Origin of the sequence: Pedobacter sp. UYP1, from assembly GCF_040547305.1 — a bacterium.
In the GTDB taxonomy this organism is placed as follows: domain Bacteria; phylum Bacteroidota; class Bacteroidia; order Sphingobacteriales; family Sphingobacteriaceae; genus Pedobacter.
Genome location: NZ_JBEPPL010000012.1, coordinates 115,343 through 210,291, shown reverse-complemented (window position 1 = coordinate 210,291; position 94,949 = coordinate 115,343). Strand labels below are relative to the sequence as shown.

General features: G+C 37.7%; 93 protein-coding genes and 1 tRNA gene (1 of these 94 cut by a window edge). 35 read left to right on the top strand and 59 right to left on the bottom strand.

What is annotated here, in order from left to right; genetic code table 11:
• Positions 1-6: 6 nt before the first annotated feature.
• Positions 7-147 carry a transposase gene (locus ABIB30_RS20765; RefSeq protein WP_354304961.1) on the top strand — a complete coding sequence of 47 codons (141 nt, stop codon included), beginning with the start codon at positions 7-9 and terminating at the stop codon, positions 145-147.
• A 96-nt stretch (positions 148-243) separates the two neighbouring features.
• On the opposite strand, the gene ABIB30_RS20760 is transcribed toward ABIB30_RS20765, so the two are convergent.
• Complete coding sequence (locus ABIB30_RS20760; protein ID WP_354304960.1) at positions 244-1,020, bottom strand: DUF72 domain-containing protein; 777 nt, start codon at positions 1,018-1,020, stop codon at positions 244-246.
• An 81-nt stretch (positions 1,021-1,101) separates the two neighbouring features.
• On the opposite strand from ABIB30_RS20760, the gene ABIB30_RS20755 reads away from it, so the two are divergent.
• Positions 1,102-1,281 carry a hypothetical protein gene (locus tag ABIB30_RS20755; RefSeq protein ID WP_354304959.1) on the top strand — a complete coding sequence of 60 codons (180 nt, stop codon included), beginning with the start codon at positions 1,102-1,104 and terminating at the stop codon, positions 1,279-1,281.
• 33 nt (positions 1,282-1,314) lie between these two features.
• On the opposite strand, the gene ABIB30_RS20750 is transcribed toward ABIB30_RS20755, so the two are convergent.
• Together ABIB30_RS20750 and ABIB30_RS20745 are read right to left on the bottom strand one after the other, a co-directional pair.
• Positions 1,315-1,587: a hypothetical protein gene (locus ABIB30_RS20750; RefSeq protein ID WP_354304958.1), complete on the bottom strand. Its 273-nt coding sequence runs from the start codon at positions 1,585-1,587 to the stop codon at positions 1,315-1,317.
• Positions 1,588-1,767: 180 nt separating this feature from the next.
• Positions 1,768-2,232: an NUDIX hydrolase gene (locus ABIB30_RS20745; RefSeq protein ID WP_354304957.1), complete on the bottom strand. Its 465-nt coding sequence runs from the start codon at positions 2,230-2,232 to the stop codon at positions 1,768-1,770.
• A 334-nt stretch (positions 2,233-2,566) separates the two neighbouring features.
• Here ABIB30_RS20745 and ABIB30_RS20740 point away from each other — a divergent pair, with 334 nt between their 5' ends.
• Together ABIB30_RS20740 and ABIB30_RS20735 are read left to right on the top strand one after the other, a co-directional pair.
• The gene (locus tag ABIB30_RS20740; RefSeq protein WP_354304956.1) at positions 2,567-3,160 is read left to right on the top strand and encodes a chemotaxis protein CheB; all 594 of its coding nucleotides are present in this window, start codon (positions 2,567-2,569) and stop codon (positions 3,158-3,160) included.
• A 143-nt stretch (positions 3,161-3,303) separates the two neighbouring features.
• Positions 3,304-4,173 carry an alpha/beta fold hydrolase gene (locus ABIB30_RS20735; RefSeq protein WP_354304955.1) on the top strand — a complete coding sequence of 290 codons (870 nt, stop codon included), beginning with the start codon at positions 3,304-3,306 and terminating at the stop codon, positions 4,171-4,173.
• A 73-nt stretch (positions 4,174-4,246) separates the two neighbouring features.
• Here ABIB30_RS20735 and ABIB30_RS20730 read toward each other — a convergent pair whose 3' ends face one another.
• The 8 genes from ABIB30_RS20730 to ABIB30_RS20695 all read right to left on the bottom strand — a co-directional run bounded on the left by ABIB30_RS20730 (position 4,247) and on the right by ABIB30_RS20695 (position 10,471).
• Positions 4,247-4,798 (bottom strand): DNA-3-methyladenine glycosylase I, encoded by a 552-nt coding sequence (locus ABIB30_RS20730; protein ID WP_354304954.1) that lies wholly within the window; start codon positions 4,796-4,798, stop codon positions 4,247-4,249.
• 50 nt (positions 4,799-4,848) lie between these two features.
• Positions 4,849-5,325, bottom strand: a complete 477-nt coding sequence (locus ABIB30_RS20725) for a hypothetical protein (RefSeq protein WP_354304953.1) — start codon at positions 5,323-5,325, stop codon at positions 4,849-4,851.
• 27 nt (positions 5,326-5,352) lie between these two features.
• Positions 5,353-5,940, bottom strand: a complete 588-nt coding sequence (locus ABIB30_RS20720; protein ID WP_354304952.1) for a TetR/AcrR family transcriptional regulator — start codon at positions 5,938-5,940, stop codon at positions 5,353-5,355.
• Between the two features lie 20 nt (positions 5,941-5,960).
• Positions 5,961-6,710: an SDR family oxidoreductase gene (locus tag ABIB30_RS20715; protein ID WP_354304951.1), complete on the bottom strand. Its 750-nt coding sequence runs from the start codon at positions 6,708-6,710 to the stop codon at positions 5,961-5,963.
• A 380-nt stretch (positions 6,711-7,090) separates the two neighbouring features.
• Positions 7,091-7,897, bottom strand: coding sequence for a helix-turn-helix domain-containing protein (locus ABIB30_RS20710; RefSeq protein ID WP_354304950.1), 807 nt, complete (start codon positions 7,895-7,897; stop codon positions 7,091-7,093).
• An 11-nt stretch (positions 7,898-7,908) separates the two neighbouring features.
• Positions 7,909-8,304 (bottom strand): GlcG/HbpS family heme-binding protein, encoded by a 396-nt coding sequence (locus ABIB30_RS20705; RefSeq protein ID WP_354304949.1) that lies wholly within the window; start codon positions 8,302-8,304, stop codon positions 7,909-7,911.
• A gap of 58 nt (positions 8,305-8,362) precedes the next feature.
• Positions 8,363-9,154, bottom strand: a complete 792-nt coding sequence (locus tag ABIB30_RS20700; protein WP_354304948.1) for an SDR family oxidoreductase — start codon at positions 9,152-9,154, stop codon at positions 8,363-8,365.
• A gap of 150 nt (positions 9,155-9,304) precedes the next feature.
• The gene (locus ABIB30_RS20695; protein ID WP_354304947.1) at positions 9,305-10,471 is read right to left on the bottom strand and encodes a DUF418 domain-containing protein; all 1,167 of its coding nucleotides are present in this window, start codon (positions 10,469-10,471) and stop codon (positions 9,305-9,307) included.
• A gap of 359 nt (positions 10,472-10,830) precedes the next feature.
• Between ABIB30_RS20695 and ABIB30_RS20690 the strand changes: the two genes are divergently transcribed.
• Positions 10,831-11,898: an SDR family oxidoreductase gene (locus ABIB30_RS20690; protein WP_354304946.1), complete on the top strand. Its 1,068-nt coding sequence runs from the start codon at positions 10,831-10,833 to the stop codon at positions 11,896-11,898.
• Between the two features lie 115 nt (positions 11,899-12,013).
• Here the strand turns inward: ABIB30_RS20690 and ABIB30_RS20685 are convergent, their stop codons facing one another.
• From ABIB30_RS20685 to ABIB30_RS20675, 3 genes are all read right to left on the bottom strand, one after another.
• Positions 12,014-13,072 carry a serine hydrolase domain-containing protein gene (locus ABIB30_RS20685; protein ID WP_354304945.1) on the bottom strand — a complete coding sequence of 353 codons (1,059 nt, stop codon included), beginning with the start codon at positions 13,070-13,072 and terminating at the stop codon, positions 12,014-12,016.
• A 153-nt stretch (positions 13,073-13,225) separates the two neighbouring features.
• A complete protein-coding gene (locus ABIB30_RS20680; RefSeq protein WP_354304943.1) occupies positions 13,226-14,356 on the bottom strand; it encodes a helix-turn-helix domain-containing protein in 1,131 nt (376 codons plus the stop codon).
• Between the two features lie 106 nt (positions 14,357-14,462).
• The gene (locus ABIB30_RS20675; protein WP_354304942.1) at positions 14,463-15,296 is read right to left on the bottom strand and encodes a helix-turn-helix domain-containing protein; all 834 of its coding nucleotides are present in this window, start codon (positions 15,294-15,296) and stop codon (positions 14,463-14,465) included.
• Positions 15,297-15,466: 170 nt separating this feature from the next.
• On the opposite strand from ABIB30_RS20675, the gene ABIB30_RS20670 reads away from it, so the two are divergent.
• The 5 genes from ABIB30_RS20670 to ABIB30_RS20650 all read left to right on the top strand — a co-directional run bounded on the left by ABIB30_RS20670 (position 15,467) and on the right by ABIB30_RS20650 (position 20,139).
• Entirely contained in the window at positions 15,467-16,831 is a 1,365-nt protein-coding gene (locus ABIB30_RS20670; RefSeq protein ID WP_354304941.1) for an amidohydrolase family protein, read from the top strand.
• Positions 16,832-16,834: 3 nt separating this feature from the next.
• Positions 16,835-17,194 carry a VOC family protein gene (locus ABIB30_RS20665; RefSeq protein WP_354304940.1) on the top strand — a complete coding sequence of 120 codons (360 nt, stop codon included), beginning with the start codon at positions 16,835-16,837 and terminating at the stop codon, positions 17,192-17,194.
• Positions 17,195-17,202: 8 nt separating this feature from the next.
• Complete coding sequence (locus tag ABIB30_RS20660) at positions 17,203-18,321, top strand: L-dopachrome tautomerase-related protein (RefSeq protein WP_354304939.1); 1,119 nt, start codon at positions 17,203-17,205, stop codon at positions 18,319-18,321.
• A gap of 45 nt (positions 18,322-18,366) precedes the next feature.
• Positions 18,367-19,416, top strand: a complete 1,050-nt coding sequence (locus tag ABIB30_RS20655; RefSeq protein ID WP_354304938.1) for an aldo/keto reductase — start codon at positions 18,367-18,369, stop codon at positions 19,414-19,416.
• A 138-nt stretch (positions 19,417-19,554) separates the two neighbouring features.
• Positions 19,555-20,139 carry a dihydrofolate reductase family protein gene (locus ABIB30_RS20650; protein ID WP_354304937.1) on the top strand — a complete coding sequence of 195 codons (585 nt, stop codon included), beginning with the start codon at positions 19,555-19,557 and terminating at the stop codon, positions 20,137-20,139.
• Here the strand turns inward: ABIB30_RS20650 and ABIB30_RS20645 are convergent.
• On the bottom strand, positions 20,124-21,305 hold the full coding sequence (locus ABIB30_RS20645) for an epoxide hydrolase (RefSeq protein ID WP_354304936.1): 1,182 nt from the start codon (positions 21,303-21,305) through the stop codon (positions 20,124-20,126). The genes ABIB30_RS20650 and ABIB30_RS20645 overlap by 16 nt on opposite strands.
• 126 nt (positions 21,306-21,431) lie before the next feature.
• Between ABIB30_RS20645 and ABIB30_RS20640 the strand changes: the two genes are divergently transcribed.
• Both ABIB30_RS20640 and ABIB30_RS20635 read left to right on the top strand, forming a co-directional pair.
• On the top strand, positions 21,432-22,397 hold the full coding sequence (locus ABIB30_RS20640; RefSeq protein WP_354304935.1) for a GlxA family transcriptional regulator: 966 nt from the start codon (positions 21,432-21,434) through the stop codon (positions 22,395-22,397).
• A 168-nt stretch (positions 22,398-22,565) separates the two neighbouring features.
• Positions 22,566-22,826 carry a hypothetical protein gene (locus ABIB30_RS20635; RefSeq protein ID WP_354304934.1) on the top strand — a complete coding sequence of 87 codons (261 nt, stop codon included), beginning with the start codon at positions 22,566-22,568 and terminating at the stop codon, positions 22,824-22,826.
• A 78-nt stretch (positions 22,827-22,904) separates the two neighbouring features.
• Here ABIB30_RS20635 and ABIB30_RS20630 read toward each other — a convergent pair whose 3' ends face one another.
• From ABIB30_RS20630 to ABIB30_RS20620, 3 genes are all read right to left on the bottom strand, one after another.
• Complete coding sequence (locus tag ABIB30_RS20630) at positions 22,905-24,503, bottom strand: serine hydrolase domain-containing protein (RefSeq protein WP_354304933.1); 1,599 nt, start codon at positions 24,501-24,503, stop codon at positions 22,905-22,907.
• A gap of 154 nt (positions 24,504-24,657) precedes the next feature.
• Entirely contained in the window at positions 24,658-26,229 is a 1,572-nt protein-coding gene (locus ABIB30_RS20625) for a mechanosensitive ion channel family protein (RefSeq protein WP_354304932.1), read from the bottom strand.
• Positions 26,226-27,050 carry a hypothetical protein gene (locus ABIB30_RS20620; RefSeq protein ID WP_354304931.1) on the bottom strand — a complete coding sequence of 275 codons (825 nt, stop codon included), beginning with the start codon at positions 27,048-27,050 and terminating at the stop codon, positions 26,226-26,228. The genes ABIB30_RS20625 and ABIB30_RS20620 overlap by 4 nt, the downstream gene beginning before the upstream one ends.
• Positions 27,051-27,194: 144 nt before the next feature.
• Here ABIB30_RS20620 and ABIB30_RS20615 point away from each other — a divergent pair, with 144 nt between their 5' ends.
• A complete protein-coding gene (locus ABIB30_RS20615) occupies positions 27,195-28,052 on the top strand; it encodes a helix-turn-helix domain-containing protein (RefSeq protein WP_354304930.1) in 858 nt (285 codons plus the stop codon).
• 77 nt (positions 28,053-28,129) lie between these two features.
• Positions 28,130-29,317: an FAD-dependent oxidoreductase gene (locus ABIB30_RS20610; RefSeq protein WP_354304929.1), complete on the top strand. Its 1,188-nt coding sequence runs from the start codon at positions 28,130-28,132 to the stop codon at positions 29,315-29,317.
• A 32-nt stretch (positions 29,318-29,349) separates the two neighbouring features.
• Here the strand turns inward: ABIB30_RS20610 and ABIB30_RS20605 are convergent, their stop codons facing one another.
• From ABIB30_RS20605 to ABIB30_RS20560, 10 genes are all read right to left on the bottom strand, one after another.
• A complete protein-coding gene (locus ABIB30_RS20605) occupies positions 29,350-29,700 on the bottom strand; it encodes a nuclear transport factor 2 family protein (protein ID WP_354304928.1) in 351 nt (116 codons plus the stop codon).
• Positions 29,701-29,757: 57 nt separating this feature from the next.
• Positions 29,758-32,469 (bottom strand): PAS domain-containing protein, encoded by a 2,712-nt coding sequence (locus tag ABIB30_RS20600; RefSeq protein WP_354304927.1) that lies wholly within the window; start codon positions 32,467-32,469, stop codon positions 29,758-29,760.
• 54 nt (positions 32,470-32,523) lie between these two features.
• A complete protein-coding gene (locus ABIB30_RS20595) occupies positions 32,524-33,375 on the bottom strand; it encodes a GNAT family N-acetyltransferase (protein ID WP_354304926.1) in 852 nt (283 codons plus the stop codon).
• Positions 33,376-33,523: 148 nt separating this feature from the next.
• Positions 33,524-34,165: a flavin reductase family protein gene (locus tag ABIB30_RS20590; RefSeq protein WP_354304925.1), complete on the bottom strand. Its 642-nt coding sequence runs from the start codon at positions 34,163-34,165 to the stop codon at positions 33,524-33,526.
• A 1-nt stretch (position 34,166) separates the two neighbouring features.
• A complete protein-coding gene (locus tag ABIB30_RS20585; RefSeq protein WP_354304924.1) occupies positions 34,167-34,883 on the bottom strand; it encodes an SDR family NAD(P)-dependent oxidoreductase in 717 nt (238 codons plus the stop codon).
• 34 nt (positions 34,884-34,917) lie between these two features.
• Positions 34,918-35,754: a phytoene/squalene synthase family protein gene (locus ABIB30_RS20580; RefSeq protein WP_354304923.1), complete on the bottom strand. Its 837-nt coding sequence runs from the start codon at positions 35,752-35,754 to the stop codon at positions 34,918-34,920.
• Positions 35,755-35,760: 6 nt separating this feature from the next.
• On the bottom strand, positions 35,761-36,375 hold the full coding sequence (locus tag ABIB30_RS20575; RefSeq protein WP_354304922.1) for a MarR family winged helix-turn-helix transcriptional regulator: 615 nt from the start codon (positions 36,373-36,375) through the stop codon (positions 35,761-35,763).
• 221 nt (positions 36,376-36,596) lie between these two features.
• A complete protein-coding gene (locus ABIB30_RS20570; protein ID WP_354304921.1) occupies positions 36,597-38,141 on the bottom strand; it encodes a cryptochrome/photolyase family protein in 1,545 nt (514 codons plus the stop codon).
• A gap of 107 nt (positions 38,142-38,248) precedes the next feature.
• Positions 38,249-38,743, bottom strand: coding sequence for a DUF892 family protein (locus ABIB30_RS20565; RefSeq protein ID WP_354304920.1), 495 nt, complete (start codon positions 38,741-38,743; stop codon positions 38,249-38,251).
• Between the two features lie 120 nt (positions 38,744-38,863).
• Positions 38,864-38,998: a manganese catalase family protein gene (locus ABIB30_RS20560; protein ID WP_354304919.1), complete on the bottom strand. Its 135-nt coding sequence runs from the start codon at positions 38,996-38,998 to the stop codon at positions 38,864-38,866.
• 233 nt (positions 38,999-39,231) lie between these two features.
• Between ABIB30_RS20560 and ABIB30_RS20555 the strand changes: the two genes are divergently transcribed.
• Entirely contained in the window at positions 39,232-39,558 is a 327-nt protein-coding gene (locus ABIB30_RS20555; protein ID WP_354304918.1) for a helix-turn-helix domain-containing protein, read from the top strand.
• 465 nt (positions 39,559-40,023) lie between these two features.
• Here ABIB30_RS20555 and ABIB30_RS20550 read toward each other — a convergent pair whose 3' ends face one another.
• Positions 40,024-40,797 (bottom strand): DNA-formamidopyrimidine glycosylase family protein, encoded by a 774-nt coding sequence (locus tag ABIB30_RS20550; RefSeq protein WP_354304917.1) that lies wholly within the window; start codon positions 40,795-40,797, stop codon positions 40,024-40,026.
• Between the two features lie 178 nt (positions 40,798-40,975).
• Here ABIB30_RS20550 and ABIB30_RS20545 point away from each other — a divergent pair, with 178 nt between their 5' ends.
• From ABIB30_RS20545 to ABIB30_RS20530, 4 genes are all read left to right on the top strand, one after another.
• Positions 40,976-41,434 (top strand): MaoC family dehydratase, encoded by a 459-nt coding sequence (locus ABIB30_RS20545; protein ID WP_354304916.1) that lies wholly within the window; start codon positions 40,976-40,978, stop codon positions 41,432-41,434.
• Between the two features lie 399 nt (positions 41,435-41,833).
• Entirely contained in the window at positions 41,834-42,919 is a 1,086-nt protein-coding gene (locus ABIB30_RS20540) for a fatty acid desaturase (protein ID WP_354304915.1), read from the top strand.
• 484 nt (positions 42,920-43,403) lie between these two features.
• A complete protein-coding gene (locus ABIB30_RS20535; RefSeq protein ID WP_354304914.1) occupies positions 43,404-43,892 on the top strand; it encodes a DUF4385 domain-containing protein in 489 nt (162 codons plus the stop codon).
• 357 nt (positions 43,893-44,249) lie between these two features.
• On the top strand, positions 44,250-44,666 hold the full coding sequence (locus tag ABIB30_RS20530) for a hypothetical protein (RefSeq protein ID WP_354304913.1): 417 nt from the start codon (positions 44,250-44,252) through the stop codon (positions 44,664-44,666).
• A 7-nt stretch (positions 44,667-44,673) separates the two neighbouring features.
• Here the strand turns inward: ABIB30_RS20530 and ABIB30_RS20525 are convergent, their stop codons facing one another.
• A complete protein-coding gene (locus ABIB30_RS20525; RefSeq protein WP_354304912.1) occupies positions 44,674-46,881 on the bottom strand; it encodes a PAS domain S-box protein in 2,208 nt (735 codons plus the stop codon).
• Positions 46,882-47,579: 698 nt separating this feature from the next.
• On the opposite strand from ABIB30_RS20525, the gene ABIB30_RS20520 reads away from it, so the two are divergent.
• The gene (locus ABIB30_RS20520; RefSeq protein WP_354304910.1) at positions 47,580-48,962 is read left to right on the top strand and encodes a PAS domain-containing protein; all 1,383 of its coding nucleotides are present in this window, start codon (positions 47,580-47,582) and stop codon (positions 48,960-48,962) included.
• Positions 48,963-48,981: 19 nt separating this feature from the next.
• Here the strand turns inward: ABIB30_RS20520 and ABIB30_RS20515 are convergent, their stop codons facing one another.
• The 4 genes from ABIB30_RS20515 to ABIB30_RS20500 all read right to left on the bottom strand — a co-directional run bounded on the left by ABIB30_RS20515 (position 48,982) and on the right by ABIB30_RS20500 (position 51,852).
• Entirely contained in the window at positions 48,982-49,182 is a 201-nt protein-coding gene (locus tag ABIB30_RS20515; RefSeq protein WP_354304909.1) for a hypothetical protein, read from the bottom strand.
• 155 nt (positions 49,183-49,337) lie between these two features.
• The gene (locus ABIB30_RS20510; protein ID WP_354304908.1) at positions 49,338-50,033 is read right to left on the bottom strand and encodes a type 1 glutamine amidotransferase domain-containing protein; all 696 of its coding nucleotides are present in this window, start codon (positions 50,031-50,033) and stop codon (positions 49,338-49,340) included.
• A gap of 107 nt (positions 50,034-50,140) precedes the next feature.
• On the bottom strand, positions 50,141-51,661 hold the full coding sequence (locus ABIB30_RS20505) for a DEAD/DEAH box helicase (protein ID WP_354304907.1): 1,521 nt from the start codon (positions 51,659-51,661) through the stop codon (positions 50,141-50,143).
• A gap of 11 nt (positions 51,662-51,672) precedes the next feature.
• Positions 51,673-51,852 carry a DUF3606 domain-containing protein gene (locus ABIB30_RS20500; RefSeq protein ID WP_354304906.1) on the bottom strand — a complete coding sequence of 60 codons (180 nt, stop codon included), beginning with the start codon at positions 51,850-51,852 and terminating at the stop codon, positions 51,673-51,675.
• A 228-nt stretch (positions 51,853-52,080) separates the two neighbouring features.
• Here ABIB30_RS20500 and ABIB30_RS20495 point away from each other — a divergent pair, with 228 nt between their 5' ends.
• The gene (locus tag ABIB30_RS20495) at positions 52,081-54,021 is read left to right on the top strand and encodes an oleate hydratase (RefSeq protein ID WP_354304905.1); all 1,941 of its coding nucleotides are present in this window, start codon (positions 52,081-52,083) and stop codon (positions 54,019-54,021) included.
• Positions 54,022-54,087: 66 nt separating this feature from the next.
• Here the strand turns inward: ABIB30_RS20495 and ABIB30_RS20490 are convergent, their stop codons facing one another.
• Entirely contained in the window at positions 54,088-56,970 is a 2,883-nt protein-coding gene (locus ABIB30_RS20490; RefSeq protein ID WP_354304904.1) for an AsmA-like C-terminal region-containing protein, read from the bottom strand.
• Positions 56,971-57,188: 218 nt separating this feature from the next.
• Here ABIB30_RS20490 and ABIB30_RS20485 point away from each other — a divergent pair, with 218 nt between their 5' ends.
• A complete protein-coding gene (locus ABIB30_RS20485) occupies positions 57,189-59,258 on the top strand; it encodes an alpha/beta hydrolase domain-containing protein (RefSeq protein ID WP_354304903.1) in 2,070 nt (689 codons plus the stop codon).
• 29 nt (positions 59,259-59,287) lie between these two features.
• Here the strand turns inward: ABIB30_RS20485 and ABIB30_RS20480 are convergent, their stop codons facing one another.
• Both ABIB30_RS20480 and ABIB30_RS20475 read right to left on the bottom strand, forming a co-directional pair.
• A complete protein-coding gene (locus ABIB30_RS20480; RefSeq protein WP_354304902.1) occupies positions 59,288-59,509 on the bottom strand; it encodes a hypothetical protein in 222 nt (73 codons plus the stop codon).
• A 107-nt stretch (positions 59,510-59,616) separates the two neighbouring features.
• Positions 59,617-60,153, bottom strand: coding sequence for a hypothetical protein (locus tag ABIB30_RS20475; protein ID WP_354304901.1), 537 nt, complete (start codon positions 60,151-60,153; stop codon positions 59,617-59,619).
• Positions 60,154-60,350: 197 nt separating this feature from the next.
• Between ABIB30_RS20475 and ABIB30_RS20470 the strand changes: the two genes are divergently transcribed.
• Entirely contained in the window at positions 60,351-62,573 is a 2,223-nt protein-coding gene (locus ABIB30_RS20470; protein WP_354304900.1) for an ATP-binding protein, read from the top strand.
• Between the two features lie 67 nt (positions 62,574-62,640).
• Here ABIB30_RS20470 and ABIB30_RS20465 read toward each other — a convergent pair whose 3' ends face one another.
• From ABIB30_RS20465 to ABIB30_RS20455, 3 genes are all read right to left on the bottom strand, one after another.
• A complete protein-coding gene (locus ABIB30_RS20465; RefSeq protein WP_354304899.1) occupies positions 62,641-63,264 on the bottom strand; it encodes a carbonic anhydrase family protein in 624 nt (207 codons plus the stop codon).
• 132 nt (positions 63,265-63,396) lie between these two features.
• A complete protein-coding gene (locus tag ABIB30_RS20460) occupies positions 63,397-64,179 on the bottom strand; it encodes a TspO-related membrane protein (RefSeq protein WP_354304898.1) in 783 nt (260 codons plus the stop codon).
• Positions 64,180-64,322: 143 nt separating this feature from the next.
• Complete coding sequence (locus ABIB30_RS20455) at positions 64,323-65,039, bottom strand: DUF3891 family protein (protein WP_354304897.1); 717 nt, start codon at positions 65,037-65,039, stop codon at positions 64,323-64,325.
• A gap of 231 nt (positions 65,040-65,270) precedes the next feature.
• Between ABIB30_RS20455 and ABIB30_RS20450 the strand changes: the two genes are divergently transcribed.
• The gene (locus ABIB30_RS20450; protein ID WP_354304896.1) at positions 65,271-65,834 is read left to right on the top strand and encodes a type 1 glutamine amidotransferase domain-containing protein; all 564 of its coding nucleotides are present in this window, start codon (positions 65,271-65,273) and stop codon (positions 65,832-65,834) included.
• A 94-nt stretch (positions 65,835-65,928) separates the two neighbouring features.
• On the opposite strand, the gene ABIB30_RS20445 is transcribed toward ABIB30_RS20450, so the two are convergent.
• The 3 genes from ABIB30_RS20445 to ABIB30_RS20435 all read right to left on the bottom strand — a co-directional run bounded on the left by ABIB30_RS20445 (position 65,929) and on the right by ABIB30_RS20435 (position 69,838).
• Positions 65,929-68,298, bottom strand: a complete 2,370-nt coding sequence (locus ABIB30_RS20445; RefSeq protein ID WP_354304895.1) for an ABC transporter permease — start codon at positions 68,296-68,298, stop codon at positions 65,929-65,931.
• A 252-nt stretch (positions 68,299-68,550) separates the two neighbouring features.
• Positions 68,551-69,354, bottom strand: coding sequence for an NIPSNAP family protein (locus ABIB30_RS20440; RefSeq protein ID WP_354304894.1), 804 nt, complete (start codon positions 69,352-69,354; stop codon positions 68,551-68,553).
• A 79-nt stretch (positions 69,355-69,433) separates the two neighbouring features.
• Positions 69,434-69,838 (bottom strand): winged helix-turn-helix transcriptional regulator, encoded by a 405-nt coding sequence (locus ABIB30_RS20435; protein WP_354304893.1) that lies wholly within the window; start codon positions 69,836-69,838, stop codon positions 69,434-69,436.
• Positions 69,839-70,019: 181 nt separating this feature from the next.
• Between ABIB30_RS20435 and ABIB30_RS20430 the strand changes: the two genes are divergently transcribed.
• A complete protein-coding gene (locus ABIB30_RS20430; RefSeq protein ID WP_354304892.1) occupies positions 70,020-70,622 on the top strand; it encodes an FMN-dependent NADH-azoreductase in 603 nt (200 codons plus the stop codon).
• 120 nt (positions 70,623-70,742) lie between these two features.
• Here the strand turns inward: ABIB30_RS20430 and ABIB30_RS20425 are convergent, their stop codons facing one another.
• On the bottom strand, positions 70,743-71,621 hold the full coding sequence (locus ABIB30_RS20425; RefSeq protein WP_354304891.1) for an aldo/keto reductase: 879 nt from the start codon (positions 71,619-71,621) through the stop codon (positions 70,743-70,745).
• A 189-nt stretch (positions 71,622-71,810) separates the two neighbouring features.
• Here ABIB30_RS20425 and mug point away from each other — a divergent pair, with 189 nt between their 5' ends.
• Positions 71,811-72,314, top strand: coding sequence for a G/U mismatch-specific DNA glycosylase (mug, locus tag ABIB30_RS20420; protein ID WP_354304890.1), 504 nt, complete (start codon positions 71,811-71,813; stop codon positions 72,312-72,314).
• A gap of 47 nt (positions 72,315-72,361) precedes the next feature.
• Here the strand turns inward: mug and ABIB30_RS20415 are convergent, their stop codons facing one another.
• Entirely contained in the window at positions 72,362-72,871 is a 510-nt protein-coding gene (locus tag ABIB30_RS20415) for a GNAT family N-acetyltransferase (protein ID WP_354304889.1), read from the bottom strand.
• Between the two features lie 202 nt (positions 72,872-73,073).
• On the opposite strand from ABIB30_RS20415, the gene ABIB30_RS20410 reads away from it, so the two are divergent.
• A complete protein-coding gene (locus ABIB30_RS20410; RefSeq protein ID WP_354304888.1) occupies positions 73,074-75,632 on the top strand; it encodes a beta-L-arabinofuranosidase domain-containing protein in 2,559 nt (852 codons plus the stop codon).
• Positions 75,633-76,056: 424 nt separating this feature from the next.
• On the opposite strand, the gene ABIB30_RS20405 is transcribed toward ABIB30_RS20410, so the two are convergent.
• From ABIB30_RS20405 to ABIB30_RS20390, 4 genes are all read right to left on the bottom strand, one after another.
• On the bottom strand, positions 76,057-76,545 hold the full coding sequence (locus tag ABIB30_RS20405; RefSeq protein WP_354304887.1) for a nuclear transport factor 2 family protein: 489 nt from the start codon (positions 76,543-76,545) through the stop codon (positions 76,057-76,059).
• Between the two features lie 112 nt (positions 76,546-76,657).
• Complete coding sequence (locus ABIB30_RS20400) at positions 76,658-77,548, bottom strand: SDR family oxidoreductase (protein WP_354304886.1); 891 nt, start codon at positions 77,546-77,548, stop codon at positions 76,658-76,660.
• Between the two features lie 103 nt (positions 77,549-77,651).
• Entirely contained in the window at positions 77,652-78,233 is a 582-nt protein-coding gene (locus ABIB30_RS20395; protein WP_354304885.1) for a Crp/Fnr family transcriptional regulator, read from the bottom strand.
• Between the two features lie 112 nt (positions 78,234-78,345).
• Positions 78,346-79,095: a M57 family metalloprotease gene (locus tag ABIB30_RS20390; RefSeq protein ID WP_354304884.1), complete on the bottom strand. Its 750-nt coding sequence runs from the start codon at positions 79,093-79,095 to the stop codon at positions 78,346-78,348.
• A gap of 93 nt (positions 79,096-79,188) precedes the next feature.
• Here ABIB30_RS20390 and ABIB30_RS20385 point away from each other — a divergent pair, with 93 nt between their 5' ends.
• Positions 79,189-80,583 (top strand): phosphatase PAP2 family protein, encoded by a 1,395-nt coding sequence (locus tag ABIB30_RS20385; protein WP_354304883.1) that lies wholly within the window; start codon positions 79,189-79,191, stop codon positions 80,581-80,583.
• 59 nt (positions 80,584-80,642) lie between these two features.
• Here ABIB30_RS20385 and ABIB30_RS20380 read toward each other — a convergent pair whose 3' ends face one another.
• A complete protein-coding gene (locus ABIB30_RS20380) occupies positions 80,643-82,130 on the bottom strand; it encodes an IMP dehydrogenase (protein ID WP_354304882.1) in 1,488 nt (495 codons plus the stop codon).
• Positions 82,131-82,210: 80 nt separating this feature from the next.
• Here ABIB30_RS20380 and ABIB30_RS20375 point away from each other — a divergent pair, with 80 nt between their 5' ends.
• The 4 genes from ABIB30_RS20375 to ABIB30_RS20360 all read left to right on the top strand — a co-directional run bounded on the left by ABIB30_RS20375 (position 82,211) and on the right by ABIB30_RS20360 (position 87,025).
• Complete coding sequence (locus tag ABIB30_RS20375) at positions 82,211-84,124, top strand: ATP-dependent DNA helicase (RefSeq protein WP_354304880.1); 1,914 nt, start codon at positions 82,211-82,213, stop codon at positions 84,122-84,124.
• Positions 84,125-84,203: 79 nt separating this feature from the next.
• Positions 84,204-84,276 (top strand) — tRNA-Lys (locus tag ABIB30_RS20370).
• A gap of 243 nt (positions 84,277-84,519) precedes the next feature.
• A complete protein-coding gene (locus ABIB30_RS20365) occupies positions 84,520-85,824 on the top strand; it encodes a site-specific integrase (protein WP_354304879.1) in 1,305 nt (434 codons plus the stop codon).
• Between the two features lie 874 nt (positions 85,825-86,698).
• Positions 86,699-87,025, top strand: a complete 327-nt coding sequence (locus tag ABIB30_RS20360; RefSeq protein ID WP_354304878.1) for a hypothetical protein — start codon at positions 86,699-86,701, stop codon at positions 87,023-87,025.
• 171 nt (positions 87,026-87,196) lie between these two features.
• Here the strand turns inward: ABIB30_RS20360 and ABIB30_RS20355 are convergent, their stop codons facing one another.
• The 3 genes from ABIB30_RS20355 to ABIB30_RS20345 form a co-directional block, all read right to left on the bottom strand.
• The gene (locus tag ABIB30_RS20355; RefSeq protein ID WP_048905418.1) at positions 87,197-87,388 is read right to left on the bottom strand and encodes a cold-shock protein; all 192 of its coding nucleotides are present in this window, start codon (positions 87,386-87,388) and stop codon (positions 87,197-87,199) included.
• Between the two features lie 138 nt (positions 87,389-87,526).
• Positions 87,527-87,784 (bottom strand): hypothetical protein, encoded by a 258-nt coding sequence (locus tag ABIB30_RS20350; protein ID WP_354304877.1) that lies wholly within the window; start codon positions 87,782-87,784, stop codon positions 87,527-87,529.
• Positions 87,785-87,885: 101 nt separating this feature from the next.
• On the bottom strand, positions 87,886-88,332 hold the full coding sequence (locus tag ABIB30_RS20345; protein WP_354304876.1) for an Hsp20/alpha crystallin family protein: 447 nt from the start codon (positions 88,330-88,332) through the stop codon (positions 87,886-87,888).
• A gap of 666 nt (positions 88,333-88,998) precedes the next feature.
• Here ABIB30_RS20345 and ABIB30_RS20340 point away from each other — a divergent pair.
• A complete protein-coding gene (locus ABIB30_RS20340) occupies positions 88,999-89,769 on the top strand; it encodes a fatty acid desaturase (protein ID WP_354304875.1) in 771 nt (256 codons plus the stop codon).
• Between the two features lie 398 nt (positions 89,770-90,167).
• On the opposite strand, the gene ABIB30_RS20335 is transcribed toward ABIB30_RS20340, so the two are convergent.
• The 6 genes from ABIB30_RS20335 to ABIB30_RS20310 all read right to left on the bottom strand — a co-directional run bounded on the left by ABIB30_RS20335 (position 90,168) and on the right by ABIB30_RS20310 (position 93,272).
• Positions 90,168-90,671, bottom strand: coding sequence for a DinB family protein (locus ABIB30_RS20335; RefSeq protein ID WP_354304874.1), 504 nt, complete (start codon positions 90,669-90,671; stop codon positions 90,168-90,170).
• 490 nt (positions 90,672-91,161) lie between these two features.
• Positions 91,162-91,602: a bleomycin resistance protein gene (locus ABIB30_RS20330; RefSeq protein WP_354304873.1), complete on the bottom strand. Its 441-nt coding sequence runs from the start codon at positions 91,600-91,602 to the stop codon at positions 91,162-91,164.
• A gap of 239 nt (positions 91,603-91,841) precedes the next feature.
• Positions 91,842-92,078: a catalase gene (locus ABIB30_RS20325; RefSeq protein ID WP_502931095.1), complete on the bottom strand. Its 237-nt coding sequence runs from the start codon at positions 92,076-92,078 to the stop codon at positions 91,842-91,844.
• An 80-nt stretch (positions 92,079-92,158) separates the two neighbouring features.
• Complete coding sequence (locus ABIB30_RS20320) at positions 92,159-92,521, bottom strand: ankyrin repeat domain-containing protein (RefSeq protein WP_354304872.1); 363 nt, start codon at positions 92,519-92,521, stop codon at positions 92,159-92,161.
• The gene (locus ABIB30_RS20315; protein ID WP_354304871.1) at positions 92,431-92,652 is read right to left on the bottom strand and encodes an ankyrin repeat domain-containing protein; all 222 of its coding nucleotides are present in this window, start codon (positions 92,650-92,652) and stop codon (positions 92,431-92,433) included. The genes ABIB30_RS20320 and ABIB30_RS20315 overlap by 91 nt, the downstream gene beginning before the upstream one ends.
• 155 nt (positions 92,653-92,807) lie before the next feature.
• On the bottom strand, positions 92,808-93,272 hold the full coding sequence (locus tag ABIB30_RS20310; protein ID WP_354304870.1) for a DinB family protein: 465 nt from the start codon (positions 93,270-93,272) through the stop codon (positions 92,808-92,810).
• Between the two features lie 734 nt (positions 93,273-94,006).
• Between ABIB30_RS20310 and ABIB30_RS20305 the strand changes: the two genes are divergently transcribed.
• Positions 94,007-94,513, top strand: coding sequence for a DUF4402 domain-containing protein (locus ABIB30_RS20305; protein WP_111633354.1), 507 nt, complete (start codon positions 94,007-94,009; stop codon positions 94,511-94,513).
• An 81-nt stretch (positions 94,514-94,594) separates the two neighbouring features.
• On the top strand, positions 94,595-94,949 hold the 5' end (the start) of the coding sequence (locus ABIB30_RS20300; RefSeq protein WP_354304869.1) for a fimbrial biogenesis chaperone. Its footprint extends 509 nt past the window's final position; only the first 355 of its 864 coding nucleotides appear in the window; the start codon lies at positions 94,595-94,597; the stop codon falls past the right edge of the window.

Sequence of the window (94,949 nt, the reverse complement as noted above, 5' to 3'; positions counted from 1 at the left end):
TTATCTATTCTGAACTTCTTCACCAACAGGGCTACTAATGCTTCCGCAGAATCTTTTAATGCAAAGGTTAAGGCTTTCAGAGCAACTTCCAGAGGAGTAAGAGATATCAAATTCTTCTTATTCAGACTTTCTAAAATATATGCCTAAAATCATTCCCCCCAACTTTTCCGCTTGATCCATGACATCGCCCTATCACAAATTTTGATGAGCTCTTCAAGTGCTATTAATTCACCACTAAACTTATCACGAATCATCCCTCATGGTTCCAAGAACCAAATCTTTCAGCGTAAATAAATTAGCAATTGCCTCGCCCATGGTATTATTGAAATAAGTATACACTGTTTTTCCTTCTGCCATCCATTCCCGGATATAATCGGCGTATTCAGACATTAAATCATCCTGATAACTTCCCTTGTAACTCCCTCCAGGCCCGTGGAAACGCAAGTACACAAAGTTGAGATCTGTATCCAGCATTGGAGTACTGGCAGGTAGCTTATCCTGTATCACCATTCCCAAACCATATTCTTCAAGCAAGCGATAAACCTGCTCGCAATACAAAGACACATGGCGAAACTCCAGAGCGATATTCCAGTCACCATCTTCATCACATTCACGCAGACAAGCCATTAATAAAGCCAGCTGACTTAAGTTTGCAATACGTACACCAGGGGGAAACTGCACCAGCAAACACCCCTTTTTATCTCCTGCCAAAGAAATAACCTGCATAAAATGTTTTACAGATTCAGGATCAAAAGCAAGTCCCTTATTGTGTGTGATCATCTTAGGAAGTTTAAAGGTAAATCTAAAATTTTCCGGAACATCCTTAGCCCATTTCGCAACAGTTGAACCCATTGGTATTTTGTAAAAAGAACTATTGATCTCAATACTGTTCATCATCGAAGAATAAAAACATAACCTGCTTTCCTCTTTAAATTCCTCCGGATAAAAAAGCTTATTGCGCACCGGCAACAGCAAGCCACTGGTACCTGAATAGTAAGCAGGATCATTATTTATTCCCATAACAACAAAACCTAAAATAGATCACCCCAATAATTAACAGATAAAAACGTTATTAATTATACCACATTAAAAGCTAACAATATGGAAAATCAACAAGATAATTCAGCTTCAATCCAAAATAAAAAGTTCACTGAAGCGCTTTTAGAAAAATCAGCCGGGCTAAAAGTGAAAACTGCAAAAGTCAATGAAAAACTCCAGGAGCTTAAAAAGCAGACAGAAAACCTGCTTCATATCAAAAACGACCAAAATCCAGGCTCATAACTCAGACAATTTACCACACCAACATCGATCCGCTCAGGGCTCATTTAATGGCGGAAAATATTCGGTCCCAGGATTGGTTCCATCAGAATTGATGCCTAAATCTTCATCCTCATGACCAGTAGCTCCATCTCTATTCAACTCCTGCTCAAGCGGATACAAATTAGAACTTTGCTGAACACCATCTAAATTAACATCAGTACCAGCCGGTCCGGAAACCTGGTCAACAACAACATCTTTAATCCCCTGGGTAAAATCATCTTTCCCAACAACACCATAATGCTCAGCATTTAAATTAAAATCTTCCATATTCATCCTATATAAAATTGGTTAATCTCAACTAAACACACTCCAGGAAATAATGTTTTAAAACGTACTAACTGTCCCATTAAAACACGATATAACCCAAAAAGCAAACACCTATATTACACATACCAGCCTTGCGAAAGCAAAGCACAATCCTGTAAAACAGACAACTGACTAATGTTATCAGCCAGCTGTAAGTATTTCTTCCAGTTCATCTAAAAAGCTGATTTGCCTCGAATTGATAAGTGGTCTCGCCTGATCCAGAGAAAACCAATTTCCTCTATCAACCTCTGGAAAATCCACAACTTTCCCAGATCCAGGTGGCCACTCCAAGGCGAAAGTATTACAGATCATACTTAAAGGATTTAAATCTCCAGCTACCGCCCAACAATGCACAACTTTTCCAGCTTTCTGTACAATCGACTTCAACTCCTTAAAATCACCTGCCGGTGAATAACCAGTTTCCTCATAAAATTCACGCAAAGCAGTAGATATCAATTCCTCCTGTCCTACAGGTTCCCCCTTAGGAATTGTCCAGTAGCCCTTATCCTTATTTCGAAAAAAAGGTCCACCAGGATGAACCAAAAATACTTCAGGTAATTCAGCAGTCATGCGATATAGTAATATTCCCGCACTGATAGATTTCATAAAGCTAATTATAAGGTCAAATACCAATCCAACATACAGACCAGATAATTGTTTAAACAGCTAACATCACTGCTAAATAAACATCCAGGTCAATCAGATTACTTAGATCAAAAAATCAGGCAAAAGCGCATATCAAATACTTCCATAAAGTTCCTTTTTATCAAGTAATCACGCAGCCCTCTCAATTGTTCAGCAAATCATTAAAAACACTATACAAACTCAGTAAAACCCACTCTTTTCAAACCATTCCATCAGAAACACGTTTAAATAATAAGCATTTCTACAGGAAACCACTTCCTGCAGTTAAACAATTAACAAAAAGAGAGGAACTCAGATGAATACAAATAAAACACATTTTACAGTAGGCATAGGTGCATCAGCAGGCGGACTAGAATCTTTGGTTGAATTTTTCCAGCACATCCCAGCAAAACTCAACATCGCTTTTATCGTAGTCACCCACCTGCACCGTGACCACAAAAGCATTTTAGATAAACTATTAAAAACAGACGCCAAACTTCCAGTATCCAGAGTCGAGAAAGATATAAAAATAGAACCCGGGAACATCTACGTACTCATTGAAAATTCACAACTGCAAATCGAAGACAGCGGACTCAAAGTCAAAACCCGCGATAAAAAAATCCTGAACTTCTCGATCGATATCTTTTTCGAATCCCTGGCTGCAGATTTCGCAGACAAGGCTGTCGGCATTATCCTCTCCGGAGGCGGTAATGACGGACTGGAAGGCGCTCAAGCCATTTCTAAAGCCGGCGGACTGATATTAGTACAAGACCCACTTTCTGCAAAGGCAGACGGAATGCCAAACTCCATCATTGGACATGATCATCCATCAGCAGTCCTGCGTCCAGGCGAACTAGCAGAAAAACTCGTTGAGTGGTGTCAACCAGCCCCGATAGAAAAACGCCCGTAAAAATAAAAGGCAGAGGAGAAAAGATAAAAAACTACTATCCAAAACCATCAGATAAAGAGCTAAAGAAAGATTAGCAGTTTCTTTAGCCACAACTATAAAAGCTACCCACCCTTTTAAACCTAAACTTTTTTTATTAATTGAACATGGAACAGACAACAACAGCAGACATTCAGCATCGGTTTATAGAAGCGGCAGGTATTCGTTTTCATTTCCTTGAAAGTGGGAAAGGCCCTACCATTGTTCTTATAGCTGGATTTCCACAAAGTTCTTATGCCTGGAGACATGTAATTCCATTACTTGCAAAACAATACAAAGTCATAGCCATAGATTTGCCGGGACAAGGTGATTCAGATAAACCTGCAGATGGTTACGACACTAAAACAACGGCAGAAAGAGTTTATGCCCTATTAGATAAATTGGGTGAAACAAATTACGTATTTGTAGGCCATGATATCGGTTCATGGGTAGGTTATGCGTTTGCGCATGCCTATGAAAAATCTTTAAGAGGGCTTGTTTTGCTGGATGGTAATATTCCCGGTGTTACACTTCAGCCTACAATTACCCTTGGAGCAGACAACTGGCGAAACTGGCATTTTCTATTTAATCCAATTGCTGACCTCCCGGAGATCTTATTTCAAGGCCGCGAACGAATTTTAATCGAATGGTTTTTTAACCACAAAACAGCAAACTTCGTTAAGACCTTCAAAAAGGAAGATATTGATGAATATGAACGTGTTTATGCTGGTTTAGGTAGTATGAGAGGGATGCTTGGGTATTATCGCGCGGTACTGCAAGATATGGAACAAAATAAATCCTTGAAGGAAGTCAAATTGACCGTTCCCGTACTTGCTCTGGGCGGTGATGTTGGAAGCGCACCTGACTTACATGATCGTATGGAGCCATTGGCAAATGTTTTATATGGTGGCTTAATAGAAAACAGTGGACATTACATTCCAGAGGAACAACCCGCTGCACTGGTTCAGGAGATCATTAGCTTTATCAATAAGCTTTAATTGCGAGGCATTTCAATTTATATCAACAGTCTTCATGTTTACTAGTAAAATCTTAATAGGAAAAGGGTATTATCTATACGGGATTTTTCCATAGAGGTTCAGCCTTTAGAACTTGTTCATAGATGATGCAGCTTTTCACATGAGCCCCCAGGAGAACTCCAATGCTCATCAAAAATTCATTCACTATTTCACCACCGGTAAACCGGAAAGTCTTTTTAAAAAGCTTCACCCACTCTTCTTTACTTTTAGGATGATTTTCACGTATCCATTCTTCAAAGGAACCGAATTCTCCTTGAGGAGATAAAATAGTTTTCGCATTTTCTATGGCCGCATTGATCTTAAGACGGTTACGGATAATGCCCGGATCATTCATCAAACGAAGCCTGTCCTGATCCGTATAAATTGCTACTTTTTTCAGCTCAAAGTTGTCATAGGCTCTTCGGAAATTATTCTGCTTTTTCAGGATTGTCTCCCAACTTAATCCTGCTTGATTAATCTCCAGGATTAGTCTTGCAAAAAGTTCGTTGTCATCATGGATAGGGAAACCGTATTGAAGATCATGGTAAGCTTTATGCAAGGCTTTTTTGTGATCAGGCAAGTATTCGATGAGGGTGCAATATGACATGCTAATATTTTAATTTTATAAGTTATAATCGCTAAATTGCGTTAGTATTTTCAATGACATATATAGATGTCAAATAATCGATAGGCTTCAAGACTTCGGTCTCTAAACCGGAAAGTATCATTTAATTCTGGCAATTCAGCCTCAATAGGTTCTATACATAAATCGAGGGTTTCGGATAGTCGTATTGCTATACCAATACTTAAACTAACAACCTTTTCACTCCAACTGATCAAATCAGAATTACTTTTCATCTTTTGAGAATAGTTTTCTATATAAATATTCTGATTAGCGACAGGAATTGAATGAAACTCCTCCGTATTTGAAATGTAATCCACGAAATCAACCAGGCTGAAATCTGTTCTTAGTAGAAAAAGAAGTTGATGAGCCGATACTATATGCGGTTCAAAGCTCAATCCTTTCAACTCGGCACTTTTTAAGCTAATCACCGTAAATGGCCATGATCCGGACGATGGCATAAAAAGCCTCATCCTTTCAATTAAAGTTTCAATATTTTGACATGATTTCATGTTATCCCAGGGGTTATTTAATAGGTATCAAAGCGAGTTCCTATGAATCTCATCTTTAATAATTTGCACAATGATTTTCATCTGCGCATTACTTTTCGTTGTTCTGCATATCAGGTTCCCACCTTCCATCAAGGCAAAAACCATCACTGCAAACTTCCTGGAGTCCCAGTCGGCTTTAAATTCTCCCGCTGCGATACCCGTATCAACAATTTCTTTCAGTTCTTGCAGAACTTCTTTGATCATGCTACTTACTTTGTCAGCAATGATTGGGCTGGTATCGTCTGCTTCCATGCCAAAATTCAGCATCGGACAGCCTCCAAAAACAGGGTGATTAAGAGGGTCACTGAATAAATTCAGGAACCCGATAATCTTACCTTTTGCAGTTTTGTGCTTGTTAATAATCTTATTGCTTATGTCTTTCAAGATTTGCATATTATGATCAACAGCGGCGTAAGACAGGTCTTCTTTATTTTCAAAGTGTACATAAAGACTTCCTTTAGCAAGCTTGGTTGCTTCCATGATATCGGTCATCACTGTTCCAGATATGCCTTTGGTATTAAAAATAGGCGCCGATTTTTCAATAATGAATTGTCTTGTTTTTTCTGCTTTAGTCATTAGAATATTCGTTATAGTTTCTATTTAATCCTCATCCCGCCATCAAGTAACAGTTCGCTACCAAGCATATATTTAGAATCGTCAGATGCCAAATACAAAAATCCTTCTGCGATTTCTTCAGGTTTTGCCATTCTACCAATGACCGTTGTCGCGCTTACAATCACTTTCAAATCTTCTATCTGCTCTTTTGTAGCACCACCGCGTTTCATAATAGGAGTTTCTACCGGACCAGGGGAAATAATATTCACGCGAATACCTCTATCGGCCAATTCAGTTGAAAACGCTTTGGCAAGTGAATATACTGCGGCTTTCGTAGCTGAGTACACAGACACGCCCCCTACCCCCATTTCACTTGAAGCAGAAGATGTAAGAATTATGGAGGCACCATCATTGAGATAAGGCAATGCTTTTTGAACAGAAAAAAACACACCTTTGAAATTAATGTCAGTGGCCTGATCGAACTGTTCTTCAGTGAAGTCGATCAATGTGCCTGATATGTACACACCAGCATTTACCACAAGTACGTCGATTTTGCCAAAGCTATCACTAACTTTTTTGTATTGAGCATCCAGGGTTTTAATTTCTGATACATCGCTGACAATCCCAATTGCACCGTTACCGATTTCTTTTACGGCATCATCAATAGTTTTCTTATCGCGGCCTGTTATTGCAACTTTAGCACCATTCTCAGTAAATAATATGGCTGTAGCTAAACCAATTCCGCTGTTACCGCCGGTAACAACCGCTACTTTATTTTCTAATTTTCTCATGGTATTAATTCTTGTTATAAACTGTAGCAATATGGATGAGTAGTCTCGTTGATTGTTCCTGTTTTCAGAAATGCTTTGATTCAAATTATCAACAGGACAAATATAAATGACCTTTTGGTCATATTTTCATTATACGAATATTAAATATTAAGAACAATTCATCTTTACAGCCCACTGACAAAACAATTAATCTGAAAATGATATAAGAATTTAAATATCAGATACTTAAATTTTAAAAAAGTAAGTTATCACAATTAACATTTGAACAATATCGCAAGCCGTAATTGACTAAATGGTCAATTATGGCTTGCGATATTGTATTGCTATCTAAAAAAAGTACTTGTTAGATGTTCTTCCGACTACTAAAATATTTATTTCCCCTATTTTATTTCCGAAGTGGTTACACCAAATTTTTGCTTAAAGGAGAAATAGAAATGGGACAGATTCTCAAAGCCCAGATCCAAATAAATATCAGCAGGTTTTTGTTTTTTCTGCTTAATTCTGTAATAAGCTTCATCCAGACGTTTTTCCCGTAACCAGTGTTTAGGTGTAGTACCGAATATTTTAGTAAAATCACGTTTAAATCCCGAAAGACTACGCCCTGTGAGTTTAGCAAAAGACTCTACTGGAACATTAAACATATAATTTTGATTCATAAATTCTTCCAAATCAATTTTATAGGGTTCAGAAAAATCAAATAGGATGGATTTAAAATCAGGATTGCATTGTAAAAGTAGTTCTATAGCTTCCCTGATTTTTAAATCTGCCAATCTTGGTGTGGCTTCTTTTTTCTTATTAATGTACGGGGTTAATGAGATAAAATAATTCCTGAGAAAATCATTCGGTTCAAAAAACATCTTTTGTTTGCTATCATATCTTTTTTCCACAATGATCTTATTTTCAATCGCATACTGTTGCAAAGTTTCTTTATCAAGAGTAATAGAAACAAACTGATATTTCCCAATTTTAGATGGATATTTAATAGTCCGTATCAATTGATTTTTCCTCACCAGCACAATATTGTTTTCGATGACTACTGCATTTCCCTGTGCATGGAATGCATGCGTCTCCCCAGACAATTGAAAACCCAAAAAATGTTCAGGTATAAACTCTTCATGCCCCTGGTACTTTTCAAAAGCGCAAGAGTAAACTAGCTTGTCAAATATTATTTCATTACTTCCCGCCATATCTTTAATTTCTAGGAGAAACTGCCAGCACTTGCAATTTCTTTATCCTGCTCAGGTGATCCACCTGATGAAGCTATCGCACCAATGATATTTCCACCTTTGTTTTTGATAACCACACCACCTGCAATAGTAAGCAAACCTTCATTGGAATTGATCATTCCATATCCATTTCTATCAGCCCCCGCAATAATGGTACCCATAACATCGCTGTCTACACCAAACATTACAGCTGTTCTTGCTTTCTTAACAGCAAAGTCAATAACTCCGTAAACACTGTCCAGTCTTGCAAAAGAAACTAAGTGTCCTCCTGTATCTACCACCGCAATACTTACTGGAATATTTAACTCTTTTGCCTTTTCAATTGCAGCATCCATTGTTTTTACTGCTTCTTTATAGGTTATATTCATCTTATTTAATTGTAAAAAAGAATGTACAGCTTATTCAGCTGTGCATTCTTGATTGAATTTAGCTTTTTGTTGCCCACGCTTCCGCTTGCAGTTGTTTTACATATTCTTCCGTTTCTTTTGGATGTACATTTCTGAAGTTGGAATTATCATCCAATGCCACCTCTACGATTGTATCTGCCATTGACTGCGGATCTAACTGATTTGCCAATGCTTTAGTAGTACCATCGAATACAGATGAAGGTGTAAAATTAACTTCAGGATCATACCAGCGGGCAATCGAATCGACACCGCGGTCATTAAAACCAGTATCAAATACACCAGGATTACAGGTTGCAATTTTAATATTGAAAGATGCTAACTCTGTTCTCAAACCTTCTGCTATTGCTTCTAATGCATGTTTAGATGCACAATAAGCTGCAACATAAGGCACTGTCCACAAACCACCCATTGAAGATGTAAATACAATTTTACCTGCTTTTTTTTCTGCTACAAATTTCTTAATAAAACCCTGCGCCAAGTTCAATGCTCCAAAGACATTCACGTCAAACATATCACGGATCAAATCCAGTGGTTGTTCTGCAATAGGTCCGCCTTCCATGATTCCCGCATTACTGATTAATACATCTATATCATACTTTTCATGTATGTAAGCAATATCGCGGGGGTTAGTAACATCAAGTTTATCAACTGTAAGTTCTATTCTCTGCTCCTTCGCCTCTCGTATTAAGTCACTCATTTGTGGATAAACTTGTGCAGTAGCAATTACTTTATGTCCTCTTCTGGCCAACTCAAATGTAGCTATCTTACCAAAACCACTTGCAGCTCCTGTAATTAAAATTGTTTTGCTCATTTTTTATAGTTTAAAATTATAAAGTAAAGTTGGCCGTATTGAGCATATAATTTATTCTTGAAAAGTTCAAATATATATTGGTGTAAAGTCCATTATATAGGGTTAGAATCCTGGCAGGATCACAAAAAGCTTTACAGAAACACTACAACCTCATCTTTTCTTATGGATGGGAAACCTTTTTCCATAGCTGAGCTGCCTCCATATCCATTCCACCGGCCCATAATTATAACGGCTTAACCACCATTTACTAAAGCCAACCTGAATACTAAAAATCAGCAGTGCTATACCTATATAAAACCAGTATGGCTTAGTATTGAATATACCTAAACCTACATTTAAAAAAATGAAAGATGCCAGTATACTTTGCATCATGTAATTAGTAAGTGTCATTTTACCCATGGCCTGCAAACTAGTAAAGAAACGCTGCATTTTTCCGTTCAGATAAAGCCAGCAAATACCGCATAAAATGCAAATCATAGTGCTAAGGGTAATCCAGTAATAAGGCTTAAACCAATTAAAGAAATCCGGATTTGCTTTCTGGATAAAAGATTGTGCTACATTAGACGCGACAGAAAACAGAAGCGTAGCAAAAAACACAATTTTCAATTGTTTTTTAAATTCCCCCAGACGGTTAAAAAAATCTATCCGCTGGGCAGCAAATCCTAGCAGCATGCAGGCCAGCATAATCATATGTGCGATAATTGCATATCCCGGATTGATCATTTCGGTATAGTATGTACCTTTCAGGTTCATTACGAAAAGATCTATCCAGTTATGGCTATAGTATAAGTGCATAAAATGAGATTTTGCCTCATCGTGGTTATATAATTTCAAATAAGATATATAAGCGGCAGCAAAGGGTACCAGTAACACCATTGCAACAACGACCCAAAGAATGGTTTTAGTGGATTGTTTGCGAAATAACAATAAGACAAATCCTAAAAGGGCATAATCCTTCAGCACATCACCAAACCAGAAGGCAGAATTGGTAAAGGCAAGTATCAGCAGCCAGAACATTCGCCGGCAAAAGAACGGTACCGGATTCTTGCCTTTAGCCACCACATTATTCATTACTAAAGCAAAGCCATAACCAAACAGTAAACTCAGCATGGTCCATGATTTGGCAGCTACTACATAACCAATAAAATATTGCAGGAAAGTAGAAATTACATTGGGAGCATGCTCGATTTTATTCCCAGCCTCAGCAAAGTGGTCGTAATTTCCAATCACAACGCCAATGATGGCCCAACCACGTAAGCTATCTAAAATGACGGTACGGTTAGTTGCAGGAGTCGGTTGTACAGCTATTTTCTCCATAATCTTTTAACAGCTTAATTTAAACATGATTAAATATTAGCAAATTATATTAATAATATTGCAAATGACACCATACTTTTACACAACAAAATTTCAATAGAAATTCGTCTGATTCATGATAAAGAAAAACAAGATATATCTGGATTTTTTACATTCAAAAAAATTCGGCGTAAGCAGTATATCCTACAGGAAGGCGATATATGCAGAAACCTCGTGTTTATAATCTCGAGAGAAGATTATGAATAGCATCAAGTAAGTAAAATACTTGTCCTGGATCAACAAAATTACTTGTTCCAGATCAATATTTACTGATATTCAAGTACGATAACTTTGCAGTGCACATTTAAATATTTATAAAAATGGATAGAATTGCATTAGTAGTAGGTGCCACCGGCCTTACCGGAGCTAGTTTAACACAAGAACTTGTTGCTGACGGATGGCAAACATTTGGCCTGGCACGAAAACCAAAAACCAGTAATGATGGTGTCCACTTAATAACAGCCGATCTTTTAGATCAGGACAAACTAAAGGAAGCTCTGAAGAATATCAATCCAACTCATGTATTTATTACAACCTGGATGCGAAAAGACACTGAAGCGGAAAATATTTTGTTTAATGGCAGTATGGTACGTAACCTGTTGGAAGTGCTGTCAGAAAAAAAAACAGTTGAACATGTAGCTTTAGTAACTGGGCTTAAGCATTATTTAGGCCCATTTGAAGCTTTTGCTTCGAAAGACAACTTCATCGTCACTCCTCTTAGAGAAGAACAACCAAGACTCAGCTTTCCAAATTTCTATTATGCACAAGAAGATGAGGTTTACAATGCTGCTCAACGCGATGGCTTTAGCTGGAGTATACATAGACCACATACGGTAATAGGGAAAGCGGTTGGAAATCTCATGAATATGGGCACAACTCTTGCCGTGTACGCAAGCATTTGTAAACACAAAGGACAGAAATTCATCTGGCCTGGTTCAGAAGCGCAGTGGAACGGCATTTCAGATGTGACTGATGCTGGTTTATTAGCTAAACAACTCATTTGGGCTGCCACCACTAAAGAAGCTAAGAACAAAGCTTTTAACGTTGTAAACGGAGATATATTTAGATGGAACTGGCTGTGGGAGCGTATTGCTAAATACTTTGACATTGAATCTGAAGGGTTTAAAGGATCGGCGAAAGTGCTTGAGAAACAAATGCGTGACGATAATATAGTATGGGATGCACTTGTAAAACGTCATGGTTTGGAAGAAAACAGTTTATATCAGTTGGCTTCTCCATGGCATACTGATCTTGATTTAGGAAGGCCAATAGAAGTTATGACTGATATGTCAAATAGCAGAAGATTAGGGTTCAGAGAATATCAGAATACAGAAGAATCATTTATGAATTTATTTGATCGGCTTCGGGAGGAAAAGATCATTCCTTAATATTTGAGACTAATTTCGACGAAATACTATTTAAATTAAAACCAGGCTTTATCTTGCAATATGCAATATAAAGCCTGGTAAGTTTATTTTTCAACCTATCTCCCCTATTGGGTCATTATTTTAAAATGGTATCACAAATTTCATTCAACAGGTCTTGTCTCATTTTTGAATTCCTTTGATCCAGAAGTATGATGATACCCCAATTTTTAATTCTATTGTAACATATAATCGATGATTGCCCCATAGAATCACCTGATTTTAAATAAAGTGTATTATTGTCATCTGTCCCAATATTTAGTCCTAATCCCAGTTCTCTATTTTTATCTTTATAGCATATTTTTTCAGTAATTACCGCAGCCTTTCCTACTGCAGTTTTTTCATTTAAGACTGCTTTTAAATAGGTAACCATATCAGAAGCATTAGATTTTACTAATCCTGCAGGTGCTGTAATATTCCACTTAAAGAATTCCTGAATGCCGCCTTCAGGATTATGAGCAGTTGTCCTGTTTTTTACGTTAAAGTCTTTCGTTAATGTATTTGACATCTTTAACGGTTTAATTATTTTCTCCCTGATAATTTCATCATAACTCTTGCCATACACTTTTTCTAGTATTTGCCCTAGTAAAGTATAACCAATCGTAGAATAACGGTATTTCCCGTGATCTTTAAGGTCAGTACAATTATTGATTATCGCAGTCAGCGTTTCTATAGTTACATTGTTTACAGGCTGTTGCGGATTTAGTTCTATTAACTTTGCAAAATCTATATCTGGCAAACCAGATTGATGAGACGCCAGGTCTGAAATTTTTATTTTGTTCTTAAGGTTTTCATGTAATACAAACGCTTTCGGAAGGAAACCGTCGATGTAATCATCCGTTTTAATTTTATGCTCAACTACAGCTTGCGCAATCAAATTCGAGGTTAAAATTTTAGTGATAGATGCGATTTCGAATAGGGAATTTTTATCAATTTTGATTTGACTTTCTACATTCAAATTGCCATAAGCTGTATAGTATTCTTCATTATTTTTGATAAAACCAACGCTAATACCCACGTCAGGATTTTTTTTGTAATTATCTTTTATTAATGAATCAATTCTTTTCGGGATGTCTTGTCCAAACGAAACGTTGCTTACTAATAATAGCGCTGCTAAAAATTTTAATGAGGTTCTCATTGTATCGGGTTTTAGATTAAAAATTATTTCGATACAAATATGTTGAAGTGATCAAGATTATGCGACCGAGTAAAAGTAGTCGAACGCATTTGTTTCAAAAAATGAGTATGAGTAATTAAAAAGACAAAGTACGAGTAATTACAAAAACCTGTTTTACAGAATCTTACGATAAGAAGTAGGTGTATTACCAGTGTGCTTTTTAAAGGCCGTATTAAAAGAAGATTTTGAATTAAAACCTACATCGTATAGAATTTCTAGTACAGTGACCTTACTTTTTGTAGCATCTCTTAAAATATCCATAGCACGCTCTATACGATAGGTATTCACGAAATCATAAAAATGCTGCTCTAATTTATGATTGATTAAAACTGATAAATCCCGAACGGGGATTTTAAGGTCTTTAGAGACATGTTGAATGGTTAAAGAAGGATTAAGAAATGGCTTTTCCTCCATCATATATTTCTTTAATTTCAACAAGTCTTCATTGTACTCTTTTTCACGTAAAACTAATTGCACACTATTTTTGTCTTCGGAAACTATATCCGCTACAAGTTTTAATCTTGAATCGATATTTCTGAATAAGCCTGGATTATTTAATGCTTTATATAAATACCAAAAAACGATGATCAGTTCAAATAAGAAAAGTCCAATTTTTAACCATTCGGAAATGTAAAGGTATTCAGTAAACTTAAAAATGTTTTTTAACAGCGCTACAAAATAAAAGGCAGACAGTGCCACCGTAAACTGAAATAGCCAATTAAGCGACTCCATACTTGCTCCTGTATAATTTTCAAGATATATTTTTTTTGCTTTTCTTAATATCATAAAAGCTGCAACGACGTATACTATAATTTGAATATGTAATAAAATATGATTGAACTGTATTTCCAGCATACTGCTGCTTTTTTTAAGAAAACTAATTTTAGAAGCCAGACTGACAGTATAAAAGCGAGGCAATAAGATTAGATTGGCTATTAAAAAAGCAATTCCATGAATTAAATGTCCTGGTTTTAGCTTGAAATCGGAATAGCAGACGGATAAAATGTATAAATAAAAGGTTGGAAGTTGTAAGAAAAAAATTGAGCTTATAAAAACTCTTGTATTTAAAGGGATTTCAAACAAGTAGCCTAGATTTATGCTAAGATCAATGGCATTTAAAATCAGGAAAAAAGCAAAAAGACAATTACTTAATTTATGTTTTGTTTTGACTGTAATCAGAAAAAAAGATAAAAACAATGAAATGAACATCGCTATTAAAGCGATTATAACTGAAATTTTGTCCATTAATGGTTCTTAGCTATATGATATGCCCTATTTGCCGGCTTACATGGCGTAGCTAATTTAGCCAATTTTTACAATTATTATTTATAATCTAAAAATTCATGTCTGCTTAATCTTGCTGCCTGAAGTTCACAGGACTCAGCTTCCTCCTGCTTTTGAAAAAGTGAGACAAATGGCTTTCATCTGTAAAGCCAAATTCATCAGCGATATGTTTCATACTTAATGAAGGATCCTTCAACCGCTTTTCAATAAGCTTTATGCGGTATTCATTTACATATGCCCGGTAACTGATACCAAATTTATTCCTGAAATAGTCACTAAAATAAGTAACAGCAATATTAAAATGGGGGGCAATATGCTTGATTCTGATCAAAGCCGGATCATAAATATGCTGGTGGATATACGATATCAGTTCCTCCTTGCCGGGTTGGCCGTCATCAATACGGATACTCAGTTTTGCTGCTGCTTCTCTGATCAGCCCGAATATAGACAAGATCTGATAATAAACCAGTGGAGACGAAGCAACATCTTTGCGGCAGTTATAATCCACAATATTTTCTATGATCTTCCGGAGAATAGAAACACAGGGCTCATCCATTTTCAGTTTCACTTCTTTCAGCAGCTTATGGCTCATTATAGCCTCTGGTGTAGATAGAATCAATGCATCCGGTCTGTTCATCTTGTGTCCTGAAAAGTAACTATCTGTGAATTTGATGAAAGTAAAGTGCGTACTTTTTCTGATTTCAAAATGATGGTGATCTTCAGGACTTAGAATAAACAAGTCACCTGTAATATAAGGGATTTTATTATTGTTCAGCAGGTGGATCCCCGAACCTTTACGGATGTACACGAGCTCATAATAAGTATGGCTATGTGCGGGCAGATGGAATATTTTCTCTTCAAAATCATGTATCACTAACTGATCAAACTGTGTTTTCATCATAAAGGAATCCAAAAATCAGGATAAATCTACAACAAAACACCAGATTTATACAAGGCAAACAAAATAGGTTTACCGATTTTTGTAAGAAAGCGGGGATTATAGATCTCAGAAAAAACAAAGCGTCACCGCTAAAGGTTTATAAATGAAGACATCAAAAACAATATATACCTATGAAAAATATCATTACAACAGGAGCTTTATTACTCAGCACAACCCTGCTGATGCCTTCCTTCAAAAGTGCAGATTTACCCGGTAATGGCGGTACTTTATTGAAAGACGTTACATTGATCGATGGCAACGGCGGCAAGCCACGGGAACATATGGATATTCTGATACAGGGTGACAGCATAGCTGCTATCGGTAGCAAATTGAAAACTGCAGGACTGCATGTAATTGACCTTAAAGGCAAAACTATTATGCCCGCACTTATCAGTGCCCATATGCATCTCGGTACATTGAAGGGAACAAACACCAAAGCAGCAAACTATACAAGGGAAAATATCATGGCCCAGCTAAAAAAATATCAGGACTATGGTGTTAACAATGTTATGATCATGGGTACCGACAGGCCGCTGTTATTTGAAAGTGGTCTTCGGGATTCGTCTCTGAACGGACTGTTGCCTGGCGCAAGGATACATTCTGCCGGTTATGGTTTTGGAGTACCTAAAGGTGCACCACCCGTGGAATTTGGAATGGACAATGTATACCGCCCTGCCTCCGCAGCACAAGTACCGGCAGAAATGGATAGCCTTTTAAAAGTAAAACCAGACGTAGTGAAGATGTGGGTAGATGATTTCGGCGGTAAATTCACGAAGATGAAACCAGAAATCTATCAGCGGATCATTACTGAGGCACACCAGCGCAACCTGCGTGTAGCAGCGCATGCTTATTACCTGAGCGATGCACGTAAACTAGTTAATGATGGCCTGGATATCATTGGGCATAGCATCAGAGATAGTGTAATCGATGATGTATTGGTACAGCAGATGAAGGTGAAAAATGTAGTTTACATCCCTACCCTGTCATTGGATGAATTTGCCTATATCTATGCACGTAAACCGGAATGGCTCAATGATCCTTTTTTCAGAAATTCACTGGAACCTGGCGTTTACGAAATGATCACTTCAGAGAAATACCAGAGTGATCTGAAAAATTCACCAGATTATGCTAAAAATGTAAAGGCCTTTCAAACAGCGCTTAAAAATCTTAAGAAGTTAAATGATGCGGGTATCCTGATAGCGATGGGTACTGATAGTGGCGCCACGCCGGTAAGGGCGCAGGGTTTTAGCGAACACCTGGAACTGGAGCTGATGGTACAGGCTGGCTTAACTCCATTACAGGCCATTACTTCAGGCACCAGGAATGCCGCTAAAGTTTTAAGGATCGACCAGAAATCCGGTACCATAGCAAAAGGAAAAACGGCAGACTTACTTATCGTAGATGCTAATCCAGCTACGGACATTAAAAATACCCGGAAAATCTTCGCTGTATATAAAGCGGGAAAAGAGGTGAGTAAAGGACCACTAAAAAAATAATACATGCTTGAGCTTATCAGACTGGACCATCTGCTAATTATCATACCGCCAGGATCAAAGAAAGCAGCCAGAAAGTTTTATACCGAAGTGCTGCAACTTAAAGAAATTCCTGGCATGCATCCCCGTGGAGCAATATGGTTTGAAATGGCCGACATACAGTTACATCTCAGGGAGGAAGAAGGACATAAAACAACCTCAGACCGGCACCCGGCTTTTGTGGTTTCCAGACTGGAAGCAGCCATCAATTTTCTAAAGATGCAGGGCATTCCAGTTAGCTTTTCCTCTGAAATAGATGGCAGAGAACGCTGTTTCTTCCGTGATCCATGGGGTAACAGATATGAATTGATTGAATACAAAAAATAATGAATAGAATGAAATACCTTATCCCGATATCTTTTTTACTTCTGAACATAGTCACTGGCAGCAAACTAAAGGCACAGCAGCCCGAGGTAATCGCAAGGCTAAATCCTCCGGCACCTGATATGTCAGGTATCGCTGTAAGTTCAGACAACAGGGTCTTCCTCGGTTTTCCGCGTCATGCTGATAATCACCAGTCATTTGCGCTGGCAGAATTAGTTGATGGGAAGCCTGTACCCTTTCCCAATGCAGAATATGTATATCCTTCATCTAAAGCTTTCAAAGACTGGTTAGTATCGCCACATGGTCTATATATGGATAAAAATGATGTATTGTGGATTTTGGATGATGGCAAGCGCGATGGACTTAAGGAAATACCCGAAGGCGCGGCTAAAGTGGTTGCACTGGATAGCAAAACAAAGAAAATTCTCCATACGCTGGTGATTCCAAAGCCAGTTCTTTCTGATGATTCTCATTACAATGACTTGCGCGTAGATTTATCGCATGGCGCAAAGGGTACAGTATACATTGCAAATTCTGGTTTCGGGGAGCGTTACTCTCTGCTGGTTATCGATGTAGCTACGGGTAAAACCAGGGAAGTTTTGCTGAACCATTATAGCACATCGCCCGAGCCTGGGTTTATGGGCTTTTTGGAGGGCAAGCCACTCAGCTACGATTTTAAAGCACAAACCTTTCCTGCTGGTGGTATCGATGGTTTAGCACTTAGTCCGGATAGTAAAACATTATACTGGACAGCAATTACTGGTCGCCGGATGTATAGCCTGCCTACCGAAAGCTTGAGCAATCCTGCTATCAGTGAACAGCAATTGCGGGATTTGGTGAAATATGAAGGCGAACATCCTGCTTGCGACGGACTCGCGGAGGATGAAAACGGGAACATCTACTTTGGTGCCTTTGAGCAGCAATCTCTTGTGCAGCGAACAACCGATGGCAAATTTCATTTGCTCGCGCACGATAAAGATAATTTTGTCTGGCCAGACGGTCTGGCTTATCGCAACGGTTACCTATACGTGACCCTGGGACAATGGAACCGCCTCCCTGGCTTTAATGACGGCAAAGATTTACGAAAACCACCCTATCTGGTAGAACGTATCAAAGTAAATGCGAATTAACAGAGTGAACGCGAATTAACAGGTTATATATTTAAAACAAGAAAAATGGAATACAGACAATTAGGTGCATCGGGATTACATGTACCAGTACTGAGTTTTGGAACAGCCACATTTGGCGGTGGCAATGATTTTTTCAAAGCCTGGGGAAGTACAGAAGCCGAGGAAGCAAAAAGACTAATCGATATTTGCCTGGAAGCAGGTGTAAACTTTTTTGATACCGCAGACATTTATTCAGACGGGCTTGCCGAAGAAGTACTTGGAAAAGCCATCGCCGGTAAGCAAAGAGATAAACTGATCCTTTCTACCAAATCTACCTTTACTTTTGGTGAAGGGCCCAATAACCAGGGTTCCTCCCGTTTACATATTTTAAAGCAAGTTGAGGGAAGCTTGAAACGCCTGGTTACAGACTATATCGATGTGTACCATATGCATGGTTTTGATGGCAATACCCCGGTGGAGGAAACCCTGAGAACATTGGACGATCTGGTACAGAGTGGTAAGGTCCGCTATATTGCCGCCTCCAACTTCTCTGGCTGGCATTTGATGAAGTCGCTCGCAGCCTCAGAGAAAAACAGCTGGAACCGCTATGTGGCCCATCAGGTTTATTATTCTCTGGCAAACCGTGAATATGAATGGGAACTGATGCCGCTTGGACTTGATCAAAATGTAGGCGCCATTATCTGGTCTCCTCTTTCTGCTGGTCGGTTAGGTGGTAAATATGGCCGTAACAAGCCTGTTCCAAAAGAGGGACGTGTAGCACAAGGTGGCAGTCCGGTTCCGGAGATGGTGGTTAAGGAAGACATATTTTACAACACGATTGATGCACTGGAAGAAATAGCGCAAGAAATAAACAAAACCGTAGCACAAGTAGCCCTGAACTGGTTGTTGCAACGTCCTACGGTGTCCAGCATTATTATTGGTGCACGGAATGAAGAACAGCTGAAACAAAACCTGGAGGCTATCGGATGGAACCTTAATGCAGATCAGGTAAAGAAACTCGATGAAGCCAGTACTGTACCGCCAACTTATCCTTACTGGCATCAATGGCAAAATAAATCTCTGAATCCTACTCCGGATTTTTATGGTAAATTATAGAGCTCATTCATTTTAGTTCTTTAAAATCAAAGCATATGAAGGTGTCTCAAAAGCACCCTCATATTGTCACGATTACCCCCACATTTAGGTATCCCGTTCGTTTAACTTTATACAAACATTTAAACTAATGTAAATAAGATGAGAAAGATCAGAATTATGGAACATAGCTCACTCGATGGCGTCATCCAGCACGAAAACGACGAAGGTTTCGCACATAGCGGATGGACGACACCTTACCGTACGCCAGCTGGGCTACAAGCTGTCATCGAGGCACAGGGCAATAACTTCGATCTGCTGCTTGGCCGCCGCACTTATGATAGCTGGGCAAGCTTCTGGCCAAAGGCCGGGGATAGTCCAATAGCGAATAGTTTGAACACCGCGAGAAAACATGTCGCTACCCACAGACCAGAAAGCCTTGAATGGGGTCCTGCTGAGGGTTTAGGAGCAGATATCATCACTAGTATCCGAAGCCTCAAGGCAATGGACGGCCCCGACCTGATCGTTTGCGGAAGTTCAACACTTACTTCGGTATTGCTAAGCCATGGATTAGTTGACGAGGTTGTGCTAATTGTCTATCCGGTTTTACTAGGCCGGGGAAAACGTTTTTTTTCGGACAATGCCGATCCGCGCGAACTTTCATTTATCAGTTCCAAGGTTACTCCTACGGGCGTATTGATCAATACCTACCAACATGTTGGATCACTGCCTCAGTCACCATCATGAGCAACAGTATTAACGTCATAATCAGCATTACGAATAGCAAACGCAGAAAAATCCGTAAAAGCCTCACGTATGTCTTTTGCCAGTAAACCAGGGGTTTCCATAGCAGGGAAGTGTCCGCCATTATCCATATTTTTCCAGCGCTTTATCTCGAAGATCCTTTTTCCAAAAATTTCGGGAATCTGGATACAGTCCTTTGGAAATATTGCGAAATATGTAGGTGTATCAATTTTCACCGCTCCTTCCTTAGCCGGCTGATGCATGGTTTCATAGTAGATTCTTGCAGCAGAACCAGCAGTTTGGGTAAACCAATAGATCGAAAGATTTATCAGTAGTTCATCTTTAGTAAAACTATTCTCAATGTTACCTTTATTATCACTCCAGCTATTGAATTTCTCAATAATCCAGCCTGCTAACCCGGAAGGAGAATCGTTTAAGCCATAAGCTAATGTTTGAGGTTTAGTCCCTTGAACAGCAACATATGCGCCTTCTTTTTGTTGCCATTTACCAGCTGTTTGCAGATAAGCCTGTTCATCTTCACCAAATTCAGCGAAGTTAGCAGTGAAAAATAGATCGGGTGGTATATTGGTGAGGTGCAGGGCCTTTACTTTTTTATTTTCTTGCATAGCCATTTGAGTGGCTATACTTGCGCCCCAATCACCTCCATGGATAAAAAAAGTAGTATAGCCAAGCGTTTCCATTAATTTATTGAATAAGCTGGCTATTTTAACAGCGCCAACACCTTCTTCTTTTGGGAGTTCAGAAAATCCAAAGCCAGGAATAGATGGAATGATGACATCAAAAGCAATCCCATTATCATCTGGTTCGGTTAAAAGGGGGATTAGTTTAATAAATCTATAAAAAGAATCGGGCCAGCCATGAATCAGCAAAAGAGGTAAATTCTTTACTCCTCTACCTTTTTGATGAATAAAATGCAGGTTTACAGCTTCCCCTTCAGTCTTAAAATGCTCGAATTGATTTAATATTTTTTCATGTACAGGCCAGGAAAATTCATTGCCCCAATAATCGCATAGTTCTTTTAGGTAAGCCAGGTTTGTTCCGTATTCCCAGCCACTATCCCTTATCTCATCAGGCCAGCGGGTTTTAAGCAGCCTTGATTTTAGATCTTTAATTTGGGTGGCGCTAATTTCAATTTTGAAAGGCTTCATTTTTCTTTAGTTTTATGAGCAGATATTATTTAAGGCAAAACTATACTGCGATCAGCATAACAACAGGGTGTACATATGGCAACTTAAGGGGTTGTTTGTACAAAACGGAGCTTGTATATTTGAATCATGAAGCAAATCTGTTTTTTGCTGGTCGGTGGCAAATTGAAACCCTCCTCTTTATTTGGTGCGATTGAAGTATTTGAAAAAGCCAATCTGTTTTTACAGGAAAAAGGGCGGCCTCCTTGTTATTCCATTCAATTAGTTGGTGAGGAATTTGGGCAGCCAATGCTAAATTCCTTTTTTTCGCTTCGGTCTTTGAAACATACCAGCGAAGTCAAAAAAACGGATTGTATCATTATTCCAGCATTTGAACCAGAAGAAAATGCTAAAACAAGCTATGCAGAAGCCCTGACCTGGTTAGTTGACCAGTACAAAAACGGAGCAGAAGTAGCAAGCCTTTGTTCAGGTGCATTTTTGCTGGCAGCATGCGGTCTTTTGGACGGTAAACCATGTTCAACGCACTGGAGAGCAGAAGCGGTATTTAAAAGAATGTTTCCCAAAACACTACTGGCAACAGATAAAATTATCACAGATCATCAGGGTATATACACATCGGGCGGCGCGATGTCGGCCTTTAACTTGTGTCTTTATCTTGTAGAAAAACATAATGGACGGGAAGCAGCTCTTTTCTGCACAAAACTTATGCAACTGGATATTGAAAGGCATTCACAATCCCCATTTCAGATATTTACGGGCCTTAAAAAACACGCCGATGAAATCATCAGGGATATTCAGGATTTCATTGAAATGAATACCAGCGAAAAGATAACCGTTGATTTCCTTGCCGCCAAATGTAATATGGACAGGGTCAATTTTTCACGAAGGTTCAAAAAGGCGACACAACTCCCTCCAGTTGACTACATTCAGCAGGTAAAGATAGAGGCCGCAAAAAGAGCATTGGAAACAGGAAGTCAAAACATTAACGAGATCATGTATTCGGTAGGCTATATTGATGCGAAAGCCTTCAGAACTATATTTAAAAAAGTTACCGGCTTAAGCCCGACTGAATACAAATCAAAATTTAGTCATTAATGTTCTATGTAAGTCAATATTCATCCCATTTCTGCTTTAAAAAACATATTTATTAAAAGCAAGCTTCGACTCTAATTACAATAATGCGGGTAATATCACTAAATTTGCCGCCCAAATGAACATACCGTGCGCAGGCCCGGAACAATTAGAAAATTACTAAAAACACAAATGGAAGATAACGATTTTGTATCAATCTGGCTGGAAGAAAACGGAAACCCTGCCATAGAGGAATTAACGCAACTAAACCTGGACATTGCCAGTAAAACAGCAGAAACTTTAGCCGATAGAGGTGTCTCAGAAAATGAACTGGCTGTTTCTGTGGACATCAATCCTGATGAAATCAAAAGATGGCTGATGGGCAGGCATTCTTTCAGTATAAAGACAATAAAAGAAATCTCTGGTCAACTGGCAGCTTATTCTGCGAAGTAGGGATTGCCATAAAAACGGCAAAGCTTAATGTCTTTTTGCTTTATGAGCGCAGGACATTGAGCCTTGCAGTTTAAAACATTATAAAATTGCCGGTAGCAGGTATTTTTCTACGATTTCATCCGCCTGGACGTGTGCGAAGGCTTTACCATACGCCGAAGCGGTGATCACGATTACAACGGGCAAATCTTTGAACATGTAGATCTTGTTTCCACCATTTCCACTACTATAATATACCTGGTAGGATTTACCAGCTACAACAAAAGCCTTATTCCAAAAAAGAAGCCCGTAAAAACCAGGTCTATCCGCCGGAAGAACCTGTAAAGGAGAAAAACTTTTCGCTATCCAAGACTTTTCGAGCAAGCGCTTGCCATTATATACGCCACCATTTGAATACAATTGACCGTACTTCGCAAAATCAAGGGCGCGTAATCTGAGTCCGCCACCACCAAAAGGCTTGCCCTGAGGTGTTCGTGCCCATTCAAGTTTTTCTATATCCAACGGTGCAAAGAGTCTGCTATTCGCAAATGCCTCTGCCCCGCCCGGTATACTTTTGTCGAGAATATCCATTACTAAATTGGTACCCGCGGTAAAATATGACCAACTTTGACCATTTTGACGTCCGGAATCCATTGGAAGGTCAAGTGCAAATTTCGTATAATCAGTTGTTGGATACATATTCTCCTCATTTCCAACAGAGGTTTCCACCTCATCATTCCCTTCAAATGCAGCGCTCATACTCAATAGATCTACAATTTTTACGCTATCCTTTTTGGTACTATAATTTGCATAATTCCGGAGCTTATAGAATTCCATGAGCGTCTGATTTTCAGAAGAAATAAAACCCTCCTTGATAGCCATTCCTGTAAGAGTTGCGGTTACCGATTTGCTCACCGATCTCGGATCGTGCAGGGTTTCCCTTTTTTCTCTGTTATAATACTGTTCCAGAAGTAATTCCCCTTTTTTCAAGACCACGATACCGTTGATCATGCGGTAGGTTTGATCGGCAATTTTTGTATTTAGTGCAACAATCAGTTCTTCATTCAGCTTCCCTTTGGAAAGTTTAAACCCACTTTCTGCAGCTATGGGCTGCGGAGCCATTTTCAGTGGATCAATTTTCCTCGGAATTCTGGTCACATTAATTCTTGCCTTTGCCAGCACCGAACTATATTTTGTGCCATTCTGTTCAATATAAACACTCGCACCTATTTCAAGCACTTTTGGTTGTGCACTCAAAAGCGACATTCCAGCTTTTGCCATAAAGCGGTCCCAAAGGTTAATGCTCCATAATCCAGACCTATTTGAGCTGATCAGCACAATATCCAGAGGACGATTAGTAGTTTTATCTTGTGGCAGGATAGCACCTGGTCCAAGGTTTTCAGTATAAACCTTTTTACCATCTACATAAAAATTAAAACTATAATTACCCTTAGCCACTAGTTCTTCTGCTTTTAATGCAGGAGCGATTTTAGTAAGTTCAGCTTGAAGGGAAGCACCGGGCGATAGCAACAGGTACAAATCCTTATCTGAACCGACATTATAGGAAGATATGGCACGAGAAATCTGGATACTGTCTCTTGCAGGCCTGAAATCAAAAAAGGTCATTTGCTGTGCGTAAGATTCCAACGCAAAAAGCGGTAGTGTAAGAAGAAGGAGAATGGCGTTAAATTTCCGTATCATGATTTTTTTATCTAAAAATAAGAGAGGAGAATGCAAGAATTATCCGAATTCAATTTTTCAATAATCTTATTTAGAATAGGATAGGAAAAAATTGTTACATCTGCTGTGGACTTAGGCTGAAATTAAAAAACGAATGGTTCCTTTGCATTCCAAACTAATCTTTATGTTCTTCTGAATGATCTGAATGATGAATATGAATATCTTGCTGAGGAAATGGTATTGAAATACCATTTGCCTTAAATTCCGTAACAATTTTAATTATAAGATCGCTTTTCGTAACATATATATCTCCAATGCGTTTTGTCCAGAAATATATTCTCAGATCAATTGAACTATGATTAAATTGTTCATATTGGACAATAGGGCCTGGGTTCTTATTGATCCTTTGTTCATTATTTAAAATATCTGTTACTAGTTGCCTGCTTTTTTCAAGATCAGAATCATAAGCAATACCAATCAAAATAGATGCGCGTTTACGGTTTCCACCAAGTGACCAATTGACCAAATGTGTATTAAGCAGGTCACCATTAGGCATAACTACATCTGCACCATCCCAGGTTGAAATAACACTGCTTCGGAATCCAATAGATTTCATAGTACCCCCCTGCCCATCAACATCAACAATATCTCCCACATTCACAGGCTTTTCAAATGCAATAATAAGTCCGCTAACCAAATTATTAACAAGTGTTTGCAGACCAAAACCTATACCAACACCAAGGGCGCCCAAAATTATAGTTACCCTATCCATTGGAATTCCTGCTGCGGCAATAGCCAGAAACAAACCGATACTGAGAATAGAAATACGAACGAGTAATAACCAGCTACCTATCCCCTCATAGCTATCCTTGCTATCTTTACTGAAACGAAGATGTCTATCCGAAGCAAAAAAAGAAACAATCTTAGAAATGACAACCGAAATACCCATGATCACCACAAACAAAAGCATATTATTAATGCTAAATGTGTAACTGCCAAGTGTACGTTCTTCGCTGAAAAAAAATAAAAGCGGCTTGGATAAGTAGTCAAATGCAGGAAAATTACGCCCAAATAATACACCCCAACCTACGATAAGCAATAAGTAGAATAATAAAGGCGCTTTCCTGCCTACCTTCTCGAAATTAAGATAAAAGAGCTTCTTATCCTGACCAGAATATACATTAAATGCAAGAACCAGGCCCTCATTAATCAACCGCACTGTCCAAAGAAAAAGGATGGCTATAATAACATTCAAGTAACCGCTGATAAAAAACGCCTTTGCTATATTGTACCTTCCAAAGGTATTTGCCAGAACTGATATAAGTTCCAATAAAACCATAAAAGCGATTGACCAGATAATCCATTTTTCCCTAAGTTCGTCCCGACGTCCTTTCAATAAGATAATTAAGCCTGCTATAGTTCCAAATATCGAAACAAAAAGCATCATCCAACGTTCGATTCTTGAGGCCTGAAGTATCAAGTTACTAATGGCAGCCAACATAAACAGGATCACCATAACTAACCATACACGCATCCAGTATTTGCTTATATAAGTTTTAAAAATAATGGTCAGACAAATACAGCATATAGACCAAAAAATAACATTTAGAATGAAAGGAGGTGATAGAAAGCCAAACTGAAATAAGCTAATAACAATCAACAATGCTGAAAGCATTGGATACCTGATAACCAACTGACCTTCAAAATCAGGTTTCAACAGATTGCCTTCAATGTAAATATTCTTCAAAGAGCGCAAATAAATAAAGGAAGTAAAATAAGTAAGATCAACAGGATAAATTTACCAGCGTTATTTTCAGCATAAAAACTAAGCGTGAGTAAACCTTTTGTTTTAGAGAAATCAAGTATTTCTCCAAATGGGCGGTAAAATCCCTCCGGCCCTAAAATACTATCAAACTCTTTTTTAAAAGTATGATCGACCATATCTTTCTGGTAAGATTCGATTTCTTCCAGGCTGCTCTGCAGTTTAAAAACAGTCAGGTTAACTTGATTGAGTAAGCTTTGAATATTGTTGGCCGCCAGTTTCAATGAGCTATCTACAGGAGTCGTTTCGTAGGCAATAACCCTTATCTTTTGCAAATATTTACTCAACGTTGTTGAATCCTTTGGAAACTTAAACAGTGCAGGAACACTTAACAAAGAATCCAGTTGATATCTAAAATTGTTTAGATCTTGCTGACGGACATCTAAATTAACTTTCCTGGTATTTGCTTCATTAAGCAATTCTGACAATATTTTTGAGGTAGCCGTTAAATTACGAAAGGTCTGAGCTGTTCCTTTATTGGTAAAGACCCCATCTCCGGCAACGACAAAATCCTGTTCAATTTCCTGAAGTACCAATTTGGTTCCCGGTGTATCAAGCTTGCTTTTAAGATAAATTTTGGCTTTTTGCATAGTGTGCCTTAATTCATCGAAGGTCTTAATTTGATTAATGGACGCTTTATCAGCATCAAATTCTTCCGCACTTTTCTTTGACGACCGTTTTGCAAATGCTTGCATTTTCTCCACAAAATCAAGTTTTAAACTGTCTTTTGCAATAGAACTACTCACAGTATCTCGCTTTTGCGCGTGCAAAGTAATGCAACAAAAGAAGCATACAGAAAATAAAATTAAGTAGTATATTTTTCTAACGAACATAAATTGAGCAGAGATTAATATTCAATTATACATAAAAAGTTATCTTTATAGCTTACGATGCCAAAAAAAAGCAATCACATTCATGTAAATACATTGCCTTCTGGAGTTAGAGAAGGAATATTTATTGGAAGAAAATTTTTCAATGGCCCCCCTGATATTAAAGAAGTCGAGCGTCCACATCGTGACAATGGGCATCTATTTATATTACAGGAGAAAGGAACGACCCATATTGAAATTGACTTTCAAAAACATCGTATAGAAGCACCCTCTATTATCTACGTACATCCTGATCAAATACATCGCGTAATCGCATTTGAAAATGCAACAACCACCAGTTGGATAATCACCAGCGAAAACCTGTATCAGGAAAACCTGGTGTTACTCACCAATCTTACCCCCGTTAGTGCTTTGGCTCTAAAAGCGGAGACATTTTCTATCATTTCAGAAACAGCTGCGCTCTGCATACAATTTTCTGAAAGGAAATACGAAAAGCTATTCGACTCCATTCTAAAAGAAGGTTGTAACACCTTAGTCACATTAATTATATCCCAGTATTTAGCGCAGTCTAAAGCCATTGATAATTATTCACGCTTCGAAATAATTACTAAATCATTCAAATCCACATTAGAACATGATTTTACGAAGATAAAAAGTCCAATGGCCTATGCGAAATGCCTGAATATATCTACTCCTTATTTGAATGAATGTGTAAAAAAAGCAACTGGGCATTCCGTTTCACACCATATACAACAGCGTATTATTTTAGAAGCCAAACGCCTGCTCTACCATTCTAATAAATCAATAAAAGAAATTGCAGGTGAGCTTGGCTATGATGATTATTCTTATTTTATCCGGTTCTTTGTGAAAGTTACCGGGATGACGCCCGTAATTTTTCGGACTAAGAACTTCGATTAGTCCTATACTCACTGCGTATTGGCATTGCTTGCGCTGTGTATTAGATGTTCCTTTGTCTCAAGAAAAATGATAAAGAAATGGAAGCAATAAATCTATTACAAAATAAGGAAATAGCAATCGTAGGTGGTGGCCCGGCCGGCTTAACATTAGCCAGGCTTTTACAGCTTAAAGGAGCAAATGTGAAAGTTTATGAAAGGGATTTCAACAACGAAGCACGTGTGCAAGGTGCAATTGTCGACTTACACTTTGAATCTGGTCTTAAAGTTATGGAAGCCGCAGATTTGATGGATGCTTTCAAAGCTAATTACATGCCTGGGGCTGATAAGTTTCGTGTAGTTGACAAGGAAGCGAAGATTCTCGCAGATGAGCATGATCAAAGTTCTGATGAAAGTTTTGGCGACGAATATTTTAGACCAGAGATTGACAGAGGTGCGCTAAGAAACATTTTAATAGCTGCTCTTCTGCCGGATACAGTTGTCTGGGATAGTCAATTTGAGCGCATGGTACAAGTAAATAATGCCTGGGAACTCCAATTTAAAAATGGCACAACCGCGACCGCAGACCTTGTGATCGGAGCAGAAGGGTATCGCTCAAAAATCCGTCCTTATGTAACAGACATTAAAGCGCTGTATTCCGGCGCAACCATTATCCAGGGTGAAATAGATTATCCTGAAAAGGAATGTCCTGAAATCTATGCTTTAGTTGACAATGCCAATCTTATTGCGATGGGCACCGGAAAAACTATCGCTGCACAACCAAGAGGTGATGGGGGGCTCACGTTTTATGCTTCCTCTCTTTATCCAGAAGATTGGATCAGGACCGGCGGTATAGATTTTAATGACAGCGAAAAAGTTTATGCTTACTTAGTGAACTACTACGAAGGATGGGATCCAATATTTTTTACACTTTTTAAAGCATGTAATCATTTTGTTCCAAGACCCCTGAATTATTTTCCTTTAGATCAGCATTGGGATGCAAAACCGAACCTCACACTTATTGGAGATGCAGCGCATTTAATGCCCCCTTCTGGTGAGGGTGTTAATACGGCCATGCTTGATGCCCTGGATTTAAGTGAGTGTTTGACCAGTGGCGAATTTCAAAATATAGAAGCTGCCATTGCAGCATATGAAAATCAAATGCGGGCAAGAGCAAACTTATTAGGACATGAGGCACTCGAAGGGATAAAAGATTTTTCCTCCCCTTCTGATGAATCAATTAAGAAATTCATAGCGCAGTTTACACAGACTGGATTATCAAAAGAATAGCCTCAAAAGGGGCTTTCTTTTATGCTTTACATTTAATCTGCTTTGATCACAAAAGCCTTTAATCCGGCCATTTTTCCATCGCGAAATTTCCAGACGTCGCAGTATGAATAATGAGCCGTTTTTCCATTTTTATCTTTCAGGCTGATTTCCCCTACTGCTGAAACAAAATCTCCATCGCCAATTAAGTGGTCGACTTTAAACTTCGGAGGCTCAATGTATTCTTTTAACATATATTGCCGGACGGCTTCTTTTCCTGTCAACGTTTGTTCACCTACAAATGTCCATACCGTATCATCCGTACAAAATGCAAGAAACCCTTCATTATCTCCGCTGGTGACAGCCTCGTTTGCTTTTCTTAAAATTTCTTTATTGTTTTCAACCATGGTATCATTAATTTAAATTAGTTAATCTGTTTGTTATCGACAATAACAACTCTATTATCAGGTTGGAAGATGCACAGTAAACAATGATCCTTTGTCCCGCCGGCTTTCCACAGAAATCCTCCCCCCATGTCTTGATACAATATTATGAACCAAGAATAGTCCTATCCCAAAACCACTGTAATATTTTTCATTATGCCCCTCTACTCTAAAGAAACGGTCAAATACCTTTTTTTGATCTTTTTCCTCGATCCCAATGCCGTAATCTTTGACAGCTAGCAGCACTTCATCTTCTTCAAGGGTTACTGAAATATCGACAATTTTGCTGGAAGGTGAATACTTAATGGCATTAGCAATCAAATTGATTAGCACCTGACTAAGTCGATCTCTATCGGCGATAACCTCGATACCTGTACCAACAGCTAAATGAAAGAAATGCTGCTGATGACTTAAACGGAAATCTTCGACCACCTCGGTAACCAAACCATCAATAAAAAAGCGATCCTTTTTCAAATCCATCCTGCCTGCATCAATCCGGCTCAGGTCGAGCATATCGCCTATAAGTCCGGTCAATTGCAACAGCAATACATCCATCCGCGATAAAGAAGAATTCAGCTTACCCAAAAACTCCGGGCCAGTTTCCCTGGTAAGCAACCTCAACAGTAATTGCACATGCCCCTTGATAGAGGTCACCGGGGTTTTGAGCTCATGGCTAAGCATGCTCACAAAGTCGCTCTTGCGCTGTTCTTCCTCTTTTAGCGACTGGATATCGGTCGTAGAGCCTACCCACATAACTATCTTTCCCTGATCGTCTAATATGGGCGAAGCTACGTTAAGGTGCCAGATATAATCTCCGTCAATATTCTTGAAACGCATCTCAGAAACATGAGGAACACCTTTTTCAGACGCCTCTGTAAGTCCTGCATGGAAAGCTGGAATTTCGTCAGGATGCATCATCTGGCGATAGCCAAAATCCCGAAGATCCTCAAAACTCATCCCCGCAAAATCCACCCATTGTTTATTAAAGAACGTTACTTCCCCATTGGGAAGCGCATTGGAAATCTTCGCAGGCACCAAATCAGCCAACCTTCTGAAATGCTGCTCACTCTCCTCCACCAGTTTTCTGGAATTCACTTGCTCGGTCACATCTACTGCGACTACAAGGATATCCGAAACTGCCCCATCTAAACCAGCAACTGGCTGGTAAACTACATTAAAGAATATCTCTTTTAATATCCCGTCATGCTCCAGCATCGCCATGATTTCATTGGCATAAAAAGCATCCCCGGATGTATATACCTTATCTAATATCCCCAGAAAGGGCTGTCCTTCCAGTTCAGGAAGTGCCAGGGCAAGCGGAAGGCCGACAATTTGATTTGTCTTTCCCCAAACCTGCAAAACCTTTTGATTTGCCGTTTCCACTAACAAGTCCCTGCCATGTAATACCCCGATCGCAACCGGCGCCTCCTGGATAAGGAATTTAAAACGCGCCTCGCTCTTCGCCAGCTTATTATTTGAAATAGAAAGTTGATTATTCGCTGAAGCTACTTCCTCCGCATATTTTTCCAATAATCGTCTTGAAAGTACCCTTTCAGTAATCTCAAAGGACATCACAAGTACACCATTTCTATTGCCCTCCAGATCCGAAAGCGGCTGATAAGTATAGTCAACATAGGTTTCCCGTATTGTTCCATCATTCATCGTAAACAGCACCTGGCTTTCTTTTACATCGAGCACCTCTCCCGTTTCCATTACCCGGCGCAGCTGCCCGGCAAAAGGCTGATCGGCAAGATCTGGTAATATCTGTAGAAATGGCTTTCCAATCACTTCCTCCCGGGATTTTTCCCAGTAACACAGATTAGTATCATTGATCATCTCCACTACAAGCTCTTGCCCACGAATCACCACGACCGAAGCAGGCAACATATTCAATATCTTTTCAAGGTTATCAGTGGCCTGATCAGACTTTAATCTGCTCTGCAGCGTATGAGTTACCTCAATCGCAAAATTAAAGATTCCGTCTACCTCACCCTCCTGGTTAAATCTTGGGACATAGTTAAAAGTAAAGTACCGGTCAATAGTCGGCCCATTCTCAGTCTTTGAAATTGAGACCAGCTGTTCCTGGAATTCAGCAGGTTTACCTGTACGGTAGACTTCTCTTAACACCCCGGCAATTTCTGTCTCCACCAGTTCTGGTAACGCCTGAAAGAACGGCCGGCTCAGAAGATCTCTTCCTGGCAGCAGTTGTTGATACTTCGCATTTACAAGCTCAATGACAAAGTCTTCTCCAGAAAGTACGGCAATTCCCGCAGGCGCCTGGCTGATAGATTCATATAGACGATCGCGCTCCCTTTCAGCCGCTTCACGGGCAGCAGAAATCTTTTCTCTATTACGCACTTGAGTAGTATTCTCCAGCACCCAGACAGCTACCTTGCTGATGGTGGCATTTTCGTCGGGCACGGGGGCATAAACAAAAGTTACATAGATCTTTTCCTCCTTGCCATGACGTACCAGCATCAGGCTGACCTCGTCTGCATAATAAGATTTTCCCGTAGCAACTACCTGCGAAAGAGCCTCCTCATAATATGCTCTAACCTCTGCAAATGGTTCCCAGAAAGACTTTCCAAGGATAGCATTTTTCTCTTTCCCGGCAATCTCCAGAAACTTATCGTTAACTATTTCTGCTACAAGTCCATCTGTATTAAGTATACACAACCCTATTGGGGCACTATCAACTATGGCCTTGAGCAGCGGACTGTCTGTTAAATTCATTATTTATAAAAAACACTAAAGTATGCTAATAAATGTGCAAAGGCAAAAATACCCTTATTTATCCTCTACCAGACGGTCCATTTCAAACTGTGCTATTTTTTCACGAAGCCCCAGACTTTTCAGAAATTCCATAGTGGCAACAGAAGTATGATCTACATTATAAACGTAGACATCTTGCTGTTTAACGAATTCATTGATATAGGAAAATATTTGACTACCAATACCCTTACGCCTATAGGCTCCGGCAACTGCGAACTGATTTATCTTTCTTGATGCTGGATTAAGTATGGCATATCCTACCAATAGATCATTGTTATAAGCTCCGATAATGTGACAGTGTTCTTTACTATTTTCCAATGACTGGCCAGCGTTTTGCCACGATGGAATAATGTCCCAAAAAGAGAAGAATCCGGCCCAGTTAAAGCTGTCAATTTTCTTCAATGCAATTATTGAAGTGTGTTTTTTGATATCAAGTTTCCCTGCATAACAGTCCATTTTTCTGGTAACAGTATATCCCATTTTCTCATATGCTTTTATTGCAGAATGATTTTCTGTGATCACTTCCAGCAGCATCTTCTTTACCTGTAATTTTTTCAATTCAGGGAGTAAATAAATATACATTTCACGCACTAATCCTCTCCCCCTATAGTCTGGAATCACTCCTGTAGCGGCATTATATACCAATGTTCCCTGGTCGCTATCTCTTAATCCATGGAGCATACAACCCACCATTTTATCTCCATCAAATACTCCAGTTGATAATTTAAGTTGAATATCCTCTGCTACAATTTTTGATTTCAATAGCTCCAAAGACATTTGCAGCGGTACGATATAATCCGAAAATGATAAATTGATAACAGACACCAATTTTTCAAGCTCAATATTTTCTAAGTTTTTAATTTCCATATACACTAACATTCAACCACTGTAATACTAATTTCACTTCATCCAAAAATAAAAAAATATGAAACTATTAATTACATTTTTCTATTATTTAGTGGTTTTTACAGGAAATGTTCAGCTTATACTATTTTTGTCAGTTATATATTTGACATTACGATTTGTTTAATTCGTGGGTTTCAATCCCTGGCTTTGCATAAGCCAAACGCCCAATAAACTCAGGAAGAAAATAGGAATCCAACCCAGCAACAGTCATTGTCTTCGCTTTAACGTGGTCAATCGCACCATCTGTTGCAATCATTTTATCATCGGCCAGTATCTGAACAATTTCTCCAATCAGAATAGTTGTACTGTTAATTTCTATATCGACGACCTCTCTTAGTTCCAAACCAATACGAATAGTAGACTGTTGAACAAAAGGTGCTTTAAAACCATCAACGTACAATTTTTTCAATCCACAGGCGTCAAATTCAGATACACCAGCGGGATAAGAAGCACTGGTCTGGTGTGCCTGCATATACCAATCTGGTAATACATTATTTAATGTATATTGTCCTGTTGATTTAATATTTGTGAGGGTGTCATTGTGCGCGCGTTCTGGCCGTATTACCAAACCCAGAAGTGGTGGATTAGCACCCAGGTGAAATGCGGAACTAATGATACATAAATTAGTAATCCCTTCATTACTGATGGTTCCTAAAAGGTTTAGAGATTTGTATCCAACTAAGCTATTGATCAGGCTTATCCTGTATTGCTTTTCTAATTGATAAATCTGATCACGCTGAAGTCTTTCCATGTTAACTTGTTTTCAATTTTCCTAAACCGCCATCTACCCCAATTACCTGCCCCGTCATCCAACCGCTCTCCTCTGCTAATAAAAAAGCGATTAAATTGCTTATATCTTCCGGCTGTCCAATCTTTCCTAAAGGATGCCGTTTAGCGGAAGCTTCTCGTTTTTCGGGCGTACCTAGTAGATTTTGTGCCAGTGGCGTATTCGTAAGAGATGGTGCGACAACATTAACACGTATCTGTTGAATTGCAAATTCAGCAGCCAATGATAGTGCTAATCCTTCTACAGCAGCTTTTGCAGCTGCGATACTCGCATGATAAGGCATCCCTGTTTTAGCGGCGACAGAGCTAATCAAAACTATCGATGCAGCGCCGGCGTTTTTTAACTGTTTAACAGATTCCTGGATTATACGTGCGGCCCCTAAAACATTAATCCGGTAGTCATTTAAGAAATCGTCTTCCGTAAGTCTATTGAAAGGTTTAAGGGTAATGCTGCCAACCGAATAAACCAGTCCATGCAACTCTGTTGGCAAAAAACCATTAACAGCATTAAGGTCCCCGGTCACATCCGCCTGAAGATATTGAACCTCTGCTGGCCAATCTTCAGCTATGGACCTTGAAATCACATATATATTTGCATTTTGCTGATGAAGTAGCTTAACCAGTGATAAACCTATCCCAGAGCTGCCACCGACAACAAGGATATTTTTTTTATGAAAATTCATGATCCTATATTTAAGATGCTGTACAAAAAGGCTGTTATATCGTATTGGTCTTGTATCGGATTATTGAGTCGAACATCAACCCAAACTTACGGGCATTGGAAATACGGATTCTTTCGGTCATTACTTTTTCAGCAGGACTGTTTTTAATCTTGTTGAATAACTTTTTATAATATACATAGGCAAGATAAACACCGTTTCTGGCAGATGCAGGCAACTGCCGGATTCCATCTAATGCCAATTTGAAGTCCTCTTCGATATCGTCTTCTATCATTGATTTTTCAATATTAGAAAAGGTGGCCAGATCCACATTTGGAAAATAATTGCGGCTTAATGTGTAATAGTCCGCATTTACATCTCTGAGAAAATTTATCTTTTGAAATGCAGCACCCAATTTCATTGCCGGATTCTTCAGTTTTTCATAGGCTGTTTTATCCCCTTCTGTAAAGACTTGCAAACACATTAAACCTACCACCTGAGCAGAGCCCAGAATATACTGATCGTATTTTTCAACCGTATAATATTCCTGTTTGAGATCCATTTCCATGCTCTGAATAAATAGTTCAATAAGCTCTTTCTCAATATGATATTTGTTTACCACTTGCTGGAAAGAATTTAGTACCGGATTCAAACTGATTCCATCAGCAATAGCTTCAAAGCAATCCCTTTTAAACTTAGCTAGTAAAATGTCTTTATCAAACTCGTGAAAGCTATCAACAATCTCATCTGCCAGCCGTACAAAACCATAAATAGAATAAATAGGCTGACGGATCTTTTCATCTAAAAAGTAAATACCCAATGAAAAACTGGTACTGTAACGTTTAGTAATCATTTTACTAAACTCGTCCGATAAATTATCAAATATTTCTTTCATAGTTTCTTAAGAAATTATTCTTGTTTTCGATTCATGAAAGCTTTCAAGTTTAGTCAGCAACCTGATCAGATCCAATTTTTCAAGGTGTGATAGTGGCTCAGTCACATCGCTTGAGGCTTTTTTAATATTCTGCATACTTTCATTCAGAACTTGAGTTCCTTTTGAAGTAATATGAATCATTCTATTTCTTTTATCGCTATCCAGGGCGGCCTGTTCAACAAATCCATTATTGATCAATCTATTTACGATCTGTATTCCTGCAGACTTCTCATGAACATTTAATTTGACAAGGGCCGTTTTAGTCATACTACCAAATGAAACCAGGCTGATTAAATAAATAAATTCATCAGGAGTAGAAAAAGATGTATTAGCTATTGCTGCTTTTGCATTTAGTTTGGCATACCGATAAAGATGTACTAACGAAGTGTTAATCACACTATCAGCTGAACGTCCATTTGACTTTCCCTCCCATTCTGGCTCTGAAGTACTTTGGTAACCATTTTTTTTATAATGCTCGTTCATCCAATTCGCAAATAAGTGTCCATCCTGACTTTTATGATCAGTTTCCTTTTCATAAATTTTAATTAGCTCAATTACCTCACCTATCAAATCGTAATACATCGTCTCAAATTATTTAGTACAATTATACACCAATAAGTTCAAAATACCACTATTTGTTTGCTAAAAATTGATATATAACATTTTTTTAGTACAATTACATACTTTTATATAGATCAGAAAATAGATATTCAGTATTCGATTGACAATATCGGACAACAAAAAGTGGATTAATTTTTTAATCAGCTATAGACCTGCAACTTTAAGTACAGTTTAACCCATGATTATAACTTATCTAAATTGTTCAGACAGAAATCCGCACGCAGCAAAATTGCTTCCCTATCGCCGGGGAGCATTTTGTCCCATAGCCGGTAAACCATAGAAAGCCTATAGTTAAGATTTAGCTGAGCCCGGTGGCGGTCATGAAAATCCCAATAGAGACTGTTAAAAGGACAAGAGTTTTTTTCGGTCTTCGTTTTATAGTTATAAAAGCAATTATCACAATAATTACTCTGTTTATGAATATAGTTCGCACTAGCAGCGTAAGGTTTTGACCCAATAATTCCACCGTCGGCAAATTGGCTCATTCCCCTGGTATTTGTTATCTCAACCCATTGAATCGCATCAATGTAAATTCCGAGGTACCAGAAGTCGACATCATCAGGTTTAATACCCGCCAGTAAAGCAAAGTTACCAGTGATCATAAGTCGCTGGATGTGGTGTGCATAAGCATGTTTGAGAGACTGATCAATACTATGCTTCAGGCAGTTCATCTTTGTATTTCCTGTCCAATACCAATCTGGTAGTTTTCTGCGATGATTAAAATAATTCAAAGTTTCAAACTCTGGCATCTTTAACCAATAAATACCGCGCATATATTCACGCCAGCCTAGAATCTGCCTGATAAAACCTTCCACTTGATTGATAGAAATCGTTTTTTTATCCTGCTCCCATTTCATAAGTACAGCTGTAATCACTTCTTTTGGAGAAAGCATTTTTATATTCATCGCAAAAGATAAACGGGAGTGATAAACTGACCATTCATGCGTGTGCATTGCGTCCTGAAAAGTACCAAAGAGGGGGAGACAATGTTCAGTAAAAAAACTTAAAAGCTCCAATGCCTGTTTCCGGTTAATGGGCCAGTAGAAATGTTCAGCAATTACACTTCCAATAGTTTTAATCCCCGCTGCTTTGATTCGGTCATATGACGACTTCACGTTATTGTCAAATAATAAAGGTGTATAAGGTTTGTGATTTTTTGGCAGCTTACTCCGATTCTCTTCGTCAAAATTCCATTTTCCCCCAACTGGTTCTTTGCCAGCCATTAACACTTCATGTTTCTTACGCATTTCCCGATAAAAGTTCTCCATGAGCAGGCCTTTTTTACCGAAAAAAAATTGTCCCAGTTCTTCCCTAGTCGTATAAAAATGCTCAGTATCGTAAACTTTACTGGGGATACTCAGTTTACTACAATAGCTTTTCAACTCTTTATCGAGCCTGTATTCGTCGGGCAACTGATAGTCAAAATGTTCAATGGAATATTTTTTGATCAATGTATCGCAATTCGCCGCAAAGCTTTGTTTGTTTGATGGGGCATCAATTTTAATATATAAAGTATCGTGACCATTATTATTTAATGTCTCGGCGAAACCCTCCATTGCAGCAAAAAATGCACACACTTTTTGGATATGGTGCCAAACATAATCAGTTTCTGTGCGTAGTTCCATTAGCACATACAAAACCGATCCATCTTGTTGATTGAACCACGAATGCGTGCTATTAAGCTGATCACCTAGTATCAACCTTAAAACCTTATATTTTTTCTTCATTTTTAGCCTGACACTTCCATTGACATAAATTTTAATCTGGCTTACGATCTTTACCGATGCATTAAATTCAATGATTTGTGGAGAGAAAGTTAATCTGACATCGTCAATTATATTGTAATTACGATTACTGCTTTAGGATAGATAATGTTTTGCGAAATCTGTACCAGATAATTATAGGCATTCTGGTCATCCTTAAAGCATTGCTCCAGCAATGGAATAGCTTGTTCCAGGCCTAAAGCTTTCGCCATTTGCTGCAGAATGTTATAACCCTGAATTTTTCGCTGGAAAATCTGTTGGGAAATATGGAGGAGAGAAATATCTTTCTCCAATGAAGGGACTTTTCCTTTAACCACGTCCTCACTATATTCAAAAAAGCACGCATCAAGCGGTGAAATAATCCCAACCTTTTTTGCATTTTGTATTTCAAAGCATAGTTTTAAACGGTCAATATGCATAGGCTGATCAGAAGAATCTGGTAACAGTCCTTTGCGCAACTCATCTGTTAATGCCGCTGCCGAAAGTTTTTTCAAACAAAGAATGTACCTCTTTTCGGCAACAAACATTTCGCTCAATCTCTCCAAATAAATATTTTCAAGCATCATTCGTTAAGTTATATTAATTGGTAGAACATTTTTACAAAAAAAAAGTTTGCACCTAATATCATCTTAAAATAGAGCCCCTGACGGAGCTTTTTACAATCTTTTCGGTATAATTACTCCAACTTACAATTCCATCTGGTTCAGCAGGAAAGCCAATGTATCCTTTACATATGGATCTTCAATTAACTTCATCAAGTGCTCATAAACAAGCTTAGCACTTGACTCTGAAGCAAGGTTACTTCTTAAGTCTACCGTCAAATCACCGTTACGATCCAGAAGACAGTTTTACAAACTTAAGATACAGGCATTTAGCCTCATGAAATGAGTTAACTACGTATTGGAAATATGGAAGCAAATCAAAACATTAATATTATAAAGCCAGGTTAAAAACGATTTGATTAACAGAAATAAAAATAAATAACAACTATTTCTTATCTCAAATGTTTATAAAAAACCGGAAATTAAATTTATATAAAACGCTTGTTGTTACTATGATGAAAATTAAGCTTGGAGTCACACCGTTTGAACAATATACAATTGACTTTGTAAGAAGACTTAGAGTAACTACAAAAACAAGCCAGGAGGATTTAGCAAGAATCCTTAATGTCAGTAAATCATTTATTGGAAATATTGAAAACCGAAAGGCAAATGCGAAGTACAACCTTAAACATATTAATCTCCTGGCAGAGCACTTTAACATTTCTCCCAGGGAACTAATTCCTGATTTAAGTATAATCGATGATCTGCCTGAACATAGCATAATCCAAGATTTTGAAAAAAAAATGTCAGAAGCTTTAAGCCAAGAATTAACTGGTTGAAATAATATGCCTTATCCCTGGTCTCATTGTATCATAATAAAATATTATATGAGGCAACTCTTGCTGGTAACATTATTGGAAACACTTTATACTACAGCTTAATAGGCCACTGGTAATGCAAAATACCTTTGGCCGAAAGCCACTATAATGGGTCTGAGTGCGGGAATAGGCGCTATAACTTTACCCAAACCTATGGGGCTGGATCCGGAACCAGTAGCTAAAAATGACCAGGTCAAAATACTTACTGTTGGATATTATCTGGCCGGTGCGGTTGTTACTGGGCTAGTGTCAAACTTGTTAAAAAAAGAAATACGAAAAAAGGGATTCTTCAGGTCTGTCTGGCCGTTGCCATTATCTTGTTAGTAATAATCGCCATTAATTTTATAAAAAGCAGTAATCAAGGCGCCCCAAATCAGCAGCAAAAAGGTAATCCCTATAAACAACCTGCATCTCCAAAATAACAGTTTACAGTTTATACAATATTTGTTCATCCGTATAATAGGTTTTTCGGGCACCCTTTTTTTCAATCTGAATCACAGCACCACCTGGGCTATGTTTTAAATCAGGGTGATGTATCCTTAAAAAATCCTTTATTTCACCATTTAACGCTTCTGGAAGTTTTTCAGCTATATCAGCAGCCTCTTTAGACAATACATGATTGATTGTCTTTAGCAATTTCTTCACTTCAGCATCAGGAATCGCTTTAGCTATAGAAAAAGGCGAAATTTTAGCCTCCCATAGAATTTCATCTGCATAAGTATTACCGATTCCTCTAACTGAGTGCTGATCCATCAGCAAAGTCTTAATCTGTACCTTCTTTTTTGCAAGTAAATCTTTAAAAGATGCAGGATTCAAAGACAAAGCATCAGGTACATCAGAATCTTCCGGATTTAATGTTGGTGTTGCAGCCTTTTGAAAATCCGTTAATGCAAAACCATCTCCACCTTTAAAATGAAAAGAAACAATTTGAAATTTAACCTCTTCTTCTTCCAACGCTTTAAGCTCACCGTGCAGCATTAAATGCAAACCTAATACAGCATCGTTCTCAAAATGCAATTGCAAAGTTTTTCCTACCCTGGAAACACTTTGCAATTGATGACCTTCTAACACATGCTTCAATTCTTTACCCGAAACATTTAGTTTTTCAGCCACTTTAACTTCAACAGTTTCCAGAATTCTATTTTTAAAACGCTTTTGCAAATTCCTGGCAAAAACCTCCAGATCAGGCAATTCAGGCATAATAATTATGGATTTTATTAGTATTAAGTTTTCAGCTATAACATCCTTATTTGAAAGTTGTTTTTAACCGATTTGAATTTCCTTTTGCAGTTTTTAATCAGTTCGTGTAAATTCGCGCCCAAATTGGCACAATTGGTGCTTATCTGAGCGGAACTGAATATCTTTAATCCATAAAAATATGTTAGTAATCAATAATTTCGAAGAGTATAAATCTTATTTGGGAAAAGAATTAGGCCTTTCTAATTGGCATACGATTAATCAAGAACAGATTAATAAATTCGCTGATGCAACACTTGATCACCAATGGATACATGTTGATCAAGAAAAAGCTAGAAATGACGGGCCATTTAAGACAACTATAGCACATGGATATTTAACCATTTCATTAATTCCATACCTCTGGAAGCAAATTGCGGATGTTCGCAATATAAAAATGGAGATTAACTACGGTATAGAAAGTTTTAAATTTGGACAAGCTGTTGTGGTAGATAGTGAAGTTCAATTAAAAGCTAAGCTTGTTTCCATAGCAGACTTGAAAGGAGTTACTAAAGTTGTCATCAAAGCTACCCTCATGATTAAAGATCAAACAAAACCAGCATACACAGGAGATGTTGTTTTCTTATACCATTTTATATAATTTGGATAACAATCAGCTAAACTTTGAAATGAAAAAAAGATGTACAATGCGAGTATAGTACTAAAAATTTAGTATTAAACTTAATATATATTCTTTGATGGGCAGTCATCCCAAGATTCTCTCAGCTTTTCAGCGGTCTGGTTTTTCGGGGAGAGGTCATGGGAATGAGTGCCAGCCTGACGGTTTTATCGAAAAGCCATTTGACATTTTAGAAGTCGGTCGAATTGTAAACACTTTTATATAATGCATCAGTTGATTGCATCATAAACTAAGATATTTTGCCTGATTAATTTGAATATGTCGCCCGGAACTCTGTTTATTTAATTGATAAAATTATTATAATTGCGCCTCAATTTGACATACGTAAAATTATTAATAACTAACCATTTTTTTTAAGCTATGCCATTTTTAGATTATGTATTACAGCGCCCGTCCTATGGATGGCAAGATGACAAGGGGGAATTAATTAAACCGACAACAAGTGACATCCTTCGAGAATTTATCTCAAGATTAAATGTATTTAAAGACCGCAGAAATTGGCTGCCTTTTTTTAGCTGGCTCAAAGTAGCTTGTCTGATCCCATTTTTTATAATATTTCTATTCAAATTTTTAAGCTGGTGGACAGTTTTAGCTGCATTCATTTACAGCATGATTATTATGGGTACCCACGGAACAATCTGGCACCATCGTTATTGCACTCATGGCGCGTATAAATTCCGCAATTCATTCTGGCGATTTTTCACTCAAAATTTAACACTAAATGTGATTCCAGAAGAAATATATGTGATTTCACATCATGTTCATCATTCCAAATCAGATCAGCCAGGTGATCCTTACAACGCACAGGCAGGTTTTTTATATTGTTTTCTGGCAGATGTCAACCACCAGCCTATTGCTAAGGACTTGAGTGAGACAGATTATAATCGTGTCAAAATGTTGATGCAGCATACAGGAGTGACAGCCAATACATATCCCCAATATAAAAAATGGGGATCTTATGTAAGTCCTCTATATGCTTTAGCGTCCTGGATATTAAACTGGTCTTTTTGGTATTTAGTGTTCTATGTAATTGGCGGCCATCCACTAGCATGCAGTCTTTTTGGAGCAGCTGGTTTCTGGGCCGTTGGGGTAAGGACATTTAACTATGAAGGCCATGCAAAAGGGAAAGACAAACAGAAGCAAGGAGTAGATTTTAGTAACAAAGATAAATCCATCAATCAGTTATGGCCTGGTATTGTTGCTGGCGAATGGCATAATAATCATCATTTATATCCCAAAAGTGCCAGAAGTGGTTTTAAAACTCACCAAATCGACCTGGCATGGTACTACATCAAAACAATGAGTATCTTAGGTGCAGTAAGTAGCTACAAAGATTACAAAAAACATTTCTTCAAAAACCATAATAATCCTTATCTACAGGCAAAAGAAACATCTTTAAACAGGAAAAATTCTAATATAAAGTCCTTCCACCGGAATAACAATTGATGTCTTAAATCTATGAAATTGATTAAAAAGAGCTACCTGATGGTAGCTCTGAAATAAGGTTTTAAGAAATTATTTAATTTCTATTTGACGGATATTAATGATTCACAGTTTATTGTTCGCTGCCTTTGTTTTTTCATTATGAGAATCTGTTAACCTTTTTATCCACCATAAGTTTCGAGTTCTGCTGCGTTTGACTCTGAAACCAAGGTTGCGGGAAAATTAACAAGATATATGTAGCATTTGAATTACCCGAAGACCAAATAACTAATAATATGTATTTAATGTTTTTCATTGGAGGGCTATTTCTTCATAAAAGCATCATTAAAAAAGAGTTCAAAATTTTTTTGGAAGATAGATTTTACAGGTTATTTGTTCCTTTTATAATTTCAGGAACAATCTATCGCAATCAGGATGAACTTTAGTGAGTAACCTATTAGACGATTAAATAGAGAACTTTAAACCATCATCAGTTGTTTTAACTTACATGACCAAGCAACGAAAACCCTCCTACCTTAATTTTGAGAAGGAAAACTACCCCTGGAAATCTGACATAGATTACCGGGAAAACCCAGAAGCTTACCTGGTGGGAAAAGGAGAACAAGGAGTCTTGATCTGCGAACCCTATAAAACAGAAATAGGGAGTCACTGGCGTTTTAAAACCTCTGAAATCGCTACAAAAAGCAGCGAGGAAATATTTATAATTTTCCAGAATTACTTGAATAAAAACGATTTCGTAGGCGCAGACATGGCAAGAAAATTCCTCCAAATGGGCTACACTCGTGCCAGGCGCTATGCGAATTATAAAGGCGGAAAAAAATACGATAAGGAAAATGATTATGCCCAGCTTGAGCGGGGAACCGGGGAAATAGAAAAAGCAGCATCAGCTGCCATTTTTTACGACAGATGGAAAGCTGCTGAAGCCGATACCAATTATGCTAAAATGAAAACAGAGTGGAAAAAAGAGCGTGGTTAATATATCCTTTGCTTTTAAAACTTTAAACTTCACGCCTGCTTTAAAAGGATTATTGGTTTAAGACAACTAAAACAATCGCAGAACATTCAGGTTTACTAAATACAAAATAAACCTATGAACACCAATCTAACAATATCGACGTGCTATGGGGCAATGAGAAAAAATAGAAAGATCACCATGAAACGCATATGGGTGCAGTAACATATGCCTTTATTACAAAGAAGATTGGGCTGATTTGTTCACGAATCATAAACTTTAGAGTATATCTTATATAAAATACTTGGTTATAGATTGAATTACATTTAAGCAAAAACGCTACTTTAGTATATATAGACTAACTTATCAAATAATATCAATATGAAAACCTACCTCATCATCTTGTTCACCTCCATTAGCTTTTACTCCTGTGCGCAAAATAAACTTACTTTAGATCAGAAACTTATTGGAAAATGGGAAGCTATATCTAAAGTAGAAACTGAAAAAACCAGTGGAATAGTAACAGATCTGGATAAAGACATTTACAAGACAGGTGAAAAAACCTATGAATTTACAAAAAATAATAAATTGGTTATTATCCAGGGATTCGGTAAACATAAAGAAGAACTCCCTGCATGGACCCAGGGCAACAAGCTCTTTATTGGAAAGAATCATAAAAATAAAGATTCCTACATAATTACTTATGAACCAGGAAGAATTAAGTTGCTAAAAACTGAGACCAAAACAAAAAAAGGTAAGAATATTATAGAAACTGAGGAGGTTATTCTTAAGCGGTAGCAGGAATTCAGTCATTAAATGGTATCGTAAAATAAAATACGCTCCCTACTCCTATATCACTATTTACCCAGATTTGCCCTTCATGCCTCAATACAAAATCAACAACAAGGTTTAATCCAAGTCCTGTCCCCTTTTCTCCATTTGTACCATAAGTGGTGTAATTCGATTTACTGTTAAGCAGCTCAAGAACCTTCTCTGGCGGCACACCAATCCCATTGTCAGCAATAGAAAAGAGCATATCACTTCCTTTTTTTAGCACATTAATAGTTATTTCCCCCCCCATATGCGAAAATTTGATAGCATTGGAGAGTAAATTTCTCACTATAGTTTCCAGCATTTCTTTGTCTGCATAGATGCCCAACGCAGGTTCTATATGCTGTGATATCTGAATAGATTTCTTGTTGGCCATCGGCAAGACATTTTGCACAGATCGTTTGATAAGAGCTGAGATATCTTTAATTTCTACAGGGTGAAAGCCAATTGCATTAAATTGCGATTTTGCCCAGATAAGCAGTCGATCTAAAAGCTCATTAGCGTTCGATAATTCCTGCTTAATCATTGAGAGGTGCAGGTGAATTTCATCGACAGAAATCAAATAAAGATCTGCCAATGTCATTTCTAAAAGCTCCAGACTTCCTGAAATTGGGTTCCTAAGATCATGACCTATAATGGACAGGAGCTTGTTTTTCTGCTCATTTGACGCCGTTAATTCCGAATTTAAGGCTTTTAATGCATTTTCCTGAAACTTCCTCGCTGTTACATCTCTCATACTCCCTTCAGTACCGATGATCTGACCATTGTCTAAAATTAACCTGGCATTCACAGATACATATCTTAATTCCTGACCTGCTGTAATTAATCTGACTTCAAAATCGATTACTGTTCCGTCAGTTTTCAAACTATTGATAATCCTTTCTCTATCTTGGGGATAATAGTAAAAATCAGAAACGGGCTGACCAATAATAGCCTCTCTGGAAAAGCCAGAATATTGAAGAATTGATGGGCTGATTTCAGTCACTAAACCAGACTGGTCTGCTTGATAAAAAACGTCTTGTACATTTTCAAATATAGAACGGTATTTCTTTTCGCTTTGCTTCAGATCACCTTCAATTTCTTTTCGTTTAGTAATGTCTTCAATTTGTGATACATAATGAAGTGATTTACCTTGGCTATCTTTCAACATAGTTGCTGCAATAACTACCCAGATTATATTTCCATTTTTATGAATATACCGTTTTTCAACTTTAACGCTTTCAGTTATGTTATCAGCAAGGTCAACGAGTTTCGAAACACTTTCTGTTAAATCATCTGGATGTGTAATATCCTGTATACACATAGATTGCAATTCTTGCTCAGTATATCCCGTTATTAGACACAAGCTAGCATTTACACGCTTCCAGCGTCCTTCTGGAGAGATCAAAGCCATTCCAACTAAAGAATGTTCAAATGCCTGACGGAACTGTTCTTCACTCTGGTATAGATTCTCTTCAAGTTGCTTATGCTTAGTAATATTAAAACCAACAGCTCCTACCAAACTCATATTTCCTGAAGAATCTAAAAAAGGAAATTTGAATGTCATAAAGTATTGAGGAAATCCTTCCTGATCACGAATAGTTTGTTGAAATTCTTTACTTTGTTTCGTTTTCAGGACTTCTGAGTTATTAACGAATGCATCTTTTGCTACATCATAACCAAAAATATCTCTTTTATTTCTACCTATCACTGTAGGCGGAAGCTGATGCATATCGAGAAAATGTCTATTTGCATATGTCAGCCTATTATCCGAGCTAGTAATCCAGCACAGACCAGGTATATAGTCCATAAACACGCGAAATTGCGCCTCTTGATCCTTACTACTTTCAATTTCAGTAATGTCTTCACAATACAATACAAATCCTCCGGAGCTTGATATGCTTGTTGTCCACTGTTTAATTTGCCATTTGATCCATATCGTAGTGTTATCAACAGAATTGATTCTCCTTGTCTTCCCCTGATAATCAATACCAAGCAGACAATTATCAAAAATCATCTGCCATTCGCAGTTATTTACAGGAAATATTTCGCCATGTAATTTCTCAACTACTTCTACCCCTTCAAGTCCATTAATTAACAACCATTGATTAGATACAGCCTGAAATCTCCTATTGGAGTCTAAAATAGCCATTGAGACCGGGCTACTGTTTAAAATGTTATTTAAATCAGCAAAAGAGAGCATAATTTCAAATCAAAAATTAAAGTTAAATTGATAGATTTTTTAATATAGAGTAATAACAAACAGGAGGATAATGTTTGAACAAAAAACAAACTGTAAACCATCCGCCGAAAGAAATATTTTTTTTTATTTTCATATTAGAAACTTCGATTCCTGATTTATAGCATCTGCAACGAGCATATAGTATTATTTAAAATTAAAACCACTTGCAATTAACCTTCAATTAAAAATTTGTAAATGAAATAATACCAAAAAGTTAAACAGAAATTAATTATTACCTGATATTGTTTATGATTTACTTTGAAAAACAGCTCATTAATCACAAAAAAACAGACATTTTCAGCATATAACATTTACACTATACAATATAACGCTTTAATTCTTTATTATTACATTGTAATATTTTATGTAGAAAATAAATTCTAATTTGTTATCAAATAATAAAAAATATAGATATATTACAATTATCAAAAAAATGGAGATCATGTGTTATCTTCATTAAAAGCTAAATATTATTATTCACAAAAACTTGATCGGGTTAGCATATTCGAAAATTTGTTTTATAGTAATAATATAAACAACAGTTTTTTCCGATGCCTATTAATTATTATAATACATCTATCCCACATTGGTTAAGAGCATTCATGTACTATTGTTTCATACCTCTGAGCTTATTTATAAAGAATTATTATTATTAAATTATGGACTTTCGAAATACCCTATACAAAGATATTTTCCAACTTAGCCCACAACCGATGTGGATTTATGACGTCAGCACCTTATCTTTTCTTGAAGTCAATGAAGCAGCTATACTTCATTATGGATATTCCAGAGAAGATTTTCTAAGTATGACTATTAAGGAAATAAGGCCAAAAGATACTATCCATCAATTTGAGCAGGCCATGGAAGATGTTCACAGGCATAAGGAGTGTTTCACTAGTAAACGTTACAAGCATTTAAAGAAAAATGGAGAGATTATTTCTGTTGAGATTAAGAGTAATTTATTTGAATTAAATGGGAGCCTCGCTGAACTTATCATAGCAACAGATATTACTATACAATTACAACATGAACAAACAGCAAAAAAATTAGAAGAAGCGTTACTCCTCAGTGAAAAAAGATTTAAAGCGCTTGTACAAGCGGGCTCAGATTTAACATCTATAATCGATATGGATGGAAAGTATCAGTTTTTAAGTGAGAGCTGTATCAGTTTGCTACACCTATACCCCGAAAAAATGGTAGGTAAAACGGCATACGATTATATACATCCTGAAGATCTGGAAAGGGTTACATCGCAGCTGAATTCTCTATATGAAGTTGAAAGAGTTCATATACAACCTTTTCGGTTCTTAAATGGTCATAATGAGTGGCGGTGGTTAACGACTACTGCAAGGAATATGCTTGAAGACCCTGCTATCTTAGGTATAGTGACCAATTCGACTGATGTAACTGATCTGATCAATAAAAATGAAGAACTAAAATTAAGCAATGACAGATACAGGCTAATGCTTAAGGCAGCAGATGAAGCTATCTGCGATTGGGACATTGAAAATGATGTAGCTAATTGGAGTGTGGGTTTCAATGAAATTTTCGGTTATGATCTGAATGTATATAATAACACACTATGGTCTGACAATATCTTCCCTGACGACAAGGAACAAGCATTAAAAGAATTAAATGACGCAGTCAAAAATCCAAATACAGAAGTATTACATTCTGAATACCGATTTTTAAAAGCAAACAGAGAAGTTGCTCTTATCCATTACAGAGGTATATTTCTTCGGGATCAGAATGGAAATGCAACACGGGCTATTGGCTCTTATAGAGATATTACAGCTTATAAAGAGAATATTTCTCAGGTTCAAAGGCAGGCATTACAACTGCAGGAAATTGCATGGACGCAATCCCATAAAATCAGGGATTCTCTCGCAAAAATAATCGGATTAGTTGATTTGTTGAAAAATGAAGATTTTGTCACCGATGCGCAAAAAGAGATTTTAACTTATTTAAATAAATCCACAACCGATCTGGATAAAGGAATTAGAGAGATAGTCAATATCACGCATACATTAGATAAATCCTGACATCTTTTTTCTACTATCATTAACGCCACATCCGCCAAAGACTTTCATCTCCAGAGTTAATAGCTTCTTTAAACTCTTCCAGAAAATCTGTTGCCAGTCTTTTTGAATTAGCAAGATCCACAGTTTGCGAGCCTTGAAAACCTACAGTAGAAAGAATAATTGTATTTCTGGTGTTCAGCTTTTCAGCATAAATCTTCAGGTTTGGATGTTGTGTTTTCATAAAAATTAATTTAAGGTTTGATTTAGCTGGAACAGGTAAGTTGATATATTGTTTCCCAGAAATTCAATTAGATTATATAGTATTCCAGAAACGACTGTACGTTAAAAAGCCCGCCCGTTAAAGCAGGCCAGTCCTTATTTTAGGTAAAATCCAAATCAATTTACAACCTCATTCTCTAAAACTTTAATTAATTCTTTAGCTGCAGGTCCAGCTGATAATGGGTTCTGACCTGTAATTAACAGCCCGTCGGTTTCCACGTGAGAGAAAAAAGGAACCAAAGCAGACTTAAAATCAGCGCCAAGTTCAACAAGTTTATCCTCCAGTTTATACGGAATATTGTCTGCTCTCCCAACTAAATGTTCTTCAGCATTGGTAAAGCCTGTTAGTCGTTTGCCGGCTAATAAACCAGGTACCAGCTCAGCTGCCTTAATCAAAGCCGCCGGGCCATGACAAACAGCAGCAACCGGTTTATGCGCATCAAAAAACTCCTGGATTAATCTTGCACTAGTCTCATCATGAGCCAAATCCCAGATCGGCCCATGACCACCAGGAAAAAATACAGCATCGAAATCAGTAGCGGATAATCCAACTAGTGTATGTGTATGATTAAATGCGCTTTGGGCAAATTCATCCGATGCAAACCTGCGGTTAGCACCAGTAATATGCTCAGTCAATTCACTCATCGTATCCACTGGCGGCTTTCCACCCAAAGGACTGGCTAAAGTGACCTGATAACCCTGATCAATAAATTCATAATAAGGATCAGTAAACTCTCCAAGCCACACGCCGGTTTTACTATCGGTATTCTCCATTTGCTGATGAGAAGTCAGGATCATTAATATTCGCTTCATAAGTAATAGGTTTAGGCTTCCAGGTTAAATTTCATTTTCAAATGCTTCTGCAAATGCTTGTTTAGTTAACAAAAGAAAACTATAGTTGTTTCTTCTCACCTGAACCATTATACCGCTATTCGCATCAACTCTCTTCTGCGCATTAGCTTTTCAATGAGTATTTTCAGCTTTTGATGATAATCTTCCCGAAGCCACTCTGTGTAATTTTTAGTGACTTTGCCAAGGCATTTTGCATATTGTCTGATTCTCCAGTCAATTTCTCTCTCTAATTCCGTGATCAGTGCGATGGCATCAGGAATACAATCGCTATTGTCTGCACACATTAAAGCATGTTGCCTGATAGAATCACGAATAACAATTTTAGGTTTTAAACCATTTGCCAGGGCCAGCTGATGTGCTGACTGCACATCGAAAGAAATCTCAAGACTATTAGGAAATTTAGAACGCATTTCAGCAGGCATCTGGTGTGCCTGATAACTGGTTTTTGCCGTTAAACTTTCATGATAAACCTCAGGATTTTCAAAAACATGTTTCCAATCAACCGCAGCATTCCAGTGGCCAAAACGATCAGTATTATTGCCCAGATCTACAATCGTAAAAGTCTTCTTTTGAGGAAGACGCCGCGATCCCCTGCCAATCATCTGGTGATAAAGTGTTAAAGAAGTGGTTGCTCTGTTCAGGATCACCGCCTGCACCGAAGGCTCATCGAAGCCCGTAGTTAAAATGGAGACTGAAGTCAGGATGGCACCTTTGGTTTTTTTTAACCAGCGCAAAATCTCCTCCCTTTCTTCAGGCTTGGTCTTGTTGTCCAGATGCCTTATAGGATAACCAAGATTTGAAAAAACCTCCATAACCTTACGTGAGGTAAAAATTCCCGTATTAAAAATTAAAGTCTTTTTACCTTTGGCATGAGACTCATAAGCGTGAACCAGCAAATCAAGCATCGCCGGGGAAGCATATAATTCATCAGAGGTACTCACTGTAAAATCGCCATGTAAGCCTGTTTTCAAAGTGTTCAACTCTACATCATACCTGAAAGTCTTTGGCCTTGCCAAAAATCCCTGCTCAATAAGCTCTCCAATAGGGGCACCAAGTACCAACTCATCATAGTTTTTATTCATCGGTAAATTAATGTCTGAACTGAAGGGAGTAGCAGTTACACCAATCACCGAAGCATACTCAAACTTACTGAGGAGTTTATGAAAAGAATTGTGATGGGCCTCATCCACTATAACCAATCCAACACGTTTCACATCAATCAGACCATCCTTTATCCGGTTCTTTAACGTCTCCACCATCGCAACATAACATGGATAACCATCTCCCCTGCCTATTTTTTTGAGCGCACTATTCACCACCCTGTTAGATATACCTGCTGTTTTCAAGACTGAAGAAGTTTGCCTGCACAGTTCTTTGCGATGCGTAAGCACAATCACCTTTTTCTGGTATTTGGCAATATATCTCCGGGCAATCTCTGAGAAGATTACAGTCTTTCCACCACCAGTGGGTAACTGGTATAGTAACCTGTGATTGCGCTCATGAGCTCCTAGTTTTTCAAATAATAAATTGATGTCATTTTCCTGGTAAGGATATAACTGCGGGCTGCGTTTTGACTGAGGGTCCATCATCAAAATCCGAATTACTTAAGTTTTTTCAAAAGTTTCTCCACTTCAATGGCCGATGTTCCAGCTGACTTAACTGCTTGCTTTAATTGATCAGGCGTAACTTTAAATTTTTTAGACCAATATTCCAGTTCATAGCTTTCTTTGACATTGATTCTGTCTTTATCAGGACTTCCTGTTTTCTGTTTGTTATCCATAATGCAAGTTTTTTGGGACTATAACATCTTTATTTTAAAGTTGTTTTTTAATTCTATTTGAAATTCCTACCTCATGAAATATCCTCTTTGAACTGTCGTCAAGACTTTACAAGAAATTAATGAAACATATAGTAAAGACAAGATGTTTTGAATTTGATGATCACCAATACGATTAAAAATTTATACTAAAACGGTTGTAATCTTCATTCGTATTATAAAATTGAAATAATGAAAGAAATCTCTTCAAAATTTGGCAAAGTTTTAAACGCTTCTACAACTAAAGTTAATGTAGACCATGAGCCTGACGCAAGTAAAGAACAACAACGCAATACTCCACAAAAATCCATGCCTTTTGCAGATCAAATTGGAAATTATCAACGGAATATTGGTATCTCATTAAAATCTTATAAGGATAGTAAAGTATATATTATAGGCAGCGGTATTGCTGGTATGGCAACAGCTTATTATTTAATCCGGGACGGGCAGGTTCCAGCCAAAAACATCACATTTCTAGAACAACTGCAGATTGATGGAGGGTCACTTGATGGTGCCGGTAATGCCAAAGAAGGATATATTATCCGTGGTGGCAGGGAAATGGATATGACCTATGAAAACCTTTGGGATATGTTTCAGGATATCCCTGCCCTTGAAATGCCGGCTCCGTATTCTGTGCTGGATGAGTATCGCTTAATCAATGACAATGACCCTAATTATTCTAAAGCAAGGCTGATTCATCAGCAAGGAGAAATCCAAGACTTTAGCAAATTTGGCCTGGGTAAGCTAGATCAGCTGGCTATCATTAAACTTTTGCTCAAGAAAAAGGAGGAGCTGGATGATTTAACGATTGAAAATTATTTTAGTGAGTCCTTTCTAAGCAGCAATTTCTGGACGTTCTGGCGAACTATGTTTGCATTTGAAAACTGGCATAGTTTACTGGAATTAAAGCTTTACATGCACCGCTTTTTGCACGCTATTGACGGTTTGAATGATTTTTCTTCTTTGGTTTTCCCAAAATACAATCAATATGACACCTTCGTAACGCCTTTGCAGAATTACCTGAAAGACAAAGGTGTAAATATCCAGTTTAATACGCTCATTAGCGATCTCGATATCCAGATCAATACGGAAGGTAAGGTTGTTAAAGGAATTATTACTGAAAAAGACGATAAAGAAGTAAAAATTCCGGTAACAGAAGAAGATTTTGTCATTGTAACTACCGGGTCTATGACTGAAGACACTTTTTATGGTGACAATAAAAACGCCCCTATCATAGCTATAGACAACAGTACCAGTGGAAAAAGCGGAGGTTGGAAACTGTGGAAGAATCTTGCTGCGAAATCGGAAGTTTTTGGGAAACCAGAAAAATTCTGCAGTAACATCGAAAAGTCATCATGGGAATCGGTGACTTTAACCTGTAGCCCGTCAGCACTTGTGAATAAATTAAAGGAATATTGCGTGAATGATCCTTATTCCGGAAAAACGGCTACAGGAGGAATTGTTACCATTACAGACTCAAACTGGTTAATGAGTTTTACTTGTAACAGACAACCTCATTTCCCTGAACAACCAGATGATATCCTGGTTCTTTGGGTTTATGCATTGTTCATGGATAAGGAAGGAAACTACATTAAGAAACCAATGCCTGAATGTACAGGAGATGAGATTCTTGCCGAGTTGTGTTACCATACAGGTATAATAGATCAGTTAGCTAATGTGGTCGAAAACACGATTGTGCGCACCGCGTTTATGCCTTATATTACCTCGATGTTTATGCCAAGAGCTAAAGGTGATCGTCCGCGTGTGGTTCCTGAAGGATGCAAAAACCTGGGATTGATCGGACAGTTTGTCGAAACAAACAATGATGTTGTATTTACGATGGAAAGTTCTGTGAGGACAGCAAGAATCGCTGTTTATGAGTTACTGAAACTTAATAAACAAGTACCAGACATTAATCCTTTGCAATATGACATCCGTCATTTGCTTAAAGCAGCGAAAACACTCAACGACAATGAATCATTTTTGGGTGAGGGCATACTCCGAAAAGTATTAAAAGGAACCTATTTTGAGCATGTTTTACCAGCAGGTCCTGAAGGAGAAGAAGAACATGAATCTTTTATCACAGAACAAATGAACAGGTTTAAGGATTGGATAAAAGGGGTAAAAGATTAATAAGCATCTTTGTTGGCTATTCAATAATTTAATAAGGCTGGGATGTCACGGCATCCCAGCCTTACCTTACTTCTTTTTAACATCTTCAGCTACTTGTTTCTCCGCATTTTCAGCTTTCTTTTCCTGTACCTTTTTCTGTTTTCGCTGCGCTCCCCCAGATTTCTTCTGATCACGTTTCTCCTCTTTGATCACCTTATTAATTTTCCTGTTATATACCGCAGTTAAAATTCCCTGACCTGTCCTGCTGAAAAACTTGATTTTCGGTTTGTCACTTGTTCCTGTAACTGCAACCGGGATACCGATCCAGCCAGCTGGAGGCAGACCGACTTTAACCAGGATATCTAGTAATCCATTGAAACTTGTAGTTCCGCTAATGGAAGGTCTCAGCACAGAGACTTTAAATTTAAATTCATCGATGTGGATCAGGTTATCTTTAATATGTGTAACAACATTAACCCCCTTCATATCAGGGTTATTAAAGGCATCAGCCCCTACGTTATCTCCGATTACAGAAAGCATTTTTATATTTTTCACCGCTACATCCCGCAAGTTCACCACACCTCCCCCTTCTAATGAAGGATAAATAGGGTTCATATTTTGGTCAAAATCGCCTTTTAACTTATAATCCATCGACACAATTCCTTTCACATCTTTTGCAGAAGTAGCCATTTCCCGCACCATATCAATTTCTTTATAAGCTCTTTGCACATTAAAGTCCATAACCTTAAATGCAACATCGAAATTGGCGGTTAAAGGCGATTCATTCTGATATCGTGCATTAATGTTCATCCTGCTTCCAATAATATCGAATGAGGTATTCTTCAAAAATAGCTGACCTTTCTGCACAGAAGCGATGCCTTGAAGCTGGTTAATTTCCAATCCTTTAAAGCCCACTTTTTTCGCATCAACTTTTAAGGAAACGTCCAGATTTTTCGGGACGATCACCACACCGCTGCTTTTAGGATTTTCGGCTTTCGCATATTCAACTTCTAAAGATTTATGCGCATTTTCACCGCTCTTCAGTGCCATAAATTCATCAATCAGGATATAATCAGAATGCGATGCAAAGTTTCCCTGGAGAGTGCCTTTACGGTCGATAAAGTAATTGATCGTATTTAACAGATAACCATTCAGCGAAAAGTCAGATTTCCCATAGGTCGCATAGAACTTTCTAAACCACATTTTCTCGTTTTCAAACTCGAAATTACCTTCTTTTATATAAAATGGCTTTGGCAGGTAGGCGGTATTCGCTTTTATATTTTTCAAGTTCAGCGTACCTTTATTATCAAGTTTGCTGTACTGACCAGTAGTGGCATAACTTTGTCGCCCATTCAGGGAAAGATCCGCCGTAATTAATCCACTGACATCAAATCCTTTTCTTGCAAAGACCTGATAAATTCTTCCAACGTTTAGTACTCCTTTAGCGCGTACTTTGTAAAGCATATCTTCAAAATTCTGTAAATCAGCATCGACAAATACCGGATTGCCTTCAAAATCAAATTTGAAAGGGGAAAGTTTTACACCCAGACTACTGAAGGTTCCATCCGTATTATTGATATGAGCTGTCAGATTGATATTCTTTATTGGATTCGGATAAGCCGTTGTTTTTAACCAGCCGTTTTTCAGATCAAGGTATCCGCTGGTTTTCGGAAATAGCTTTTTATCCATGCTAAAAATACCGTTTGCCTTTACGTCGGCATTCATCAAACCTTTAATTTCAAGCTCTTTTAAGCCCAATGCATCATCTAGCGTCTGGAGGTTTACAGCACCTTTTATAGCCGCATTTACGCTCATCTCACTTAGTCCTTTGGTTTTAACAACTGCCCTGAAATTGCTTTTCTGTCCAAGGTCGAACGTTAGTTTTTTAAGATCCAATCCTAGCTTTTCCGGATCTAGTGAAGGTAAATCGACATTCAGATCAACATTAAGATTGTTCATAGGAACCGGCGCCTTTGTGCTGGAAATGACACCATCTTTAACCAGCAAACGTGCATTAAAATTCGGTTTCAGATTCCTGGGTTCACTAAATTGTCCTTTCAGGCTGAAAAACAAATCACTGTTTCCTTCTAGTTTGGTATCCTTTGCCCATTCAAGATACTGTGGTGGCAGTACAGAAATCATATCACGAATAGTAGTTTTTTCTGAGGCAGCTTTGATATCCAGATCATATCCATCTTTCAGAATACTCAGGAATCCAGTGAATTTTAATGGAAGATCATTGATCCTGAGTTCATTTTTTCTAAGGACAAAAGTCAGTGCATCAGTATTGATTCTTGTTACCAGGTCGGCACGCAGAGATTTTTGCCTTGCATAATAGATCCTGTCCAGACTAAAGTCCAGTTGATTTACCCTAAGATCAGTTTTGAGATCAAAAATATCCTCGCTCAATCCACCTTTTCCTATATAGTTAAGTCCTTTTGCATCCACTAATATTTTAGCTGCATGATCGGTATACTTGATATGCCAGTTCTTAAATTTGATAAGCTCCAGTTTGATGGATGTACCTTTTTCAGTAGTGTCTTTTGGACCTTTAGATGGATTGGAAACATAGACATTATAATTGGCCTGCCCTTTACTATTGACATAAACATTTGCTTCAGCATCATTTACATAAATTTCATCGATCTTAACCTCACCACCAAAAATCAAATTCTTTAAATTGATTCCCACAGCCACTTCTTTTGCTGACAGTAAAGTATCCTGTTGAAAAGGCTTAGAACCTAACAGTAGTAAATCATCCACCGATACTGTAAGAGAAGGGAAATGCCGGAAGAAAGTAAGATGTACTTTTTTATAATCAAGTTTCCCGGCCAGGCGCTTGTTCGCAAAGATTTTTACCTGGTCAGAAATAGTTCCAGGGAACACCAACGGAATAATAAACATCAAAAATAATACAGATGCCACAAAAATCCCTAACCATTTTAAGGTCTTCAAAACTATTTTTTTCATCTTTTCTATAAATTGATATAATGAGCCCGATTTATCAGTTGGTGGACATAGAAATATGTTCAACTGTCAACTATCTAAAATCAAGCCAGATTCTTGCAGAACTATTCAGCTATTTTTCCATGCAGAGGCAGGAGAATACAATTACTACTTGTATATTGAAATAGATTTAACAAATCGGTTGAAATATCAATAATGAAATTTCAGATTTACTAAAAAAAATGAAAAATGCTTTTATACGCTTAACAGGAAAAAGTTATCTTTTAGTACTCATCCTGATGCTCTGGTTTACTTCTTCTTATGCAAAAATAACAAGAATCGAAGTGACAAGTACACTACCTTATAAAAATGGAAAGGTATTTGGCCAGGCAGGATCATACCAGCAAATCAAAGGTTATGCCTACGGAGAGATTGATCCGGCCAACCCATTGAATAGTATTATACAGGATATCAAATTGGCTCCAAAAAACTCAGAGGGTATGGTTGAGTATGTTAGTGAGTTTATTATACTTTGCCCAGCAGAAAAATTGAAAAGCAACGGACTGCTTTTTATGAGCCTGCCGAACAGGGGAAATGCTTTCGGAGCGGATGAAGTGCTATTAAAAAGAGGTTATACGGTCTTATGGTGCGCCTGGCAGGGGGACGTTCTTCCCGGCGACGGAAGACTTACAATGAAGGTTCCCGTAGCCACAGAAAATGGGAAAGAAATATCAGGTCTGCTCCGTACAGAATTCAGCATAGCAAATCCCGTAAATACACTAAATTTAAGTAGTGGAGTTTTCACCGGATTTACGCACCACAGCTATGAAACAGTAAGCCTTGACAACAAGAACCTGACATTAACCATAAGGATACGCGAGGGAGATCCAAAAATCATAATCAACAACAGCGATTGGGCATTTTCTGACTGCACTTCCCTCCCTTTTCCTGGCACCCCCAGCTCTACCAACATTTCCCTGAAAGCTGGCTTCGATCCAAATTATATTTATGAGTTGGTGTATAAGGCTAAAAACCCTTTAGTATTGGGTCTGGGCTTTGCGGCAATCCGTGATATTACCTCTTTAATGAAACGGGATATTAACTCTTTGATGAAAAAGGATATTACCTCTCTGATGGAAAAGGATGGTACACAGAAGATGAATCCAGATTTTACATCTGATTTAAACGTTATACCGATTAAGGCGACAATCATTCAGGGTGTATCCCAATGCAGCAACTTCATCAGGACATTTCTGGATTTAGGGTTCAATCAAGATGAAGAAGGGAAAAAAGTTTTTGATGGTGTGAACGCACATATTGGTACCCGGCGCATTTCATTAAATATACGGTTTGGCCGGCCAGGTGGTGGTGGAATGCAACATGAAGAGCATCTTTTTCCGGTTAATCTGCCTCCTTTTACCTGGGACAACCGTTTAGATGCTGTTTCAGGCACAACCGGTGGCATCCTTGCCAGTTGCTCCAAAACCAATACCTGCCCGCTGATTATGCAGACGCTAACTTCTACAGAATACTGGCAATCCAGAGCATCGTTAACGCATACCGAATCTGATGGAACAAAAGATTTGCCTGTTCCCGAAAACGTAAGGATTTACCTGATTAATGGAACAGAACATTCGCCTATGAGCATTGTTGATCCATTAACTGGCTTCAATACGAATAACAATCCAGTAAATCCTACCCTTCGTGCTTTGCTGATTGCACTCGAAAAGTGGGTCATAAAGGGTACTTTGCCGCCGGAAAGTGCTTATCCTACGCTGGCAAAAAGTACGCTTGTTCAGGCTGATAAAACTGATTTCCAATGGCCTGCAATACCTGGAATTCCGTTTAAAGGTTTGGTAAATAATCCTCCTCTTTTAGATTTTGGCCGGAATTTCTCAGCAAGAGACCTTTCAGGCGAATTACAGGAGCCTCCTGAAATTTTGAAAGACAAAAGGTATATTGTATTGGTCCCAAAAGTAGATTCAGACGGAAATGAAGAAGGCGGCATACAAAATATAGCAATCAGGGTTCCTGTGGGTACCTATACAGGCTGGAGCCTTCGGAAAAAAGGTTATGGAGAAGGTGATTTAGCTTCTCTTAATGGAATGTTTATTCCTTTTAAACTGACCAGAGCGGAGCGTCTTGCAGCCGGAGATCCAAGATTATCACTGGAAGAACGGTATACGGGCATAGACGCGTATACGGAGGCTTTAAAGAAAGCCTGTGAAGATCTGGTCAAAGCAGGTTTCTTACTTGAGGAAGATGTAATACCGGAAATTGAAAATGCAAAAAGGAACTATCCGCACTTATAATATTTTGCAATTGCTAAGATGAATATTTTCTAATTTAATTCCAGGCTATCAATATAGGCTCCAATGGAGATGACATAACATTCTTCCAGATAATCTTCTGTGCGCTGCATCCATTCTGTCCCAACTTTGTAAAGTAGAATTTCTTTTCCGTCATCAAAACCAACTTTCCATACTTTAAGTTTTTTAAAGGTTGTAGCAAGGATTTGAATGATTTTAGTAGTTCCGTCTTTAAATTTGATTTTATATTCCATTTGATAAGCTGCCTGATCCTTTACCTGGTTAATTGCTATTATAACGCTACACGTTCTAAATACTTGCTTGTATTATTGGATTTATTTATTTTTTGATAAATTGCTATTTAATCTGTTGTGACAAATATCCTTAATTCTTCATTTTTCAATCTTTTCTTCGCGTCTCCTTTAAATGCCCTTCTTTTCATTTGATTAACCATCTGGGCAAAGTAAAAGCCGTGTCCAATAATCACACAGTCCAGTTTATTAGCCAGGATATGGTCTAAAAACTTATTTATCCGATTTTCGGATTCCTTTCTTGTTTCCGGCTGCGTTGAATTGTTAAAGTACCATTGTAACCTGCCGATAGCCATCCATAGGATTGTTGGGATCGGGAATTTGGTATTTATAAAAGGCTTTAAAGGAATTTCATTCAGAAGGCCTGTTTTTATCAATTCAATTTCCTGATGAAAGAGATTTTTAGCTGTAGCCTCGGTCCTCATCAATTTGCTTATATAAATTGTTTGGCTTTCAATTTTCATCTTTTCTCCTATCTGAACAGGAAAACGATCATATTCTTGACAAGCGAATTCAAATGAACTCGCATCATAAAGTTTCTTCCAGCTAAATAATACTTTTGAATGCCTGATAAATGTTACTTTCATTTTCCGATTATTTTCAAAATGACAAATATACGCCAATACATTTATGGATTAAAAATCAGGAATAATCCAATAAACAAACATTTACTTTTTTTTAATAAATAATTAATCAGCTCTATTTTCGACTATAATTTGCAGTGAGTTAATAAAGCTTTATAAACCGTAATAAATAGTCCATATTTACAATCTAATTAAATGTGATGTCTAATTTCCAAGTTGATTTAACTAATTGTGATATTGAGCCAATTCACATCCCAGGACAAATACAATCTCACGGTTTTATGGTCGTCATTGATGACGAAATGAGCATTCAATTTCACAGCAATAACATTAGTAATTTTATATCCCCGGTTCCTGATTTATTGATAGGTAAATCGATTGGTCATATAGAAGGTTTACTTGATGAGGGTTATCAACCTGATTTCATCAGACAGCTGATTTCTTCCGGAAAAGTTAAAGGATTTGAAAGGATTAATCCGATTCCGATAACGATTTCAGGAATCCATTATTATTTAATAATTTCTGTAAGTAACAGCAGTTACATTTTAGAATTCGAATTATCGGCATCCAGTTTCCAATTAGATGTTCAAGGGCTGATGGGTAACACCATTGCTGAAATTCTTACCTATTCAAAATTGGAGGAATTACTCGAAAATACTGCTATTCAAGTAAAACAGGTTATAGATTTTGATAGAGTAATGATCTATCGCTTTGCAAGAGATGGTCACGGTGAAGTTGTAGCTGAATCTAAAAATGAGGATTTGTCTCCATGGCTTGGTTTACATTATCCAGCATCGGATATACCCAGGCAAGCACGTGAATTATATAAATTGAACTTAACAAGATTAATTGCTGATGTTGAATCACATCCAGCCAGAATTAATAAAGCAAAAAATAATCCCCAGGACCTGGATTTAACATTCAGCCAATTAAGAGCAGTATCCCCTATCCATATTCAGTACTTAAAAAACATGGGTGTGGCATCCAGCTTCAGTATTTCCTTGAAATTTAAAGATGAGTTATGGGGATTAATTGCTTGTCATAATTACACACAACGTTTCATTGATTTTAAATCCAGGGAATATGCCAAGCTAATCGGCCAGATAACATCATCTGCACTTGAGTTCAGACAAAATGAAGAACTCCTGAGAAACGAAAATGAATTTAAAAACAGCCTGGAAAAGATCATTAAACAGTTGCTTGAAACCGAAAGTATAGAAAAAGCGCTGACTTCAGAGGAAACTACATTATTAGATGTAGTCAAGTCTGATGGTGCTGTTCTTGTGCACGATAACAAAATATATAAATTGGGGAGTACACCCAATGATCAACAATTACTTGATTTAATGTTTTGGATAAATGACCAGGTAAAAGATACGCTATATCAAACTGACAGCTTCTCTTCGGTGTATCCCAAAGCTGCTGCCTATGAAGATAGTGCAAGCGGGATATTGATTTCAGTACTTTCTAAAGAACTGGGAGATTATCTGATCTGGTTCCGGGCAGAACAGGTTCAAAACGTTAAATGGGCAGGAAATCCAGACAAACCGGTAATAATGGATAACAATGGGTTACTGAACATTTCTCCCAGAAATTCATTCGCAATATGGACGGAAACCATAACTGGTGTTGCTGAGGGTTGGTCTATTGAAGATATAAAGGCTGTTATCAAATTGAAAGAGGAAGTCAATTACGGACTAAACCACAAAGCTGGAACTGCACGTTTGATGAATGAAAGACTTAAATTGGCCTATCAGGAGCTGGAAAGCTTTAGTTATACCATTTCTCATGATTTGAAGAATCCTATTGCATCAATTAAAAGTTATGCCCAACTACTGATCAGGGACCAGAACATTTTAGAGCGCGGCCAAAAAATGCTGCATAGAATCGCTGACCGGGCAGATCAAATGAATTTAATGATTAACGCTGTCCTCGATTATTCACGTGTTGGGCGCACAGCAATGCTCTTCCAACCTATTAAAACGGAAAATTTAATAACCGAAATTGTTAACGATCTTCAGCTGATCTATGCCAACAAAAATTTAAAAATCGTTGTCGGCGAAGTTCCGGATCTGCAAGGCGACCCTATTATGGTATTGCAAGTATTTTCTAACCTGATAGGCAATGCGGTAAAATATTCTCAACATTCCAGCGCACCTAAAGTCCATATATCTGGTGAATTAATTGGGAATAAAGTCCATTATAGTATCATAGATAACGGCATTGGAATCGCTCAAAATGACTTATTGAGCATATTTGAACTATTTAACAGAATGGACAATGTCAAAGATATTGAGGGTTCAGGTGTTGGGCTAGCTATTGTAAAACGAATAATCGAAAAACATGAGGGTACAATAGTTGCTGAAAGTGAATTAGGAGTTGGTTCAACTTTTCGTTTAACGTTCAATCATAACGAATGTTAAACATTATACTTTAAAGCACAGCCCTTTAATTAAAGATAACGGGCTGTGCTTTTACAAGGCAAAACAGCTAATCGAAGAAATCGACTTTCCCATTATCCACATCATAAACAGCTCCTATAATCTTAATATCCTTTTGCTGCTCTAATTCAGATACGATCTGACTCTCTTTTCTGATACGTTCAATTGTTAATTGCACGTTTAGTTTAGTCACATTATTTACAAATGAAGGATTTGAGCCATTTCTGTTTTCCTGAGTAATTTTTTCGCTCTCTATTGCCGGAATGACTTTATCCAGTAATCCTGTAAGGTTTCCCATTTTCACGTTATTACAAGCTCCAACGATAGCTCCACATTTTGTATGCCCAAGCACGATTACTATTTTAGTGCCCACCACTTTGGTGGCAAATTCCATACTTCCTAAAATATCTTCATTTAGAATATTCCCTGCTATCCGAATACTGAAAATATCACCAAGCCCCTGGTCGAAAATCAATTCTGCAGATGTACGGCTGTCCATACAACTTAAAATAGTGGCAAAAGGAAATTGCCCGGCAGAAGTCTCATTCACTTGCTGTAAAAGGTTTCGGTTTGCTTTTAAATTATTTACAAACCTCTCGTTTCCTTCTTTTAAAATTTCAAGTGCCAGATCAGGTGTCAAGCTACTTTGTGTTTCTTTTGAATGTGTACGCATAATTAATCTTTTAAAACGCACGAATATAACCAGGTAATACTATAACCTGAATCCGCAGTACTATAATATTCTTAACATTCTTGTTCTCTTTTGCTAGTTTAAGACACTAGTCTCATCAAATTGGAAGACATGTTACATCTTATCAATTGAACTATTCCGGTTTTTCAAACCGCTCAGTACGATAAAAACTAATAAGATTGCTGCAGCAGCGTAACCAGTATAGATGACGGCCGTGCTGCCATTCGTATATTTATTTGATACAGAAATAGCCATTAATGCCCAGATTCCAACTACACCATATTCACGTAAGTTTCGTTTCCTGATCATAAATACATTGATCACCCCAGCTATTAAAATCATGATAATTGTCCAGGTCACATCAGAAATCCCCCATCCATCCCATTTGATTTTAGTCAGATAGGCTGCAATATTAGCGATAATCGCTACAGAAATCCATCCGGAATAAAGCGCAAAAGGCCAAAAAACGAAAAGATACATTTTTAATGGGCGAGCTTCCAGTTCCATCCCTGTGTTAACGATAATTTTTAATAAGGAGCCCAATAAAACAGCCATAATAACAATTGATAAGCCTGTATAATCATAAAGCCACGCAATAACCCATAGGGAATTGGCACAGCAGGAAAGTACAAACCACCAATTAATTTTCAAGAGTAGTGAATCCTCTTCTTTCTCCTTAAGAAGACTGCGCCACGAATAAAACACAAAACCTGATAAACCGAGATAAATGAGTCCCCAGATTGAGAATGCATAACCTGCCGGCGTAAAATAATTGAAATAATTATCAGAAACCGTTTTCATGGTGTTGCCATTAAATATTCCGGTATTCGCAAGATAATTAATCACAATTGTGATGATTAAGGCAGTGCTATTGGCTATAGTTAGTGTCTTTTTCATAAATCTATTTTTAAACTCCTTGTGATCTAGAGGCTGGTAAATGCCCCCTATACCTTATTTCTTTCAATTCCGATATCCTGTCTTTCAATTCCAATAATTTATTTTTCAATTCGAATATCCTATTTTTCACTTATCTATAATTTTCAATCTTTTTTAATTATCAGCTCATGCAAAACTGCAGGCGTATCAAAAACTATCTTACGAAATTCAGAGGCATCTTTAAAACACAATTGTGCTATTGTCCTGGACTCATAACTCAATTTAAATTTCTCCAGTTCAAATGGCCATGGATCGACCACCATTACCTGATCAGACTTCTCCCTCACCGTATAAACTACCTCATCAGGACCAGCACTAATATCCATTTTACGCTGTTCAGGCTGAATAGCATGCTGACAGATTAATAAGGAAAAAGCATCACAGAATTCCAATAAACGATAAGCTGAGCTTATTTCTGACGGAGAAACTGACAAAATTTTCATCCAAAGTTTCTCTCGTTTTTTAAGTTCTGTAATAAAGGTTGAGGCTTTTGGATCTCCTCCATGAACGAACTGAATATGACGGGAGACCATTAAAGCTATCCAGGCCCCCTTAGTTTCTGCCATCTGCATCAAACGGATCGCATAATCCTTTTTAAATTCTGTCATCTTAAAATTTAATGGACCACCTTGAGCATTGACCAGATCGTGGTTTTCAAACTCGTTGTAAACATCATCATGTTCGGCTGTAGCGACTATTGTTTCCACCCAGTATCTTCCATGACCGGATTTATTCCAATGCGCACAAATCTGTGCAGCTAGTAATCCATGCGACCGCTGAGTAATGATTTCCCATCCTGATTCTGTATAATTTACAATCATCTGATTTAGCAAACATATGAAGTCCTCAAAAGTTTAATGTTTGAATCAAATCCATCCTAATCCAGATAATTCAGCATAGAAGTAACGAATAACTATATAGCATTCACGCAACACTCTGTTGTGGAGCTGGATGCCCCCTCCCTCACTATCATAAAATAATAATCGCAAAAACTTTCTGCAGGCAGGATTTGTAGTTATAGTAATTAAAAGATAAAACTTAAGTAAAATAATATGGGACAATTAAATAATCGAAACATTGCCGTTTTATCGGAAAGCGGTTTTGAAGAAACAGAATTGACCAGCCCGGTTCAAAGATTAAAAGAAGAAGGTGCTACAGTTCATATCATCTCTTCCAAGTTAGGAAAGATTCAAGCAATGAAGGGTGATCATGAGTGGACTATTGAAGTAGATGTTGACAAAACGATCGCCGAAGCCAGCGCTGATGACTATGATGGTCTGCTAATTCCAGGCGGAGTATTAAATCCTGATGCCTTAAGAAAAAACGATCAGGCCGTTACTTTTGTTAAAGCATTTTTCAGTGCTGGAAAACCGGTAGCAGCTATTTGTCATGGTCCCCAGGTACTCATCACAGCAGAGGTTGTAAAAGGTAGAAAAATGACTTCAACTAAAACTATAAAAATTGATCTTGTGAATGCGGGTGCCCAATGGGACGATTTAGAAGTAATTGTTGATGAAGGTCTTGTAACCAGCCGAAGCCCGGACGACCTTCCCGCATTTAACGATAAAATGGTCGAAGAATTTGCAGAAGGAGTTCATGAGGAGCAACATTCTTAGAAAAACCACAAAAAACATTCTTAGACACTGTACAATAAAGAGGGAGCCTTTGGCTCCCTCTTTATTGTACAGTGATAAGTAACTTCGCACAAACTTATTCGTATTTCAATGCATCGATTGGATTAGCCTTAGCTACTTTCACAGATTGCAAGCTAACAGTTAAAATGGCGACCAAAACAGATAGACAAATTGCCAGGATAAAAGGTAAAGCAGAAATAGATACACGATATTCGAAGGCCGAAAGCCACTTATTGACAATAACATAAGCTAATGGAAAAGCGATAATATTTGCGATAGCGACAAGCTTTATGAAATCCTTGTTCAAAAGCGTCAGAATATTTACCGTGCTTGCACCCAAAACCTTCCTGATACTAATTTCTCTCTTACGCTGCTCTGCCATAAACAAGGCGAGCCCTAACAGTCCTAAACACGAAATAAAGATTGCAAAGCCTCCAAACCAATTTGAAAGTGTTCCCAAAAGCTGTTCATTTTTAAATTTCAAGGCAAAAGATTCATTAACGAATTTCCGGTCGACCGGGAAGCTGGGCTCAATATCCTGAACACTCTTGTCAATTTTATTCAATGAGCTTGCTAAGTTTGATGCCGGATCCAATCGAATTAAAACGGTTGCTGCTCCACTATATTTTATTGGATAAAAGATCATTGGTGCGGCTTTTTCATAAGCAGATTCAACTATAAAATCTTTAACAATACCTACAACTGTCCAATGTTTGTTGTTCCATTCGATTACTTTTCCCAGAGGCTCTTTTAGCCCAATTGTTTTGACAGCAGATTCGTTCAGCATCATATGCGTGGAATCATTAGGAAATTTGGCAGAAAACTCCCGCCCAGCGATGAGTTCAGTTCCAATCGTTTTAATAAAATCATACCCCACACCCCGTTGGTTGAAGATAACATCTTGATTTATGTCCTTTCCCGGCCATTCTACATCCATCGTATTATTCCCACCCTCACTGATATCGTGGCTAAAAAATGATACAGACGTAGCTGCTCCTGATTTTAACAACTTATCCTTAAGCAAATTGAGCTTATTTTCATTTTCCAGATTTCCCTGAACAGTTAATTGTATCAAATTGTGCCTGTCATATCCAATAGGCTTTTCCTTTATAAATGATAACTGCTGATAAATAACAGCGGTACAAATGATGGTGCATACCGCAAAGACAAACTGAAAGACAACCAGTACTTTTCTAATAGAAACTGCATTTCCCGCCTTACCATTGAGTCCCTTAAGCACCTTAACAGGTTCGAAGGAAGAAAGATAAAGCGCAGGATAACTTCCAGCTATTAATCCGGTAAATACCATCATGGCTATCAGGATAAGCCAAAAATTCCAGTTATCATATTGGATAATCAAGTGTAAATCTAATAGCTGATTAAAATACGGCAAGCTGATTTCCGTCAGTAAAAAAGCAAGCATTGTACTCATCCCGGCTAAGATCAGGGACTCCAGCAGGAATTGACCAATCAATGATTTTCGCGAAGAGCCAATTGCCTTACGCACACCAACTTCTTTAGCTCTTTTTTCGGAATTTGCGGTAGATAGATTCATAAAGTTTACGCAGGCAATCATTAATATACACACAGCAAGCAGAATGAAAATCTTTAACTGGTCGATCTTTCCACCTATAGATTTACCATTCACAAACTCATCGTATAAATGCCATTTATCTATGGGAAAAAGAAGTGCTTTGCCGGTGCTTGCTTTTAGGTTACGCTGATAAATGTCCTTTATTTGAGAGTTGGCTTGTTCAAAAACAGCCTGACTTTTGAGTTGCACCAATGTTAAACAAATATTGTTGCCCCAATTTCTGTCACGGACCCAAGGCTCCCGCTTTTCGTAGAGGTTCCAGGTCATTAAATATTGAAATTGAATGCTGCTATTGGCTGGTACATCTTCAATTATGCCTTCAACCTTTAATAGCTCTGTATTAGCTAGCTTTACAGTTTTATTTATCGGATCTTCATTTCCAAACAATTTCAGTGAAAAAGATCTGGTCAGGATGATACTATTTACATTTCTCAATACTGCATTCGGATTGCCTTTGATGAATTTATAATTCAATATTTTGAGAAAGGAAGGATCAGTAAAAATACCAGCCCCTTTTATTTTTTGAGTTCCATAAGTAATCAGGTTTGAATTGGGATAAGTTGAATGCGATGCCGCTTCCACACCGGGGATTTTTTCTCTAACTTCCTGTGCCATGACGTTAGGCGTCCACGCCCAACTGAAGATTTTACCACTAGATGGAACATTTTGATAAACTACATAAGTATCCTCATGCTTATCAAATTGCTTATCATATCCCCATTCGTAGTTTACATAAAGTAACAAAATCATACAGCTCGCGAGCCCAATACCTAAACCGCCAACATTTATAAGTGTAAACCCTTTATTTTTCCAAAGGTTTCGCAATGCGATTTTCAAGTTTAATCTGAACATATCTTATTGTAAGTTTAAATATCGTAACTTCTTTCACACTTATCTCAAACCTCATCACCTTAAGCGTGGGCTGTGGTTAGCATCAGTTCCGGAATGACCAACTACGTGCCAAATCCAAAAAACCCAATAAGCAACTATAAATAAGACAATTACGAAACATACAGTATTTAAAATGTTCAATATCGAGCAGCCCGTGTACGACAATGGACAGTTAGAATTTGTAGCGAAATAGAATAACTTATTGTCAATGCACTATACCTGTGAATATGGTGTGGGAACCAAAAAGGTATTGTTAATTTTAGAAATAGTATTTGCATACTGTGGATCCCCTGCTAGTTTTTTCCATTCAGGATCAGCTACGAAAGCAGACCATCCTTGATCACGTCCTTCCATGCAGTTACACGTGACCATATAAGTGATACGTGGTAGTCTGTCACCCGCAATCACTTCACCAAAGAATACAGGATTCAATTTTGCCCGGCTAAAAATAGAAAACTCCCCGTCATGGAACATTTTAATCTTTCTTTTGACAGCTTCTTCACTATAGCCTTCATAAGTTCTCAATTCAAATATCCGGGGTTCGGCTGATGGAACAACCATTTTTGAAAAACCATCAAAAGCAATCATCAAAGAAGCGGTAAAGCGGTTGTATACAGGTTTATCCGCCGGTATACTATTATAGGCTACGCTATTTTTAATGTAATCTGTATCCGCTTTTACTTTTAAATTTACGGAGAGGTAGTTATCAAGAGAAGAATAAGGTATCAGTAAGTATACTTTAGCTGGTTCAGATTGTCTCCATTCCTTGAAGACACCAACTGTTTTTACCCCGTATTTATTCAATCCAGGAATAAGAGCAGTCTTAAAGTAATTTTCCATTTGCCCCAGGTCGGAACCAAAGTGCATTTCATATTCACGAAATTCATAGATTTCCTTTTTCATCAGTGCTTTATTATCTGTAACTGCAGCTTTATCACCCGCAATTACAGGTTTGATATTTAATGCTAAACCCGCAGTAACCGCCACTGTAGATTGGATAAATTTCCTGCGTTGCATATTGCTTATAATTTAATATATAAATGGATTTCTATAGTAATTATAAAGAAAATAAATATTTTCTGCAAATCAGGTTTTGTTACACATTTTGCTCTCCAGTATTGTTGACAGAAGGTTTCCGCATACTTTGCTTAATTTTTTCTCTATGCTGTTCACCCCAGGCACTTAATTCACCTATCACATTTTTCAGCGTCCTGCTGTACGCTGTTGCTTCATAGATAATGCTTACTGGTGTAGTCGGGTATACATTACGTTTGATAAAATCATTCAACTCCAAATCTTTTAATTCTTTAGCCAATACCTTGGATGAGATTCCAGGGATTGCATGCTGAACCTCGTTAAAACGCTTTGATGATTGCACCAGGCTAAGAATTAAAGCCAGCTTCCATTTTCCATTGAGGACATACAACGCATCGAGCACATTTTTAAGCGAGCCTGCACATTCTTCGTTGCCCGGAAGCAGCTCATTTATAATCATTTTCATAGACCCAAAGGTAAGCACATTACCTCAATGTAACCGCTTTCCTTTGGGTAAGTACTAACTTTTGATCACCTGGTAACCCTACTTTTGTTTTGATAATCCGAGCGAAGGAAACCCTTCTGCATCAACAGAAAATGGACCTCGGAATTTTCAATTGATCATATCATTAAATAAGTAATTTTTTATGAAACATATCCTTCATTTAATTTCAAGCCTGCAAGGCAAAGAATCGTACAGCATTAAGCTAGGTCAAACTATCGTTGAAAAAATTCAGGAAAAATATCCGGGTAGCACACTTGAGGAAGTAAACCTGGTCGATCTCGAAATTCCACATCTTAATCCCGCCGTTCTTCGCACATTTTTTATTCCTGAAGATCAGCTGACTGAAGAAGAAAAAGAATCTATCCGATTTTCTGACAAGGTGGTTCAACAATTATTAGCCGCAGACATCATTGTCATAGGCGCACCTCTTTACAATTTCACCATTCATACTGGATTAAAGGCATGGATTGATCACATTACCAGGGCTGGAATAACTTTTGGGTATGGCGAAAATGGTCCTGTCGGAAAGGTAACAGGAAAAAAAGTATATGTGGCTATGTCTTCCGGCGGCGTTTATTCAGAAGGCCCTGGAAAAGTCAACGACTTTGTTGCTCCATATTTAAAAGCTTTTCTAGGCTTTTTAGGGATGACAGATCTGACTGTATTTCGTGCTGAAGGCTTAAAAGTACCAGGAATCAAAGAACATGCTATGCAGAAAGCGGTTGATAGCATAAAGATTGATTAAAATCCTCCTTTAATTCCCCAGCCCGTAATTATCTCGCTTTTAAGACAAGTCACCCGCGCTTTGTAAAGCCGATTGACTTGTCTTTTCTAAATTACACATCAACTATCTGATTTTTCCGGTTCAATTGCCTTTTGCAATGAAACCCGGAATCCCTGTTTTCACTACCCCATTCAATCTCTGCCTGGTCTGAATACGATTAATTTCATCAAATGCGTCTTGCGGCAAATAAGAGATATCAAAATTTTCTCTTGCACGATCTGCAGTTTTGGGTGTGGTCAGTAAAGCCGTACCACGCTGAACTGCCCAAGCTAACAATACCTGCGCAGGTGTTTTTCCAATACGTGCAGCAATGGCTAAAATAACCGGGTCTTCGAGTAGCCCTGGTCTTATTCCGTGACCTAAAGGAGCAAAAGCCAAAAACACAATCCCCTTCTCCTTACAAAACTCCAAAAGTTCCGTTTCCGGCAAATAAGGATGTGCTTCGACCTGGATTACCGCTGGTTTGATTCTCGCAGATTCATAGATTTGTAAAAGCTCTTTCAAACCAATATCAGATAATCCAATAGCCCTGCATTTACCACTGTCCACAAGATTCTCCATTGCCCTCCAGGTGTCAAGCAAAGTCACTTCACCGTCGTAAATAACATTCCCATTTTTATCACGCGGATCCTGCTCCTCTCCCGGCTGAAATGCAAATGGAGTATGAACGAGGTAGAGATCGAGATAGCTGAGTCCAAGTCTGTCTAAACTTGCTTCAAATGCTGCTTCAACGCGATCTGGACGATGATTTGTGTTCCACAGTTTGGTGGTTACAAAGATGTCTTCTCGGTTAAGGCCTTCAGCTGCAAGTCCAGTCTTTAAAGCCTCACCGACCTCAAGCTCGTTTCCATATCTTTCTGCGCAATCGAAGTGCCGGAATCCAGCCTTCAATGCATCCCTGGTAGCTCTTAATGTTTCTGCCGCATCGGGAATCAGCGTACCAAACCCGAGTATTGGCATATCGATGGTGTTATTTGTTGTTTTCATTTTACAATAGATTTCTTAAATGACATAACAAATTACGGCATGAAATTTCAGAGAATCAGGTGACTTAGATCACATTTTCTTCTTATTGGATTTACCTGGGAAAAACTCTGTTAACTTTAGCCCGGATTTCCAATCAAACATTTACGTATAAACTAAATACCAATGTTAACTGATATTATTAATAAAGAGCTGAAAGTTATTTTTTGCGGAATCAATCCCGGTTTAAAATCTGCGTCGGATGGACATCATTTCTCCGGACGAAGCAATCGCTTCTGGAAGGTTTTGCACCAGGCAGGTTTTACACCTGACCAAATTGAGCCTGAAAACGGTGCTGTTATTCTCAAGTTGGGCTATGGTTTAACTACAGCGGTAGATAGAGCAACAGCTCGCGCAAACGAACTTTCAAAAGTCGAATTTGACAATTCTATCGAAGCATTTAAAAGTAAAATAATACATTACCAGCCAAAATATATTGCTTTTTTGGGTAAAGCTGCTTACCTGGCATTTTCCGGGAAAAAGCAAATTTCATGGGGCCGTCAGCCGGAAGATTTTTGTGGGGCAATAGCGTGGGTATTACCAAACCCGAGTGGGCTGAATCGTGGATTTAAACTCGATGACTTAGTGAGCAGCTATAAGGAATTATACGAGGCCATTTCACTCAGTTAACAGAATTAACCATGGTTTAACGTTAGACGATTAACCATGGTTTAACACTAGAGTTGTAAAGAATAAAAAAGTTCGTCTGCATAAACACCATCTGGCCAGACAACATTTTTCGAATTCACATATTTAAATCCGAAACGTTGATTTGCGGATTTAGAAATTTCATTACCAGCTCTGTGAGAGACCGTAATTGACGCACAGTTTTTTGACTGTGCCCAGTCAATCCGGGCTTGATAAAATAATTTTGTCAAGCCCTTACCACGGTATTCAGGCTTAATGAAAGAGGCAAATAAAACCGCATTTGTTTCCTCATCTTTATCCAGAGTTACAGCAGTCAAACCGATTAACGCTTCCATAGCGTACAAAGCAAATATAGCACGTCTATTATTTTCTAAAAAAGACACCCAATCATTTTGACTATAAGCAGATTCCTTCAGGTAATTGCTGCCAAACATAGCCGGATTAGTTTGCAATGCTTCCAGTCTTATCGATTTATAATCCTCCCATTGAGCTGGCGGGAGACGTTTCAGGGAATAATTATTTGTGGTGTTACTCTTCATTATCAAAAGTTCAATTGCTACTCAATAGTTGCAAATAACGACATTTCATGTACTATAAATGAACTAACGGCTTATTTTTCTCAGCATCCAGCTATCAATTATTTCAAAATTTCTTCATATCGTATCAATTTACTATCCGGACAATAAAACGTATATTATTTATGTTAAACTTGCTTTTCAGATCGCATAGCCATTTATAAATATGAACGTCAGTAAATCTATAACCTTAGCACTTGCTTTGGTTCCTTCACTGCTTATTGCGCAAAACAAATTGGAATCACCGTATCATTATAACCGTGCTCCTCTTGAAGCAGCTAGCTACGTACAACTCCCATTAGGCAGTATCAAAGCTAAAGGCTGGTTATTGAAACAACTGGAATTACAAAAAGACGGAGCGACAGGACATGCTGAAGAACTTTATCCGGAAGCTTCCGATCTTGGCGCAGGTTCTGACTGGCTTGGTGGCAAAGGTGAAAGCTGGGAACGTGCCCCCTATTATGTAAAAGGTCTGGTCGCGCTCGCTTACACGTTGGATGATGCGGCATTAAAGAAAAAAGCGCAGAAGTGGATAAACTGGACTTTAACGCATCAACAACCTGATGGTGCATTCGGCCCTGTTAAAATGAACGATTGGTGGCCCCGGATGCCGATGATGTATGCGATACAAAGTTATTACGAGGCTACTGGTGACAAAAGGGTAATTGATTTTTTTACCAGATATTTTAGATATCAGCTCAACAATCTGGATCAAAAACCCCTAACGGAATGGAGTAAATCAAGAACAGGCGATAATATAGAAATTGTATTCTGGCTCTATAATATAACTGGCGAAAAATCACTTTTAACACTCGCCGAAAAACTAAAATCGCAAGCTTATCCGTGGGCAGCTATTTACACCAGCAATCAATTTTATTTTTACGGTGACGATTTCCATACCAAACACAGCGTCAGTGTAGGTCAGGCCCTTAAATTTCCAGTGCTTTACTCACAATTGGAACAGACGGCATTTTACAGAGAAGCTACTGAAAAAGGGATTGCCCATTTAATAAGAGACCATGGTCAGGCTTCAGGAATTGCGTCGGGAACTGAATTTCTGGCAGGAAAGAGTTCTTTTCAAGGGACTGAAACCTGTACCGTAGTAGAATGGATGCAAAGTCTGGAAACCGCAGCGAGAATAGTTCATGATGCACAATTAGGAGACAGATTGGAAAAGATTGCTTTTAATACATTGCCAGCACAGTTTAGCAGAGATATCAAATCTCATTTATATTATACCCAGCCAAATCAGGTGGTCTGTAAACACGGGAACTCCGGCTTTGATGAGGATTATGATGGGGCCCTGCTTTTAAGTCCATATTCAGGCATGGGTTGTTGCAGGTATAATATGCACATGGGCTGGCCTTATTTTGTAAAAAACAGTTGGACAGCAACTCCTGATAAAGGCCTGGCAGTAATTGCTTATGCACCAGTTGAAGTCAATGCTTTTGTTGCAAACTCAGTCCCTGTTAAGCTTCAGGTTATTACTGACTATCCTTTTGAGGAAAAAATAAGAATTAAAATAGAACTGGCAAAAACGGCATCATTTCCTTTAAAGTTAAGAATTCCAGCATGGTGCAAAAATCCGCAGATCACGATTAATGGTAAAAAAGCAGCCGGTGTTAAAACAGGTCAGCTATATACAATTAGTAGAACATGGAATACCCAGGACCAGGTTTTGCTTACCTTCCCAATGGAAGTAAAGATAACTGATCAGGTGAATAATTCTGTAACCGTAGAACGGGGCCCGATTGTGTATGCATTGCAACCAGATGCGAAATATAATCGTGTTAAAACACATCCGGTAAACGGTTTTTTTGATTATGAGGTGTTTGCTACTTCTGCCTGGAATTACGGGTTGGTTATTAACCGCTATGACCTTGCGGGTGCAATAAAAGTTCAACAGACCGCCATGCCGGAGAATCCATTTATTCAGGCCACTACGCCTGTTAAACTTAAAGTTTCAGCTAAAAAGATACCTGCATGGACTTTGGCTTATAACCAAATGCATGCTTTAGAAGTACCAGCAAGCCCTGTTGCTTCTTCAGAACCAACAGAAGAAATTACACTTACACCGTTTGGGAGTGAAAACATCAGGATCAGTAATTTCCCTGTTATTGGTATTCCAGAAAGTTCAGGAAAGCAGTTTAAAGAAGATTTCAACCACACAACACTTAAGAACTGGTTAATTTATGGTGGAAGCTGGTATATTAAGGACGGGGCATTTCATTCTGCTTCCAATAAAGGTTCGTGGGGATATGGGATACATGGGTCAAAAGCGATTGCAAGCGGTACATTATTTGATGATCTGAGTTATGAGGCATTGATAAGGGTTGATTCAAAGGGTGGCAATGCAGGGTTATTATTCAGAGTTAGCCATCAGGTCATCGGCGCTGATGCTTATAATGGCTATTATTTGGGGATTGATGCATCGTCAGGAAAAGTGGAATTAGGTAAATCAATTGATCAGAAATGGGTTTTACTGGCATCACAAACTCAAAAACTAGAAATCGGAACAACTTATAAGGTCAGAATAGAGGCAAAAGGCAGTGCTATTAAAGTTTATTTTAATGAAGCTGCTGCACCTCTGATTTCAGTAACAGATACTACTTTTAAAAGTGGTACTATTGGAGTAAGAGCATATGATGCTATAGCAACCATTGATGATTTACAGGTTAAGGAGCTGAAGTATCCATCTGTAAAAGAACCCAAATTAAATGATTAAAATACAGCTATTTATCTTTACTTTACTCTGCCTGATGTTTAGCTCGTCATTCCTTATCAACGCCCGGAATAAATAAGGTTTTTTCTTAAAAGGCCATATTGATAATTATCAGGATCGCGAACTTTATGTGCAGGCAGGAAAAAAAATCTTCAGGTTTTCTGAGAAAATAATAACAGATTCTGCCGGGAATTTTCAATATTGGGTCCCCGAACAGTCTTCTTCAGGTTATCTATCCTTGACAACTGGCAACGGATATACCATAACTATCTATGCTGATCATGCTGATTCTGTTCTGATTAACTTCTCCAATTCGGATCCTGCTAAACTCCTGAAAATCAAATTGAACGATCAGCCAGATACATTACTTGTACAATGGCTAAATTCTGTTAATTTATCCGTATACTAATACTTTATGCAAACAAGCTTATCTGTGATCATAGCTCATTTCCCTCTTTATCTGCCATTTATCATTCTTGTTTTCCCAAACTTCGGTAAACTTTGCAGTAGCTTCTAATTCTTCCTTGCCATTAACAGTGCCATAAAATTTATGAACTCCGATAGCTAATGCCCCGAAACGGCCTAAACGATAAACTACCAGACTTCCTTTAACCGACTCACGTCTTGAAGAGTGAACAGGATCTGTGAAATTTCTTTTAAATGCAGCTAAATTATGCGCATAGCCGGATAAACCGCCTCTGTCGTCATAAAATTCAAGATCGGGAGAAAAATGGCTCATAAAAGTTTCCAGATCACGTTTATTGTAAGCCGAAAACATACTACTATCCAATTCGGATACTGTTTGATATAAGGAGTCTGCATGCTGAAATCCATTACTCTTATGTTGGGCGGCGGCTGGCAAAGCAGCCATGACACTTAATGTAGCCAGAACAGCATAGTTATATAAAGATTTCATATTCTTTTTATTTTTAGAGTAACTTCGGGATCAAAAGTTACAATTAAATTAAAAGCGGGAAGAAGCCACCTTCATTGTGGCTTCAGCTCTTATAAAAGTCCGTTTAGTTTTTTTAATAATCAAACCCGGCCTTGTGTTTTTCAATAAAATCAATCCATTTCACAGGTTGTTTTCCTGTAATTTCAAAGAAGTTATCAAAAGTATCATCAGCACCAGGAATTGTCCCTGCGGCGTAACGTTTCCAATGGTCATATACACAACCCATGTACGCCATTTCTGCACCCGAATCTTTCATCTGCTGCAGGAAGATTTCAGGAGAAAGCGGTTCATAATGAAAAGGTTTTCCAACGATAGAAGTCATCAATCCAGCCATTTCATCAAAAGTTATCGCATCGTAACCTAACCTGTAAGTTTGCCCACCATGCACTTCAGGATAGGCCAAAGCCAAAGCAGCAACTTGCGCCACATCATCCACATCTACCCAGCTCAATCGCGCGCCCTCTACATAAGCATGAATAATACCATTTTCAATTGCTCTTTTACCTCCATAACTCAATACGTTTTGCATAAAAGTTTCCGGACGTAAATGCGTATAAGAAAATCCAGACCATTCAATATACCTTTCTATCAACTGGTGCCACGCCCAATGTGCAACAGTGGTATCATCACGACCACAAGCCCCCAGATGAACTACATGCTTTACACCTGCTTTTTTAGCATTATCCAATAAAGCCTTACTTTGACGCAACATATCAACGGTATAACCGGTAACTATCAGCAAACGATCAATATCTTTAAGAGCAGACAGCTGTGTACTTTCGTCATCAAAGTCCAGGATAACTGTAGCAATTCCTTTAGCTGTAAACGGAGCTGCTTTCTCTGGGGAACGTACCGCTGCTATTAGTTCTATTTCTTTATTTGACAAGAGAAAATCAATTGTTTTACTACCGACTTGTCCGGTTGCTCCGGTAATTAATATTTTGGGAATTCTTGTATTTAGCATGAGAATTTATAGGGTTAAACTATCTGAATGCAAAGATAGCCTGCCAGACCAGGTTGACACTTGACCTAAAACAAGAAATTAACTTGATCTATATCAACCCTGGTTATTTGTATAGTGCAATCTTCTTCTTAATACGGCTTAATGTTTCAGGGGTGATTCCCAGGTAAGATGCAATCAGATTCTGGGGGATTCTTTGAATGATTTCCGGGCTGTACTTCGTCAGCCGGATATATTTTTCTTCCGCTGCGTCTGTAATAGAGCTGAGTAATCTTCGCTCTTTCGTGACCAGACTATTCTGAAAAAGGAGACGAAAATAACGATCCATGACCGGGATTTTTAAAGTCATTTCTTCGAAATCTGCCCGCGTAATTGTCAAAAGTTCGGAATTTTCTATGGCATCTATGTTGAAAACGGCTTTTTCACCAGAGAAGAAGCTGCTCATATCTGAAATCCACCAGCCTTCCCATGCAAACATATGCATATGTTCATCCCCTTTCTCATCAACATTGTAAGATCTGAGCAAACCTTTGGCTACAAATGACATGTATTTACAGACCTCCCCTTCCTGAAGTAAATACTGTTTTTTCCGGAGCTTTTTGAGGGTAAAAAAACTTTCTATAGTAGCCTTCTCCGCTTCGGTTAGTGATACTTTTGCAAGAATATGAGAGAAGAAAACGTCAAACATTTACAATTATATATAAAAAGCCCCATCTACAGGGTAGAATCAAAGGTAAATTTTAAGAAGCTGTCTCAAAAAGACAGCTTCTTTTACATTACGATATGGGTATGATTTTATATTATAAAGGGTATAATGCAGCAGTTGCCTGTTTATCTTTCGCAGATAAAACAGTAGCACCGCTTCCACATTGTCCGCCATTCATTAATGATAGCGCATCTGTTCCACCAACTCCTGGCACATCAATCGAAGTAGATTGGTTTGTATGCTTAATAGAAATGGTATGTCCGAATTCATGTGCAATAGTTCTTTGACGTTGTGCAAAAGAATTATTTTTGATCAGCTCCTGATTAATCCAGACTGTATTACCGGCTTTACCATTAGAGGTAGACAGGTAAGCTTGCCCGCAAGTAGTGCCTCCGATAGTATTGTCTACTTTTATCAAAATATCATAATTATTATCAGTTACGATGACGAATTTAATTTTTGAGTTAGGTACAGTATTCCACTGCTGAATTGCTCCATTAATTTCTGCAGCCATGCTTGTGATAGATGCATCCACTTTAACGCGGATATTATTGCTATTCGTAACCAGATAGCCATTGTAATACTGCTCTGTTTTTAGCTTTCCGTTATCTGCAGGAACCTGCATATTTTTATCAAATACAATATCTCCATCAACAATATATCTATCTCCATTTTCGACGATTTGTGCGTCTGTAAATCCAAGATTTTTGATGTACGCAAGTACTTTGTCAGTTTGCTTGGTTTTGATCTCTTGATTGGCAGGAGTTTCATTTTTCTTTGAACAAGAGGTGATCAAAATCGGGAATATCGCAATTAATGCGATGTTTTTAAATAAGTTTTTCATAGTTTAGGTTTTTTAGGTATATCGTAATGATTCTGCAATTTAACAACTACTATAGAAGTATATCAAAAGAAAATACATTGTTTTAATTTATATATGCCGCCTCAACAACGACGAAATTTCAAGCTTATATTACTCGCTCTATTTCTTCTGCATACCGTAACTACTGCAAATGCACAATACACGGACAGTCTTTTAATACGGCAGCCCATTAATAACTTCTGGAAAAAAAGTATTGTAAAAAAAACAACAGTTCCATTAATTTTATTTGGTGCTACAGCATTCGCCTGGTCGCATCGTGAAACTGTCAGAGAAGTCAGAAACAGGTTCATTCCTGATTTCCATTACAGATACGATGATTACTTGCAATATGCACCAGCAGCAGCAGTTGTAGCTTTGAATGCATTTAACGTCAAAGGAAAACATACTCCAAAACGAACCTTTGTCTCTTATGCTTTTTCTATGGGAATTATGGGCGCAATGGTCAACGGACTTAAATCCACCAGTAAAGTTGAGCGCCCTGATGGAAGTTCAAACAATTCCTTTCCCTCAGGACATACCGCCACAGCTTTCATGAATGCGACTATGCTGGATAAGGAATACGGACAGTATGGCTATCCTTTAATCGGTATTACAGGTTATGCGATGGCCACAGCGACAGCTTTGGGTCGTGGTTTGAATAACAGACATTGGATCACAGATGTACTTGCAGGCGCCGGAGTAGGTATCATTTCTACAGAACTGGGCTATTTTGTGACTGACCAAATCATGAAAAACAGGGGTATGAATGCACCTGTGAAAAACAACCCTGTCCCAATCAGTAATAATCCTAGTTTTGTGGAATTACATGCGGGTTATGCTATTGCGACCAGTAAAAAACTTACCGGAACTGCTCACGACAATATTTTCAATAAAGACGGTTTCAATTTAGGCATGGAAGGTGCCTGGTTTGTCAATAAAAACATTGGTATTGGAGGGGAATTTGCATTTACCAGCTTTCCTTTAAATTCAGCTCATGCAAGCCTTGATCCTGATATTTTGGAAATCAGTAATGGCTTATATACGCAGGCGCTTGGTGTTAAATATTTGAATATTGGCCCTTATTTTAGTTTGCCTTTAGCGAATAACTGGTTCATCACTGCTAAAATAAATGCAGGGATTTCTTCCGGAAGTAATGGGAATTTTATCCTGGATATCAAACCGGAATATCAGAAGGAGTTTGGAACAGCAGAATTACCTTACGCACGATATCAACCAAAAACAGCGGCAAGCTGGTCTGTTGGCGTAGGTATCCAGAAACGCATTGGCCGGAATACTGCAATTAAAGCATATACCAGTTATTTCGGGTCCACCCACAAGTTTGATATAGATTTGCTGAATGATACAGATAATGATGGACATCTGAGCTATCACCGTCTTCCGGAAACTGCTGGAAAAACCAAGTATAATAACATTACTTTTGGCCTTGGTATTACTGCATTTATCTGGTAAATCAATTTTCTGGAATATCATTCAAGGTTCAGACCAGCACCTTGAATGATATAATTAGTTTATTCTCTAACCAGCACGTCATGCGCTCCACCTTCTACGATGCTCACAGAAGAAACTAAGGTAAGCCTGGCATCTTCTTTAAACTTCGCAATGCTGGTAAATCCGCAGCTGCACATGGTTGATTTAATTTTTCCTACAGTAACGTCTAAATTATCTTTTAAAGATCCGGCGTAAGGAACATAGCTATCAACACCTTCTTCAAATTTTAATCCTGTAGAACCGCCCATATCATAACGTTCCCAGTTTCTGGCGCGGTTAGAACCTTCACCCCAGTACTCTTTCATGTAATTACCATTAACTAATACTTTATGGGTAGGGCTTTCATCAAACCTTGCAAAATACCTTCCCATCATAATAAAATCAGCTCCCATAGCCAGTGCAATTGCCATATGGTAATCCTGAGCTATTCCACCATCCGAACAGATTGGAATATAGATTCCTGTTTCTTCAAAATATTGATCTCTTGCTTCAGCAATTTCGATTAAAGCAGTTGCTTGTCCTCTGCCTATTCCTTTTGTTTCTCTGGTGATACAGATTGAACCACCTCCAACGCCAACTTTCACAAAATCAGCACCTGCTTCAACAAGGTATAAAAACCCTTCTTTGTCGACCACATTTCCGGCACCAACTTTAACACTGTCACCATATTCTGCTTTAATATATTCCAAAGTTGCTTTTTGCCATTCAGAATATCCATCAGATGAATCAATACATAGCACATCTACACCGGCATTAACCAGTGCAGGAACTCTGTCTTTGTAATCTCTTGTGTTGATACCAGCGCCTACAATTAGTTTCTTAGTCTCGTCAGATAGTTCTAAAGGATTGTCTTTATGGTTATCATAATCTTTTCTGAATACAAAGAACTTGAAGTTATTGTCTTCATCAACAACAGGCAGACTGTTTAACTTATGTTCCCAGATGATACTATTGGCTTCGCTTAAAGTAATGCCAACTTTTGCAGTAATCAGTTTTGAAAAAGGAGTCATGAATTCTTTGACTTTCTTATCCATCAAATCTGTACCAATTCTGTAATCTCTGCCGGTAACAATACCGACCAGTTTACCATTGGCTGTACCATTATCAGTGATAGCAATGGTAGAATGGCCCGTTTTCGCTTTTAAAGCAATAACATCTTTTAATGTGTTTTCTGCGATCAGATTAGCTGTACTGATCACGAAGCCAGATTTATATTGTTTAACCTTTTCAATCATTTCTACTTGCTTCTGGATAGTTTGAGATCCAAATACAAATGATAAGCCGCCATTTTTCGCCAAAGCAATAGCCATCTGATCATCAGAAACTGACTGCATAATTGCGGACACGAAAGGTATATTAAGTTCTATTGTTGATTTTTCACCTTTCCGGTATTTAACCAGTGAGGTTTTTAAGGAGACATTATCAGGTACGCAGTCAAAAGATGTTAGTCCTGGTATTAGGAGAAATTCGCTGAAAGTTCTCGAGGTTTCTTTTAAGTATTTTGCCATTTGCAAAGATAGACTCTTTAATGGAAAAAAACACAGAAATTTACGTTAGCATTTTGTAATTAATCGGTTAAATTTGCGGAATGAGTAACGGCGGGCCTTCTAATTCAATTTTCGACAAGATATTATCATTTATTGAATACACTAATCAGAACATTTTTCTAACCGGAAAGGCTGGAACTGGAAAGACTACACTCCTTAAAAGAATAAAAGAAGAGAGTTCTAAAAAAATGGTGGTGGTAGCTCCTACTGGTGTGGCTGCGATGAATGCTAAAGGCACAACAATCAACTCTTTTTTTCAATTACCTGCTGGTTCTTTTTTCCCAGGTGAGATTGGTCTGGAAGATTTACAATTGGGCATTACCTCTATTGAATCCATGGTCAATGATTTAAGTTACAATAGAGAGAAGACAGCACTCTTCAATGAATTAGAATTATTGATTATCGATGAGATCTCTATGGTTCGTTGCGATTTAATGGATATGATTGATGCCATTCTGCGTTCTGTAAGAAAAAACAATATTCCATTTGGAGGTGTACAGCTGCTATTGATAGGTGATTTGTACCAATTACCTCCGGTAACTAAAAGAGAAGAATGGGCATTTTTGAGCAGAGCTTACGCTTCGCCTTATTTTTTTGAGGGATATGTTATTCGCAGAAATCCGCTATTACAGATAGAATTAACTACAGTATTCCGGCAGACTGAACCAGAATTCGTCAATATTCTAAATAGTATCAGGAATAATCAGATTACTGAGGCCGATCTGGCTTTGCTTAATAAAAGATATGATCCGGATTTTCTTGCAACGGATGAATTGAGCCCGATTATTATCACTTCGCATAATGCAGAAGCTAATACCGTTAATAAAGCGAAATTAGATGAGCTTCCTGGTGAAGAGTATACTTTTGTGGCTGAGACCAGCGGTGAGTTCAGAGATGCAGGTTTACAGGCAGAACAAACGCTGAAGTTAAAGGAAGGTGCGCAGGTCATGTTCATTAAGAATGATACCGGGGAAAATAGAAAGTTTTATAATGGAAAGATTGGGAAAATAAAGTCTGTTAGAGATGGGGAGATCTATATTTCCTTCCCTCATGAAGACGATCTGTTATTGGAGAAAACTTCGTGGCAATCTTTTGAATATAAAACCAATACTGAAGAGGTTATTGTACAGCAGCAGGTTGGTGAATTTTCACAGTACCCGATCAAACTGGCCTGGGCAGTAACGATACATAAAAGTCAGGGTTTAACTTTTGACCATGCCATAATTGATGCGGGGAAGTCATTTATAGCTGGACAGGTATATGTGGCTTTGAGTCGTGTGAGAACGCTTAATGGGTTGATTTTGAAATCGAAGATCAGCACGGAAAGTTTAAGATCAAATACAGAAGTTATCAATTATATGAAGTCTGTGCAGGATGAGGAACTGGATGACCTTTTAGTGAGCGGACAGCAAAGCTTTATTCTTCAGCTTGTACTGAACCACTTTTCATTGAATAAGTTGCTGAGTGAGCTGGAAACGGTTACCTCGCGACCTGAAATTGTCAGGTCAAATATTCCAGAGTATGCGGTATTGTTTGCTCAGCTTAGAAAGTCAATTAAAAACCTGATTGTTTTAGCTGATCGTTTTCAGGTTCAGGTGATCAATTTACATAAGCAAACTGGTTTTAATGATTTGCCTGCTTTACAGGAGAGAATTGAATCTGCAGCAACCTATTTTACAAAGGAGATTAATTTACAGGTTTTAAATCCAGTGAATAAAAATATCAGGATTAAGCCAAAAAACAAGGTTCAGCAAGAGCTGCAACACCTTTTCCAGAAGTACAGACCGGTAATTGAACATCGGATTGCTATGCTACAACTAGCAACAGGGCTATTAAAAGAGCCAATTAAGGCCGAAAACTATATTTCCTGGATTACGGAACATTATGCAAGGGCTAATGTAAAGACAAAAACATCGTCTGGAAATCAGCAGTCTACAACATTACAGTTATTTTAACGTTGTTTTTTTTATGAAGTATAGTGTGTATTAATTTTTATTTTCTATCTTCGCACCTCCTTAAACAAGAGGAATTAATGATTCCGTAGCTCAGCTGGTAGAGCATTACACTTTTAATGTAGTGGTCCTGGGTTCGAATCCCAGCGGGATCACGAAAGGCGCAAGAAATTGCGCCTTTTCTGTTTAAAATGTTTTTCAAAAGGCGTTTTTCAAAAAATAATAAGTCATTTCATACCAACTGAAACCAATCTGAATGGTGCCCTAACTGGTGCCCGATTCTAATTGCTAAGTTTGGGCACCAGTCTAAAAGATTCATTAGACTCCAAATTATTAAGAGCAAGCTGTTACCGGGTTATCCGGCCATAAACAAGTTTTTAACTTTAACAGATTGAGAAATGAAAAGTAACCAAAACCTGTCAATTCTTTTTTGGCACCGTAAATCAAAAGCTGACATCAACGGCTATGCCCCTATTATCTGTAGAATTTCCATTGATGGAAACCAGATAGAGTTCTCTATAGCCAAAAAAATTCCTAGTGATAGGTGGGATATGGAAAAGAAAAGGATCTTGCCTTGCCCAGAGGCAAAAAGCATCAATTCTGCATTAAACAGGATACAATGTGAGCTTGAAAAGCATTTTACAATACTACAATCAAAGCATGAGGTAGTAAGCCCTTCAATGCTCAGGAACAGTTATAGAAACCATTCTACAGATCATAATGGAGAAAAGAAAAAAACACAAAATAAGATTCCAACCTTGCTGGAACTGGCCTCTCTTCATATTGAGAACTTCACTTTACTAGTGGAAAAAAACCTGAGATCAAAGGAAACTTTAAAGCAGTGGAAATCCACAAAGAAAAAGATAGCTGAATTTATTACACACACTTTTAAATCAAAGGATCTTGAACTTTCAGAAATAGACCAGTCCTTTGCACATAAATTTCACACCTTCTTAATTGTTAAAAGAAAACCATCCATTCAGGAAGCGGCAGCTATGAAGCAGATTAAAAACACTAAACAATTGCTCAACATCGCTGAAACTAATAAGTGGATCATTAATAATCCGATAGAGAAATTTAGATGCGGATCCGAAGAACCTGAAATTCTTCCTTTAGAATTGTTTGAGGTCGAAAGTATCTGGCGCAAGAATCTTAGCATTGACAGGCTTATAAAAGTACGAGACGCTTTTATATTTCAGTGTTTCACCGGCTTCGCCTACCAAGATATATACAATCTGTCACCCCAAAACATTGTAAAAGTCGGGGCAGAAAATGAAAAGTGGTTAATCAAGGAACGAGGTAAAACAAAAGTAACCGAAATGGTGCCGATTCTCCCAATAATCGCAGAAATTATTGAAAAGTATAGGGACGATCCTTATTGCAGGTTTCATAAAAGGTTAATTCCTGTAAACAGCAATTTCAGGTATAATTGCTATTTAAAGGAGCTTTCTGACCTATGTGGAATTGGTCGGTCTCTTAATAGCCATTTAGCCAGACATACCTTTGCCGATTTGATGCTCAACACTATGGATTTTCCCCTTGAAGATGTAAGTAAAATGCTTGGACATAAGAACATCCGAACAACACAAAGATATGCTAGGGTCAAAAAGAGTAGAATCAGTAAAAAAATGAGCCTCTCCAAGCAGTTGTTATTTGATGCAGACGGACAGCTTAAAACGATTGCACCTCCTCCAACGGTTTAAGCCATATTTATGAATTTAAGGTGGGAATCTCCTTTAAGTTATTCCCACCTTAAACTATTTGTCGTAATTAGCCTTATATGTGATTTTGCTCTAAAAAAATGTAAACAAGAATTATTTAAAACTGCTGAAGAAATCTTTGCTTTTTACTTTATAGTAAGGCTCGGCCACTCTTTATGTCCATTACCTCCTGGGGTAAGATAACGCTCAATGATAAAATACCAAATTATTTCCCTGACCAAAGCTTTATCTTCCTTCTGCCACTAACCGGAATACTCTGTATTCGGCTGCATATCAAACCCTATCTTTTTGCAATTAAGTAGTTCGAAAGAGGTCCAAGAAAACTGTTAAAATCGAGACCCGATATATTGGACAGTTACTTACACAAAGTATCGGCAAGATCTTGCTTTTCGACTTTAAGTAATGGCATTTCAAATTTTTTATATTGAATATTTATTGTAAATCTATATTTAATTATCATTTATCAAACTATCCAGAACCAACTGGGAGCTTCTCGAAACATTTCCTGTCTGCTTTAGCTTTAATCGCGGATTTAGCTAAAAAAATTGTGTAGGTGATTCAAGTGTAATCTTCGAAAACTTAATGGTTAAGATCTTATTCATTTAGATTTTTGGTTAAAAAAACATAATTATGATTCCACCATAAGCATCAGCGAAAAGCTACTTGTTTTTAAAATGCTTTCGGAAACACAAAATCTAAGGTTTTTAAGTTAATTTCTTTTTTCACTGAGAGATACTTTAAATCAGCCGCCGCCAAAATAACCCCAAAATGAAAAACCCCCAGCTATTTTGAAGTACTAGGGATTTTACTGAATAGATTGAAATTCATAGAAATCGATATTTAAAGCCACCAAAACATGTTCCCAGCGGATACTGGAAGATCAGGTATTGGTTTTGATTCAGGGTTCCAAAGGAAGATCGTAAAAATGGAAGAAGCAAGAAAAGAGACTGAAAAACTCAGCAAAATTATAACCGCTTATGCGGATATCTGGGCTGATGTGATGCTGGATAAGAATTTGGATCAGCACCTCAAAGGAATTTCTGAAGACCTGGGTCATCTCAATAAGCTCATCGACTATAAGGATGCCAGACACCTGAATACAGTCCGCTACTACCGGATTGCCAACCAGCTGTCTCTGCTTCAGGAAATTGTCAGGGACAAACTGGCAAGGATCAAATCGTAAATATCAAATGTACTATTGAATTCCAGGGCAAAAGTTCACAACAAATTCATAGTGGTGAGATACAGAACCCAAGCTCCATACGGCTCATCCGCAGTTACACGCAAAATACCGGGCAAAAAAAAACATCTGTCTAATGACAGATGTTTTTACCAATTTATGAAGGAAATCTAATTAGCTGATCTTAACATTAATTGCATTCAAGCCTTTTTTACCTTGCTCGATGTCATAGCTTACTGAATCATTCTCACGAATGTTGTCCATTAAACCAGAAGAATGAACAAAGATTTCGCTATCACCATTAGCTGGCACGATAAATCCAAAACCTTTTGTCTCATTGAAAAATTTTACTGTTCCTTGTTGCATTGTATTATATATTAATTATATCCAAAGATACTAAAATATTTAAAATATAAAATTTTATTTCAAAATAAATGAAAAATTAGAATTATATTTTACACAACAATTATCGATCAAAATAATTTTCTAAAATCAAATTCCCCTCTAAATCTCCAGATTCAGACGTTTAAAGACCTCTTTAGTGATCATCCTTACATTATTTGAAAGCTGTTCATAACTGCAATGCCGCAGCTCTTGAGGAAAAGGAACGTCGTTCTCCCGCCCTACCAAATCGATAATAATCACCAAATCTACAGATACCATCTCGTCTGAAAACAAGGAAGCGTAAAGCATCTGGGTAAAAGCCTCATCATGACCAAGGTGAAAACAACCATAAGTTTCGATGCCCTTATGCGTTTTCATGTTCAGAGATATTTCATAACTCGGTGCCATAACCATAAATAAAATGAAATAAAAGAGCCACCTGAAGGCAGCTCATGCTATTGGTATAAATCAAAAACGCATCACTTAATTTCAATCTGGCGGCTCTGCATTTTAGCCTCTTCACGTTTAGCAATATCTACACACAATACGCCATCCACATACTTCGCTTCGATTCCATTCTTATCGGCAGCATTAAGCAGCGTGAAAGAACGCACAAACGAACTGTAGCTGAACTCCCGTTTATTATAATTGCGCTCCCGAACACCATCTTCCGAACTTCGCTCTACAGAAATACTCAGCATATTCCTTTCCAAAGAAAGTTTAAAATCTTCCTTCTTCAAACCCGGAGCTGCCACCTCCAGATGATAGTGATCTTTACCCTCACTGATGTTGATCGCAGGCACACACGCCATCATGCGATCAGAAAAGAAAGTATCATTGAATATAGAATCAAAAACACCATCCAAGCCAGTAATTAGGCCATTTTTCTTCACATTGCCATTTGGATTAAATTTAACCAGTGTCATAGGTCTGTCCTCCTTATTTGTTTTTAATGATTAAAACTTACAATTAATTAAACTCAGAACTTCGTGCTCATACAAGATCTATCCAATGTAATGCCAAGGCGGCCTCCCCCCAATCAGCTGAAAATTTTGCAGAAAAAATGAAAAAATTTCAGGTTCAAATGTCAAAAATTCATTCCAGCTGTAAAAAAAAAAGAATGGCGAAGAATCATAACCCTCCGGGACTAGTCATTTCCTGATATTGATAATAGACAATAGTTTATGTGACTGCGGTAGAAATATTGAGGGTAGTTATACTAACATTTGTCAAAAAAAATTTTATTTAATTGACAAGTTTACTATAATTGCGCCTCGATTTGACATACATAACATTATTATAAACTGACCAATTTTTTTAAGCTATGCCATTTTTAGATTATGTATTACAACGCCCCTCATATGGGTGGCAGGATGCGCAGTGAGAATTAATAAAACCAACTACAAATGAAATCTTCCGCGAATTTTATTCGAGGCTGAATGTATTTAAAGACCGAAAAAACTGGCTTCCCTTTTTTAGCTGGCTCAAAGTAGCCTGTCTGATCCCATTTTTTATGATATTCCTGTTCAATTATCTTAGCTGGTGGACTGTCTTGGCTGCATTTGTCTACAGTATGATCATCATGGGTACTCATGGAACTATCTGGCATTCATCGCTATTGCACCCATGGAGCCTATAAATTCCGAAATGCATTCTGGCGGTTTTTCACGCAAAATCTAACAATAAATGTGATCCCTGAAGAAATATATGTGATTTCACATCATGTCCATCATTCCAAATCAGACCAGCCCGGCGACCCATATAATGCACAGGCCGGCTTTTTATATTGTTTTCTTGCAGATGTTAACCACCAACCCATAGCAAAGGATCTGTCTGAAGCCGACTACAACCGGGTTAAAATGCTCATGCAGCATACGGGTGTGACAGCCAATACCTACAAACAATATCAAAAATGGGGTTCCTATGTAAATCCTTTGTATGCAATATCATCATGGCTGCTAAACTGGTCTTTTTGGTACCTGATATTCTATATTATCGGCGGCCACGCACTGGCCTGTAGCCTCTTTGGAGCAGCAGGATTCTGGGCGGTTGGTGTAAGGACATTTAATTACGAAGGACATGGGAAAGGAAAAGTCAAAAAAAGGGCAGGCACAGACTTCAGTGATAAAGACAAATCTATCAATCAATTATGGCCGGGGTTTGTAGCTGGTGAATGGCATAACAACCATCATTTATATCCCAAAAGTGCCAGAAGCGGTTTTAAGCCACATCAGATAGACTTGGCTTGGTACTACATTAAAATGATGAGCGTACTAGGCGCAGTGAGCAGTTATAAAGATTATAAGAAAGCTTTTTACAAGCACCACCATAATCCTTATCTGGAAGCAAAAGAAGCTTCTTGATAAAAAAATATCCTGTCTGGTTTCCTTAGATATCATGTTACTAAATTTAGGCGAGGCATACCCAAATCAACTTCTTACCGTTGTTCTACGTGGTGGCGGTAAGAAAATGTTTGGCAGTGAACTCCATGGTGTGGAGTTAGGAGTGGTCGTAAAGCTAATTGAGTCTAAAGGAAAGCCTTAAATAATCGTAGCTGATCGATACAAGATTCAGCCTATTTTAGTGCTTGATGGTTCCGGACGAAAAGGTGGGTAAAGTTATTGTCAAACATAAATCCATAATTAATTTGCTAATTAAATTAAGTCCCTTAGATGAGAGAAAATCGACACAAGTTTTTAAAATAAACAGATCGAATACATCGGTACGCTTTTTACATCGTTTTATTAAAAGCATAATGTATCTAAATCAATATAGTTAATATTGAAATAATACTAGCCTCTCTTTCAATAATACCTGATAACAGATCAAAAAAAATACCTTTCATTTCGGGATCGTCTTGAGAGTAGGTGAATAGATCTTCATTGTCTAATTCAAGAATTTCAGTCCGCAAAATGGAGCTAATTTTTTTCCATTCTAAGTTGAAAGGCTTTAAAGATGGATATCCCATATTAAATTGGATGCCTTTATTAAACCGGAAAAGTATATCCGCATTTTGAACCTCATCTACCCCTAGTAACTTTGCAAGTTCAAATCTCAATTTAACCTGACTACCTACTAACAATGGGATTTTATTAGCGTCATTTCCTAAAAGGCTAAGATCAAGTGTTTCAATTCCATTTATTACTTTAGAGGTAAGGACTGTATGAAAATCGTACTTATGAATGAGTGTAGATAAGCGGATGTCAGCATTAAGTTTAACAATAACTCCAAAAGACACTACCAGTCTTTTTATTCGTGCAAACATCTATTTATTTTCCAATGATGTGCAGTCAAAACCGAATCAGAGAGAAAAAGGTGCTTTGGAAAATCTTGTTCAAGCAAAACACATGTTTGAAAATTCCGTTTCCTATAATATGCAAGATATTCGCTTAAAAGTTTTGGGGGCTCAGATTTACAAAGAACTGGTATATTTACAGGTGATGAATCCTGGATGTTTGACAGCAAGCAAACCGTGATGCGCAGTTACCATCTGTACTTAATACTTCACTTATATATTCAAAAAACCGACGTATATCCACGAAATTTTAGATTAATTAAAAAATTTTATACTAAAAACCTCTTAAATTGTTAACGACTATCTTCTCCTAACGAAATAGTTTTGAACAACTTTATTAAGGGATATTTTTGTATCGATACATTCAAAATCCAATTCATCTGAAATTACTGAGAATAAAGATGTCCCGTCTCCCAACAGAGCAGGAATTAATGTGATTGGCATTTCATCAATTAAATATTCATTTAGTAAAACCACAATCTATTAGCATAGAATCTCTTTCTCCTAAGTCTACTATAAGTCTTAATAGGTATCCATCAGGATCCTTCACTAAAAACTGTTTTTGGCCAACATCAACTTTGCCTGCTGCGTACCATTTCTCTTCTAGGTTCATGAACAATTTAATTCCCACTTGGTTCAAACGAGAAATAATAGAATCTGCATCTGGAACTTCAATCTGAAAATTAATTCCTCGTCCAAAGGGCAACTCTAATGAACCTGTTTCCCAACTCGTGTCTAATTCATCCCGTTGCTCTAACATGATCTGAGCACCATTTAAATTTAAGTAAGCAAATCCCTCTTGCGAGCGGTTATAAAGCACTTCAAAACCAATCAAGTTACACCAAAAAAAGAGACTCTGCTTGATGTCAATTACGCTCAATTCAGGTACTAGTTTAGACATAGTGTCTCTATAATTTGACATTTAAATTTTTTATTTATTAGTATTTTCTGATCCATATTTTCTAAAAAATCAACTCGAAAAGATATTTTACAATAATACTAATGTTCCTTTTTAGTGGCTTTCGCCTTGAGTAAGACCTTATCTATTGCAACTTTCTTCTTTTTACGGATAGTAATATTAAATTATTTTATGGAGAATGATTATTGGTTTTCTATAAATTATAGGCTTTAAATGAGCAGTCATTTAAAAGGTTCAGGAATTCTTTCATGGTCAAAATGGGTGATTTTTTCCCTTAATATAAAGTCTTCCAGTAAGGATGGCCCACGTTCACCTGCCTTTAAAGAATTATTATAGTCATTAATCTTAATACCCTGATTTGTGGTCATAAACTCGCCCTGATCCGAAATGGTATCAGGATTAAGATCTTTTTGTTTTAAGTTACTTACGTTTTCCGCGTCCGATTGTTTTTTTATCATAATTTCCTTATTGGTGTAGATGTTGAGTTTTTAAGAATCCAAGTGTACCGCAATTTTTCTATCCTAACTTTTGAGGAAAACTATAAAGATGGGTTGATTTTATGTTGTTGTAAAAGTAAAACACCTTCTTCATTTCCTTGCTGTGCCGCCAGATCCAGAGCACTCATTCCACGGTAGTCTTTAAGATTTATATTAGCACCATGCTTTAACAACAATTTAATGAGCTCATTACGTCCAAACATAGCAGCAAACATTAATGCAGTTCCTCCATTTCCGTGTAAAAGATTCAGATTAGCATTATAGGAGATAAGGAGCCCGGCAATATCTGCATATCCCTTAAAACATACTCCCCTCAGCGCAGTATTTCCCCCAGTTCGGTGCCGTTTACATCGGCTCCAGATTGCAAAAGTAAGCTGGCCGCTGCTAACTGATGATTGTAGCAATCAATAATCAAAGGCGTATAACCTTTATCGTCTTTAACATCAAGATTGGTTTTTAAACCTATTATTTCTTTTAATAAAGGCAGATCGCCTATCCTGGAGGAATGAATTAAAGCCGCAGTAATGTTATCCATATTACTAAGAACAAATCAAAGAAGTCATTGTTTAATTTAATTATTAAACGTTTTTAACTATAAATACTTATATGAAAACGCAGAAAAAGTAAATACTGCTTATGTTACACCATAGATATAAATTGTATCGACATTATTTAATCCTTATATGTAATTTATACCAACAATATAGTTAATACTGATATAATATTTGCCTCTCTTTCAACAACACCTGATAAAAGATCAAAAAAGGTACCTTTCAATCCGGGGTCGTCTTCCGAGTAATTGAATAGATCTTCATTGTCTAATTCAAGAATTTCAGTCCTCAAAATGGAGCTGATTTTTTTCCATTCAAAGTTGAAAGAGTCTAAGCTGGGATATCTGATATTAAACTGGATGCCTTTGCCAAATCGGAAAAGTACATCAGTATTTTGAACCTCATTTATCCCTAATAAGTTTGCAATTTCAAATCTTAATTGAACTTGACTACCTATCAACCATGGAATCTTCTTAGCGTTTTTTCCTAAAAGACTAAAATTAACTAATTCGACTCCATCTATTATTTTGGAAAGAAGTATTGTATGTAAATCGTACTTATAAATGAGTGTATGTAAACGGATGTCGGTATTAGCATTAGCCATATTTGCGCGGAAGAATAGTTGTAATTTTCATCTGAGAATGAAGTCTTTATTATGAAAATATTATAACAGTCGACAAGCAATGTAAACTATATATATAACATAAAGCCGAAAAGGTGTATTAATGTTACCTCTTGACAAGGTATTGTAAATTATAAATTAACATAAACCAATTAATAGTTAATATTAAGATCAGGCTTAAAAAGCTATTATGATAATAAATTTCGTCGTCAATATTAAGCCTTTAGTAAGTTTTGTTTTTCTTTTAAGACGTTTCCTTCAGAATTAAGATATACATAATGCGATTTCAATATCACTAGAAGAAACTTTAATTATTTAATTATAAAAATACAGCTTCTAACTTATCACCATGGATAAAAAAATAAATCTAAAAAAAAATATAATAAGAAAAATATTATGTACATTTACATTATTAAACTCTAAAAAAGCATAAATCAATATTAAAACCTGTAAATCAAGTTGGTTTTATCGTTCTTTACAGTACAATATTCTCTTTTAGATAAATACCTTTTTAAGTATCTTATCAAAAGATTGAAACAGCAAGACAACCCTTTATGAGGTTGCTACATCTATTTTCTCCTATCCTTCTTTAAAGGTATTTCATTTTTGAATGCCCTCTTCAGTTCCTGCTCTTTTTATGTACTTGTCTTTATTGGCAAACAATAAGCATACAATCATTTTTTACCGTATACACATACGATTAAATCACCCTCATCATGAAAAAATTAATCATCTCCATGGGCATTGCCCTTTCTATTGTAGCTTTTACTACTGCAACATTCGCACAAGCTACTGCTACTGCAAATGCTTCAGCAACCATTGTTACCCCGATCAGTATCACGAAAAACACGGATATGAATTTTGGTAATGTTGCAACAAATGGAACTGTTGGTACAGTTATCCTCACTCCAGCCGGCACGCGCACTTCAACAGGTGGCGTAACATTACCGGCAACGGCAGGTACGGTAACCGCTGCTTCTTTTGCTGTTGCAGGATCTGGTTCTTATACCTATGCCATTACACTTCCTACCTCTGTAGTGATAGCAAGCGGTGCGAACGTGATGACCGTTAATACTTTTACCAGCACACCTGCAACTACAGGAACCCTGACTACAGGTGCACAAACGCTCACCATAGGTGCCACCTTAAATTTAATAGCCGCACAGGTTGCAGGAACGTATACGTCTGCTACCCCATTTTCTGTCACTGTAAATTACAATTAACACACCAATAATGCTATAATCAGGTTAGTTATATACTAACCTGGTTACTGCTATAGAATTTATAATATCACCCTATTTACTATGAAAAGCATGCGAATTGGACCACTTGAAATAAAATGGCAGCTCATTTTTATTTTAGCCTCTTCAGGATTCCTGATCTGCGCACAGGAAGCAAACGCACAGGGAAATCTAATTATTATACCCCGAAGAGTGGTTTTTGATGGCACAAAAAGGACACAAGATCTCAATTTAGCGAATACAGGTACAGATACTGCTAAGTATCTGATTTCTGTTATTCAGTACCGGATGCTGGAAGATGGCAATTTTCAGGAAATCACTAAACCTGACACCGCTCAGAATTTTGCAGATAAAAATTTACGTTTCTTTCCCAGAAGCGTGGTACTTGCACCCAATGAGGCACAAACGATAAAAGTTC

What these genes read in the sequence shown, in the direction of transcription:
- ABIB30_RS20760 (WP_354304960.1), bottom strand. Translation starts at nt 1,020, where the DNA reads ATGGGAATAAATAATGATCCTGCTTACTATTCAGGTACCAGTGGCTTG.
- ABIB30_RS20755 (WP_354304959.1), top strand. Translation starts at nt 1,102, where the DNA reads ATGGAAAATCAACAAGATAATTCAGCTTCAATCCAAAATAAAAAGTTC.
- ABIB30_RS20750 (WP_354304958.1), bottom strand. Translation starts at nt 1,587, where the DNA reads ATGGAAGATTTTAATTTAAATGCTGAGCATTATGGTGTTGTTGGGAAA.
- ABIB30_RS20745 (WP_354304957.1), bottom strand. Translation starts at nt 2,232, where the DNA reads ATGAAATCTATCAGTGCGGGAATATTACTATATCGCATGACTGCTGAA.
- ABIB30_RS20740 (WP_354304956.1), top strand. Translation starts at nt 2,567, where the DNA reads ATGAATACAAATAAAACACATTTTACAGTAGGCATAGGTGCATCAGCA.
- ABIB30_RS20735 (WP_354304955.1), top strand. Translation starts at nt 3,304, where the DNA reads ATGGAACAGACAACAACAGCAGACATTCAGCATCGGTTTATAGAAGCG.
- ABIB30_RS20730 (WP_354304954.1), bottom strand. Translation starts at nt 4,798, where the DNA reads ATGTCATATTGCACCCTCATCGAATACTTGCCTGATCACAAAAAAGCC.
- ABIB30_RS20725 (WP_354304953.1), bottom strand. Translation starts at nt 5,325, where the DNA reads ATGAAATCATGTCAAAATATTGAAACTTTAATTGAAAGGATGAGGCTT.
- ABIB30_RS20720 (WP_354304952.1), bottom strand. Translation starts at nt 5,940, where the DNA reads ATGACTAAAGCAGAAAAAACAAGACAATTCATTATTGAAAAATCGGCG.
- ABIB30_RS20715 (WP_354304951.1), bottom strand. Translation starts at nt 6,710, where the DNA reads ATGAGAAAATTAGAAAATAAAGTAGCGGTTGTTACCGGCGGTAACAGC.
- ABIB30_RS20710 (WP_354304950.1), bottom strand. Translation starts at nt 7,897, where the DNA reads ATGGCGGGAAGTAATGAAATAATATTTGACAAGCTAGTTTACTCTTGC.
- ABIB30_RS20705 (WP_354304949.1), bottom strand. Translation starts at nt 8,304, where the DNA reads ATGAATATAACCTATAAAGAAGCAGTAAAAACAATGGATGCTGCAATT.
- ABIB30_RS20700 (WP_354304948.1), bottom strand. Translation starts at nt 9,154, where the DNA reads ATGAGCAAAACAATTTTAATTACAGGAGCTGCAAGTGGTTTTGGTAAG.
- ABIB30_RS20695 (WP_354304947.1), bottom strand. Translation starts at nt 10,471, where the DNA reads ATGGAGAAAATAGCTGTACAACCGACTCCTGCAACTAACCGTACCGTC.
- ABIB30_RS20690 (WP_354304946.1), top strand. Translation starts at nt 10,831, where the DNA reads ATGGATAGAATTGCATTAGTAGTAGGTGCCACCGGCCTTACCGGAGCT.
- ABIB30_RS20685 (WP_354304945.1), bottom strand. Translation starts at nt 13,072, where the DNA reads ATGAGAACCTCATTAAAATTTTTAGCAGCGCTATTATTAGTAAGCAAC.
- ABIB30_RS20680 (WP_354304943.1), bottom strand. Translation starts at nt 14,356, where the DNA reads ATGGACAAAATTTCAGTTATAATCGCTTTAATAGCGATGTTCATTTCA.
- ABIB30_RS20675 (WP_354304942.1), bottom strand. Translation starts at nt 15,296, where the DNA reads ATGATGAAAACACAGTTTGATCAGTTAGTGATACATGATTTTGAAGAG.
- ABIB30_RS20670 (WP_354304941.1), top strand. Translation starts at nt 15,467, where the DNA reads ATGAAAAATATCATTACAACAGGAGCTTTATTACTCAGCACAACCCTG.
- ABIB30_RS20665 (WP_354304940.1), top strand. Translation starts at nt 16,835, where the DNA reads ATGCTTGAGCTTATCAGACTGGACCATCTGCTAATTATCATACCGCCA.
- ABIB30_RS20660 (WP_354304939.1), top strand. Translation starts at nt 17,203, where the DNA reads ATGAAATACCTTATCCCGATATCTTTTTTACTTCTGAACATAGTCACT.
- ABIB30_RS20655 (WP_354304938.1), top strand. Translation starts at nt 18,367, where the DNA reads ATGGAATACAGACAATTAGGTGCATCGGGATTACATGTACCAGTACTG.
- ABIB30_RS20650 (WP_354304937.1), top strand. Translation starts at nt 19,555, where the DNA reads ATGAGAAAGATCAGAATTATGGAACATAGCTCACTCGATGGCGTCATC.
- ABIB30_RS20645 (WP_354304936.1), bottom strand. Translation starts at nt 21,305, where the DNA reads ATGAAGCCTTTCAAAATTGAAATTAGCGCCACCCAAATTAAAGATCTA.
- ABIB30_RS20640 (WP_354304935.1), top strand. Translation starts at nt 21,432, where the DNA reads ATGAAGCAAATCTGTTTTTTGCTGGTCGGTGGCAAATTGAAACCCTCC.
- ABIB30_RS20635 (WP_354304934.1), top strand. Translation starts at nt 22,566, where the DNA reads ATGGAAGATAACGATTTTGTATCAATCTGGCTGGAAGAAAACGGAAAC.
- ABIB30_RS20630 (WP_354304933.1), bottom strand. Translation starts at nt 24,503, where the DNA reads ATGATACGGAAATTTAACGCCATTCTCCTTCTTCTTACACTACCGCTT.
- ABIB30_RS20615 (WP_354304930.1), top strand. Translation starts at nt 27,195, where the DNA reads ATGCCAAAAAAAAGCAATCACATTCATGTAAATACATTGCCTTCTGGA.
- ABIB30_RS20610 (WP_354304929.1), top strand. Translation starts at nt 28,130, where the DNA reads ATGGAAGCAATAAATCTATTACAAAATAAGGAAATAGCAATCGTAGGT.
- ABIB30_RS20605 (WP_354304928.1), bottom strand. Translation starts at nt 29,700, where the DNA reads ATGGTTGAAAACAATAAAGAAATTTTAAGAAAAGCAAACGAGGCTGTC.
- ABIB30_RS20600 (WP_354304927.1), bottom strand. Translation starts at nt 32,469, where the DNA reads ATGAATTTAACAGACAGTCCGCTGCTCAAGGCCATAGTTGATAGTGCC.
- ABIB30_RS20595 (WP_354304926.1), bottom strand. Translation starts at nt 33,375, where the DNA reads ATGGAAATTAAAAACTTAGAAAATATTGAGCTTGAAAAATTGGTGTCT.
- ABIB30_RS20590 (WP_354304925.1), bottom strand. Translation starts at nt 34,165, where the DNA reads ATGGAAAGACTTCAGCGTGATCAGATTTATCAATTAGAAAAGCAATAC.
- ABIB30_RS20585 (WP_354304924.1), bottom strand. Translation starts at nt 34,883, where the DNA reads ATGAATTTTCATAAAAAAAATATCCTTGTTGTCGGTGGCAGCTCTGGG.
- ABIB30_RS20580 (WP_354304923.1), bottom strand. Translation starts at nt 35,754, where the DNA reads ATGAAAGAAATATTTGATAATTTATCGGACGAGTTTAGTAAAATGATT.
- ABIB30_RS20575 (WP_354304922.1), bottom strand. Translation starts at nt 36,375, where the DNA reads ATGTATTACGATTTGATAGGTGAGGTAATTGAGCTAATTAAAATTTAT.
- ABIB30_RS20570 (WP_354304921.1), bottom strand. Translation starts at nt 38,141, where the DNA reads ATGAAGAAAAAATATAAGGTTTTAAGGTTGATACTAGGTGATCAGCTT.
- ABIB30_RS20565 (WP_354304920.1), bottom strand. Translation starts at nt 38,743, where the DNA reads ATGATGCTTGAAAATATTTATTTGGAGAGATTGAGCGAAATGTTTGTT.
- ABIB30_RS20555 (WP_354304918.1), top strand. Translation starts at nt 39,232, where the DNA reads ATGATGAAAATTAAGCTTGGAGTCACACCGTTTGAACAATATACAATT.
- ABIB30_RS20550 (WP_354304917.1), bottom strand. Translation starts at nt 40,797, where the DNA reads ATGCCTGAATTGCCTGATCTGGAGGTTTTTGCCAGGAATTTGCAAAAG.
- ABIB30_RS20545 (WP_354304916.1), top strand. Translation starts at nt 40,976, where the DNA reads ATGTTAGTAATCAATAATTTCGAAGAGTATAAATCTTATTTGGGAAAA.
- ABIB30_RS20540 (WP_354304915.1), top strand. Translation starts at nt 41,834, where the DNA reads ATGCCATTTTTAGATTATGTATTACAGCGCCCGTCCTATGGATGGCAA.
- ABIB30_RS20535 (WP_354304914.1), top strand. Translation starts at nt 43,404, where the DNA reads ATGACCAAGCAACGAAAACCCTCCTACCTTAATTTTGAGAAGGAAAAC.
- ABIB30_RS20530 (WP_354304913.1), top strand. Translation starts at nt 44,250, where the DNA reads ATGAAAACCTACCTCATCATCTTGTTCACCTCCATTAGCTTTTACTCC.
- ABIB30_RS20525 (WP_354304912.1), bottom strand. Translation starts at nt 46,881, where the DNA reads ATGCTCTCTTTTGCTGATTTAAATAACATTTTAAACAGTAGCCCGGTC.
- ABIB30_RS20520 (WP_354304910.1), top strand. Translation starts at nt 47,580, where the DNA reads ATGGACTTTCGAAATACCCTATACAAAGATATTTTCCAACTTAGCCCA.
- ABIB30_RS20515 (WP_354304909.1), bottom strand. Translation starts at nt 49,182, where the DNA reads ATGAAAACACAACATCCAAACCTGAAGATTTATGCTGAAAAGCTGAAC.
- ABIB30_RS20510 (WP_354304908.1), bottom strand. Translation starts at nt 50,033, where the DNA reads ATGAAGCGAATATTAATGATCCTGACTTCTCATCAGCAAATGGAGAAT.
- ABIB30_RS20505 (WP_354304907.1), bottom strand. Translation starts at nt 51,661, where the DNA reads ATGATGGACCCTCAGTCAAAACGCAGCCCGCAGTTATATCCTTACCAG.
- ABIB30_RS20500 (WP_354304906.1), bottom strand. Translation starts at nt 51,852, where the DNA reads ATGGATAACAAACAGAAAACAGGAAGTCCTGATAAAGACAGAATCAAT.
- ABIB30_RS20495 (WP_354304905.1), top strand. Translation starts at nt 52,081, where the DNA reads ATGAAAGAAATCTCTTCAAAATTTGGCAAAGTTTTAAACGCTTCTACA.
- ABIB30_RS20490 (WP_354304904.1), bottom strand. Translation starts at nt 56,970, where the DNA reads ATGAAAAAAATAGTTTTGAAGACCTTAAAATGGTTAGGGATTTTTGTG.
- ABIB30_RS20485 (WP_354304903.1), top strand. Translation starts at nt 57,189, where the DNA reads ATGAAAAATGCTTTTATACGCTTAACAGGAAAAAGTTATCTTTTAGTA.
- ABIB30_RS20480 (WP_354304902.1), bottom strand. Translation starts at nt 59,509, where the DNA reads ATGGAATATAAAATCAAATTTAAAGACGGAACTACTAAAATCATTCAA.
- ABIB30_RS20475 (WP_354304901.1), bottom strand. Translation starts at nt 60,153, where the DNA reads ATGAAAGTAACATTTATCAGGCATTCAAAAGTATTATTTAGCTGGAAG.
- ABIB30_RS20470 (WP_354304900.1), top strand. Translation starts at nt 60,351, where the DNA reads ATGTCTAATTTCCAAGTTGATTTAACTAATTGTGATATTGAGCCAATT.
- ABIB30_RS20465 (WP_354304899.1), bottom strand. Translation starts at nt 63,264, where the DNA reads ATGCGTACACATTCAAAAGAAACACAAAGTAGCTTGACACCTGATCTG.
- ABIB30_RS20460 (WP_354304898.1), bottom strand. Translation starts at nt 64,179, where the DNA reads ATGAAAAAGACACTAACTATAGCCAATAGCACTGCCTTAATCATCACA.
- ABIB30_RS20455 (WP_354304897.1), bottom strand. Translation starts at nt 65,039, where the DNA reads ATGATTGTAAATTATACAGAATCAGGATGGGAAATCATTACTCAGCGG.
- ABIB30_RS20450 (WP_354304896.1), top strand. Translation starts at nt 65,271, where the DNA reads ATGGGACAATTAAATAATCGAAACATTGCCGTTTTATCGGAAAGCGGT.
- ABIB30_RS20445 (WP_354304895.1), bottom strand. Translation starts at nt 68,298, where the DNA reads ATGTTCAGATTAAACTTGAAAATCGCATTGCGAAACCTTTGGAAAAAT.
- ABIB30_RS20440 (WP_354304894.1), bottom strand. Translation starts at nt 69,354, where the DNA reads ATGCAACGCAGGAAATTTATCCAATCTACAGTGGCGGTTACTGCGGGT.
- ABIB30_RS20435 (WP_354304893.1), bottom strand. Translation starts at nt 69,838, where the DNA reads ATGAAAATGATTATAAATGAGCTGCTTCCGGGCAACGAAGAATGTGCA.
- ABIB30_RS20430 (WP_354304892.1), top strand. Translation starts at nt 70,020, where the DNA reads ATGAAACATATCCTTCATTTAATTTCAAGCCTGCAAGGCAAAGAATCG.
- ABIB30_RS20425 (WP_354304891.1), bottom strand. Translation starts at nt 71,621, where the DNA reads ATGCCAATACTCGGGTTTGGTACGCTGATTCCCGATGCGGCAGAAACA.
- mug (WP_354304890.1), top strand. Translation starts at nt 71,811, where the DNA reads ATGTTAACTGATATTATTAATAAAGAGCTGAAAGTTATTTTTTGCGGA.
- ABIB30_RS20415 (WP_354304889.1), bottom strand. Translation starts at nt 72,871, where the DNA reads ATGAAGAGTAACACCACAAATAATTATTCCCTGAAACGTCTCCCGCCA.
- ABIB30_RS20410 (WP_354304888.1), top strand. Translation starts at nt 73,074, where the DNA reads ATGAACGTCAGTAAATCTATAACCTTAGCACTTGCTTTGGTTCCTTCA.
- ABIB30_RS20405 (WP_354304887.1), bottom strand. Translation starts at nt 76,545, where the DNA reads ATGAAATCTTTATATAACTATGCTGTTCTGGCTACATTAAGTGTCATG.
- ABIB30_RS20400 (WP_354304886.1), bottom strand. Translation starts at nt 77,548, where the DNA reads ATGCTAAATACAAGAATTCCCAAAATATTAATTACCGGAGCAACCGGA.
- ABIB30_RS20395 (WP_354304885.1), bottom strand. Translation starts at nt 78,233, where the DNA reads ATGTTTGACGTTTTCTTCTCTCATATTCTTGCAAAAGTATCACTAACC.
- ABIB30_RS20390 (WP_354304884.1), bottom strand. Translation starts at nt 79,095, where the DNA reads ATGAAAAACTTATTTAAAAACATCGCATTAATTGCGATATTCCCGATT.
- ABIB30_RS20385 (WP_354304883.1), top strand. Translation starts at nt 79,189, where the DNA reads ATGCCGCCTCAACAACGACGAAATTTCAAGCTTATATTACTCGCTCTA.
- ABIB30_RS20380 (WP_354304882.1), bottom strand. Translation starts at nt 82,130, where the DNA reads ATGGCAAAATACTTAAAAGAAACCTCGAGAACTTTCAGCGAATTTCTC.
- ABIB30_RS20375 (WP_354304880.1), top strand. Translation starts at nt 82,211, where the DNA reads ATGAGTAACGGCGGGCCTTCTAATTCAATTTTCGACAAGATATTATCA.
- ABIB30_RS20365 (WP_354304879.1), top strand. Translation starts at nt 84,520, where the DNA reads ATGAAAAGTAACCAAAACCTGTCAATTCTTTTTTGGCACCGTAAATCA.
- ABIB30_RS20360 (WP_354304878.1), top strand. Translation starts at nt 86,699, where the DNA reads ATGTTCCCAGCGGATACTGGAAGATCAGGTATTGGTTTTGATTCAGGG.
- ABIB30_RS20355 (WP_048905418.1), bottom strand. Translation starts at nt 87,388, where the DNA reads ATGCAACAAGGAACAGTAAAATTTTTCAATGAGACAAAAGGTTTTGGA.
- ABIB30_RS20350 (WP_354304877.1), bottom strand. Translation starts at nt 87,784, where the DNA reads ATGAAAACGCATAAGGGCATCGAAACTTATGGTTGTTTTCACCTTGGT.
- ABIB30_RS20345 (WP_354304876.1), bottom strand. Translation starts at nt 88,332, where the DNA reads ATGACACTGGTTAAATTTAATCCAAATGGCAATGTGAAGAAAAATGGC.
- ABIB30_RS20340 (WP_354304875.1), top strand. Translation starts at nt 88,999, where the DNA reads ATGGAACTATCTGGCATTCATCGCTATTGCACCCATGGAGCCTATAAA.
- ABIB30_RS20335 (WP_354304874.1), bottom strand. Translation starts at nt 90,671, where the DNA reads ATGTTTGCACGAATAAAAAGACTGGTAGTGTCTTTTGGAGTTATTGTT.
- ABIB30_RS20330 (WP_354304873.1), bottom strand. Translation starts at nt 91,602, where the DNA reads ATGTCTAAACTAGTACCTGAATTGAGCGTAATTGACATCAAGCAGAGT.
- ABIB30_RS20325 (WP_502931095.1), bottom strand. Translation starts at nt 92,078, where the DNA reads ATGATAAAAAAACAATCGGACGCGGAAAACGTAAGTAACTTAAAACAA.
- ABIB30_RS20315 (WP_354304871.1), bottom strand. Translation starts at nt 92,652, where the DNA reads ATGGATAACATTACTGCGGCTTTAATTCATTCCTCCAGGATAGGCGAT.
- ABIB30_RS20310 (WP_354304870.1), bottom strand. Translation starts at nt 93,272, where the DNA reads ATGGCTAATGCTAATACCGACATCCGTTTACATACACTCATTTATAAG.
- ABIB30_RS20305 (WP_111633354.1), top strand. Translation starts at nt 94,007, where the DNA reads ATGAAAAAATTAATCATCTCCATGGGCATTGCCCTTTCTATTGTAGCT.